At 42.9% G+C, this 115343-nt stretch carries 75 protein-coding genes and 1 tRNA gene (1 of these 76 running past the window's edge); 45 read left to right on the top strand and 31 right to left on the bottom strand.

The features are described 5' to 3' along the window. From GQR89_RS17465 to ung, 5 genes are all read left to right on the top strand, one after another. Nucleotides 1-387 carry the 3' portion of a DUF3087 domain-containing protein gene (locus GQR89_RS17465; protein ID WP_158771231.1) on the top strand. Its footprint begins 120 nt before the window's first position, so 387 of the gene's 507 nt are visible here — the last part of the coding sequence; its start codon lies beyond the left edge, outside the window; it ends in the stop codon at nucleotides 385-387. A 464-nt stretch (nucleotides 388-851) separates the two neighbouring features. Further along, on the top strand, nucleotides 852-3314 hold the full coding sequence (gene thrA, locus GQR89_RS17460; RefSeq protein ID WP_158771230.1) for a bifunctional aspartate kinase/homoserine dehydrogenase I: 2463 nt from the start codon (nucleotides 852-854) through the stop codon (nucleotides 3312-3314). After that, nucleotides 3314-4309: a homoserine kinase gene (gene thrB, locus GQR89_RS17455; protein ID WP_158772312.1), complete on the top strand. Its 996-nt coding sequence runs from the start codon at nucleotides 3314-3316 to the stop codon at nucleotides 4307-4309. The genes thrA and thrB overlap by 1 nt, the downstream gene beginning before the upstream one ends. Before the next feature lie 48 nt (nucleotides 4310-4357). After that, entirely contained in the window at nucleotides 4358-5641 is a 1284-nt protein-coding gene (gene thrC, locus GQR89_RS17450; protein WP_158771229.1) for a threonine synthase, read from the top strand. Between the two features lie 52 nt (nucleotides 5642-5693). Then, nucleotides 5694-6362 carry a uracil-DNA glycosylase gene (gene ung / locus GQR89_RS17445; protein ID WP_158771228.1) on the top strand — a complete coding sequence of 223 codons (669 nt, stop codon included), beginning with the start codon at nucleotides 5694-5696 and terminating at the stop codon, nucleotides 6360-6362. Here ung and GQR89_RS17440 read toward each other — a convergent pair. The 6 genes from GQR89_RS17440 to GQR89_RS21635 all read right to left on the bottom strand — a co-directional run bounded on the left by GQR89_RS17440 (nucleotide 6359) and on the right by GQR89_RS21635 (nucleotide 11737). After that, on the bottom strand, nucleotides 6359-7744 hold the full coding sequence (locus GQR89_RS17440; protein WP_158771227.1) for a diguanylate cyclase: 1386 nt from the start codon (nucleotides 7742-7744) through the stop codon (nucleotides 6359-6361). The genes ung and GQR89_RS17440 overlap by 4 nt on opposite strands. A gap of 397 nt (nucleotides 7745-8141) precedes the next feature. Further along, nucleotides 8142-8765 carry a thiol:disulfide interchange protein DsbA/DsbL gene (locus GQR89_RS17435; protein ID WP_158771226.1) on the bottom strand — a complete coding sequence of 208 codons (624 nt, stop codon included), beginning with the start codon at nucleotides 8763-8765 and terminating at the stop codon, nucleotides 8142-8144. 152 nt (nucleotides 8766-8917) lie between these two features. Beyond that, nucleotides 8918-9883 (bottom strand): serine/threonine protein kinase, encoded by a 966-nt coding sequence (locus tag GQR89_RS17430; protein WP_158771225.1) that lies wholly within the window; start codon nucleotides 9881-9883, stop codon nucleotides 8918-8920. Next, entirely contained in the window at nucleotides 9883-11310 is a 1428-nt protein-coding gene (gene ccoG, locus GQR89_RS17425; RefSeq protein WP_158771224.1) for a cytochrome c oxidase accessory protein CcoG, read from the bottom strand. Before ccoG ends, GQR89_RS17430 begins: the two co-directional genes overlap by 1 nt. A gap of 195 nt (nucleotides 11311-11505) precedes the next feature. Beyond that, nucleotides 11506-11658, bottom strand: coding sequence for an ATP-binding protein (locus GQR89_RS21790; RefSeq protein ID WP_370460958.1), 153 nt, complete (start codon nucleotides 11656-11658; stop codon nucleotides 11506-11508). After that, nucleotides 11603-11737, bottom strand: coding sequence for a hypothetical protein (locus GQR89_RS21635; protein ID WP_255455642.1), 135 nt, complete (start codon nucleotides 11735-11737; stop codon nucleotides 11603-11605). Before GQR89_RS21635 ends, GQR89_RS21790 begins: the two co-directional genes overlap by 56 nt. Before the next feature lie 636 nt (nucleotides 11738-12373). On the opposite strand from GQR89_RS21635, the gene GQR89_RS17420 reads away from it, so the two are divergent. After that, entirely contained in the window at nucleotides 12374-12919 is a 546-nt protein-coding gene (locus GQR89_RS17420) for a DUF3016 domain-containing protein (protein WP_199271338.1), read from the top strand. A 44-nt stretch (nucleotides 12920-12963) separates the two neighbouring features. On the opposite strand, the gene GQR89_RS17415 is transcribed toward GQR89_RS17420, so the two are convergent. The 5 genes from GQR89_RS17415 to pepA form a co-directional block, all read right to left on the bottom strand. Beyond that, nucleotides 12964-14604 carry a diguanylate cyclase gene (locus GQR89_RS17415; RefSeq protein WP_233269011.1) on the bottom strand — a complete coding sequence of 547 codons (1641 nt, stop codon included), beginning with the start codon at nucleotides 14602-14604 and terminating at the stop codon, nucleotides 12964-12966. A 31-nt stretch (nucleotides 14605-14635) separates the two neighbouring features. Beyond that, the gene (locus GQR89_RS17410; protein ID WP_199271337.1) at nucleotides 14636-16120 is read right to left on the bottom strand and encodes a bifunctional UDP-sugar hydrolase/5'-nucleotidase; all 1485 of its coding nucleotides are present in this window, start codon (nucleotides 16118-16120) and stop codon (nucleotides 14636-14638) included. A 257-nt stretch (nucleotides 16121-16377) separates the two neighbouring features. Further along, on the bottom strand, nucleotides 16378-19143 hold the full coding sequence (locus GQR89_RS17405; RefSeq protein ID WP_158771222.1) for a valine--tRNA ligase: 2766 nt from the start codon (nucleotides 19141-19143) through the stop codon (nucleotides 16378-16380). 26 nt (nucleotides 19144-19169) lie between these two features. Then, on the bottom strand, nucleotides 19170-19640 hold the full coding sequence (locus tag GQR89_RS17400; protein WP_158771221.1) for a DNA polymerase III subunit chi: 471 nt from the start codon (nucleotides 19638-19640) through the stop codon (nucleotides 19170-19172). Between the two features lie 24 nt (nucleotides 19641-19664). Next, nucleotides 19665-21170, bottom strand: coding sequence for a leucyl aminopeptidase (gene pepA / locus GQR89_RS17395; protein WP_158771220.1), 1506 nt, complete (start codon nucleotides 21168-21170; stop codon nucleotides 19665-19667). A gap of 286 nt (nucleotides 21171-21456) precedes the next feature. Between pepA and lptF the strand changes: the two genes are divergently transcribed. Together lptF and lptG are read left to right on the top strand one after the other, a co-directional pair. Then, complete coding sequence (lptF, locus tag GQR89_RS17390; RefSeq protein WP_158771219.1) at nucleotides 21457-22563, top strand: LPS export ABC transporter permease LptF; 1107 nt, start codon at nucleotides 21457-21459, stop codon at nucleotides 22561-22563. Further along, nucleotides 22560-23621: an LPS export ABC transporter permease LptG gene (gene lptG, locus GQR89_RS17385; RefSeq protein WP_158771218.1), complete on the top strand. Its 1062-nt coding sequence runs from the start codon at nucleotides 22560-22562 to the stop codon at nucleotides 23619-23621. Before lptF ends, lptG begins: the two co-directional genes overlap by 4 nt. A gap of 29 nt (nucleotides 23622-23650) precedes the next feature. Here lptG and GQR89_RS17380 read toward each other — a convergent pair whose 3' ends face one another. Continuing rightward, nucleotides 23651-24157 carry an RDD family protein gene (locus tag GQR89_RS17380; RefSeq protein ID WP_158771217.1) on the bottom strand — a complete coding sequence of 169 codons (507 nt, stop codon included), beginning with the start codon at nucleotides 24155-24157 and terminating at the stop codon, nucleotides 23651-23653. Between the two features lie 234 nt (nucleotides 24158-24391). Between GQR89_RS17380 and GQR89_RS17375 the strand changes: the two genes are divergently transcribed. Further along, nucleotides 24392-24477: transfer RNA gene (locus tag GQR89_RS17375), tRNA-Leu, on the top strand. Nucleotides 24478-24870: 393 nt separating this feature from the next. Here the strand turns inward: GQR89_RS17375 and GQR89_RS17370 are convergent. From GQR89_RS17370 to GQR89_RS17330, 9 genes are all read right to left on the bottom strand, one after another. Next, complete coding sequence (locus tag GQR89_RS17370; RefSeq protein ID WP_158771216.1) at nucleotides 24871-26229, bottom strand: Xaa-Pro peptidase family protein; 1359 nt, start codon at nucleotides 26227-26229, stop codon at nucleotides 24871-24873. A gap of 140 nt (nucleotides 26230-26369) precedes the next feature. Beyond that, complete coding sequence (locus tag GQR89_RS17365; RefSeq protein ID WP_158771215.1) at nucleotides 26370-27692, bottom strand: M24 family metallopeptidase; 1323 nt, start codon at nucleotides 27690-27692, stop codon at nucleotides 26370-26372. 60 nt (nucleotides 27693-27752) lie between these two features. After that, a complete protein-coding gene (locus GQR89_RS17360) occupies nucleotides 27753-29150 on the bottom strand; it encodes a M24 family metallopeptidase (protein WP_158771214.1) in 1398 nt (465 codons plus the stop codon). A gap of 19 nt (nucleotides 29151-29169) precedes the next feature. After that, complete coding sequence (locus GQR89_RS17355; RefSeq protein WP_158771213.1) at nucleotides 29170-30453, bottom strand: Xaa-Pro peptidase family protein; 1284 nt, start codon at nucleotides 30451-30453, stop codon at nucleotides 29170-29172. Continuing rightward, the gene (locus GQR89_RS17350; protein WP_158771212.1) at nucleotides 30450-31886 is read right to left on the bottom strand and encodes a M20/M25/M40 family metallo-hydrolase; all 1437 of its coding nucleotides are present in this window, start codon (nucleotides 31884-31886) and stop codon (nucleotides 30450-30452) included. Before GQR89_RS17350 ends, GQR89_RS17355 begins: the two co-directional genes overlap by 4 nt. A gap of 84 nt (nucleotides 31887-31970) precedes the next feature. After that, a complete protein-coding gene (locus GQR89_RS17345; protein WP_158771211.1) occupies nucleotides 31971-34988 on the bottom strand; it encodes a TonB-dependent receptor domain-containing protein in 3018 nt (1005 codons plus the stop codon). Between the two features lie 60 nt (nucleotides 34989-35048). Next, a complete protein-coding gene (locus GQR89_RS17340) occupies nucleotides 35049-36776 on the bottom strand; it encodes an alpha/beta hydrolase-fold protein (RefSeq protein ID WP_158771210.1) in 1728 nt (575 codons plus the stop codon). 949 nt (nucleotides 36777-37725) lie between these two features. Next, nucleotides 37726-40266, bottom strand: coding sequence for a TonB-dependent receptor (locus GQR89_RS17335; RefSeq protein WP_158771209.1), 2541 nt, complete (start codon nucleotides 40264-40266; stop codon nucleotides 37726-37728). Between the two features lie 417 nt (nucleotides 40267-40683). Then, nucleotides 40684-42354: a hypothetical protein gene (locus GQR89_RS17330; RefSeq protein ID WP_158771208.1), complete on the bottom strand. Its 1671-nt coding sequence runs from the start codon at nucleotides 42352-42354 to the stop codon at nucleotides 40684-40686. 421 nt (nucleotides 42355-42775) lie between these two features. On the opposite strand from GQR89_RS17330, the gene GQR89_RS17325 reads away from it, so the two are divergent. Both GQR89_RS17325 and GQR89_RS17320 read left to right on the top strand, forming a co-directional pair. Further along, entirely contained in the window at nucleotides 42776-44617 is a 1842-nt protein-coding gene (locus tag GQR89_RS17325) for a bifunctional acetyl-CoA hydrolase/transferase family protein/GNAT family N-acetyltransferase (RefSeq protein WP_158771207.1), read from the top strand. Then, nucleotides 44614-45531 (top strand): histone deacetylase family protein, encoded by a 918-nt coding sequence (locus GQR89_RS17320; protein WP_158771206.1) that lies wholly within the window; start codon nucleotides 44614-44616, stop codon nucleotides 45529-45531. Before GQR89_RS17325 ends, GQR89_RS17320 begins: the two co-directional genes overlap by 4 nt. A 24-nt stretch (nucleotides 45532-45555) precedes the next feature. On the opposite strand, the gene GQR89_RS17315 is transcribed toward GQR89_RS17320, so the two are convergent. Then, a complete protein-coding gene (locus tag GQR89_RS17315; RefSeq protein ID WP_158771205.1) occupies nucleotides 45556-46281 on the bottom strand; it encodes a YafY family protein in 726 nt (241 codons plus the stop codon). Nucleotides 46282-46402: 121 nt separating this feature from the next. Between GQR89_RS17315 and GQR89_RS17310 the strand changes: the two genes are divergently transcribed. From GQR89_RS17310 to GQR89_RS17300, 3 genes are all read left to right on the top strand, one after another. Then, nucleotides 46403-46789 (top strand): VOC family protein, encoded by a 387-nt coding sequence (locus tag GQR89_RS17310; RefSeq protein WP_158771204.1) that lies wholly within the window; start codon nucleotides 46403-46405, stop codon nucleotides 46787-46789. Nucleotides 46790-47159: 370 nt separating this feature from the next. Next, the gene (locus GQR89_RS17305; RefSeq protein ID WP_158771203.1) at nucleotides 47160-47726 is read left to right on the top strand and encodes a DUF2780 domain-containing protein; all 567 of its coding nucleotides are present in this window, start codon (nucleotides 47160-47162) and stop codon (nucleotides 47724-47726) included. 82 nt (nucleotides 47727-47808) lie between these two features. Beyond that, entirely contained in the window at nucleotides 47809-50985 is a 3177-nt protein-coding gene (locus GQR89_RS17300; protein WP_158771202.1) for a DUF748 domain-containing protein, read from the top strand. Nucleotides 50986-51193: 208 nt separating this feature from the next. On the opposite strand, the gene GQR89_RS17295 is transcribed toward GQR89_RS17300, so the two are convergent. The 3 genes from GQR89_RS17295 to GQR89_RS17285 all read right to left on the bottom strand — a co-directional run bounded on the left by GQR89_RS17295 (nucleotide 51194) and on the right by GQR89_RS17285 (nucleotide 58396). Continuing rightward, nucleotides 51194-54235 (bottom strand): TonB-dependent receptor, encoded by a 3042-nt coding sequence (locus GQR89_RS17295; RefSeq protein ID WP_158771201.1) that lies wholly within the window; start codon nucleotides 54233-54235, stop codon nucleotides 51194-51196. A 73-nt stretch (nucleotides 54236-54308) separates the two neighbouring features. Then, on the bottom strand, nucleotides 54309-57020 hold the full coding sequence (locus GQR89_RS17290; protein WP_158771200.1) for a NosD domain-containing protein: 2712 nt from the start codon (nucleotides 57018-57020) through the stop codon (nucleotides 54309-54311). A gap of 374 nt (nucleotides 57021-57394) precedes the next feature. Then, nucleotides 57395-58396: a polysaccharide lyase family 7 protein gene (locus GQR89_RS17285; protein ID WP_158771199.1), complete on the bottom strand. Its 1002-nt coding sequence runs from the start codon at nucleotides 58394-58396 to the stop codon at nucleotides 57395-57397. 680 nt (nucleotides 58397-59076) lie between these two features. Between GQR89_RS17285 and GQR89_RS17280 the strand changes: the two genes are divergently transcribed. The 13 genes from GQR89_RS17280 (at nucleotide 59077) to GQR89_RS17220 (ending at nucleotide 86609) form a co-directional block, all read left to right on the top strand. Next, nucleotides 59077-59979, top strand: a complete 903-nt coding sequence (locus tag GQR89_RS17280) for an MASE1 domain-containing protein (protein WP_158771198.1) — start codon at nucleotides 59077-59079, stop codon at nucleotides 59977-59979. Nucleotides 59980-60199: 220 nt separating this feature from the next. Beyond that, nucleotides 60200-61651, top strand: coding sequence for an ATP-binding protein (locus GQR89_RS17275; protein ID WP_158771197.1), 1452 nt, complete (start codon nucleotides 60200-60202; stop codon nucleotides 61649-61651). Further along, on the top strand, nucleotides 61651-62067 hold the full coding sequence (locus GQR89_RS17270; protein ID WP_158771196.1) for a response regulator: 417 nt from the start codon (nucleotides 61651-61653) through the stop codon (nucleotides 62065-62067). The genes GQR89_RS17275 and GQR89_RS17270 overlap by 1 nt, the downstream gene beginning before the upstream one ends. 28 nt (nucleotides 62068-62095) lie before the next feature. Next, on the top strand, nucleotides 62096-63625 hold the full coding sequence (locus GQR89_RS17265; RefSeq protein ID WP_158771195.1) for an ATP-binding protein: 1530 nt from the start codon (nucleotides 62096-62098) through the stop codon (nucleotides 63623-63625). 83 nt (nucleotides 63626-63708) lie between these two features. Beyond that, nucleotides 63709-65418: an EAL domain-containing protein gene (locus tag GQR89_RS17260; RefSeq protein ID WP_158771194.1), complete on the top strand. Its 1710-nt coding sequence runs from the start codon at nucleotides 63709-63711 to the stop codon at nucleotides 65416-65418. A 349-nt stretch (nucleotides 65419-65767) separates the two neighbouring features. Continuing rightward, nucleotides 65768-67888: a S8 family peptidase gene (locus GQR89_RS17255; protein WP_158771193.1), complete on the top strand. Its 2121-nt coding sequence runs from the start codon at nucleotides 65768-65770 to the stop codon at nucleotides 67886-67888. A 329-nt stretch (nucleotides 67889-68217) separates the two neighbouring features. Then, nucleotides 68218-71433 carry a diguanylate cyclase domain-containing protein gene (locus tag GQR89_RS17250; RefSeq protein ID WP_158771192.1) on the top strand — a complete coding sequence of 1072 codons (3216 nt, stop codon included), beginning with the start codon at nucleotides 68218-68220 and terminating at the stop codon, nucleotides 71431-71433. A 630-nt stretch (nucleotides 71434-72063) separates the two neighbouring features. Then, nucleotides 72064-74202 (top strand): S8 family peptidase, encoded by a 2139-nt coding sequence (locus GQR89_RS17245; protein ID WP_158771191.1) that lies wholly within the window; start codon nucleotides 72064-72066, stop codon nucleotides 74200-74202. 287 nt (nucleotides 74203-74489) lie between these two features. Then, nucleotides 74490-78998: a hybrid sensor histidine kinase/response regulator gene (locus GQR89_RS17240; protein ID WP_158771190.1), complete on the top strand. Its 4509-nt coding sequence runs from the start codon at nucleotides 74490-74492 to the stop codon at nucleotides 78996-78998. After that, a complete protein-coding gene (locus GQR89_RS17235) occupies nucleotides 78988-80760 on the top strand; it encodes an EAL domain-containing protein (protein WP_158771189.1) in 1773 nt (590 codons plus the stop codon). Before GQR89_RS17240 ends, GQR89_RS17235 begins: the two co-directional genes overlap by 11 nt. Then, nucleotides 80757-83723: a sigma 54-interacting transcriptional regulator gene (locus tag GQR89_RS17230; protein WP_233269010.1), complete on the top strand. Its 2967-nt coding sequence runs from the start codon at nucleotides 80757-80759 to the stop codon at nucleotides 83721-83723. Before GQR89_RS17235 ends, GQR89_RS17230 begins: the two co-directional genes overlap by 4 nt. A 520-nt stretch (nucleotides 83724-84243) precedes the next feature. Next, entirely contained in the window at nucleotides 84244-85476 is a 1233-nt protein-coding gene (locus GQR89_RS17225; protein ID WP_158771188.1) for a hemoblobin-interacting domain-containing protein, read from the top strand. 206 nt (nucleotides 85477-85682) lie between these two features. Further along, nucleotides 85683-86609, top strand: coding sequence for a DUF2167 domain-containing protein (locus tag GQR89_RS17220; protein ID WP_158771187.1), 927 nt, complete (start codon nucleotides 85683-85685; stop codon nucleotides 86607-86609). Nucleotides 86610-86726: 117 nt separating this feature from the next. Here the strand turns inward: GQR89_RS17220 and GQR89_RS17215 are convergent, their stop codons facing one another. Genes GQR89_RS17215 through GQR89_RS17190 form a run of 6 tightly spaced genes read right to left on the bottom strand, consistent with a single transcriptional unit; the run spans nucleotide 86727 to nucleotide 92736 of the window. Further along, nucleotides 86727-87791 carry an aldose epimerase family protein gene (locus GQR89_RS17215; protein ID WP_158771186.1) on the bottom strand — a complete coding sequence of 355 codons (1065 nt, stop codon included), beginning with the start codon at nucleotides 87789-87791 and terminating at the stop codon, nucleotides 86727-86729. Next, complete coding sequence (glpK, locus tag GQR89_RS17210; protein ID WP_158771185.1) at nucleotides 87788-89281, bottom strand: glycerol kinase GlpK; 1494 nt, start codon at nucleotides 89279-89281, stop codon at nucleotides 87788-87790. Before glpK ends, GQR89_RS17215 begins: the two co-directional genes overlap by 4 nt. Before the next feature lie 23 nt (nucleotides 89282-89304). Next, a complete protein-coding gene (locus GQR89_RS17205; RefSeq protein WP_233269009.1) occupies nucleotides 89305-90039 on the bottom strand; it encodes a FadR/GntR family transcriptional regulator in 735 nt (244 codons plus the stop codon). Between the two features lie 60 nt (nucleotides 90040-90099). Beyond that, a complete protein-coding gene (locus tag GQR89_RS17200; protein WP_158771184.1) occupies nucleotides 90100-91026 on the bottom strand; it encodes an SMP-30/gluconolactonase/LRE family protein in 927 nt (308 codons plus the stop codon). Continuing rightward, entirely contained in the window at nucleotides 91019-91969 is a 951-nt protein-coding gene (locus GQR89_RS17195) for a 2-dehydro-3-deoxygalactonokinase (RefSeq protein WP_158771183.1), read from the bottom strand. The genes GQR89_RS17200 and GQR89_RS17195 overlap by 8 nt, the downstream gene beginning before the upstream one ends. Next, complete coding sequence (locus GQR89_RS17190; protein WP_158771182.1) at nucleotides 91969-92736, bottom strand: SDR family NAD(P)-dependent oxidoreductase; 768 nt, start codon at nucleotides 92734-92736, stop codon at nucleotides 91969-91971. The genes GQR89_RS17195 and GQR89_RS17190 overlap by 1 nt, the downstream gene beginning before the upstream one ends. A 457-nt stretch (nucleotides 92737-93193) precedes the next feature. Between GQR89_RS17190 and mraZ the strand changes: the two genes are divergently transcribed. The 18 genes from mraZ (at nucleotide 93194) to secA (ending at nucleotide 115284) form a co-directional block, all read left to right on the top strand. Then, complete coding sequence (mraZ, locus tag GQR89_RS17185) at nucleotides 93194-93652, top strand: division/cell wall cluster transcriptional repressor MraZ (RefSeq protein ID WP_158771181.1); 459 nt, start codon at nucleotides 93194-93196, stop codon at nucleotides 93650-93652. Further along, nucleotides 93652-94587 carry a 16S rRNA (cytosine(1402)-N(4))-methyltransferase RsmH gene (rsmH, locus tag GQR89_RS17180; RefSeq protein ID WP_158771180.1) on the top strand — a complete coding sequence of 312 codons (936 nt, stop codon included), beginning with the start codon at nucleotides 93652-93654 and terminating at the stop codon, nucleotides 94585-94587. Before mraZ ends, rsmH begins: the two co-directional genes overlap by 1 nt. Further along, entirely contained in the window at nucleotides 94584-94904 is a 321-nt protein-coding gene (gene ftsL, locus GQR89_RS17175; protein WP_158771179.1) for a cell division protein FtsL, read from the top strand. The genes rsmH and ftsL overlap by 4 nt, the downstream gene beginning before the upstream one ends. Then, on the top strand, nucleotides 94901-96661 hold the full coding sequence (locus tag GQR89_RS17170; RefSeq protein ID WP_158771178.1) for a penicillin-binding transpeptidase domain-containing protein: 1761 nt from the start codon (nucleotides 94901-94903) through the stop codon (nucleotides 96659-96661). The genes ftsL and GQR89_RS17170 overlap by 4 nt, the downstream gene beginning before the upstream one ends. Beyond that, a complete protein-coding gene (locus GQR89_RS17165) occupies nucleotides 96651-98198 on the top strand; it encodes a UDP-N-acetylmuramoyl-L-alanyl-D-glutamate--2,6-diaminopimelate ligase (protein WP_158771177.1) in 1548 nt (515 codons plus the stop codon). The genes GQR89_RS17170 and GQR89_RS17165 overlap by 11 nt, the downstream gene beginning before the upstream one ends. After that, entirely contained in the window at nucleotides 98195-99610 is a 1416-nt protein-coding gene (murF, locus tag GQR89_RS17160; RefSeq protein ID WP_158771176.1) for a UDP-N-acetylmuramoyl-tripeptide--D-alanyl-D-alanine ligase, read from the top strand. The genes GQR89_RS17165 and murF overlap by 4 nt, the downstream gene beginning before the upstream one ends. Then, nucleotides 99604-100686 carry a phospho-N-acetylmuramoyl-pentapeptide-transferase gene (mraY, locus tag GQR89_RS17155; protein WP_158771175.1) on the top strand — a complete coding sequence of 361 codons (1083 nt, stop codon included), beginning with the start codon at nucleotides 99604-99606 and terminating at the stop codon, nucleotides 100684-100686. Before murF ends, mraY begins: the two co-directional genes overlap by 7 nt. A gap of 15 nt (nucleotides 100687-100701) precedes the next feature. Further along, nucleotides 100702-102030 (top strand): UDP-N-acetylmuramoyl-L-alanine--D-glutamate ligase, encoded by a 1329-nt coding sequence (murD, locus tag GQR89_RS17150; protein ID WP_158771174.1) that lies wholly within the window; start codon nucleotides 100702-100704, stop codon nucleotides 102028-102030. Continuing rightward, nucleotides 102027-103436, top strand: coding sequence for a cell division protein FtsW (gene ftsW / locus GQR89_RS17145; RefSeq protein ID WP_158771173.1), 1410 nt, complete (start codon nucleotides 102027-102029; stop codon nucleotides 103434-103436). Before murD ends, ftsW begins: the two co-directional genes overlap by 4 nt. Then, nucleotides 103429-104583, top strand: coding sequence for an undecaprenyldiphospho-muramoylpentapeptide beta-N-acetylglucosaminyltransferase (gene murG, locus GQR89_RS17140; protein WP_158771172.1), 1155 nt, complete (start codon nucleotides 103429-103431; stop codon nucleotides 104581-104583). The genes ftsW and murG overlap by 8 nt, the downstream gene beginning before the upstream one ends. Next, on the top strand, nucleotides 104580-106034 hold the full coding sequence (murC, locus tag GQR89_RS17135) for a UDP-N-acetylmuramate--L-alanine ligase (protein WP_158771171.1): 1455 nt from the start codon (nucleotides 104580-104582) through the stop codon (nucleotides 106032-106034). Before murG ends, murC begins: the two co-directional genes overlap by 4 nt. Next, nucleotides 106031-106981 (top strand): D-alanine--D-alanine ligase, encoded by a 951-nt coding sequence (locus tag GQR89_RS17130; protein ID WP_158771170.1) that lies wholly within the window; start codon nucleotides 106031-106033, stop codon nucleotides 106979-106981. The genes murC and GQR89_RS17130 overlap by 4 nt, the downstream gene beginning before the upstream one ends. 5 nt (nucleotides 106982-106986) lie before the next feature. Next, nucleotides 106987-107748, top strand: coding sequence for a cell division protein FtsQ/DivIB (locus GQR89_RS17125; RefSeq protein WP_158771169.1), 762 nt, complete (start codon nucleotides 106987-106989; stop codon nucleotides 107746-107748). Nucleotides 107749-107769: 21 nt separating this feature from the next. After that, complete coding sequence (gene ftsA, locus GQR89_RS17120) at nucleotides 107770-108999, top strand: cell division protein FtsA (RefSeq protein WP_158771168.1); 1230 nt, start codon at nucleotides 107770-107772, stop codon at nucleotides 108997-108999. Nucleotides 109000-109083: 84 nt separating this feature from the next. Then, entirely contained in the window at nucleotides 109084-110256 is a 1173-nt protein-coding gene (gene ftsZ, locus GQR89_RS17115; RefSeq protein WP_158771167.1) for a cell division protein FtsZ, read from the top strand. Nucleotides 110257-110432: 176 nt separating this feature from the next. Then, nucleotides 110433-111347: a UDP-3-O-acyl-N-acetylglucosamine deacetylase gene (gene lpxC, locus GQR89_RS17110; RefSeq protein ID WP_158771166.1), complete on the top strand. Its 915-nt coding sequence runs from the start codon at nucleotides 110433-110435 to the stop codon at nucleotides 111345-111347. 135 nt (nucleotides 111348-111482) lie between these two features. Next, on the top strand, nucleotides 111483-112382 hold the full coding sequence (locus tag GQR89_RS17105; RefSeq protein ID WP_158771165.1) for a M23 family metallopeptidase: 900 nt from the start codon (nucleotides 111483-111485) through the stop codon (nucleotides 112380-112382). Between the two features lie 172 nt (nucleotides 112383-112554). Then, on the top strand, nucleotides 112555-115284 hold the full coding sequence (gene secA / locus GQR89_RS17100) for a preprotein translocase subunit SecA (protein WP_158771164.1): 2730 nt from the start codon (nucleotides 112555-112557) through the stop codon (nucleotides 115282-115284). Nucleotides 115285-115343: the final 59 nt, after the last annotated feature.

The raw sequence follows: 115343 nt of genomic DNA, 5'->3' as shown, positions 1-115343 counted from the left end.
TTCCCCGATGACAGTGGTAGCCATTTTCACTGGAATTTGCTCGGCGTGGTAGTAACAAGTCTAACGTTAGGGTGGTTACTCAATAAATACCGAACTCACGATTTTATGACCGAAGTCGTATATGTTTGGGAGTTAAAGCAAGCACTGAATAAAATAAACCGCAAAATGCGTAAACTTAAAGCGGCCGCTGAACAAGGTAACGCTAATGCGTTACTCGCACTGCAATATAGTTATGCTGGCTCACGGTTATTATGGCAGCTGGACGACAACACCATTATTATGGATGACTTAGCGATTGAACAAGCCAAGCTTGATGTGCTTGCGGCACAATATAATTTAACGTTAGACCCTAACGATTACGACGCTCGAATTTTAAAGCAATTTTAAGGCTCGTAATAATCCGCGCCGCAGCGAGTAGCAGATTCGTTTACCCTTACTGGTCAAGCGAACGCATCCATAACTAGGTCATATTTTAGCCGTTTATTTACGTTATCTTATTTTCACAAATAATGCTTTTGTGCGTTGTTTAGACGATAAACGGTAAAATAATTTCCAAGTAGAATGAAAATGCATAATAAATCTCACAACAAGACGTCTAGATGGTTGACATATAGACGTCTATACGGCAAATTGAGCCCATGAACGTAGATTCAAATATAATAACAAGCACCACCGGCATGATTATGATTATCACCTCTTTGAGGTGATCGCTGGCTTGTGCATATCGAACAGACATAAAGCCCGCAAATTAAAGCGGGCTTTTTTGTTATTAGCGCAGCAAAAAAGTTAATTACTGGTTATTCCGTCGCGTCAAAAACGGAGTGTGAATAACCACACTAGGAGCAAAATACATGAAGGTGTTGAAGTTTGGCGGTTCGTCATTAGCCGATGCAGAGCGTTACTTACGGGTAAAAGACATTTGTTTAGATACCCATGCAACCAGCGGCTCTGCCGTTGTGTTATCAGCCCCTAAAGGTGTAACCAATGCATTATCTTTGTTATGCGAAGAAGCCAGCAGCGGTAAGGATTACGGCGAATTGTTCGCTAAGCTGAACATGGTGCTCTTCGGTATTTTAGATGATTTAAACGATACCCTTCCTGAATTTGATGACAGCAAGCTTGCCCCTTACATTCAAAAAGTATTGAATGAATTGAACCAGCATCTTGAAGGCTTTGCATTATTACGTTGTGCTCCTGAGTCTGTAGTTGCAAAAATTTTAAGCATCGGCGAATACATGAGCGTTAATATATTTAGCCAAATATTGACGACTCTTGGTACTAAAAATCAAATTATTGACCCTGCTGAATTAATTTTAGCGGAAGGAGATTACCTCGATAGTATTGCTGATGTTGCCGTCAGTAAAGCGCGCTTCAGTGAAGTCGATAGCTCGGGCGACGTAGTACTTATTATGCCTGGCTTTGTAGCGGTCAATGCGGAAGGTGAAAAAGTCACGTTAGGCCGCAACGGTTCTGACTATTCAGCAGCTATATTAGCGGCCTGTATTGGTGCCGAGTGTTGTGAAATTTGGACCGACGTAGACGGGGTTTATAACGCGGATCCGAACCAAGTTGATGGTGCAGTGCTACTCGACAAGTTGACTTATCAAGAAGCTATGGAGTTATCTTACTTCGGCGCAAAAGTATTGCATCCGAAAACGATTGGTCCGATTGCTCAGCATCATATCCCTTGTCTTATTCGTAATACTCTTAATCCTGCTGCACCAGGTACGCTTATCAGTAATGAAGCGAGCACTAAGTGGACGAGTGTAAAAGGCATTTCACATCTGGATGATATGACCATGTTTAATGTGGCAGGTCCAGGCATGAAAGGCATGGTCGGTATGGCTAGTCGCGTATTCGAAGTCATGTCGAATGCGAATATCTCTATTAGCTTAATCACGCAGTCATCTTCTGAGTACAGCATTAGCTTCTGTATTCATAGTAAAGATGCGGTTCGTGCTCAAGACTTATTAGAAGACTCTTTTGCGCTTGAGTTAGCCAACAATTTACTTGACCCAATTGAAGTGCGTCATGACTTAGCGATAGTGACCTTAGTGGGAGATGGTATGCGCCACTCACAGGGATTAGCGGCTAAGTTTTTTAGTTCTTTAGCACAAGCGCGTGTTAATAACGTTGCGATCGCTCAGGGTTCATCGGAGCGTTCAATTTCAACAGTGATTGAAAGCAGCAAAGCGAAGAAAGCAGTAAAAGTGGTTCATCAGAATTTCTTCTCAAATTTACATGCCATAGATGTATTCTTGGTTGGTTGTGGCACCGTAGGCAAAGAATTGCTTGGCCAAATATCCCGTCAACAAGCGGTATTGCTTGAACGTGGCATAAGTTTAAAAATCTACGGTATCGCCAATAGCCGTAAACTATTATTACAGGCTGGTGGTGTTGATTTAGACGACGATTGGGCAGCACAGCTTAACGCTAGTGAATCGTCATTGTCGGTTGATAAGTTACAAGATTTTGTAATGCGTAATAGCTTGGTTAACCCTGTCGTGATTGATTGTACTAGCAGTTCAGTTATCGCCAAGTTGTATGTAGAGCTAATGAATGGTGGTTTCCATGTGGTCACACCAAATAAAAAGGCTAATACGGCTTCTTATGCTTATTACCAACAGTTGCGTGAAACAGCCCAATCGACGAATCGCCAGTTCTTGTATGAAACGACCGTTGGCGCTGGTTTACCTGTTATTGATAACCTACAAAAACTCATTTACGCAGGGGATGAACTTCAGCGTTTTGAAGGGATTTTATCTGGTTCGTTATCGTTTGTATTTGGTAAGTTAGACGAGGGTTTAACCTTATCCCAAGCAACTGAAATCGCTAAAAAGAACGGATTTACTGAACCAGACCCCAGAGATGATTTAAGCGGTACCGACGTTGCTCGCAAATTATTGATTATGGCCCGTGAAGCGGATTTAAAGCTTGAGTTAGACGATATTCAGATTGAACCCGTGTTACCGCCACATTTCGATTCTAGCGGCAGCGTAGATGAGTTTATGAATAAACTACCTGAACTAGATGCGTTGTACGCCGAAAAAGTCAACGCGGCTAAAGAAGAGGGTAAAGTTCTGCGTTATGTTGGCTCTATCAGCAAAGGTAAGTGTGTGGTATCTATCCAAGCTGTAGGGGCAGATCATCCTTTATATGTAATTAAAGAAGGTGAAAATGCTTTGGCAATTCACAGTAACTACTATCAACCTATCCCTTATGTAATACGTGGATACGGTGCCGGTGCGGCGGTAACTGCCGCCGGTGTGTTTGCTGATGTATTACGAACAATGCCATGGAAACAAGACGTGTGATGAGTGAATTAGACGATATGAAAGGAAAAGTACTGCGTGCTTTTGCTCCTGCATCAACCGGCAATGTTAGCTTGGGCTTTGACATACTCGGCGCAGCTTTAAAACCGATTGACGGCACTGTGTTAGGGGATGAAGTTGATCTTGAATTAGCCAGCGAATTTAGTCTTGAAGTCAAAGGCGCATTTGCGCATAAATTGCCGGCAGACCACGACACTAATATCGTCACGTGCTGTTATCGTCACTTCGTGAGCGTGTTAAGTGATAAAGGCGTAAATTTGCCTGCGGTAAAGATGACCTTACACAAGCACCTGCCTATCGGCAGCGGCTTAGGGTCAAGCGCCGCATCTGTGGTGGCGGCGTTGCACGGCTTAAATGAATTTTATGGTCGGGTATTAGGCGAAGTACCCTTTAATCAACATCAGTTACTGTTGATTATGGGGGAATTAGAAGGTCAGATCAGCGGCAGCGTACATTATGATAATGTAGCACCCTGTTACTTAGGCGGCTTGACGTTAATGGCTGAGCAAGGCGATACGCTAGCGCTGCAATTACCGACTTTCAAGCACTGGTATTGGGTTGCGTGTTATTCAGGTATTAGCGTATCCACTGCTGCAGCGCGAGATATCTTGCCTAAACAAGTGCCTATGGCCAATACCTTAAAATTTGGTCGTCAGTTAGCGGTATTTGTTGATGCCTTATATCGCCAAGATGAAAAACTAGCGGTGAGCATGATGACCGATGTAATCGCTGAACCTTATCGCAAATCGTTATTGCCGTATTTTGATGAGTCTCGTCAATTTGCTATGCAAAATGGTGCACTGGCCTTTGGTATTTCTGGCTCGGGTCCTACGGTTTTCGCAGTATGCGATGACTTAACGCAAGCGCAGGCGATCAGTACCTGGCTAGCAGAAAATTACATTCAAAATGACACTGGCTTTAGCCATGTATGTCAGCTTGACGAACAAGGAGCGGTGGTTACAAACGCCAACGCTTAGCACAATATTAAATTACGCTTAGTTGAATAAGCACAAAAGGTAAGAAACGTGGAACTTGTTAATTTAAAAGACCCCTCTGACAAAGTTAGTTTTGCTGAAGCGGTAAAAAAAGGCTTAGGTAAAAACCAAGGGTTGTATTTCCCTACAACTTTGCCAACATTTGATGACATCGATGCCATTCTCGAGATGCCATTCGTTGAACGGTCAGTTGAAATACTCAGTCAGTTAATAGGCGATGAAATTCCTCGCGATCGGTTACAGGGTATTGTTGAACGTGCATTTGCATTTGAAGCACCGCTAGTAAAAGTGACAGATAATGTTTACTGCTTAGAGTTATTTCACGGTCCTACATTAGCGTTTAAAGATTTCGGCGGCCGCTTTATGGCACAGTGTTTAACAGAGTTAGCGGCAGGTGAAAAAATCACAATTTTAACTGCCACTTCTGGTGATACAGGTGCAGCTGTTGCCCATGCATTCCACGGGTTAGATAATATCGATGTGGTTATCTTGTTCCCTAAAGGGAAAATTAGTCCCCTTCAAGAAAAACTGTTTACTACGTTAGGTGACAATATACACACCGTGTCTATTGATGACGACTTTGATGCGTGTCAGCAGATGGTTAAGAGTGCCTTTGATGATGCAGATGTGCGTGAAGGTTTGCATCTAAACTCAGCAAACTCGATTAATATTAGCCGTTTGGTTGCTCAAGTTTGTTATTACTTTGAAGCTGTATCTCAGCTAAATAAAGCGCAACGAGAAGACTTAGTTATCTCTGTGCCGAGCGGTAACTTCGGTAACTTAACCGCTGGTATGATTGCTAAAACCATGGGTTTGCCTGTTAAGCACTTTGTTGCAGCCACTAATCTAAATGATACGGTACCGCGTTACTTGAAAACCGGTACTTGGGATCCCAAAGCAACGGTAGCCACTATCTCAAATGCCATGGACGTTAGCCAACCGAACAACTGGCCGCGTATCGAAGCTATTATTGAATTGGGGTATTTACCGCCTGAAGTATTATCTGGTGATATGGTTGATGAAGATTACACTCAAGTAGCAATGCGTCACTTAGCGCATTTAGGCTACATTAGTGAGCCTCACGCAGCGATTGCATATAAAGCGTTAGCGCGCTATATGGAAGAAGGCCAAACGGGAATTTTCTTGGGTACAGCCCATCCTGCTAAATTCCGTGAAACCGTGGAGAACGTTTTGGGACAGCCCATCAGCTTGCCTCAACCACTCGTCGATTGTTCTACTAAAGAGAGCTTTGCGGTTGATTTACCAAGCGACTACGACACACTTAAGAAGCATTTATTTAGCCTTTTAGGGTAATACAAGTGGTGTGTGAACGTTGTGCGTTATAGTCAAAAAAGGTCTTCGCTTAATGGACTCTAAGCTTACTTGGCATGCTCTGCTCGGTGAAGAAAAGCATAAGGCTTACTTTACCGAGATGATGGCGTTTATCGAGGAGCAGCGCTCACAAGCTAAAATTATTTATCCCCCTGACAGTCAGGTATTTAACGCATTTAGCTGTACCGAGTTTGACCAAATAAAGGTGGTTATTCTCGGTCAAGATCCCTACCACGGACCTCATCAGTCTCATGGCTTGAGTTTTTCAGTGCCTATCGGAGTGAAAATACCTCCGTCATTGCGAAACATTTATAAGGCCTTATCTCACGATTTTGCAGATTTTGTGGTACCACAGCACGGATGCTTACAAGGGTGGGCAGACCAAGGGGTATTTTTACTTAATACGGTACTAACAGTAGAGCAGGGCAAGGCCCACTCCCATGCCAAAATTGGTTGGGAAACGTTCACTGATAAGGTCATTGAAACCATTAGTGACTACAGCGATGGCGTGATATTTTTATTGTGGGGCAGCCATGCCCAACGAAAAGCAGCCTTAATTGATCTACAAAAGCATCATGTTTTAAATGCGGTGCATCCGTCACCACTGTCTGCTTATCGCGGTTTTTTTGAATGCGCTCATTTTGTGCAAACCAATAAAATTTTGCTAGAAAGCGGGCGCACACCGATTAATTGGCAAGTTTAAGCCAGACGCTTTTGCTCTGCATACACAATAGTATTGCGGCCTTGTTCTTTTGCTTTATAGAGCGCGGTATCTGCCAAATTAAATAGTTCGGTGAAATTCTGTCCGGATTTAAGCTCAGCGATACCGAAACTACATTGAAGAGGTTGGCCTGGCGCAACTTCAGCTAAATTTAGGTTTAATAATATTCGTTCAGCGATACGGTGAGCATCTTCTACTCTTGATTCAGGTAGCAACGCGACAAATTCGTCTCCTCCGAAGCGTCCTAATAAATCTGTTGGTCGTAAAGATAGTTTAGCGAGCCGACACACATTTTGCAGTGCTAGGTCACCTGCACTGTGACCATAGGTGTCGTTGATTTTCTTAAAATTATCCATGTCAAACATAATAAGAGCTAGCGGGTTATTATCCCGTAGGCTGCGGTTAACGGCGCGCTCGGCTTGTTGCATAAAGTGTTGACGGGATGCAGCCTGAGTCAGTGCGTCTATTGTAATGATTTCCTGCAGTTTTGCGTTATCTGCCATTAACGCTGGAACGGCTATCCCAAATAGCGCATTTGCAGTCACTATAATAATCGCAAATTGATAGATGAGTACAAACTCGTTGAGCGCTAATATGTTACTAAACAGCGCGATTAACATACAACTGTAGGTGAGACTTAGCATATTGAATAGGGCACTCTCAGTGCAGGCAATCCACATATGAGGCAGTACTAGTAGAAAAATAACAAAGGCACTTTCTTGTTGTTGGGTGTATTTATTTAACACCATGGTAAATACAACGAGTAGCGTTACAAGCATGAGCTTAGAGGGATAAAGCTCACTGGCGCGCGTTTGATTTGGGCTAAGGTATTTGGTCAAATCAAATTGGCTGTATACAGACTTTCGAGTGATTAGTGCAGCAAATAAAGGAGACAATATTAATACACCTGCATAGTCGCCTATCCAAAAAGCTAACCACGTTTGATTGAACTCATCTGGCTGCATCATATTGCTAATGATTAAGCTATATATGACCAATGAAGTAGTAGCTAGTGCAGCTATACCCGTATTAATAATATACACAATGATTAAGCCAGGTGTGCTTAATCGGTCTAATCGGACTACCCATAGAAATAGCTGGGCGCTTAGCCAGTAAGGAATAATATGCGCGCAGCCAAATAACAAGCCAGCCTGAATCATCTGAGATAAATCCAATGGAAGACTGTATTGAAAACACGTGATTATGGTGACAAACACCGCACTTAACAGCAAAGGTAATACCGCGGATGTACCGATTACGAGCAACGCCGCGTACGTTAAACCTGATGCAGGAAACCACACACTGGCGTGGGCAGTGTATTCCATGAGTTGGGCTAAGGCCCATACTCCTAGCCATAGGAGCATAAATACAATAGCTTGAGAAAACCGCTGGGGCAGAGCTTTTAATAGCAACTCTTCAGGTAAAATATACTTACTCCTTGATTAAAAGCCAAAAAAACACCAAAGCTATGGTAAGGGCGTGCTGTTCGTAGTCATTATTAAGGTTTGTTATCTATTAAATTATTTCCGCTGTAGTGGTTCGCATGAAAGGCGATAACCGATGATATTATATTGGCACAAAGGATCTACTTGTCACAGCTTATTAGTAAATTAATAAATGTAAGAAGGCTTTGTGATATAAGGCCTGGAGAGGTTTATTTACCTTCTTTATCTGAATTTGGTCGTTTTATTTACAGACACAAAAAAGCCCTACATGACGCAAAAACATGTAGGGCTATATATATGTGGACTAAGCGTCAGGTTACTTTTGTTTTGACAACCAAACGATAAGGTCAACCATATCTTTAGTGTTCATGTCACGAGTAAATTTAGCTTGGAATTTACCATTAACGATAAAGTTAGGTACGCCACGTAAATACTGACGATACTTCTCTACCATTTTATTATTCTTTTTAAGCATACTATTTACGCCAAAGCTGCCAACTAACTTGTCGAAATCTGCTTCATCAACACCATTTACCATAAAGATGTTTTTAAGATCTTTGATACTAGTAACTGATGATTTTTGTACGTGAATATAGCGGAATATTGCAGTACTCAAGGCATCTTCTTTTTTCAATGCTCGTGCAACCATAAGGGCACGGCTGGCATCATCCTGAATTTCAGGGCTAGTGAATCCCATGAAGTTAACGTGTACTTTTTCAAACTTCACATCATCAGAAATTTTGCTTTTAATCTCTTTTACAATGGGTTCAAATTGAAAACAATGGGGGCACCAATAGGAAAAGAACTCATTGATAACGGGTTTATCCGTGGCGGTATCATTGATAATGGTGTAATGCTCACCTTCTTTCCATTGTTCTTGGGCACAGGCTTGAAGCGGAACTAAAACCGCAATAAACAAAGCAAGTATGATTTTTTTCATAGGTAATTCATCTCTTTAGTAAAATATCTCGCGGCAGATTAGCATAGCTAAAATAAAATGCCGACTGCACTTTGTAACCAGTTATAAGAAAAAGTAGCATACGCTGTGTCTTATTAACCGATTATGAACAACGTTGATTAGGAAAATTAGGCTTAAATACGCAATTCTGCTTCTTGTAATGCTGATAATTGTTCTTTAAGCGCTAATATTTGCTGCTCCCAGTATCTTGGCTCAGCAAACCAGGCAAAAGCTTGTGGAAACGCAGGATCCTGCCAACGTCGACTTAGCCATGCCATGTAATGCACCATACGCATTGCTCTTAGCGGTTCAATTAGGCTCAACTGTGAAGGATTGAAATCGCTAAATTCTTCGTAGGCTTCTACTATCGTGCTCATTTGTAACGACTGAGATTGGTTATCGCCTGATAACATCATCCACAAATCTTGGACCGCTGGGCCGTTGCGACAATCATCTAAATCCACAAACGTAGGCCCGTCACGCCAAAGGATATTGCCAGGATGGCAGTCACCATGTAAACGCATAATATCTGAAGTGTGGTAGCGTTTAGTGGTCAGTGCCACAACTTGCTCTAATATTGTAAAAAAAGGTTCATGTAGACTCGATGGGATCAATTGACTGCTGTGTAGCTCTGCAACCGACTTCACTAAATAATCTTGAGTTTTAATGGTCGGTCTATGGATAAATAAACGCGTCTTAGCAACTTGATGTATACGCCCGATAAAACGGCCCATCCATTCTAGCTGCTCCAAATTATCTACTTCAAATTGTCGACCACCCACGGATGGGAAAATAGCAAAATGATAGCCTTTATATAGGTGTAAGCTCTCTCCGTTAATCACCATAGGGGCGACGACAGGCACCTCATGTTCCGCCAACTCCAATGAAAAACTATGCTCTTCATTTAGCTGGTCTTCGCTCCAGCGTTGTGGGCGATAAAATTTGGCCACATAGCGTTTATTATCTTGACCAATAAACTGGTAAACACGATTTTCATAGCTGTTTAACGCAAGCAAACCCGACTCAACCATAACACCAACCGATTCGATAGCATCTAGAATCAGGTCGGGTGTGAGTTCGCTGAAGTTAAAGGTACTCACTAGCGATACAAGAACTTAGAGGTTTGTTCCATAACCGCTTCTTTGTCTTCTTGTGACTGTATTGTAAAGGTGAATGCGGTCACTGGTTTTTCCAATTTGTATGGATCTATAGCGATACTAATAGGCAAGTTGTATACCTCGCCGCCCATTACCGTCACGCTTTTATCGCCGATATATTTATAGCCGTCTAGGCCATTAACAGAGATATCAAAATGCTGAGTGTGTTGTGACTTATTTAAAATTTTCAGGGTGTAAACATTTTCGATTAAGCCATCATTAGTTTCACGATATAGCGCATTTCGATCGCGAATAATGTCCACCTCTAGCGGTACCCGACTTAACAATTCAAATACAAGTAAGGCACTCATTAATACCAGAACGACAGCGTACCCCATTAATTTAGGGCGCATTATTTTAGTTTTTCCACCTGCCAACTGAGTCTCAGAAGTGAAGCTAATGAGACCTTTTGGATAGTTCATTTTTTCCATTACGCCATTACATGCATCCACGCAGGCTCCGCAGTTAATGCATTCATATTGCAGTCCATTGCGGATATCTATTCCCGTTGGACACACCTGCACGCAAAGGTTGCAGTCAATACAATCACCTAACCCTTTTGCTGCATTTTGTTCACGATCATTTTTACGTGGACGAGGACCACGCTGTTCACCGCGATTCGCATCATAGGCTACGGTAAAGGTGTCTTTATCGAACATGGCAGATTGAAAACGCGCATAAGGGCAGATGTGGGTACACATGATTTCACGCATATATGCGGCGTTACCATAAGTACATACAGCAAAAAATAGTACGCACATAGTGGCCCAAAAGCCTGATGAAAAAGTGAAAAAATCTACAAACAGAGCGCCAATGGGAGTGAAATATCCTACAAAGGAAAGTGATGTCAGCAGCGCAACACTGACCCATGCAATATGCTTTAGGGTTTTACGGATAAACTTGTCGACGTCCATCTTGCGTTCATCAAGCTTGATACGCTTATTTCGACTGCCTTCTATTTTCTCTTCAAACCAAATATAGATAAAAGTCCAAGTGGTTTGCGGACACATAAACCCACACCAGACACGTCCGGCAAACGTAGTAACAAAGAACAGCGCGAATGCTGCAACAATAAAAATCCAGGCTAGCAGCGTTAAATCCTGAGGCCATAAAGTCAGCCCAAAAATTTGGAAGCGCTGTGCGCCGATATCCAATAAAATTGCTTGGCTACCTTCATATTTTAACCACGGAAGAGCGGCAAATATAGATAGAAAAACCAAACCAAAAAAGCGCCTAAAGTTCTCTAATACGCCTTTAACAGCGCGCACGTAGATACGATTACGAGGCGTATAGCTATCGCTTTGCTTGCTTTTATCAGGACGATGAACCTGAACAGGAGAGATATCTTTTACGGGAATGCGGTCACTCATTACTGCTCCTTTGCTAAACCTAAATACTTTCGGCATATAAACGCGGCGTATAGTACCAGTTTGTTGGCTTAAATACGTCATCTAGCACTGTTGATTACATTAAAGATTGATGGAGATCATGAGCTGATGAATTAGAATCTAATGTCTCAAAGTATTACCGTCTCTAATGATAGATTTGATTAGTGATAGGGAATATTAAGTATTGTGACGGGGATAACGCAATACAAATTTTACCCCACCTAAAGAAGAGTCTTGTAGCCAGCAGTCACCTCCGTGCCACTGTCGAATGCGCCTAACGATCGCTAAACCTAGCCCTGCGCGCGCCTGAAGCGTGAATACGGCTTTCATCTAGACGCAGAGCAGCATCAAATTTTTTATCTCGGACCTCAGTGGCAACGCCAGGGCTGTCGTCTTCTACCGTTAACATCTTATCGTTATCATCATGGCTGACGTTAAGTTTTATTCTGATATCGTGACAGTGTGTTTGGCTAAGTGGGGTGTTTGAAGATGAAGAATAACCTGTCCGGCCAGTTCCCGATGTGGGATTTCGGCTAAGTTCAGCTCTGGCATCAATACATTGCTACCAGCATCATCGAGCCTTTCGAGCTCTTCCACGTCAATTGCATAAGGAAGAACAATTTATTGGTTTAGCTTCTAAGGCAAAATTCAATCTTGCTAAAGGTGTTCTAAATTCATAGGCGACTGCCCCCGTTGTGCTTGCAACAAGCTTTTCACTTTGACGCTTATGCTATTGATAACCTGTGCTATGGGCGCAATCAGCGAGGTATTTAAAATTTGATATAGATCAATATGTGAATTATATCGTGACTGTCGAGACATCATATTCGTCGCCAGTGGTTACAAAGTGTCTCTTTTGTATTAATGTCTATGCGAATTATTTAGCAGTATCTCGGTCTTATAATAGACAAATAACGCTATTGTACCGCGCTGCTGATTAACCTACCTGAACTTGGATTCAGGTAGGATTCAGCGGTTTGCGATAAGGTGTATCAGTACAGTTTCTGCGTAATACGTTTTACCGAATAATAAGAGGTAGAAAGAGATGAAAAAATTAGCTGCCGTTATGTTTACAGGCGTCGCGTTTATGATGTCGACCCCGGCTTACAGTCAAGCAAAAGTCGAAGTCACTTGGCAAAATCCTGATAAATATACCGATGTTCGACCTTCAAACGAATCTCGTACTCGGTTTAAAGAGCGAACATTCAAAGTGTTAGAAGAATACTTAGTGGAGCTGGCTGAAGTATTACCTGATGACCAAACACTAAAAATTACCGTGACTAACCTCGATTTAGCGGGGCAGGTTTGGCCTGCGTCTTTTGTCGGGTTAGGGCAAAGCGCAAGCGATGTACGCTTGATTAAAAGGATCGATATTCCACGAATCGCATTTAATTATGAATTGCTCAATAGCAATGGTGAAATATTTAAACAGGGTGAGCAAAACCTGAAAGATATGTCATTTCAAGACCGCCATAATCCGTTTTTTTCATCAGAGAATTTACGCTATGAAAAAAACATGCTGCGTATGTGGTTTGAAGACCAATTTCGCCAAGAAATCGAAGCCTCTAAACCCGCCACAACGACAGGCTAAAGTGAGCAACGAGGAACATGCGTTGGATAACGTTTAATATGGGGTTAACTATCTATGGTATCGGCATAATGAATGGCTTGATCGCGGCCATTTTGCTTGGCCGTATATAAAGCACGATCGGCTAAACGCTGAATATCATCAGCATCTTTTGTGCAACCTTGTTGGCAGGTTGCTACCCCAATACTGACAGTAATATATTTTGCTTTAGGGCTATAGCGATGCTCAAGTTGTGCCTCGCGAACGGCGTGTAAAAGTATATCGGCAACTTTCATTGCGCCTGTTCTATCAGTATTGGGCAAGATAAATACAAATTCTTCGCCCCCATACCGTGCGACAAAATCACCGCTACGATTTGCCACCTGCGCTAAAATTTGTGCTATTGCTACTAATGCGGTATCACCCGTGATATGCCCATAGTTGTCGTTGTAAGGTTTGAAAAAATCAACATCGACCATCAACATCGACAACGGCCATTTTTCACGCGTGGCTAGTTTAAGCTCATGCTCTAGTCGCTCATCTAAGGCTCGACGATTGGGTATCGCTGTCAGACCATCAAGCAACGACAATTGTTGCAAGGCCTTTTTTTGCTGCTCAATTGTTGTTGCAAAGTAATCAATTGTATCGGCAATATCCGATATTTCGTCATTACCAGAAATGCGAGTTGAATTACTCAAGCCATTCGCTCGATCTTGTACCACCATATTTAATTTGACGAGGCGACGTACCACACGGTTTTGAATAAAAAATACGATGAGCAACAAGAGTATTAAAGCGCCGACAACATACAAAGCCACATTTTCGATTTGGTCTTTAATACGCATTGACGTGTGGCGAGTTTGGGTAATGAGTGAATCACTCATTTGATACGACTTAAAGTTAAGCAAGCGTGAGTAATCGCTAATTAAACTACGTATAAAGTTTCCCCGACCGATCACGCGACCAGATAAACGCAGTAAACTGATTTTTAAAGAAAAAATCCCTTGTTCACTCAGTACGATACGATTAAGTTCATCCTCTACGGCTAGCATCTTTGCGCGTTGTTTGTCTGAAAGCTCAGGTGCCTTTTCGTACAGTGCCTGCGTGATCTCAGTTATTTTAAATGAAGATTGGCGTATGGTTTGCAGCCTTGATAAATTCGCTGCATTACTAGCCAAAGCGATTGCTTCGAATATCGCCGCCCTCCAGCGTTGAAGTATCTGAATATCACGCTCAGCAAGGGATGTCGCCGTTGTCATTTTCACGACACGATTATTTAGCGCATACAAAGTCTGTTCTTGAGCAGCTAGTTTTTTGGCGAGTTTAATGCGATGCGAAGCGAGGGTTTCAAGTTCGAGTATTTCGCTTTCAATGGCATTTAAATGAAAGTCTAAATACTGCGTATTGCCTTGACGCTGAGCAAGCGACCGAATGTCACTTATTTTTTTATTTACGCTACCTTTTGCAATACGTAAAGCAGGCTCTGAATCGGCGTAACTTAGGCCATCGCTAATCGTAGTTAGTGTAGTTATATGGCTATTAACTTGCTCTGAAAAGACCACATGGGGTAAGGATTTATTGGCTATACCGTCTAGAATTTCGCGAAAATCGCTCAGACGTGAATACGCTAAGAGCGTCACACTGATAAAGATCGCAAAGATACTAATAAAGGCGACTGCAAATACTGTACTCAACGAAATTCGAGCCATAACTTTGCCTCGTGTTGCGGATGGCAAGTGGCTATCTTGATTCATTAATATTGACTAATCGTGCGTCCAACGAGGGGCCTAAAGTGTTCCGCTCTTGAATACTATCAATGAATATATCTGCAATCATGGGTGGATCTAGATAGCCCAAAGAAATTTTAGGACATTCTTCTAATACGGTATAACCATCCCCCCCATCAGCTAAATAATCTGTAGTGGCAAACTTGTATATCTTGGAGGGCTGAATAGGTTTATTAGCAATTTTAATGGACGTGATTCGTTCACCGCTCGCTTTTGTTAAGTCATACGTAACTTTCATACCCGAAAAATGCGGAAAGCGACCACGCACTTGTTTAACAGCACTAATGCCATTTTCAAGAGCTTGTTTGAGTTGCTGACCGCTAATATTTAATACCGTTACTTTGCTTCTAAAAGGTAATTCTTCGGCAATATCGCGTCGGGTGAGTCGTTGCCCCTTAACATAAGAGCGATTACCACGAATATTGCCGCCATTAATCAATGCGATATCAGCATTAGCGAATTTTCGTAATGTGTCCGCTATCGCATTAGCAAAGGCATTCTCTTGTGTGCGCACGCTGCTTCGTAATGTTTGAAAATCTTCAGTAACAGTCGCGATAGGCCGATTTAACAAACGATTTAAGCGAGAAATATAGCCTTTGACCTGACCTTCGACGATTGGATCCGTGGGGAAGCTAGACAGTTCTTTGTCGTTCCAAGTAATCGATGGCGCAGCAGCAAGTTTGTTATTAAAATCAATGGTTACTTCAGCCAAATGGTTGAGCTTACTAAGCACCACAGCGTGAGAGTGTGTAGGCATTATTTCGTCTGATAATTTTGTCAACTCGGGGCTTGTGGTTAACGTTAAATCGACTATTTTGTTATCTAATAATTGGTCAATAAAGGGGAAATAATCCGAGTACATCAGTACCACAATATCGGCGTTCTGTTGCCGCAATAATTGTGCAGATTCTTCAATAGCGGCTTGGGGGTCCCTTATCACCACATGCTTAAGTAAGTAATCGCTAATGGCGCTATTCTCTAAAACTGAGATAACGCCTATTTTCACTCCTCGTTGCTCAACAATAGTGGTATCTAGCAAACCATCTACGTTGGCTTCACTGCGTTTATCATAGACATTACTGGCAACAATGGGAAAGGCAGCTTCATATGATCGCAGAGATAATTCATCTTCAAAGTAACTAAATTCTCGTTTACTTACCGCCATCGCATCGGGCTCTAAGCTGTTGAGTATATCTATAATATGCGTGCCACGGTCAAGTGATGAAAGCGGGCTCGGGGCGAGGCTATCCCCGCCAAACAGAAAAAATGTACTGGTATTTTCTTGGTTACGGTACGCATGTAATGCACTAGCGAGTTCAGGATAGCCGCCCACCTTTGGTAAGTCGATGACGGGCATATCGGAGGCATATATAATCGAAACGTGTTGATTTGCAGGTACAGCGGCTGACACTGGTTTGATGATGTTAATGAACACCATAGTACATAACAGTAATAAACGTATCCTGTTGATTTGCCATCTCCCTCACTGTTTATGAATATATAACCATTTGAAATCCCAAGTACAAATACCATAGATTAGCAATAATCCATAATCAGATTTTAATCTAATATTGGCATTTTTGGGGCTTACTTTTTCGCTTTCTCTCAAGAGAAAAACGGTTTAAGTCGACAACATAGGTGAGGATAAAACGACTGCGTTATTGATTTAGCTAAACGCAGTCATTCCACAGTCGATTACAAATTTTCGATTGTTTGCTTTTGTTCTTTTAACTTTTTTATTTGCATACTGAAGTCATCAAGTTTAGCTTTCTCTTTATCAATGACCGCAGCTGGTGCGTTGCTAACAAATTTCTCGTTACCCAGTTTACCTTGCGTACGCCCGAAGTCAGCTTCAATTTTAGCTAATGCTTTATTGATGCGAGCAAGTTCTGCATCCTTATCAATTAAGCCAGCCATGGGAATTAAAATTTCCATTTCCCCTACTAACGCTGTGGCGCTGGCCGGTGCTTCCTCTTCGGCCTGTAGCAACTCAACGCTTTCTAACTTGGCTAATGCCCCTAAGAATTCGCGACTAGTTTGCAGACGTTGCCAATCTTGTGCGCTAGCGTTACGCAATAATATGCTTAATGGCTTATTTGGTGATATGTCCATTTCACCGCGGATATTACGAATACCCACGATCACACTTTTTATCCATTCCATTTCAGCAAGCGTGTCTTGGTCACGCAATGATGCGTCTTGCTCAGGGAAGGGTTGCGTCATTATGCTATCTGCATTGATGCCGCATAAAGGTGCCACACGTTGCCAAATTTCTTCAGTGATAAAGGGCATAATGGGATGCGCTAAACGAAGAATGCTTTCAAGCACGTTCACTAACGTGTGCCGAGTGCCGCGTTTTTGTGCCTCGGTGCTGATTTCTGAATTCAGTACCGGCTTAGACAATTCTAAATACCAGTCACAGAATTGGTTCCAAGTGAACTCGTAAATAAGATTAGCTGCGATATCAAAACGATAGGCCGTTAACGCGTCTTCAAAGTCTTTCAAGGTTTGCTGGAAGCGCGCCAAAATCCATTTATCCGCTAGGCTAAGGTCCATGTCGCCGCCATTTGCGCCGGTGTCTTGATCTTCAGCATTCATCAATACAAAACGCGATGCATTCCATAATTTATTACAGAAATTGCGGTAGCCTTCAACACGCTTCACGTCGAAGCTAATGTCTCGACTAGTGGACGCCATCGCAGCAAAGGTAAAACGTAACGCATCGGTACCATATGCAGCGAATCCTTCTGGATAGCTTTTACGCGTGTTCTTTTCAATTTTTGCTGCGAGTTTGGGCTGCATCATACCTGAGGTACGCTTGGCAACTAAGTCGTCAATGCTAATACCATCAATCAAATCGATTGGGTCGATAACATTACCTTTTGACTTAGACATCTTATCGCCTTGCTCGTCGCGAATAAGGCCTGTGATGTAAATCTCTTTAAAGGGAATTTGTCCGGTGAACTTTTTAGTCATCATTATCATTCTGGCGACCCAGAAAAAAATGATATCGAAGCCGGTTACCAACACTGCACTGGGCACAAAGGTATCTAGTTCAGGTGTTTTCTTCGGCCAGCCCATAGTCGCAAATGGCCAAAGTGCTGAAGAAAACCAAGTATCGAGTACATCTTCGTCTTGACGTAAGTTTACGCTAGCATCGAGCGCGTTCTTCTCTCGAACTTCGGCTTCAGTGCGACCTACGTATATTTTGCCGTTGTCGTCATACCAAGCCGGAATGCGGTGTCCCCACCAAAGCTGACGAGAAATACACCAGTCTTGAATGTTGTTCATCCATTGGTAATAGGTTTTATCCCAATTTTCAGGCACAAATTTTATTTCGCCACTTTTCACTGCATCAATGGCAGGTTGAGCGAGCTCTTTGACTGCTACGTACCACTGATCTGTTAGGTATGGTTCGATAACAGACCCTGAGCGATCACCACGTGGCACTTTTAATTTATGATCTTCGATTTTAACCAGTACACCAGTGGCATCTAGGTCGGCTACTATTTGCTTACGTGCGTCGAAACGATCCAGACCGCGATATTTTTCAGGCGCTACTTCATTAATTTTAGCGTCGTCGGTAAGAATGTTAATGACCTCAAGATTATGACGTTTACCCATATCGTAATCGTTGAAGTCATGCGCCGGCGTGATTTTCACACAGCCAGTACCAAAGTCTTGTTCGACGTAATCATCAGCAATGATGGGAATTAAGCGACCAGTAATGGGCAACTTAATCGATTTTCCGATAAAGCTTTGATAACGTTCATCATCTGGGTGCACGGCAACGGCGGTGTCCCCCAACATAGTTTCAGGGCGTGTGGTGGCCACAATGAGCTCACCGCTGCCATCTGCTAACGGATAGCGCATATGCCACATGAAACCGTTTTCTTCTTCGCTAAGTACTTCTAGATCGGATACGGCGGTGTGTAACACGGGGTCCCAGTTAACCAAACGTTTACCACGGTAAATTAATCCTTCTTCATGCAAACGCACAAATACTTCGTTTACCGCTTCAGATAGGTCGTCGTCCATGGTGAATACTTCACGATCCCAATCTGGCGAAGTGCCTAGGCGACGCATTTGTTGGGTAATATTACCCCCGGATTCTTTCTTCCAGTCCCAAATTTTGTCGACGAATGCCTCACGACCTAAGTCATGACGAGTCTTACCTTGGGCGTTTAATTGGCGTTCAACTACCATTTGAGTCGCGATGCCAGCATGGTCAGTACCACACTGCCATAATGTATTGTCGCCTTTCATGCGGTGATATCGAGTCAGGGTATCCATAATGGTTTGTTGGAAACCATGGCCCATATGCAGGCTACCTGTCACGTTTGGGGGAGGCAACAAGATGCAATAAGGTTGGCCTTTGCCGCTGGCTTTAAAATAGCCTTTATCTTCCCACGACTGGTAACATTGCTGTTCAATATTTTGTGGGCTAAATGTTTTATCCATTGTATTTGGTCTCGTTATTGCGATGACTAATTACCAGCGAGCGAGTCGAGTAACGCTTTACTGGGTAATGTATCTAATTGATGGCCGGCGGCGCGGTAATGCTTATAGCGTTCCCGAGCTTGCTGTTTAAGTGTGTCAGCAGCAGGTACGAAGTCGAATATGCGGCCAAATTTGCTATGAAAGTCAGGCATATCATCCGCTAGGTTAATAAGCACCGGCTTGTTAAACTGAGTGGGGCGCTGCCAGCAGATTTCCACCGGAGTGCCCGCTGGCGGGCCCTCGCCAGTTAAATTATGCGGCACGAAACGATCATTGGGTAATTGCCAAAGTAATTCGTCAAACTCTTCAGCCTGAGCCTGGCTTTGGCACATCACCACACAGCGTTGTTTGTTGCTAAAACACTGGGCCGCTAATTGACAAGCCAGCGCGAAGTGCGCTGGCTGTTTGCTGCTTATTTCTGCTTCTTGTTCAAGCAGGTAAAACGTGACCTTTGACATCAGGTTTTCAATTCTCTTTGCAGACTAATCTTCCGACTCAATGCCAGCTCGATTCATTAAGAACTGAGATAACATTGGCACGGGACGGCCAGTAGAGCCTTTATCTTTACCACCAACCCACGCGGTGCCTGCGATATCCATATGAGCCCAATTGTATTTGCGGGTGAAGCGTGACAAGAAACACGCCGCAGTAATAGCACCAGCGGGGCGACCACCTAAATTGGTCATATCGGCAAATGGGCTTTCAAGCTGATCTTGGTATTCATCCCATAACGGCATGCGCCAAGCTTTGTCACCGCTTTGTTCTGATGCATTGACCAGTTCATGGGCCAAAGGGTTGTGGTTACTGAAAACGCCAGTAGCGTGACGGCCAAGGGCGATAACACAAGCCCCCGTTAGGGTGGCGACATCGATGACTAATTCTGGATCGAAACGCTCTACGTAAGTGAGTGCGTCACATAACACCAAGCGGCCTTCGGCATCTGTGTTAAGCACTTCAACGGTTTGACCTGACATGGTGGTTAATATGTCGCCTGGACGATACGCATTTGCGTCAGGCATGTTTTCACATCCGGCAAGTATACCCACCACGTTTAATGGCAAGTTTAATGCGCTGATTGTATGCATCGCGCCTAATACGCCTGCTGCGCCGCCCATATCATATTTCATTTCGTCCATGGCTTCGCCTGGTTTAATTGAAATACCACCTGAGTCGAAGGTTAACCCCTTACCGACTAATACAATCGGTGCTTGATCTGCAGGTCCGCCTTTATGTTCCATTATGGTCATAATCGATTCATTTACTGAGCCGCGGCCTACTGCTAGGTATGAGTGCATACCCAGTTGTTCCATTTGTTTTTCATTAACAGAATCAACATGAAGGTTAGGATATTGTGTTTCAAGTGCTTTGGCTTGATCAAACAAATAAATAGGATTACATATGTTAGGTGGCATATTGGCCACGTCACGTGTGGTCTTGCTGCCTAATGATACTGCTAGGCCGTGCTCTAGAGCGCGCTCGCCTATGGCCAGTTCACGACGGGTTGGAACATTGAATACCATTTTGCGCAAGGGTCTACGTGGTTCGCCTTTCTTGGTTTTCAATTGTAAAAATGTGTATAACGAGTCTTGAGTGGCTTCAACTGCCTGGCGCACACGCCAGTATGTATCACGACCTTTCACATGTAGTTCAGATAAGAAACAGACCGCTTCCATTGAACCAGTTTCATTCAGGGTTTTAATGGTCTTAGAGATAATTTGCTTGTACTGACGCTCGTCTAGTTCACGCTCTTTACCACAACCAACTAATAATACTCGTTCGCTGAGCACATTAGGCACATGATGTAGCAAAAGCATCTGTCCAGGCTTGCCTTCTAAATCACCACGGCGAAGCAGGTTGCTTAGGTAGCCACCACTTATTTCGTCTAATTGCTCAGCCACTGAGGTTAAACGACGTGGTTCAAATACGCCTACTACGATACAGGCGCTGCGTTGTTTTTCTGGGCTTCCACTTTTTACACTAAATTCCACGGGGCATCCTCGTCACGAAACTGTTAATCTGTCATTACATACTGGTTGTAACACTGCGCTATTTTATTTTGTTATTATGTAATCTTGCTGAGTGTTACGGCGTTATCTTTGTTACGGTGTTCCATTCCAATTGCAAGAAGCGCCCAAGCCAGACATAATCTGTAAATTACGTGTCGGCAAGCGCTTTAAAATGGCACACATTGCAAATGAAACATGTGAAAACGTTAAGTTTACTGAAAATTTTGTAGCTTGCCACTAAAATTACCACTTTTGTGTTGGACATTGCGTGCTGATATTTCGTTATTTAGTCAAAGAAACCGTCAAATCCCAAACCGCCGTTTTTCTGGTTTTGATGGCCATTTTTATTACCAATAAATTTGTTAGGGTGCTCTCAGAAGCGTCCAATGGCGATATTCCTGCCAGTTTAGTGCTGGGCTTTTTAGCCTTAAGCATGCCTGTTTTGGCCTCCCTTATTTTGCCCTTAAGTTTGTTTTTAGGGATCATGTTAGCCCATGGGCGATTGTACGTAGACAGTGAAATGACTGTAATGCGGGCCTGTGGGATCAGTGAATGGTACGTGACACGGGTGATGCTAGTGTTAGCCGTGGTGATGGCCCTAATTACCGGCGCTATGACCCTTTGGATTGCGCCCATGTCAGTTGAGCGCGAATACCAACTCGAGGAACAAGCGGGGGCCGATACCGGTTTGACAACTTTGATCCCGGGACGTTTTCAACAAACAGCCAATGAAAAAGCTGTGATTTTTGTGCATGAAATTGGCAACGACAGTGAGCCGTTAAAACGGGTCTTTATGGCCCAGCACGATACCACGACCGGTAGCCAGAATGTGCATTTGGTTTACGCCAAAAAAGGCGGTTTACGTGAAGCCGCTGATGGTTCAGAAACGCTAGTACTTGGTGATGGTATTCAATACGAAGGCACCCTAGGTGAACGAGACTACCGCGTGGTGGAATTCGGTGAGTATCAGATTCAAATTGCAGAGCAGGAAGCGGAACAAAAGCGCAGAAAGTTATCTGCCTATACAACCATGCAATTGTTCGACGACCCCTCTATTGATGCAATAGCTGAGTTGCAGTGGCGCTTTGCTATCCCACTTTCGCTATTTTTCTTAGTGATTATAGCGGTGCCCCTAAGTGCTGCTGACCCTCGTCAAGGGCGTTTCGGTAAAATGTTTCCAGCGTTAATGCTGTATCTAGGGTATTTCTTGTTACTGCTCGCTGGGCGCAAAGTGTTAGAAGATGGAAAGGTTCCGCCCATTCTAGGCTTGTGGTGGGTGCATTTTGTTATCGGCTTAATAGGCATGGCACTTATTTTCAAAGGGCGTCCTTTTGGGGTGCGATTAAGAGCCCGACTACGAGGTAAAAAGTCATGATTAAAATCCTCGATTGGTATATCGCTCGTACGTTATTAGGCACCACGGCAGTGAGTCTAGGCGTGTTAGTTGGCTTAAGCGCTTTAATTAAATTTATCGAACAAATGAAAAGCGTTGGTAAAGGCAGTTACGACATGACGGTCGCAGCTGTTTATGTATTTTTGAGTTTACCTCGAGAATTAGAACAGTTTTTCCCTATGGCAACCTTGATCGGTGGCCTAATTGGTATGGGGGTTTTAGCCAGTAACAGCGAGCTAGTGGTCATGCAATCTGCAGGACAAAGTCGCTGGAATATCATTATTTCTGCCATGAAGTCCGCTGTATTAATGGTTTTATTCGTGATGGTTATAGGCGAGTGGGTGGCACCGGTAACCGAAGCTAAAGCTAAGGAAATTCGTACTCAAGCGATATCAGGGGGCAGCTTGTTTTCGTCAGATCGCCTCGTATGGGCCAAAGATGGCGACAACTTTGTCAGTATCGGTGACGTGGTCGATAAAAATAACCTACGAGATGTGAACATATATGAGTTTGATGGTGATTTGTATCTGCGCAAAATCACTAAGGCAGAAAGTGCGCGCTATAAAGACAAGTCATGGCGTTTAAGTCATGTGCAATCCACACACTTTTCAGATGACAGTATTCAAGTTGAAGATGCCGCTGACGGTGCATGGGCGTCTTCCCTTACGCCTGATAAATTAGGTGTAGTGACGGTCAAACCGGAAGCCTTATCAATACGGGGGTTAGTGGGTTATGTCAATTATTTGGACAACAATAGCCAAAACTCAGAACGCTACCGTTTAGCCTTGTGGCGAAAGGTACTACAACCGGTATCTGTTGCCGTGATGCTGCTTATGGCGTTGTCATTTATCTTTGGTCCCCTTCGTAGTGTCACCATGGGGGCGCGAGTCATCATGGGCGTATTAACGGGTTTCGGCTTTTTTGTCAGTAATGAAGTGTTTGGCTCGCTGAGTACGGTGTATCACATCCCACCTTTTATCGGCGCTATTTTGCCCAGCATTATATTCGCTGGTATTTCAGTGCATTTACTGCGCCGATAAAGACGTACACTACCGCTCGACCACAACGTCTAGTTCAAATTACGCCAAGTGCGGTGGTGATTAGCTTCTTTGCTTAAGCAAATTACCTCTGTACTGGCGATGCGGTCTTGCAACGACTGTTTATGTTTAACATCTAGTAGTACCAATAGTGTCCCTAAGCCAAATAGTGACGACACCATGCGCACAAAAGCACGAGTATAGGTAATGGGTTGGTCATTTGTACTGGCAATGCGCAGTCGCCAAGCTCGCATACCAATGGTTTGCCCTCCATTACGCCAAAACCACAAGAAGAACGCCATAACCCAAGCCCCAACCCATACCTGTAAAATATATTGATAAATTGGCGCGTGCTGTATCAGGTCGCTAAAGTGCTCGTAGCCGTGATTATTTAGTACGCCATTTTCTACTAATAGCAACATCGTAATCAACATCAACATAGCGGCACACATGCCGACGGCAACGGCGACTAAAATATCGTAAATAATCGCAGCTAGGCGGCGAAAAAAACCTGCACGGTGGTAATGTTCAGTAGTCAAAAGAGCGTTCTCGTTACATATAAAATGAAAAATATCGTGTACAAAAGCCACGAAGACCATGAGCTTAGTTTCGCATAAATGGAGTCACTAAGGGTAGTGGCGATAAACAAAACAGCCTAGCTGGTGATAAGTTGAGCATTTAAACGCTCAAGGTAGAAAAATCACTTGCGTGCAGACAGTAAGTCGCTATAATGCGGCGCTCTTAAAGGTTGCACGCAACCTGAAAGCACCTTTGCCAGTGTGATGGAATTGGTAGACATGACGGATTCAAAATCCGTTGCTGAATAAGCGTGGCGGTTCGAGTCCGCCCACTGGTACCAAACATTTAAACCAACTTTTTAGTTGGTTTTTTTGTATCTAAAATTCATGAAGTCGCCACGCAAGCGTGTCGGCCGAAGGTCGGTCCCATCGAGCCCGCCCACTGGTATCATCTCTTTGTTGTCTACCAAAGAGATACACAAACCGACTTCAAGTCGGTTTTTTTGTGTCTGTAGAAAAATGAAAAAAATTTATGACTTTTTATGAAGTGAAACTGATCGGTCGAGTATATTGGAACAACCGAGTTGTGTTAGCTCGATCGGAATGATATTCCACTAAACCAAACATCCTTGTCTAGCCGTTCAGCAAGCGTACCTATCAATCAGGAAAATTCAGGTTTCTTTCACCTTGACGGGTTTGCCCAGCGAAACTGGGCAAACAGAAAAGGCGAATCGTTAATGTGAATTAGTCTTGCTTGGGATCAGTATCAACGATTGCTGTGGAGGTGTTAAGAACTCAGCGCCATCCTTGGTAATTACAACCATTTCCTCAACTGAAATTGTTTTGGTCTTTTGTTTGTTGCTACCGGGATAAAACCAGCTATAAAAACCGTCATAGGCAAATGTCATTCCTATATCAAGTTTTTGATTGGATGTCGCTCGAATACCAAGATTTGGGCCTGTGTCATGTGCTACATATCCTACAGGATGGCCTGTACTCCACATGACAGGGAGTGAACCGGACGCTTCCATCACAACTTGCTGAGCTTTGTGAACACTTCTGCCGGTTACGCCCGGTTTCATCGCTGCAAAGGCAGCTTGACTACCTGCTAAGGCGCTATCCCATGCATGTTGCATATCTTTAGGAGCGGCGTTTTCATTTTTTCTTAATACGTAAGCGAAGCGCTGTATATCTGTTACCCATTGATCAAATACTCTAATCCCAAAATCTATTTGAATGATATCTCCAGCTTGAATAACTCGGTTTGTAGGATGAGAATGTCCACGGTCCGGGCCAGAGTTTACTGCAGGGTTCTGGTCGGGTGACCATCCATCTTGTACACCAGCATCAGCGATCTTTTGTTTCAGAAATGATGCAATGTCTTTATCCGTTGTAACCCCTGGTACTACGCTCTGGTATGCTTCATATTCCCAACTTGAAGTAACTGATGCAGCTTTTTTCATTATTGCTACCTCTTCAGGTAGCTTTCGGGCTAGCCAATAATTTATTAATGGTTCAGCTGAAACTAATTGGATGTCAGTACCTTTTAGCGCGTTTATGACTGAAATGTACTGTGAATGGCTTAAGCCATCAGATTGAGGGTTTTCACTAAAACTATTTACCGCAATTTCGTCTTGGACGTTTTGCGCTTTTAACCATTGAGCAGCAGCATATATGGCACTATCTGTTTTCCCAACATCGATAACTTCATCAAAGGTATTTAATTCCTTAAGTGAGGTGGATTCACTTACAGGGGAAAACGCTCGAGTAAATACGCCAGATTTAGTCCGACTGAATAACACTACAGCAGTTCCTCCGGCGTTTTCACAACCTACATGTATTGCTAACGGATCGTTATCATTTTCACGACAAACAATTAGCCAATGACTTATTTTAGTTATGTCCATTGCTGTAGGGAGTAGCTCGGCAACTCGCTTTTTGCGTATATCTGACCAGGGTGATACTCCCGGGATAGTCAATTCAACTAAATTTTTCTCAATAATATTAGGACTCAATTCATCTGCATGAACGTGGGTAGCGTAAATTCCAGTTGTGAACAAGACAACAGATAAATACGAAGACGTAAATTTCATGGTGTTTTCTCTTTTTTGCAAGGTTTAACAGGGGATACAATTTATTAAGGGTCTAATTTTGAAAGCATTACTGAATTTTCAGCAAAGACCGTAATACTTCCAAATGCCTGACTGTTAGGAATAGCGCCTATCTATTCCACTTAATTAGAAGAAATTAAATAGAACTCTTTTTGTCGATCATCGATGTAACTTACGTTGTCACCGTTAAAAAATGCATCTTCTTCTAGCATGATACGAATTTCCTTATCCCACTCCGGAATATAGCTAGCAGAATTTAATTCGATGGAATAGGCAGTATTTGCGTACATTGGATAATCCCCTTTAACCGGTAAACCTTCCTGAGCATCCCACATGCCGATGGTCGGGCCGGCAGCGTGACCGTGAAAACCCAATGGGTGAGTGTATATTGACGGTTTTATACCTTCTTTAATTGCCTGCTCTCTGGACAACCTTAAAATTTCATTTCCGCTGCGGCCTTGCTTGAAGTTTCCTGTCAGAATGTCTTGTAACCGGTTACTGGTAGCCAAGGCTTTAACGAGTCCAACGGGTGCCTCTACTTCTCCAGGCTTAAGTACATAAGCATGTTGCTGCTGATCGGTGTTTAAACGCAGATACGTTATGCCAAAATCAACATGTAGTAAGTCGCCAGGTTGAATTATGTTCTCACCTGGGCGTTTGCTAAAAGCTTTAATTTGGTCGAATTTTTCGTTATCTGCACGTTGAATGGAAACGGTAGGATGAAACCAATTTTCAACGCCAAGTGCTTTACTCTGATCTCTGAACCACCAAACTACATCGTCTGTTGTTGTCTCACCAGGAGTCACAACTTCGTTTGAAAAAGCGGTTGAAATCAATTTGTGCCCTATTTTAGCTAGCGTCGGGTAGTACGTCATTTCTAGATTGCTACGTGTTTCTAACCATCCTATTGCAAGTTTCTCAGCAGAAACGACTCTTGAACGAAATTTGTCAGACAGTGCAGCTAAAAATTTATCGTTCTCAGTACTACTCATGCCGTCAGATAAAGCGAAAGCCTCCGATACATTTATACCTATTCGTTTAGGCGCTCGCTCTTCGATCACTTTAGCTAATGCTGTCCATTGATTTGGTTGCGCGTCTTTATCCCATGCTTTTTTGAAGGAATCACCTACTGCGTATCGTGCTACGGCTAGTTTCTCAAGGGGCTTACCTTCACCAGGATTAAATATCACTAGCATTGTATGTCTTCTGGCAGAAATCCACGTTGATGGCAGCATCGTTTTGATAACAGGATCTTCATTGTATTCTCGGGACATAATTACCCACATATCGATGTTTGTTCGGCGCATTAGGTTTGGTAATACTTCCTCAAACCGCTGCTTTAAAATATTGTCTATCACTTCAGCTCTTTCTTTCATACCTAAGACTTCTGCCGCAGAAGTTGGTAAGCATGTCAAAATAAGAATAAATATTAAAATATTACGCATGTCATCAGTTCCCTTTATTTAAGATTTTTATTTGTTATTAGTTAACTTTCTGCTAGCCATTTATCTTGGAATTAAGAGTAATTCCGTTTGTCTACCATCAATGTAATAAAAGCTATTACCTGTGAAATAGCCGTCTACCTCCAACATAAATCGCACTTTTTGATCATTCCACTCAGGGACAGCCTCAATGGCGTTCAATTCAATGGAATAAGCTGTATTAGCGCGCATGCGATAATCGCCTGTTCCTTTTGAACCATTTTGTTGTTCCCATGAACCTATTGAGGGTCCTGCACCGTGGCCGTGATAACCTATAGGATGAGTGTAAATTGTCGGAGTTAATCCGCTATTAATTGCTTCTTTTCGAGCAGCAAACAGAATTTCATTTCCGCTAAGACCTGCTTTAAAATTATCGGTCAGCGCATCCTGTACTTTATTTGCCGCATAGAGTCCTTCTCGTAATCCCTTAGGTGCAGACATTTCATTAGGTCGGCGAACATACGCCATCTGTTGAGTGTCCGTTTTTAAACCCATGTAGCTCATACAAAAATCTACATGGACTAAATCTCCAGGGAGAATGATATTTCCATTCTCTAACACCATCTTTTCAATATCGAAGGTGGACATGCCAGCACGCTGCACACTGACGCTCGGTTGGCACCAAGGGGACACTTTTAGTTGCGCAAGCGTTTCGCGATACCACCATACAACGTCGTCTGTCGTCGTCACTCCGGGTGTGATTACTTCCTCTGAAAGCCCCCGTTCAACAATACGGTGTGCGACTCGCATAATAGTTTGATACGTTGCCATTTCTGCTGGAATACGCGTTTCCAACCAGCCTATAGCCAGTGAATCGTTCGAAACTAAACGCTCTTCAAGGCTTTCGCCTAATGCGTTTTTTAATTGTCGATATTGACTAACTGATAATCCATCTGCCAACGGGAAAGTATCCGAGATGTTAACCGCTATGCTTGACGGATTTTTTTCCTTTATTATCTCAGCAACTCGCGCCCATTGATCAGGCTGAGCATCAGGATCCCAAGCTGATGGGAATAGATCTCCTACCGGATAACGAGCAACCGCTAGACGTTCGACTCCCTTGTTTTTACCTTGATCGTGAAATATAAGAACCATTCGTCTTCTCGCTGACATCCAAGTGGAGGGCAACATAGTCTCTAATACAGGATCTTCGTTATATTCCCTGGCGATAATAAGCCACATGTCTACACCAGCTTCTCGCATTAAATCTGGTATAAGGAGATCTAAACGCTGCTTAAGCCATTTATTTTGTATCGTCGCCCGCTGTTGCAAACTAGGTAATCCAGGCATGGTAGGAGCAAAAACGGGTATACTTTTAACTAACTTATTTGGAGCAGAATTAGCTGTATTAACAAATGTACCTAAGTAAAACATAACAGCTATGAGTACTACTGCGTTCTGCTTATATTTTTTAATATTCATTTTTTTCTCGGGTATTTAATCAGCCAATCGGCTGTTCAATAGAAGAGGGAGGGTGAGAGAACCATTTGGGCCCATCGCTTGTTATATAAAGACAGTCTTCTAAACGGACCCCATAACTCCCGGGCACATATAACCCAGGCTCGTTAGATAAACACATTCCGGGCGCTAGAGGAGTCTTCTCATTGCGAACAAAATTAATGGGTTCATGAATGTCCAAGCCTATTCCGTGGCCGGTGCGATGAGACAAACCAGGTAGTCGATAATCGGGCCCGTAACCCACTTTCTGGTAATATTTTCGTACGGCTATATCTACCTCGCCGGCAGGTGTTCCAACCTGAGCGGCTGTGAATGCAATCTGTTGCCCTTTGTGAACATGATTCCACAGTTTTACCTGATCAGGAGTTGCATCACCGAAGACGAATGTACGAGATATGTCTGAACGATAACCGCCTACAGAACAGCTAAAATCCATCAATATTACTGAACCGCTATTGATATACTCTGGTTCCTTCGAGCCATGCGGCAACGCACTACCTTTACCAATTTGAGCTCCTCCTGCTGGGTTATCACCTCCGAGCTTAGATTGAGCGCTATACATTAGACTTATAACGTCTTCTCTTCCCATCCCTTTCTCTATTAGCGGATGAACCGTTCGATAAGCTTGCATAGTGACATCGCTAGCTTTTTGCATCAGCGCTATCTCTGCTGACGACTTGATCATACGGCAATCGTTTACTTCTATACGCGCTGATGTAATTGATAATTTTGGAGACATTGTTGCTAATTGATGTGCTACGAAATGTCTGACCGATTCATCGAGACCTAACGTCAGCTCTGAGATTTTCTGACTTTTAAACCAAGAAGCGATAAGTTGAAAAGGGTCCTCATCTTCTTCCCAAGTCAGAATATCAGCTGGCATATCCAGTAACTCTCTTAGGCGGCTTTCTTCGAACGCTGGTGTAATAAACATTAAATTACCATCAGCAGGAATTACAGCGGCCGTAATACGTTCACTAATCCACCATTTAACACCGGTAAAGTATTCCAAGGTTGAACCAGCTTCGATTAATACCGCTGCATGGCCTTGTTTTTTCATTCCAAGACGAAGCTTATCTCTACGAGCTTTTCTCTCGGCAGAGGTGATCTTTTTTACTCCAGTGGTAATTGATTGTAAGTTAGCAAGTTTAGATGCTGAAATACGCAAACTTGGCTCCGAATTGCTAGCCAATACGGTAGCCGAACTTGACGCCAGTGTAATGACGCCACTAGCCTTTAGAAAATCTCTTCTATTAAAGGCTTTCATTCGCTTTTTTCTCCCCCCACACGTCGAACAACATAGTCCCAATAATCCATTTCTTTGAGGAATGATTTAATTGGGATCCGTTCGTTAGTCCCATGTGCTCGGCTGTCATCAGGACGCACTAGTGCTAGGCTACCTGCACCGTAGGTGGGGATGCCGGCACGTCGGTATTCACGGCCTTCAGTGCCACCAGATGACATGGTTGGTTGTAACGTAATGTTGGGATAATTGATGGCTACGCCGGCTTGCAAAATAGCGGTAATATCTGTTCGAATTGGAGACGCTGGACTTTCTACAGATTGGCCTTGTTGTTCAATCAAAACGTTTTCATTACCAATTGCTTTAGATAGTTCATTTCGTACATGTTCAACACCACCCGTGTCTGGCAGGATGCGACAATTTACCGTCGCTTTTGCATCCTGAGGGAGGGCGTTTTCTGCATGGCCTGCTTTAAGCATAGTAGCGACACAAGTCGTCCACATCATATTTGAGAATTGAGGGTATTGCTCCATTACCGCAACTGCCTCTTTATTTTCCGGATCATTTAACAAAGTTTTCAATGCATTTGATACATCTCCTCCTTCTCGCTCTGCGACTGATAGAGCCATAGACCTGGTAATTTCATTAAATTTAACAGGGAATTCCAAAGCTTCTACTTTTAAAAGTGCGCGAGAAAGGTCGTAAATCGCATTTTCAGGTCGAGGGACCGAACTGTGTCCTCCAGAATTTTTAGTAGAAACGATAAACGTCGCAAATGTTTTTTCTGCGGCTTGCATTGAAAAAGCAACTGCTCTTCCTTCACGAGTCATTGTGCCGCCACCAGCGTCAGAATTCAGTGCATACTCAGCGTCTTTGACAAAAGGATGTTCAAGTATTTTACGGGTTGTTAGCATGCCCGTTTCTTCATCTCCAGCGAATGCTAAGACAAGATCACGCTCTGGTTGGTAACCTGCGGCTTTCAAATTGGCAAAAGTAGAAACTAATAATGCGACACCAAATTTATTGTCTTGTGTTCCGCGGCCATAAAGGTAACCGTCTATTGTTTTAGGAGTGTATGGATCTGTTTCCCAATTCTCCGTTAACGCATCTACTACATCCATGTGCGCTAAAAAAGCGACTGGCTTTAAACTGCTGTTAGATTTCCCTGCGTATCGGACAATTAACCCATTAACAGACTCGCCATCTATGTCTACGGGAACGCGAACAATATCTTTGTCTGTAAAGCCAGCTTCAACTAGTTTATTTACTAAGACATCAGTCATTGACGAAACTTGCCCATATCCTTTAGCTGTTCGGTAAGGAATGAGTTTCTGAAGAAGGTTTTCAGCATCTGCTTTTTGTTGTGAAGTTACTGCAGCATGACCGTTACCTGATATTGAAAGAATAGAAGCGGCAACAAGTAATTTTGCAGTATTGGAGATAGTTCTAAATTGCATAAATGCACCTAATAATATTGTGTAAATGGAAAACAGGATGCGAAGTGTTCGGTACACTTTGCATCCTTAATATTTAATAAAAGCTTATATTTGGTAAGTGAAACCCATGAATATGGTGCGACCAACCGCATCGTAAAATTGCGGGTAAGTGTTGCCGTTTCCACCATCTTCGATTGCAGAAGATGTTGTCAAAGGTGGATCGCGATCTAGAATATTATTAATTCCGAGCCTGATTGAGGCTTGGTCGTTCAACACATAGCCGGCAGATAGATCAAAGTAGTTTCTTGCGCCAAGTGTTTTATTTACCTGTGCAAAACTGCCTACTAGGGCTTGCTGCGAACTAGTTTGAGCAATATCAACAGCTGAAACGTAACGCCAAGTTAAGCTGAGTGATAAATCGTAAGGAGTGGCCCAACTCATTAGCATTTTATGGCGCCATTCCGGACGTGGACGGCCGCATAACCCTGCATACAATCCCTTACAGTCGTAAACTTCAGAACTAGTAGAGTCAGGCAAGGGGGTCGATGTAAATTCATCTAAATAAGTCCCAACGAAGTTAACCTTAACGTCACCCATATCACCTACTTCAAAGGCATAGTCAGTTGCTAGGTCGAAGCCTTTTGTCTCAAGTGAGCCGGTGTTAATATTAAATCGCTGAAAATATCCATCATCGAACAGGTAGAGCGAACCGCCTTGTCCTCGCTTGATAAGGTCGCAGAAATAGTCACTTCCGGTTGCCAAACAATTACCCATCGCTAAATTAGGATTAACGCTGCCGACCAAGTCCTCCACTTCTATATCAAAGTAGTCAATTGAGACGGTTAAACCTGATAATAATTCTGGGCTAAAGACCAACCCAAAAGAATATGTGTTGGCTGTTTCAGGTTTCAATGCCTCACTACCACCTACTAAGGTATTGAACTGACCGGCAGGGTTGTCCTGAATATTCCCATATTCAGCAGCTGTAACGCCTGTTCTAGCACATTGCTCAAATGTAGCGAAAGGAGTCTCACCTGAGCAAGGATCGAATGAGCCGTCAACATTTTGGGTTAAATCAACCTCAAATCGTTGTTGACTAGAAAATAATTCAACGACATTGGGAGCGCGAACTGCTTTTTGAAAACTTCCACGAAAGCGTAGGTTTTCAATAGGCGACCAGTTTAGGCCTAACTTATAGGTATTAGTTTCGAAGTCGCTACTGTAATCAGAGTAACGGTATGCTGCTTCAACACCCAAGCTTTGCATCATGGGCTTATCATTAACCAGAGGAATATTTAGCTCCGCAAATACCTCTTTGACAGATACATCTCCACTTATTGGTAATTCAGGGGTTACTGCAGTTCGGTATATTTCATCAGGGATGTATTCTAATGTATTTTCGCGATACTCCACACCGCCAGCTACTCCCACTGCATAGTCGGCCCATGGCGATTTAATACCCCAATCATCTAAATCTGCGTTAACCGAAAATACGATATTCTTTAATCCGGTGTCACCGGTGATTCCTTTACTTTCCAAAATATAAGCGGTGGCTTCAGGCGAAGCACCATTTGGTCCAAAATAGTCCAGAGGTGAGCAGTCTAAAGCGTCATTAGTGGGGTCTGCATCTGCATTAACAGCACAAACAGATTGACCAAATGTTGATGAGCCATCTCGTTGATCGGTAACAACATTTAAAGCATTTCCTAAACGATTTCTATTGGCATCCCCTTCGAACCTACTGCGATAGGAGACATTGGCATAGGAGGCAAATAAGTCATATTCAAACGGACCCGCTAAATGTCCTTCAGTGCCTATGACAATACGAAAACTTTCGTGGCGAATTTCATCCTGTCTTGGTCCACCTTCAACATTACGACGACGAATTAATACACCTTCAGCAATAGCATCAGGCCCTAAATAATTACCCGACGCATCGTAATTTCCGCTTGTGGATAGGCCTGCTGCGCCACACAAAAAGTTAGCCTGTTGAGCGCTCATTAGTGGATTGTCACAGTTGATGCCGCCCGTACTGCCGAAAATACCACCAGATACTGTACCTGGTGCAATTTGAGCTGTGGAACTGTCATCCATGTAACTCATTTCTAAATAGGGGGCGAAATGATCGTTAACCTCCATATGAGCTAAGGCTCCTACAGAATAACGTTGATCTGGGCGTTGATAATAATTAAAAGGTGCGTAGTTAAAAACTGAACTACCTTCGGCAAACTCTCCGTTGTTCACTCGAAATCCAGTTGGTACACCGTTGATGCCACTTGTATTAGATAAGTTGGCTGGATAGGAATATCCTGATCCTCCACAAGCGAATCGCTCGCCACTATCACCGTCTGCAGCTAAAGCACAGGCAGAAAAATCCCGTTCACTTTGTAGAATAGGCTCTACTTCGCGATAATTAGCATAAACAGTTATGTTTCCTCGGTCATCTTCAAAATTAGTGCCCATAACCATCGAATATTCTTGTCCATAGCCATCCCATACAGAACTACTAGGTTTATCGAAATCATTGCTATCTAACAACGTTTGTAAATTTTCGTTATCGTTGTTGTGCTGGGTGGTTGTTAAGGTGGTAGTAAATTTCATCCCTTCAAAATCATCAATCAACTTAAAGTTAACGACTCCAGCTATTGCATCAGATCCATAAACAGCAGATGCACCACCAGTAAGTACTTCAACCGACTTAATTAAAGAAGATGGGATTTGATTTAAGTCTGAAGGTACAGAAATGGGAGAGCCATAAGGTAAGCGTCGGCCATTAACCAACACTAACGTGCGATCTGCAGATAATCCCCGTAAATCAACCTGTGCCGTGCCTGTTGCTTCGTTAGATGCACTCGAGCCTTGAGCAGCAAATACCTGAGGCAAAGCATTTACCAAATCTTCTGTACGGATTACGCCGCGAGACAGAAACTCTTCAGCATCCACTGTTGTGATTGGACTGACACTTTCAGCGTTTGCTGATCGTATTCGAGAGCCGGTTACAACGACTTGTTCGATAGCTGCATCGACCTCATTATTTGCTTCTTGAGCATTTACAGGCACTGAAGAGAGCGAACTAAAAAGCGTCGTCGCTGCTAAAGCAGTTACGATTTTTGTGTGTTTCATAGGATCCCCTAGACTATTTAAATGTGCAGCACGCAATGTGCTGCGGTTGGTTTTTTGTTTTTATTTGTACTTCCAGCTTTTAAGATCAGCACCTTGCGGAGCAGCATCCTTAATACGCTTTAAAATTTGAGGGACGTAGAATGTGTTATATCGTAGGCGAGAAATTGCATTTGAATTTTCATGGTCACCGTTCCAGCAATGTTCATCCCGGTCACCATAATCAACTACACCTTCATAGGCCGGTTGCGCATTTTCTAAGAATTTTTCAGTGAGATAGACGGCATTGTTGAGGTAATAATTGTCCATGTCTCCAGTGTATAAATGTATTTTCCCTTTAAGTTTTGGACCTAGTTCTGCCCAATCACGCTCCATGATGTATCGTAGGTCATAATTGTCACGCCAATGCAGAGCAACATCTTTGTTTATCTGGCCTGTTGTCTTATCCCATATACGTTGTGGATAACCATCTGCGCCATTGGGCGAGAAAACGGCTTCCCAAATGTCCCATTGTTGACCTGAACGAGATTTATCACCTAGCACTAACTCCCAACGATTTTCCATTTCCATATACCGTGAAATATGGCCTAGGTAATTACGATGAGATGGGCGCTCTATGCTGGAAAACGGGCCTTTACGGTAGTAGGCGTTTTCGTCTTCGTATAAATTCACAGTCATGAATTGACGAAAGTCGATAGGATCAGGGCAGGCTGCAAAGGCGCCATTGTATTCTTCAGGGTATTTGACCTGAACTCCTAATGCTTCCCATCCGCCAGTGGAGCCGCCATATAAAAATCTCGCCCAACCTTCACCGATTCCATTAAATTCTTTTTCAATTGCAGGAATTAATTCATAAGTTATTGCATCTCCATACGGCCCAAGATTCTCAGAATTGACTGCGTAGCTATCATCGTAATATGGATTACTGTGGTCTATTTCTGCAATCAACATTCTAGGTGTGTCTTCTGCAATCCAGTACTTATAGAAGTCGTAAGACTCCTGCGCTTCAATTTTGTTATAGCAGTCAAGATCAAAACGTTTGCTGTAAACACACTCTTCATTAGGATCAGGTGGTGTTTCACTAAAACCACCAAAGTCAGCAGGGAAGTGACCATGAAAGATTGATAACGGAAAACGCGATTCGGGATGTTTATCAAAATCTCGAGGTACAAGCACGTGTGCGCGCAAAAATACATCTGTCCCCCAAAAATCAGAAAGTAATTTACTTTTAATTTTTATATGACGAATAAATTCGCTATCTACTGGTTCTTCGATTGTAGGATTGACGTCACTCAACTCGATTTTAATAGTGCCTTGATTGGCAGGGTCAAAGTTGATCTTTAGAGGTTCACTTAAAAGGTTGCCTGGCTCTTTCCTCCAATTTTGACCTGCACCTCTAGCTGCCGGAAGCTTGACCGTTTTTCCGTTAGACAAATTAAAAGTTTCATATTTATGCAATACCGCCTGTACGTAATATTCACCTGCGGGTATCTCGCTGAGACTCCTAGTTGGAAAGCCAAGTACACTGGCACCAATTTCGACAGATTTCCCCCGTTGCAGGCCATCAACGTTGACACCAAAAATTTGCGCGGCATCAAAGTCAGCACTAACTTGATTAATGGGAAGCTTTTCATTATTCGAAGCTAAAACCAAAATCATACGCCCGTCATAAACTTCTTCGGGTGCCGTTTTTGGTAGGTTTAATTCAAAAATTTCAGCTTGTGATTGGGCTGTTATTGTTAGCAGGCTTGTAACAAATAGTGACTTCAGCAAAATTCGTTTGGTGGTCATAATATCTCCGTATTTATTATTTTTATAAATGATTCGGTTAAGAATCCGCAGTACTCCGTACGGGAAAGGATGAAACCTCGCCAGAACTGCTTAATTTCATATAAACACGCAAATATATTCGACGTCAATTGGATTATTAAGTCATTAAAATCATGAGTTTAGCGTATTAGTATAATAATTCACGGTTAGTTAAGTTACCTTTTTTTAAAGCTGGTGAATGTAAATTTATGTAAAGAACGTGCAGGTATTGTGCGTAAAACACTCTATAAGTGTGCGTTAATTGTGCGGACATCATGCAGGATTAGTACTTTAGTATAATGTTATTTTATACAGCTTTATTTTTGCTGGGTTTAGTTGAATATTAGTTTTTCTGTTGCAGATGTATTTACAATTGCTAACACTTTTCGAGCGATAAATTGAAATCAAATTGAACTAAGCCAAATTTAGGTGTCGAGAATTTATTACGGGAAATAGCTTAAAGCATCGTTTGAATATTGGGATTTCATCAACGAATGTCTATTTTTAATGATTCAAAGCTAACCAGTAAATATACAATTTATCGATCTTGAAAACAGAGTTAGGGTTTTTCAAATGGTTGCTGAATAAGCGTGGCGTCTGAAGTTAAGTCCCATCGTGCCAGTCGTCTAAAACCATCTCTTTGTTGTCTACGCGAAGAGATTCATAAACCGACTTTGAGTCGTTTTTTTGTGTCTAAGATTTATATAAATTTTCATTGAGAAAGATAACTTTTATCACAGGCGAGTGGACTTTTGAAAAACGTCGCTTAGGGGAATTTGATAATCATGCTGCAGACTTACTCATTCACAACAAAGCGAACAAGAACCTTTGTGCAAGTAACAACTTAAAGCTGATGTAGCGTAGACATTTAAAAAGCCTCTTAAAGAGTATAATTTAAGAGGCTTTTAGACGCTTAATTGAAGCTTGTATTTTAAAATTTATATTTTACTGAGCCATATGCATATTGACCACGCAAACTGTGTGTTTCTGCTACATATCCATAACCACGGTCAGTAAATGGTGGATCGGTGTCGAATAAGTTATTAACACCAATTGTAAGGGTCGTTTTGTCATTGAGGTTATAATGCCCTTGAACATCAACCAAGGTTTGCGAATCGACCATCGTCGCCTTAGAACTTTCCATTACTGATAGCGCTTGATAACTTTCAAACTCACCAATGTATTTAAAAATACTCGTCAGTCCAAAATCATTATAAGCCCAGTCAACTGAAAGGCGGCCTCTATGTTGTGGGTAGTTTAATTCACCCGCATATTGTAGGTTATCTTTCTTAAACGAATCAATATACGACCAATCTAAACCAAATTTAATCGTTCCTAAATCGACTAAATCAACTACGTAGCCAGCGGTCACATCAAGACCACTTGCTTCTTGAGAACTAAGGTTTACATAAACGTTATAAATTTTATCGATTTGTCCTAGTGTCTCCCCTGATAATGGTTCAAAACGTTGACAAATAATACTGTCTTGATTTCCACATTCAGCAGCATAGATGTTCTCAACCGGATTTTGATCGATTTTGTTATCTTGTTTAATGCTCCATACATCGGCTGTAAAATCGAATGCTTCGGTGATTTGCCATACCATGCCGACGTTCCATGTAGTCGATTCTTCCGGGTCTAATACTGCGTCAGAGGTATAAATAACGGAACGTTCACGCTCACCTTCACACACGCCATCTGATTCACAGCGATAAAAATCGTCAACTAATGGTGAGTCCTGCGATGGGCCCAAGCCAATCTGCGCCAAAGACGGAGCTCTAAAACCTTGCCCCCAAGAGCCTCTTAGGGAGAAGTTATCTAATGGGCGCCATGAAATAGAAACCTGTGGATTCGTGGTCGAACCAAAGTCGCTATAATCATCATATCGACCGGCTAAAGTCACATCAAATGTATCGGTAAAAGGCACAAGGAACTCTACATAAGCAGCCGTTATATCTCGAGATGCTTGGGCTGATATCGCTTCGGTACCAAAAATTAAGCCTCTCTCAAACTGCTCATCAGGTTTATCAAAAGCGTCTTCTTCGCGATACTCAGCGCCTGCTGCCATTTGCACGGTAATATCAGCAACTGTGAAAGCCTCACCGGCAATATTGGCATTGAACGAAGTCATATGTGATTCACCTTGACGAACAAGGCTAGTAGAAATGTCGGCAACAACATCAGGATTGTTATAAGTGCCACCAAAAGGATTATAATTTCCTGCATCAATTTCACGTTGCAAATAGTCAACACGGATCCAACCATCACCGATACCGCCCGTTTGCAGTGATTTACTGCGGCCTTTTTGGGCTGAAACGTCATAATCCCAGTCGTTTATTGTTCCTCTTACCCCTGCCACTAAACGTAATGTGTCAGATTCAATATTCCATACACGACCACCGGCATCCACTGTACGATAGTTATTGATAATAACATCTGAACCGTAAGGGTTATTTGGGTGATCGGCACTCACCGTTAGGCCTGCTGTTCTGCCAAGCGGTGTGGCTGCCCCGAACGCCTTTGACGTGTTGTGTTGTGCTGATAACTCCATATATCCTTCAGCAAATTCACTCAACTTTTGATTTGCTTGAAACATAAGGCCGACACGCTCAGCGACGGGCAATACCGCACCTGCTGGGCCATAATCGTAGCGACAGGTACTATTAACAATGTTTTCTTCAGGGCAAGCTGCATCTGGCGTTAGTACTCCATCCACAATGAATGTTCCAGGGAAGCCGGAAGACGAACGTCCGTCGATGCCATTTTCAGGCTGATACACCGTACCGTAGATGCCTACTTCATCGCGCATCAATGCTGTATTTTTAAAGTAATCCAGTATCACGGTGGCGTTACTGTCGTCGTCGCCCGTTCCCCAAAGTAGACTAAAACTGGTTTCTTCATAACTTGGTCCAGTGGTTCCACCATGCCCGAGTGACACCTCAGTCCCTTCAAAGTTTTTACGTAAAATGACGTTTACTACACCCGCTACGGCATCTGAACCATATACTGCCGAAGCTCCATCTTTCAATATTTCAATACGTTCAATCGCCGCAACAGGAATATTGTTAATATCAACAAAGGAGTTCACTATCCCTTCAGCAAAAGCACTACTAGCCACACGACGACCATTGATTAGTACCAGTGTTGCATCTGCACCGAAGCCCCTAAGACTAATTGCTGCACCACCGTTAGCGGTTGAGTCTTGATTATTCCCTTGCGTAGAAAACGTACCTGTCCCTGCGGCAGGCAAGGTTTCGAGTAATTGTTGCAAATTAGCAAATCCTGAACGATCAATATCTTCCCGTCCTATTATCTGCACTGGGGCAGCACCTTCTAAATCATTACGCTTTATATTTGAACCGGTTACTTGAATCCTTTCTACAGTCTCTCCTGCTTCTTGGGCAAATGAGGTTGAGGCGCTCAATCCTAAGGAGACTGCTAACGGAAATAAAGAATACTTTCTGATTTTCATACTGTTTCCTTGTATCGCTATAATGATTGTTATGGGTTTAAGCAGCTTAATGAGATCTCAGTTTTTACATAGCTCTATACTTAGTGCTGTATGTAGCAATAACCAAAATGTGAAGCACTCTAAAATAACGCACTTTTATAGGGCGAAATTTGTCTTATTTTGGTGATTTAAATATAGTTAACGTAATTATTTGGACATATAAGCTGTCGTGGATAAATAAAGCAATTTGTACGCCAAATCAAATGCTTGCGTGTGTTTTTAGGCGTTTTTTTTACTCGTTCATTCCGAGGGGAGACTAAATTTGCTGCGACAGACAAGGCAGGGATTTTTATGGCCCGTCACACGGTGCGTTCTATATTGATATTCAACAAATATCAATATAGAAATAAGGACAACATGTTCGTTATTCTTCCATTATTATTTACTGGTTTGCATATCTCCTAGTTTACTTTTGCCTCTTGCTGTTTGTTCTATTTGGGTTAGAAAAGCGGGTTTATTACCCGTCATTTCCCAAGTACCCAAGGCAATCGGTATGCCTCCAATATTATTTAGTTCGTCAAAAAATGCTTTTAAGGAAAACGGGTTCAGCTGCTCTTCATCAAGTTTCGCTTTTTGTGCGATAGCGGTATCTAATAATATCTTGCCAGTTACATAGCTGGTGCCATAGCCAGGTTGACGTAAATAAAGATGTTGTTCAAAAATAAGTAAATCGGGCTCTGTTTTCATCCAGCCTCTCGGGGTGTAATTCATATGTATATCACCGGCTTGTTCCATCGGCATTTGATTTGCATGAGCGTACAACGAACCGAGTCCTCTAGCTGCCCGCTGTGCCAACATGATCCACACTATCTCTCTCGCCCTAGGATTGTGGTCGTACAAGCCTGCATGCATAAATATCTCTTCAACCGCCGTTGCAGTGCCTTCGTTACGACTATCAAAAATATTATATAGTAACGACTGTTTTCTAAGGGTTCGAGGATTAGGGTCATTGGCCATTATTGCTAATTCAAACCAATGATAAAAATGTGAATATAAGGGGGTAGGATCTAAGTGAGAGCCAATGTGAAAAAAGTGTCTGTTTTCTTCGGGAATAAAGCTACCTAATTTATCAAAAAGAGCCGGTCTAAAATAATCGGGTACAGTCACTATATTCTTTTCATCTAAAAAATTAATAAAGTAGTCAGCAGAACGATTAGCTAAACGATCAAATTCTTCAGTGTTTTTAACTGACACTAAAGGCGGTAAGTCCTTATTTCGCTGTTCTTCTAATTTTAATGACGACCAAGCTCTGTCTAACTCTCGGCGTAATAAGCGCTCTTCGTCAGCCCATGTCATGGGTACCATATGCACGTTTTGTTGATACCAAGTATACTGCTCAATACCAAGACCTGACGGCCCGTTCTTTTTTGACGTCTGTTGTTTCAACCAGGTAATAAACTCTTGAGTAGATTGGATTGCTTGAGTGTGGGTGTGAATCAAATTTGTATTGTTGGTATTTTCGATTTGTGAAGTAATGTCGACTAAGTTCTTATGCTGTATTTGAATATCGCGTATGCCGGCAATCCACAGTTCTTTGGCATTACCGATTAAATTTACTTTAGCTTGCGTTTGCAGTGGCTTAATTCGCGATAAATCAGTGGCTAACCTAAGTTGTTCATTTGCACTAAGGGGAAACGAATATGTCCATAACTCTGTTGTATAATGCGGAGTAGGGCCTTCATGCGAGGGAACATCACTCTGATAGGTCCACACTTGTTTGTAAAATGCGGGGTCTCGTTGCCACGGTTTTAAGACTTTACTATTAAAGTCGTAGCCATTGAGCTCCGCCAACATGACAAACCAATCCACTTGCTGTTCAACCGTCCAATCAGCTTTATCAAGTGAGAGTAATTTTGATTTAAATTGCGACCATTGTTCTTCGCGCTTATTGAAAGTTTGTTGACGGTAGTCGGGAGCAAGTTGATGTAATGGAGGTACTTCAAATGCGCGCCATTGCGTAAATAAAGTTTCTAATTGGCTAAAGTCCGAAGAAGATTTTGCAGTAAATGTGCAGCATACTAGTATGGCAGCAATATACATTGCTCTCATTTTTCATCCCTGATAATAATTAACAATATATTTTAAAAATTAGCATGGTGTTTATATATTAGTCAAGTGGTTAATATATAAACAATAAACCAACTTATTTTCTAATATTCTCAATTTAACGGCTCCAATACTGTGGCTTCATTATCTTACGTTCATAGTTCGTTTTCGTTTCAAGCGTTCAATTTGTCATTTAGTCGCGTCACTATAATTTTATCAATTAAGAGGTTGAAGAAAGTGCTGGTTAGCATACGTTCTACACAAGGTTAAAATGTTAATAGTAGCCAATCAACTTTGACTGATGTTCTTGCGAATAATGATCGTTTAAGATTAAGACTGATGATTAAACATGCCATACCAAGGTCTTAATGCTGATTAGGCCATTCTATGGCAGAGTAAGTTTGAGTCTATCTCAGGAGTTATTATGGAAGTTGCCTTACCCAATCGCCCTGACTGGAAAGAATTACTTAAGTCAGGCAATCGCATTTTTATTGGCTCTAATGCTGCCGTTCCCAATGCACTTATTGATGATTTGATTGCCAATAGCGGTGATCTGCATGACATTGAATTGGTGCATATCAATACCTTGTCAGAAAGTCGTTGGGTAGAGTCGCAATTCAGTGATTTATTTAAAGTTAACGCCTTGTTTATTGGCGGTAAAAAAATCCGCCAAGCTGTGGCGGAAGGTCGAGTAGACTATACCCCGTGTTTTTTATCAGAAGTGCCATCGCTGTTCGAACAAGACATCTTGCCGTTAGATGCGGCTTTGATTATGGTCAGCTTGCCAGATAAATACGGTTATTGTTCATTGGGTGTGGCGGTAGATGTGAATTTGGCTGCCGTTAAAAAAGCCAAATATGTGATTGCGCAAATAAACCCTATGATGCCCCGCACCAGTGGTCAGACATTTATCCGCATTGACGATTTTGCAGCATGCATTGAAGTTGAACAAGCCTTACCTGAACTACCGCTTTTCGAACCGGATAAAATCACTGAACGCATAGGGCAATATGTCGCCATGCTGGTGGATGATGGTGCAACGCTGCAACTTGGCGTGGGTAAAATCCCCAATGCCGTGTTGTATTACTTGCAGAACCACAAAGACTTAGGTGTGCATAGTGAGTTGATTACGGACGGTATTATCGATTTGATCGCCAAAGGGGTGATCAATAACCGTAAAAAGACCTTTCATCCGGGTAAAACGGTGGCCAGTTTTTGTTTAGGCAGTAAAAAGCTGTATGACTTTGTGGATAATAATCCTCATGTTGAGTTTTATCCCAGCGATTACCTTAACTCACCGGCGAATATTGCGCGAAACCATAAAATGGTCGCCATTAACAGCGCGCTTGAAGTCGACTTAACGGGGCAAGTGGTTGCGGATTCAATTGGTCATCAGTTCTACAGCGGTATAGGCGGGCAAGTCGATTTTATCCGTGGTGCTGCCATGTCAGTGGGCGGCAAGCCCATTATCGCCATGCCCTCAACCGCTAAAGACGGCTCAATTTCGCGTATTGTGCCTTTTATCACCGAAGGCAGTGGAGTGGTAACATCTCGTGGGCACGTACACTATGTGGTTACCGAATTTGGTGTGGCTTCACTTAAGGGGCGCAGTATTCGTGAGCGTGCTTTAGAATTAATTCGGGTGGCTCATCCTAAGTTTCGTGAACAGTTGCTTGCTAAAGTACGTGAGCATTACTGGGTACCAAATTATCAAAAAAACTATCCTCGGGACGTTCCTGAACTAGGACCTCTGGGGTTTAAAACACTTAAAGTTGATAATCAAGCGTTTGACTTACGACCCTTGAACCCTGCCGATGAACGTCGTTTGCAAGAGTTCTTTTATTCGCATACTAAAGAAACCCTTTTTTACCGTTATAACCATTATCCCACACAGATGACCCGGGAAAAATCATGTAACTTGGTCAGTGTTGATCAGAGTCACGACTTAGCGTTGTGCATTGTTAGGCAACACGGTTCAGTAGCCGAAATTCAGGCTGTAGGGCGCTATTATTTAAACGCAGATAAGCAAAGCTGTGAAGCTGCTTTTGTGACCCGGGAGTCATTCCATGGCAAAGGCATGGCCAAACAACTACTGGCTGAAATGATACTTATCGCCAAACAACGTGGTTTAACAAAAATGCTCGCCATGGTCAGAGCAGATAACCGCAATATGCTAAGAGTATTCGAAAGTGCTAATTTTGTGCGCCAACCAGCAGATGAGCCCGGTGAAGTAAATTTAATTTTGAGTCTGGATAAACAACAATGAGTTTTGTATTTATTAGTCACCCTAGTTGTGGTTTGCATGACGCAGGTGAAGATCACCCCGAAAGCTCCGACCGATTGCATGCTATTAATGATCAACTGATTGCCTCAAGGCTTGATTTTGTTATTGATAAACAACAAGCAATTCAAGCCACCAAAGCGCAATTATATTTAGCCCATGACAAAGCATACGTGGATCACGTATTTGCCAGTGCGCCAAAAGAAGGGGTAATCGAATTTGCACCCGATACGCAAATGACGCCTCGCAGTTTAGACGCTGCGTTATATGCCGCGGGCGCAAACGTGATGGCGGTCGATCTAGTCATGCAAGGTAGAGCCGAACAAGCGTTTTGTGCCGTGCGCCCACCAGGGCACCATGCCGAATATGCTAAATCCATGGGCTTTTGTTTTTTTAATAATATTGCCGTCGCAGCCGCTTACGCTATGGCGCAATATGGCCTGGAACGCATAGCTATAATAGATTTTGATGTACATCATGGTAACGGTACTGAAAACATTTTTTTTAACGATGAACGCGTATTGTTTTGCTCGTCATTTGAGTCGCCTTTTTTCCCTTATAATATGGGGCCGGGTAACGAGCATATATTAAATCTACCTTTGTCTGCTGGTACGTATGGCGATGAATTTATGAAAGCAATTAGCGAGCAATGGCTACCTAAAATAGATGCTTTTGCTCCGCAATTAATTCTTATTTCTGCTGGCTTTGATAGTCACTATGAAGATGATATGGGGCATTTGAATTTAGTCGAAACGGACTACTACTGGCTGACCTCAGAGCTTAAAAAGTTGGCGGTTAAACATTGCAAGGGCAGGATGGTTTCCACCTTGGAAGGTGGTTATGTATTAAGTGCATTGGGGCGCAGTGTTATTGCACATATTAAAGGGATGATGGAGTGATCCGTCATCAAACACTCAATATGTTTACTCAGCATAAACGTTTTTAATGTGGTTATTAGCGATGTCTTGATCTTTTTTAACGAGTTTGAGATACGTCGATAGGCTCTTGTCTTTTTCATCTTTGTAGCGGGTATTGAGTTGGCTGAATTCTGTGATCCGATCAAGACGGAAATTTCTAAATGCACCGCGTAGTTCACACCAGCCGGCCAGTAACCATATCGGACTAAATGATATTAATGCGAGAGGTCGAATGATTCGTTGAGTTTGTCGGTCATTAAGGTCCAAATAGGTAAAGCTGACAACATGTTTGCGCCTAATGCATTCTCTCACTTCGGTGAAGTTGACTTCCCAAGGTATTTTGTAATGGCTGGGGGCTGAAAATGTGCTGATTTGGTGAAGCTCGTTAATTAACTGAGCGGGTAATGTGGCTTGAATTTTTCGATAAGCACTTTGTGCTTTTTCGGCGAACTTTTCATCAGTCCAATTACTCACCATACCAATTCCCAAGGCGATTGCTTCCAATTCATCTGCATCAAACATAATAGGTGGTAGATGGTATTTTTTATCGATTACGTAACCCACTCCAGCCTCACCTAGAATCGGTACACCTGAATTAACTAGATCTTGGATATCGCGATAAATAGTTCTTAAGCTAACTTCAAAACTCTCAGCCAGTGTATGCGCTGTAACAGCTTGATGCATTCTTCTTAGGTGATGAACAATATCGTTTAGTCTGTCAGCTTTGCGCATATGTGATTACTTCATCTGTGTGGATGTATGCTTAATTTTATACAAACACTACTGACATTAACTGTCAGTAGTCAATGGCTACTATTAGGTCGCGTTAAATAATAACTTACAGGAGAGCGCAATGATTGGATACGTAACGATAGGAACAGCAGACTTAGCTAAATCAGGGGCATTTTACGATGCCTTATTAGGCACTATAGGTGCAGTACGATTTATGGAGGAGCCTAATTATTTTATTGCTTGGTCAAAAGGGCAAGGTGAACCTTCGCTTGGTGTTGCAGTGCCTTTTAATAAAGAGCCTGCAACGGCAGGTAATGGCACCATGGTCGCCATTGCGCTAGAAAACCAACAACAGGTTAATGCCTTCTATAACAAAGCACTTGAATTAGGCGGAACATCTGAAGGGGAAGTTGGTTTTCGGCCTGAAGAAGCAGAATCAGGTTTTTACGCAGGTTATTTTAGAGATTTAGATGGTAATAAACTGAATGCATTTTGTATAGTAGGTTAGGGCGCTTAATTATATCTACCAGTGGCAAAGCAATTCTGCTTTATAATGAAACTTTCAATATGCAGTATTAGTGCTCAGCCTAGAAGCTATATGCTCTGACGATTAGGACAGGGCATTTTCATTAATGCTTACATTGCCTTAGAAGTGTAAAGACAAACTTTACACTTCTGTTAGGGTATAAAATCTCGATATGCGTTAGAATAGCGCGCTAAACTACCCTTCATTGCATCATTCGAACTTTACACTACAAAAGCATTCTAAAATGAGTATTAGGCTGAACGCCGATTTTATTTGCATGCTGCGTTCATCTAAATATGTGTTGCGGCGGGTAAAATAATTCCAAACATTCAAACCATTTAAGGACTATTAAATGAAAATATTCTCTGTTTTACTGATCACAACCTTAACCCTTTCATCGCACGCATTTGCTAATGAGACGGTCGATAAATTAAAAGGCTTACTGGGTAAGTCTAGTAGCTCAACGTCAACACAAACGGTTTCTTCTACTGAATCTCAAGCTTTAGACGTTTCAAGTATGGTGAGTATGGTGTCTGATAATTTAGGGGTGAGTGAAACTCAGTCTCAAGGCGGTTTAGCCTCAATTTTTGATTACGCTAAATCTAACCTTTCTGGCGGCGATTACACTGAGCTAGCAAGCAGTATTCCTGGTTTAGATAGCTTGCTTGACTACGTGCCTGAGGTGAATTCGGACTCGTCATCAAAGAGTTCTGCCATGTCAGGATTATTAAATAAGGCCTCAGAATATAGCTCTTCGTTAAGCAGTATTAATGCCCTAAAGCAGCAATTTGAAGCGCTGGGTTTAGATACTGATATGATTAGCAGCTTTGTATCGCAAATTAACGCTTATCTTAGCGGTGATAAAGACACTCAGGCGTTGCTTCAATCTGGGTTAGGTAATTTAGCTGCGTTGCTTTAATCATCCTTGGGCGGGCTTTTTGCTATCTGTGATGGGCTCGCCATGTCTATAATACTATTCTCGTCTTAAAACCAAGCCCACTATGTATTTCAAAAATCTAGTAACAACTTTCAGCAATCAAACAAAGTGGGTGCGTATTTCCGCTTATGTCATCACTGCCTATGTCATTTATGCGCTAATTTTAGGTCTCATCACGCCCTTGGTTCTACAGTCTCAGTTGCCAGGTGTGTTGAGCGACAAGCTCGGGCGCACGGTCACTATTGAAAAAGTACGTATCAATCCATTTTTGCTTCGTGTTCGTGTATCTGACTTTATCGTTGAGGAAGAACAGACTAATGCACCATTTGTGCAGGTTTTGCTATTAGAGGTGGATGTTGGATTTTGGCAAACGTTGCTGCACTTAACCCCAACCATTGAACACGCATATATTGATGAGCCCTATACCCATTTAGCCCGCATATCTGGTGGTGATAAAACGACGCTTAATTTTTCTGACATTATCGAAAAGCTCAAGCAAGAATCGTCAGAGCAACCACCAGTGGATGAAGATGAGATAACAAAAATTCCGCATATTCGATTAGGGCGCTTTCAACTCTCTGGCGGACACGTACTGCTTTCAGATAAAGTTACCGAAACAGAAATTAATTATCCCGAGTTAGCATTTGTATTAACTGATTTGGATACCCTCGCTTTAATTTCTCAACCATCGAAAGATAAAAGTGCTCAGCTACCTGAGAATCATTACAATTTTAAGCTGCTTACTGATGAAGGTGGTACGCTCCACTTCGATGGGCAGTTTCAATTGGCGCCTCTTGAAGCAAAGGGCAGTATTGAGCTGGCAAGTGTTGCGCTATCACCTTTGTGGCCGCTATCAGATGACGTAATTGAAGCAAGGCTCACCAATGGCCTATTAGATTTCAATTTGAATTATCATCTAGTACAACAGATAGACGGCGTACGCTTACAAGTAAATAACGGACAACTAGCTCTATCGAACCTGACGATTACTGATAGCAATAGCCAGCCAAAGGTTAAGATTGCTGGCATACATATTACTGGCGTTAAACTTGATACAAACACTCAGCAAGTTGATATCGCTAGTGTTCGCATCGATGAGCCTTGGGTTGATGCGAGTGTTGATAAGATGGGCGTAGATTTAGTTGCCATATTAACGCCGCAGTCAAAACTTGATCCCGTTACCGCAAGTGCCCCTAATGTAAAATCAGCAGCAAACTCAGATGCTGTTTCTCGCACTGAGTCACAAAATGCACAAACCGAGCAAGCGGATCCAAATGCAGGCACTTCTGTCCAAGACGAAGCAGATGAACCGGAATGGCGAGTGATTTTACAGTCATTTGCTTTGAATGATGGCGATATAGCCATTAACGAACGTGTCGTTTCCCAAGGTGTGCATTGGCGAGTGTTTAATATCAATGCCACGACGGGTGTAGTCGATACACATTTTGAAAGCCCCATAGAATACACCCTGCAGCTCGGAGTTGGGGGGAATGCCTCGCAGCGGCCGACAAGTGCGTCAGGCGAGTTTGTGAGTAGTGGCAAGGTAAGTATGAAGCAACAACAAGTCGCTGGTACGGTTGATGTTAGTCAGTTCGCATTAGTACAACTTCAACCGTATATCACACCCTATTTAAACGCTAATCTGCAAAACGGTATCGCTGGTGTATCGGGTACATTTGCAGCGGGTTCGGCTAGTCCTACCGTGTTTACAGGTCAAGCCAATATTAGCGAGCTGGCTGTCGTGGATGGGCTGAAACAAGAACCGCTGCTTAAGTGGCAGGATATGCAGTTAGCTGGGATCCAATATGACAGCAGCGAAAATGCCTTTTCGCTGCAAAAAATAGCGCTTAAAAGTCCATTCGCCAAACTGGTCATTGATAAAAACAGACAAACAAACATTAGCGATATTATCGTTAACACGCCATCAGCCAATGCGGCTCCAGCGCAACCATCTGCTGCTGTGAATAGCCCCACAATGACTGAGCAAACAGCTTCGCCAATGATGGTCAGAATTGATGAAATTAGTGTGCTGGAGGGCAGTGCTTACTTTGAAGATAATTCTCTTAGACCGCGCTTTGCTTCGGGTATTGAGGCGTTAAACGGCAGTATCACTTCTTTGTCGTCAAAAGCAGATACTTCCGCTAACGTTGATTTGAACGGTAAAATTGATGGTTATGCGCCAGTGGCATTAAGCGGAGCGATTAACCCCCTTCTTGAAGACACGTATCTTGATTTAAGCTTCTCGGTAAGTGGCGCTGAGCTGACGTCAGTTAACCCATACTCAGGTACCTATATGGGGCATTTTATTGACAAAGGTTTATTGTCATTAGATGTAGGTTATAAGCTGGAGAACAATCAGTTAAAGGGTCAGAATCATGTGGTCATTGATCAGCTCACCTTAGGTAGAAAAACGGATTCAGAGCAAGCACTTAGTTTGCCACTAGGGCTTGCTATTGCGTTGTTGCAAGACTCTGATGGCGTAATTGACCTAGGTATGGAAGTGTCGGGGGATTTGAACAACCCAAGCTTCGGGTTTGGCGCGATTATTTTCAACGCGCTTGGCAACATAATAACCAAAGCCGTCACTGCGCCTTTCTCACTTTTGGCTAATCTAGTTGGCAGCGACGATGAGCTTAACGAAATTGCATTTTCTCATGGCTCAGCCGCTCTGAATGACGCCATATCTGAAAAACTTAACACATTGGCTAAAGCGCTGGTTAAACGACCTGGTCTTCGCGTAAACATTGAAGGCACAGTTAACGAAGTACAAGATGCATACGAGATTGCTGAACAACAGCTGCAACAGCAATTGCTTGAGTTGACTGGGGACGCTGTGCTGCCTGCTGATTTCTCTGCTAGTGCCATTACGTTAACTGGGCCATACGGAAACGCTTTAGTGACATTATTTAGCGCTGCGACCGACAAGGTTGTAGAAGAAGAGCGTCAGGTAGTCAATGCACAACTAGAACAGGGTCAACCAGAGCAGAAAGACGGTAAGAGCCTTGTCTCACAAGAACAACAGAACCAAGCCTTGGTCATTGCTATGTACAATCAAGTTAGAAATAATATTAAAGTGCCACGCCATGCGTTGGCAATATTGGCCGAAAGTAGGGCTAAAGCAGTTAAAACGTTTTTGGTGAATAACGCGAAAGTAGATACCAACCGATTATTTTTGCTAAACAGTCGTCAGCATTTGCAGCGTGATAAGAGTGGCGTAACACTCACACTGGAAGCAAACTAACCTAATCAAAATGCGTTAACACGTTAGTAGCGATAGCTGTTTTAACGGCAATGGCAATGCTGGTGGTATGAGTGATGCCAGTCGTTGCAAAATGATTTAGGGCTTCAAACAGTGAAGTAGAAACAGATTAGCAAGGATAACCGCAAAAAAAATGCCGCTCACTAGTGTGAACGGCATTCGGTAATTTACCGCAACTACAAGGTTACTTTTAGTATTTAACGCTCACGCCCGCAAACAAGCGAGGGCCGTAGTCATTTACTTCCCCTAAGTTACCTTGAACATAATAATCTTGAGATTTTGGCGCACTAAATAGGTTAATAGCCTCGACTTTAACACGCACGTGGTCGTTTACTTTATAAGACGCTCGCGCTTCCCATACACCTACTTCATCAACGTAACGTAAACGCGTTCCGTTACTGGTATAAGGTTGGAAATATTCACTACGATATTTATAAATCACTGCCGTGTCTAAGTCGCCAATTTGGTAGTACACCTGAGTGCTAAATACATGTTCCGAAAAGCCAGGTACTGAGCCAGGAGGGATGATCCCCGCACTAAGCTGAGTGGTGTTTCCGTCTAAGTCGGTAATAAATGTGTCGCCGTATAAACTGTCTTCGAATTCGAAATCAGTATCAGCATAGTTATAGCCAATTTTAATACCAATACCACTGTCCCAACGATAGGCAATTGACGTCTCGATACCGAATAAATCACTCTCATTATCTGTTGTCACAGCACTTGTTACGGGCAGTGCAAAATTTTCGCCATCTATTTCAAAGTTTTCTAACACGGTTTCTTGCTGAAATCCGCCTTGAAACTGCTTGTAATAAACGCCGAACGCAAAGATAGAATCTTCATTTGGGTACCACTCAAATGCTACGTCGTAGTTCCATGACATTAGCGGTTGTGTATTTGGATTACCTGAGCCATTCACGCCGACTAGCAGATCTGCAAGTGAGGTTGGCGCTATATCATCATCGGTTTGAAAGGTACGGCTATAACCCAAATCCGACGGATCGGCGCGTGACATTCCACGGTAAATACCACCACGCAGTAGAATATCATCACTGTAGTTAACCACTAAGTTAACACTAGGCAACACTTCCGTGTAGTCTCCGCCGCCTTGTATTTTTTCAAGTGAGTCGCCCGTTACCAAACTAAGAATGCCTAATTCGTCAGTGACCACATCGAACGTGTTTCGAAAGCCAATAGATGTCACCTCAGTATCAACAACACGTACACCAAAGTTACCGCGAATCAATTTACCAAACATTTCTGTGTCATAACTGGTCATGACATAGGCAGAATTGGTTTTTTCTGTTACATCAATGGTACCGCTATTTTCATACTCTAACTCTGGGTATGCGAACTCTCCGCCTTGGGAAGCAGCAACCGCTTTTGAGAAACATATGTTGTCGTAGGTAGCCCAAGAAGACCCTGTACCACTGCTAATAACATTGCCTGCGCTGTCTACATTGGTAACAATATTACCGTCTGAGACACTGGATAAAAAGTCAGACTCAGGGAAAGACTTTTGGCAGCTCTCCAGCACTTCAAGGGCTGATGTTACGTCGGTATTTAAGTTATACTCATTTCTTGATCCATTACCTTGGCTACCGCCATACTGAATAAAGCTCAGTTCAGATGTTCTAAGACCCGCTTGAATGCTAGTGAAAACCTCACCATTTAATGCGTAATCAAAGTCTAGGCGCGCCGACTTTATTTCATTATCTCGAGTGTTTTCTTTATCGATACGGGTGCGCAGACTGTCGGTGTAATTACTAATGTCACTCACATCGAAGTCGGTTAAGGTAAAGTGAGGAATATTCTCTCCCATATCCCAACTAAAGAACTGCCTGTCAGCAGTGCGGCCTCTATTAGAAACTTGCAGTTCTTCACGCTCAGTTTTAGAGTAAGAGGCATCAAAATTAATGGTGAGTGCTTCTGTTGCGTAATGCTCAATATTCACACCGTAGCCGCGATAGTTCTCTTCTCGAGAAAATTCTTCACCTGCTGATTCAATACGTTCTTGGCCTTCCCAGTGCAGAATACCACCCACCTGATTTGTGACTAAAGTTGGCCCAGTTAGGCCTGGTGTAGCGCGTTTTTGTAAAAATATTAAATCGTGACGAGACTCTTGTTGCGTTCTATCTGACACTTGCGCGTCAAAATTAATATCCCAAGCTTCTGAAGGTTGAAATTGCAAGGCTAAGAAAAATGCATCCCGTTCATCGGACGTCTCGTTTTGACGGTAGCTGCGGCTACTGCCAGTCCAAGCGTACGGTGTTCCGTCACTCACCGCTTTACCCGTCTCAGGATCGATAGACGTATCGTATCCTTGGTTACTGCTTCCGTTCACCTGATCTTCACAGTCACCGGCACTACTACGATAGAAACCCTCGTTAGTATTGGTTGGGTCGTTTAAGCATGCCCATAAAGAGGAACCGGTTGGACTTGAGCTTCGGTACTCAGCTTCAGGTTGGCTAATGTCTTGGCGTTGTACACCAAACGATACCCCTAGGGCTTTGCCATTATCGAACTCGAACTGATCAACGTAGCTTAAGGTACCACGAAACCCTAAGTCGCCTTGTAGAGCGTTGTCTACGTTACCTTCGTCTGGGTTATAATTACCTTTTATTTCACCTTGGATACGTTGCTTACCAAAATCGAGGGGTTGCACTGTTTCAAGCGAAATAACTCCCGCTACGCCCCCTTCAATCATCGATGCGTCTTGGGTTTTATAAATAGCGACTTTTTTTACTAATTCCGATGGGAATTGCGAGAAGTTGACCGAGCGGTCACCGCTGCCATTAGTTGCTTGGCGGCCATTGATGTAAGTTGCACTTAAAAATGGTCCCAAACCACGAATGGTAATTTCTGTGGCACCGCCATTTTCCCGGTGAGAAGCTGCGCCAGTAATAGATTCTAATGCTTCACCGATAGAAAGCGCAGGTAAGTCGCCAATATCCTCCGAAGAGAGCCCATCAACCACTGTGTTTGACTCTCGTTTAATGGCAATTTGATCCTGAATGGTTCGTCGCGAGCCTACTACGTCAATGATCTCAAGCTCTGCTTCATTCTCGTCTAGTGCGGCTTGCGTTTCTTGTGCTTGCAAGGCGAATGCAGTCGTTGTGGTCATCCCAGCAATAATCGCTGCTTTTATCCATTTCGCTGCTGGGCGAACGGCAAAAGCAGGCCCCGCTGTAAGGTGGAATTCAGGTGTACAATTGTGTTTTTTGTTCAACGACATTTAAGTATCTCCGTTGTCTCTATTAATATGTTTAAGGTAGCGTTTTGCTTTTTTTTTAATATGAAATTAAGGTTTAATCGTCTTGTGCTACCCAAGTAGAGCCAACGCCTACTTCTGAAGCTTGTATGTAATGCAGGCCCTTCGCGCTAGCGGCTGCTTGAGCGCCATTAGGGTCCGTTTCAACGAGTGTGCTGGTGGCCGTAATGAATTCAGGTACTTCTTTAGCGTTGCCTGCTGGGTCTTGGTCAATCGCCCCATCAGTATCAAACTCACCGTTGCCGTCAACATTTCGGATATCGACCCAATCGTCGGAGGTGTCACCTGACATATAGCTATCACTAAAGCCAAAATTGTTGGTTAGTGAAGATTCATCATGGTTGATTATGTCGCAATCGTATTCGAACGAGTGGTCACTGAAGCCTCCGTCAGCGTTTAAATATAGGCCCTGAGTAGTGGCATTCTCGTTGAAACCATTGGCAATTACGTTGGCATCGAAATCAATAACAAAGAAGTTTTTGGTTAAGGCGTATAACTGAGGATTGTCAATTACAGTGAGCTCATCACAATCGCCTACTCCGGCCTTTGAACCAATTTCAGTACTAAAAACAATAGGTTGAAGAGAGTTAAGAACGGTGTTGTTAGTAACGGTTAACGTTAAGTCGCCTGTGCCGTCAAGTATTGCTTGATTGCCTGAATTAGGAACGCCACCATCGGCTTGAGAGAATGGGTTTGCAGTGAAGACAATTCCGCCTGCTTCTTTGTTGCCTGAACGGATCCCAGCGATATAGTTATTACTTACCGTATGACCTAAAGGCGTAATTAACACGCCACTGGGTCTATCGTCAGAACTAAGGATGTCACTGGTGCGTATAATGACGTTGTCAGTAATGATATTAAAACCGCCGTCTTCTAGGGATATACCACCGTTGGCATTGAAAATGGTATTACCATGAATAGTGGCTCCGGAGGTTTGCACGCGCATTAAGCGACGACCGGTAACAACGTTTTCAATACGGTTATACTGTACAGTGAAGTTCGCATTATCAGCAGCATCGCTGCCCGTTGTGCTACCTAAGTTAAGTAGTAGTAGGCTGGAGTTATCATAGTTAGCATTAGCACTATCGCTAAACAAATTGTATTGAATAACATGGTTAGAACCAGATGAAGCCAATTTAATAACAGAGCCTTCTGCCGCTACATCGCGGCCTGAAAAAGTGTTTCGCTCAATTAACGCGCCACTACCTTTTAGAACTAACCAATGGTATGAATCATCTGGATAATTCAATACGGCCTGTTCGCTATCCATGGTATTTTGAGAAAACTCAAAATTATCACCCTCAGAATAAATTACCGCTTCTTCACCACTATCACAGCTCGACCCTGAAAGAGTATCGATATCAGTGAAGGTTAGGCCGGTAACCGCTGCACCATCAACACCATCGGCAACATGAATACACAGGTCACCTGATAGGGTAGGGGTTTGCCCCTCTAGTGCGCGCAACGTTATGCCGCTGGCGAATTCTATTGCAGCAGTAGGGCTGTAAATATTAGTATTTAAACCGAGTACATCACCATCCGCTAAAACGCCAATCGTGCTTTCAAGTGCTGCTGTATCACCGACGACCTGGGTGTATATCAGCGTATCGAGAGTGTCGGTAACAGTGCCAGTAAACGCATCGTTATCAGTGTAAGATGCGCTAACAGAGATTATAGAACCTGCTTGGCTGGTAGGTGTAAAGGTTTTGCTATTCGCGCCAGTAATTTCAACACCATCGGCGGACCAAGAATAAACTACATTTGTTTCTTCTATACCATTGTTGTCAGTAATTTCAGCGGTAAGTGTGGCACTGGCTAAGTAAGGAGCAGTGCCCATAATTTCGATACTTCCGAGCTGATCTACCGCGACACTTGATACAGTGATGGTCGCGTCAGAAACATAATCTTCTTCAAAGCCATTGTCATCAACGTAGGTTGCTTTTACCGTCAGCACCATGCCCACCAATGAGGCGTCGACCATATATGAACTTTCAGTTGCACCTACAATAGCCGTATCGTCAGCAAACCACTGATACGAGATGCTACCTGTTGCGCCATCAAGATCAGTGATTTCAGTTGCTAATATATTACCTACCGTGGGTGTACCTTGAATAACGACAAAACCTTGGGAATTAATACGATATACGACGTCGGTCGCTGCTGACGTTACCGATTCATCAAAACCTCTGTCATCTTCAAACGCCGCGTTAACCGTAATCACTGTTCCGAACTGGGCTTCTTTCAGTACAAGCTCGGCCGATACTTCGTCTTCTATTGCCACATCATCAGCAAACCAAGTGTATAAAATCGTCGCATCTTCAATACCATTTTCGTCAGCTAAGGTGGCTGCTAATGTGGAGCCGACAAAAGCATCCCCAGCGATCGCAATTGACGCTGGAAAGATAATTGCTGAAATATCAGAAGTGGGGTCGCTAATATGAGATTCGTTGATATTACCATCATCGGTATATAGGGCTTGAACGGTAACGGGTGAACCAATTTGCTCGTCAGTTAACGTAAAAGAGGCGGTATCAGCGTTTGGAATAACAACACCATCAGCGTACCAGTAATAGGTAATAGCCCCTGAAATACCATTTGCATCGCTTACTGATGCACTCAAGGTCTCACCAGATGTTGGTGTTCCTGAAAGAGTAATAGAGCCTAAAGTGTTGGGGTTATTGTCTGAGTCTGTACTACAACCTGTTATAGCGGCTGCAATCGCACAAAGTGCAAATGTTTTAAACTTCATAATGGCTCCATTCTCCGTATTATTGATTTTTATTAGCAGTTAGTTGCGCCATGTTATTACCATGATTGACTTAAATGATTACCAAAATGTTAATTAATTGCTAACCAATTTGGTTATATAAGCATAATAATGTTGCGCCTTCCACTATATTTGCACTAAATAATTAACTTTGTATTTACATTGTGAGCGGTTGATTTTGTCTTTGAACCCAATATTGGTATGACCAATATTGGCGATTTGCAGCAATGGGGGGCAGGTGGAGCGGTATAAATTGTCTCTCGGTCCAGAGCGTCATATTTAGAGAAACTTAGAGGCGTTATGGCAGGAGAAGATAGCGATGGCGGGATTACGCCTTCGCTATCTCAGCCTATTGACTAAAATCGATAACCTGCATGCTGATTGTCTAGATGATAGAAAGTAGCTTGTACGTAATCTTTGGGATCGCCGCCATTATTCTGATTATAAACCCCCGCTTTAAAATACATATATTGATTACTCTTACCGTAGCCGCTCGCACTCATATCAAACTGTTTATTTATATTGGATTTGCCCTCTCTTATAAGAGTGACAAACAACACGCTATTTTCTACGGAAATTTTATAGCTAAATTTTTCATTTAATTTAATGCCTTCCCTAGGATCGGCTAAGGTATGGGAACGTGAACCAATGAGGTTTATCCAACTGTCATCACCACCATTAATTTCGTGAGCAAAGTAGATTGAACCATATTCATTGTTGGGCAATTTTCGATAATAAAGTTTAATCGGTTCGTCATCGGTACCATGAATTTGACCTATTATCACTCGGCCTACCATTTTCTCTTCACCGGTTGTTGATACGCGATTGACGGCTAAGGTCGCTTCTAAACTACCTTCAACTGCCCCTGCTTTTCGTTTAACTGAACCATGAGCGTCAGCAAAAACCCAATTATTTCCCGTAATGCCCTGCGCTTTTACCCGACTATTACCACGCCTGAGCATTTCCCGAAGTTCAGTGCGCACATACTTAGTATTTTTAGATGTTTTTGCCCCCACATTAGGACACGCGAATACCATTCCACCATCAATAGCCGTATAAAAAAGAGGCTTCAATTCAAAATTATTACTTAAGGGTTTTTCGTAAATAATGTCAGCTTTTAGGTCTTTATTGAGATCAGTGGGAAGCGTTAAACTCCAATCTAGTAAATCAAAATTTCCACTGGGAGGTTTACTAGGATCAAGCAGTGTAATTTTACCGAGTAACACACCTTGCGCTAAAGCACTGTGTGAAACTGGCATTGGGGTAATATCATCCACGATTGCACTTTTTGATCCCATTGAACAAAAAGTACTGGTCAGTAAAAATGTGCAAGCAACTGTTTTAGTTATTGATTTCATTTCACTCCCCTTGATTAAGGTATTATTTTTAAATGTTGCTCTTTTGCATAATTAAATGAAGATATAACGCCTAATTACAAAGCGTTACGATGAAAGCGAAAGCTATTTTTGTTAGAAAACACGCTGAATTTTTCAACTAAAAGCTAAGTGTGATGCAAACAGTAAACGAGAGCGTTAATCTGCATATCAACCTTGTAGCAAATATTTCATCGTTACTGATAACCACGTAATTCAATTAATCATTGATGACATATCTAACAGAATAAGCAGCGAGCCAGTGTCACACTGAATACGCCACCAAGCCTATCGCGCAAACCGTTAAATGAGTGTTATTACCCATCAAGTAAGTGTATTTCAGATTTCTGTGTCAACATAAATGCGTAAATTCATTAACAATAATGTAACCAATTTGGCAGTGGTTAGTCAATTATGGTTTACCAATTTTATTTATTGGTTTGTTTAATACGGATTACCACAAGGAATGCTCGGGAAGGGGCGTGCTTCACGTTAGTTGGAAAGCGATTTAGCCATTTAGCTATAACGGCAAAGCTTTTTTAAAACTGCTTGGCCGGTATTTATTCATCTTTTAGCATTATTAAGCTGATATTCTTAGAATGAATTGTTATCGAATTAAACGTATATATAGAGACAGTGGAAATAGTGATTTGGTATTTATGTTAATGGACCAACCTTGGATAAAGTATAGTTTTTTAGGTGTGCTTTATGCCGTAGCGTTTAATTGCTTGTGGGTAGTCAGTGCCCAATTGGAGTTGATACCGAATGTTGTTAGCTGGTATTTACCTGCCGGTTTACGTATTTGTGTTTTCTTATTTTCTCCCATTCGCAGTTGGCCCTACCTATTCGTTATCGATCGCATCGCGTTTTTGCTGTTTTTTCACAGCGGTGGATGGCTGTCATCTCCTGTATTTTATCCTGAGTCTTTAATCTGGTATGTCACACACTTTGTACTCTATCCATTTAGTTTTATCTTTTTGATATGGCAATATCGAAAGCGTTTTGGCACCCACGTGCTTACTTCCATCAACAACGCCTGTGCGTTGCTCGTGCTTTTTATTGTGACGAGTATCACTAATGCAACGTTGTTTGTTGGAAGAAGGGCGTTGGATGATCCACATGTGGCAATAAATTTAATACAAAACATCACCAATATGGCTTTAGGTGATTTAGTTGGTATTTTCTTTATATTTCCACTGGTGTTACTCACACAAAAATTATTATTTCATTTTGATGAACAATCAGTGGCTGCTGCCGGGCAGTGCACTGTTGTTTGGCTATTTTTGCTCAGTGGATATTTTTTCTTAACCATTTTTCATGATGGATATGACCAATATGTAAAATTAGTGGCGCTTCTTCCGGCAGTGTTTTATACCTTCAAGTATGGAGTGATCGGCGCGATGTGTAGCGTGTTTTTTGTGTGTGCAATGACTTATATGGTCGCGTTATTGACCCAAGGACCAACGGTGGAAAATCAGATTTATATGATAGCCATATCAATTTGCCTGTTTCTTATTGCCGGAGCCGAATTCAACAAACGACAATTTTCGACTCATACACCAAACTGACTATTTAGCATTCGTAGACTTACTGTTGTCGCTATGCACAGGAAGTTTGCATAGGTTAATATCCACTTCTCCAATAAAACGGTTAAGTACCCAATATTTGATTAATTTACATGAAACGAGAAATTCTAGAATACTCGACTAAAGTACAAAGGTTATTGCTTATAAATCGTTGATACTTAATGTATTAGCCTCACCTTAAATAATACGAGTTGAGATAAAAATGAACATCTCCAGTAAGCTAAAGCTCATAGTCGTATTAACCGTCTTCGAAATATCTATCACGCTTTTGTCGGTATTTGAAATATCTAAAGGCGCGCAGTTTCATCAATTAAATTTGCTGCACTTGAAATATATTAGTCAGTTTAGCGACAATATTTTAGCGCTTGAAAATAAAATACAGCTTGATGTGCTTGAGACTAAAAGAGTAATTACCGATATTCGGCAACAACCTATTGATTGTATTAAAAAAATAAATTTCATCAATGTATTTATTATGCGTCAAATCGGTACTTATTCTGCCATTGATATTTGCCATGAGGATATAAAACAGGCTAATCGCGCTTTGCTAGCTGTCGCTAGCTTTGAAAACCAGCAAATAACACGCGAACAGTTACTGAGTCAGCTTAAAGAATTTGAAAACATATTCATTCTGCATTCACAGCAATTTGAAAAACCTGTTTCGGATACGGTTTCGTTTTTAATGCGCACCATGATCCCTATCATCATTATCATTTCAATGTTCAATATTATCTCTATCGGCTATATGTCGAAAAGCATATCAAGCTCCATTCGTAAAGCGATCAACTTACTCGAAAGAAACTCGGATGATAAAAATTTATCTGAAGACATTGATAAACATGTTAGCGGGGAATTACAAACTTTGTTACTGGCAGCCAGAGAGCGCTTGGCCAATGAAATGTTAGTAGCAGAAGTTAATCAAAAACTTGAAAAGTTAGTTGATCAACGAACCGAGAGTCTGACGCAGGCCAATGCCGAGCTAGCTCAATTTGCGTATCGTGCCTCTCATGATTTAAAAGCCCCTCTTAGTTCGTCAAAGCTGTTGACCCGATTTATCGTTGAAGATATTCAAAGTGGTCTACTTACCAGTGCCATTGAAGATGCGCAGAAAATCCATGGGCAAATGGAAAAGTTAGAGGACTTGGTGGTCAGTATTTTGTCTCTAACGGAAATTGACAGCTTGGATGGCAATGTGACTGAGATTGAGCTTATACCGGTAATTGATGACATTCAGCAACGTTTATCAAGTGTCATCGAATTACATAAAGATGCAATTAATTGCCATGTCTGCCTTGAACACCCTTTTATTAGCGATAAAGTCAGGGTCGTTCAGATATTAGAAAATTTGATATCTAACGCCTTTAAATACCGTGATGAAGATAAAGTAGAAAAGCCATACGTTAAGGTGTCTCTCTCAGAAAAAACCGATAGTTACCAGTTAAGTGTGCAAGATAACGGAATTGGCATTCCAATGAACCGCCATAATGAGGTTTTTCAAATGTTTAAACGGTTTCATCCAAAGATTAGTTTCGGTTCAGGCTTAGGGTTAGCGATTGTTAAAAAGCATGTGGATTATTTAAATGGAACCATACTTATGCAAACGTCTGAACTGGGCACCCACTTTAAAATCAATATTCCTAAGCAGGTAAGTTAATGAAACGAGTTAATGTTCTTATCGTTGATGATAGCGAATTAGATAGATATATTCTTAAGCGCCAATTAAAAACGTTAGGCGTCGAGAGCATTTTTGAAAAAGACGATGGCGCGACGGCATTGGTTTTTTTGCAAGATTACGAAAATAATAGAAAACGCTATCCCGATGACTTCCCTCCTGTGATTATCTTTTTGGATATCAATATGCCGATTGTTAATGGGTTTGATTTTCTGGAAGAGTTTTCTAAGATCAGAACGCACTTAGAATTGTCAGCTTGTGTGGTCACTATGTACTCTTCGTCTGAAAGAGCTGAAGATAAGGCGCGCGCATTTAAATACGATTTTGTTAGGGGATTTTTAGTAAAAGGTGAATTAACGATTGATTTTCTTAAAGAAACAATTGAAGCGCTTCGTTAATGCAGATGTTTAGCTAAAAGGAAACCCCATGCTCAATATCGAAAATTATGTTGGACGTCCTTCGTTAAATAAGAGCACCGATGCGTGGGAATTAGACTTAGACCCTGGAATAGCGCTCAATCTCGAAAATATTTGTGAATTAACATTAACTATTTTCGACGCGCAGTTTTGCCGTATTTTTTGTCAATACGCAGATATGCAGGTTTTAGTGGCACAAAATGGCGAATTGAATACAGCACTAGCAGCGCAAATTTCGTTACTTGATTTACAACGAGATAATGGGGAGTCATCTGATTTAATTAGCAGTGTGACCAGAGGGCAATCACTATTAGGCACTGGGATAAGTCGCGTGGTATCTCCAGTTATGTTGCCATCAGGTTTGAGCTTTGGTTACCTAGAGTTTTTTCGTTCTAAAGGGGGCCAGTTAACGGCAAAAGAACAGGCCGTTATGACGGTGCTTCAGCGTGATGTAACAAACCATATTGTGCAACATAAATATATCTTGCAAGCGGCTAAATCTCGTGAGCTACATCTTCTTATTTCGAAACACAACCATGACTGGATCTTTGTTAAAGATACCGATTTCAAAATGGTCTACGCCAACGAACCGTTTATGTCGATTTTCCCTAAGGGCTTGCGCAACAAGATAATTGGATTCACCGCTACTGAGGAGTTTGACGAAGGCGAAGCTAATCAATTTTTTGAGCAAGATAAAATCGCGTTTGAAAAAGGGGAGTGCGTTGTTACTGAAGACATCTACAATTCTGACGGAAGCAGAATGGTTTTCGAAACGATTAAGCGTCGATTTGAAGATGAAAATGGTAAGCCGTATATTTTGTGTATTCGCCGAGATGTAACGGAACGTGAAAACCTTATTCGGCAATTAAAAGTAGCCAATAGCGACCTTGATGATTTCACCAATATCGCGTCTCACGATCTTAAATCCCCTTTGATCGCTATTCGTCGTTTATTGGGCTGGATAGCAGAAGACTGCCAAGATATTTTACCGTCAGAGTCGCTTGAAAATCTGCATCTGGTAGTCAATAGAGCGGATAGAATGCATTCCTTACTCGAAGATTTACTTTCATTTGCCAGGATTGGCAGAGTAGATACACCTGCAGTGAGCCTTGAACTTTCAAAGCTTGTGGAAGACATCACGCCATTACTCGATGTGCCCGAGCAATTTACCATTACAGTTGAACCGGCAGAATTAGTTGTGCCCTCAGTTCCGTTTAAAACAATTATTTTAAATTTAGTCGGCAATGCCATTAAACATAACGACAAAGAAAAAGGCCTTGTGAAAGTTAGTTGCCAGACTAGCCAACATTATTACGAGATCCATATTACAGATAATGGCCCAGGGATTGCGCCTAAATATTTTGAGCGTGTTTTTCAGCTTTTTCAAACGCTCAAATCTAGAGATGAACTAGAAGGAAGTGGTGTTGGGCTGGCTGTTGTGATGAAGCACTTAAATCAATTCGGTGGCAAAATTGAAATAGATTCAGATGGTATTGAAGGCACGACGTTTAAAGTATTTTGGCCGAAACCCAAACAGTGAACAGGGAGGCGTTTTAATAAAAAACGCCCTAGCCTTAGGACTTGGCTATTATCAAGGTTGTTAAATTAAGTTGAGGTTGCGAGATGAAAGTGTTGATTGTAGATGATGACGTCGTTGACAGACGACTCGTTAAAAGAACGCTTAATGCATCAAGTGATTCGTTCCATGAAATTGAAGAGGCCACATCTGTTGCACAAGGACTGAAACTGCTTAATGAACGCCATTTTGATGTTGTTTTACTCGATTGTAAGATGCCTGAAGTAGATGGCATTGAGATGCTGATTGATCTGCGTGCTAAACCAGACATGGGTAATACCGCTATTATTATGATAAGTGCCTCGGAAGAAACCTCTTTAGCATTAGATTGCATTGAGGCCGGGGCCCAAGATTTCCTGTCAAAAAATGAAATTTCCTTAAGTAAACTTGAAAAAGCAATACTGCATGCAAACAAACGCTTTGAAATTGAACAGCGTATGCATTACAGCTACTTGGCTGTAAAGAAGATGGCGGAAAAAGACACGCTTACGGGGTTGTCCAATCGGTATCATTTTGAAGAAACACTGAAAATCATGATTACCAACAACAAGCGTACTCAGCATAAGGTCGCACTGTTGGCGTTAGACTTAGATAACTTCAAGCATGTTAACGACACTATGGGACATGATGCGGGAGATGACGTACTTAAACAGTCAGTCGATAGAATACGTGCCTGTTTACGCTGCAATGAAGGGTTTGCTCGGCTCGGCGGAGATGAATTCGCCATTATTATTGGCAGTATTTCGTCTCCGGGGGAGGTTAATCGAATAGCCAGCCGTATTCTAGATTCTTTTAAAACACCGTTTGATTTAAACGGTAAAGAAGTCGCATGCGGTGTCAGTATTGGCGTAGCGCTTTGTCCTGATGATTCAGCAGACGCCCAAGCGTTATTAAAATGCGCGGATATTGCCATGTATCGCGCGAAGCAAAACGGTAAAAATAGCATTAGTTTTTACCAACCCCATTTTCAAACCGAGTTTAATCTACGTTTTTTGATTCAAAATGAATTAAATCGTCACCTAGAAAACACGTTGTTCCGACTTTTTTATCAACCGCTATTTTGTGCCAAAAAGAATACGTTACTCGGTTTCGAAGCACTTATTCGTTGGCCAAACACCGATCCTATTTATACGCCCGATGAATTTATTCCTATCGCAGAACAAAGCAAACTGATTAATCCCATCGGACAATGGGTAATCAAAACTGCTATTTGCCAGCTATCAAAATGGCATCAACAATTCGATCCACAGCTGACTATGTCTATCAATATATCACCAGTTCAACTACAAGATATTGATTTACCGACAGAATTGAACCAAGCAACGGAAGAATATTTAGTGTCGCCAGGCAAGATAGTGTTAGAGATAACCGAAACAGCACTTATTAAAGACAATATCAAAGTCACTGATACACTGTGTCTATTGTCACAACAGGGTTATAAAATTGCACTCGATGATTTCGGTATGGGTTTTTCATCCGTTGCCCACCTGATGGATTACCCAATTGATATCGTGAAATTAGACAAAAGCATGCAAGCCACTGGAAATCTTGCGGACAAACGCATACGTGTATTTGAGGCACTTGCTTTGATGCTAAAGAAACTTGAATTTATTGTTGTCGCCGAGGGAATAGAAACAGAACATCAGTTACGCCTATGCCAAGAATTTAATTTAGACCGACTGCAAGGTTATTTATTAGGTATACCGATGGACGATGCGAAAAGTGAATCATTGTTACAGGGAATTTATCATATCTAACTCAGTCGACCGATTGATACACATGTATACGAGCTTACGATGAAAAGCCCACCGCTCTAAAAAAAGCTAAATTCTATCCAACCTTCTCGTAGCTTAGTGCTGCTGGATGAACTAAAAGCGTTTAACTATTGAAAATAGTGACTGCAACCAAAGTATCACCCTCATTCAAAATTATCATTTAATAATTTCATCCCAAAGGTGTCATTTTTATCATTTTTAAATTTTACCTATATAAAACAACTGGTTATTTATTGGCCTGTTAATTGCTTTGACGAGGATAGTTATCGCCGAAATATAGCAAGTGGCTAACTCGCTTTCATATCGCGACAAATTTACCGGATAAATACTTATGAAACCAAAATTTAAAAAACGCAATACACTACTGCTCATAGGGTTGATGGGAGCTCTGTCTTTACCAGCCGTTGCAGCAAATAATGGTTTGGTAGGAAGCACTGTTTACGAGGTGGTAGATAGCGCTAACGTAAGCGAGATGAAAGGTTCTCTTGGCGCCTCAAATATTACCAAGGTCGTTAATAGCCTTGTCGGGCTAGATAACGAAGTCTTAATTCAAGGTGCTGAGGTCAGTATTTTAAAAGACGTAGTTGAAAGCATTGGCGGTGTTGTAACACATAAACTCCCGTTAGTAGACGGAATAGGTGCCCGTGTTAGTGACACGCAACTGGTTATACTTACCCAATTAGCCCCCTTGATAAAGGTTTCTAAAAACGAAGCCGTTTTTACTTCAGGTTCGTTAGACAACTGTTTAGTTTATGGTAGCCACGTTGTAGAGCTTACAGAGAATAAAATTCGTTGGAATTTATACAACGCCCGCGACAAGCAAGCCAATATGGAGAGTATGTCATTTACATGGCCTGAAGAGCTGGGACATGTGCGCTCTGTAAAAGTGAATGGAAGTACTGTTTACTGGCGTTTATTCAGCCGTAAAACGGGTGAGTTATCGATTAATATCAAACGCTTAAAACGCTTCGCTAAGTTAAATGCGTTCGAAAGTGCGACCATTGAACTGAATTTTGCTCGGCAAGGTACGCAAGATTATACTCAACGCGATTTCTCATTAGATGTGCAGTTTAAAGAAAATTGTGATCGCAGTTTAGTTAAAGGCTATGACACTCAAGCGAACGAAGGGGATAGCAACAGCTACTATGTTAATAATATTGGGGCTGATGAACTGCATGATAAGGGTATTACTGGTAAAGATGTTACCGTTGCCGTTATTGACAGTGGCCTTTGGTCAGCCCATAGCGCCTTAAGTAATGACACTACTGACAAGACCCGAATCAAAGCGGCTTATAATGCGCTTAATGACGAAGACGTTGACGCACTTAGTGTAACGGACGAGAACAGCCATGGTACCCATATTACGGGCATTATTGCTAACAGTGATCATGCTGTTGTTGACGGTCAAATGCGCAGCTATTATCAAGGTGTTGCGCCAGATGCTAATTTAGTTGTTATCAAGGCCTTTTACGAAGATGGGCACAGCACCTATTTAGATGCACTTCGCGCATTGCAGTACATTGCTGATAACCATGAGGCTTTGAATATACGGGTAGTTAACCTGTCGTTTGGTGCGCCGCCTCGCTCGAACTACTGGGATGATCCGATAAACCAAGCAGTAATGGCATTGTGGGAAAAAGATATTGTGGTGGTGACGTCGGCAGGTAATACCGGTCCTAGCGCGATGACCATTGGCGTTCCGGCTAACGTACCTTATGTTATTAGCGTTGGGGCCATCAGCGATAACTACACCCAAGACAATCCAAATGATGACACTATGCTATCGTTTTCGTCTCAGGGGCCAACTCACGAAGCCTTTATCAAGCCAGATATGGTGGCACCGGGCGGACACATGTTCAGTTTAGCCAACGAAAATATGTATGTGCCGAGTAAATTTCCACAATATATGGTTGGCGATGACCGTTTCATTATGTCGGGTACGTCACAAGCGTCGGGCGTGGTTAGTGGTGTGGTTGCGCTAATGCTGCAAAACGACCCAAGTCTGAGTGCGAACGATGTGAAATGCCGCTTAATGAGCAGCACCACAATGGCGCAGGTAAATGGCAAATTGGCTTATAGCCCATTTCAACAAGGCTCTGGTAGTGTTAATGCGGTTAAAGCGGTTGAGTCTAACGAGGCAGGTTGTGCCAATAATGGCATGGATATCGCGGCAGACTTAAGCGGTGAACAGCATTATATGGGCGCGGCTCGTAAAGACGAAAACGGCAACTACTACATTAAAGGCTTCGAATTTGAGGTATGGGAAGAAGCTTTCATGTGGGATGAAGCTTTTATGTGGGATGAAGCCTTTATGTGGGATGAAGCCTTCATGTGGGATGAAGCCTTTATGTGGGATGAAGCCTTTATGTGGGATGAAGCCTTTATGTGGGATGAAGCCTTTATGTGGGATGAAGCCCATATGAACCAAGAAAATTTCATGCTCCAAGAATAATACGTTTCTGAATATCATGCCCCTTTTATCGATGAATACTATTCGTTGATAAAGGGGCATTTTTGTTTCAATTATTTACCTCTATCGCACATTCAAGCGAATGTATTCTCGCTGGCTAAGCCGGACTTTACTTTCATTCATTGCTACATACCGTGATCGCCTGCTCAAACACATTAATGCTCTTTTAGCTGAAGCGGTAATTAACAATGGCTGCTGAATAATTTTTTTCGCTGTTTTTTTGTTCAAGTTATTGTTACTTAAGAATATGTGGGAATAGGAAAGGCTTTGGGTTACGATATTTTTATAAGAATAATATTATTGATGGATTTATGTTCAAAAACGGAATGATCTGGATCGTACTATCCGTCTTTTTCAGTATTACACTTAACGCAAGTGAAAGACCTTTCTTTAGTTTTATAGCCGCAGACTTTAGCAAACAGCTCTCACAGAAAACTGTGCGCCAAGTATATCAAGATAGTACCGGATATTTGTGGTTCGTCACTCAAGAAGGGCTAAGTCGCTATGATGGCTATCAACTGCTGAATTTTGTACACGATCCTCGAGATGCAAATTCTATTAGCAGTGATAACGTTCGTGCTGTAGTTGAAGACAAGCGCAATAGATTATGGATTGCGACCGACGGAGGAGGATTAAATTTGTTTGATGCTGAGATGCATCACTTTATTGAGTTAGCTGCAGAAGAAAACTCAGTCACCAAACCTACTTCCGATAGACAACAAGCACTGTATTTGGATACCGAAGGTTTCATTTGGATTGGATATCGCAATGGTAATTTCAGTCGCTTTAATTCTAAAGATATGACGTTCAAGCATTTTAATACACGTGAGCTATTACCAGAACTGGATCATGATGCAGGCATCACTTCAATCTTAGAGGATGAACAATACTTATTTTTAACTACTAATGGCAATGGGCTACTGAAGTTAAGCAAAATGGATAATCAACTTTCCCGGCTTTCTACAAAAAGTGCAACTCCACTCTTTAGTGATCGTCTTACCAAGGTGTTCATTGATGTTCAAAAGCGTATGTGGTTAACAAGTTATGACGCTGGTGCAGGTGTTTTGCTTCCGAAAAGCAATAAGTTTATTCAATTACGAGCGTACCAAGATAAAGCCGATAGTTTAGCAGCAAATTTCGTCCACACTATTTATCAAGATCAGCAAAAGCGGATTTGGCTGGGAACGGAGGCGGGCGTAAGTCTGTGGGATGGTAGTAAAGGTTTTACAAATTTCACAGTTAAAGATGGACTGAGTGACAATATAATTCTGTCTGTTTTGCAGGACGCGTCTGGCTTAATGTGGCTTGGAACCTATAGCGGTATTACCAAGAGTATTGAAATACCTTTTGAGCAAATTGATTCAGGCTTAGCAAGCAATGTTGTTTTGGGATTTGCAGAAACCCTTTCGTCTGACGGGGACCGGTCTATTTGGGTTGCCAGTTACGGAGGACTAACAAAACTGAATAGCGATGGAGAAGTGCAACAGGTCATAAACAAGCAGAGTAGCCCGGCGCTCGCCGACGATCGGGTTATGACAGTCCGCGGTGAGCAAAATATTTTATGGTTTGGCACAAGAGGTGGCGGTTTGGGACGCTTAAACGTTGATTCACAGAAAATCAACTACCTAGAACATGATCCTAAAAATCCACAAAGTTTAAGTTTCGACGGGGTATCGGCAATTCTACCTGACCGTGAAGGTAATCTTTGGATCGGTACTTTTGGCGGAGGATTAGATTTTCTGCCCAAAGGAAGCAATGATTTCGTGCATTATAGGTACCAAATAAACCATCCAAGAAGTATTAGTAGCGATCGTGTTTTAGCACTTGAACGACTCGAAGATGGCACTTTAGTTATTGGAACGGTTTCGGGGATCAATTTATTCAACCCGATAACTTTAGATTTCGACCGCATTGAATATCAGACAGATAAAATTGACGGTTTATCTGCCCCAATGGCGTGGGCCCTTCATCAAGATTCAGATATGAACCTTTGGGTGGGTACTCAAGGAGGAGGGTTAAATAAATGGTCTTCATCAGATATAGATGCGCTGAATAATCACTTCAGCCACTATAATGGCCTTAATGGTTTACCCAGTAGTCACATATATTCGATTCAATCTGATGAGGAGGCTAATTTATGGCTTAGCAGCACTGCTGGTTTGACACGCTTTAATCCCGTGAATAACAAAGTTCGCCATTTTGATTCCTCTAATGGATTACAGGACAAAGAGTTTAACTTTGGTGCGGGATTTACCGACAGTGAAGGTTATATGTATTTTGGAGGGAACTCAGGGTTCGTTCGTTTTCATCCTAATGAAATCACCGATAGCCAGAAGGTGCCACCAGTCGTTTTAGTGCGCACCAAAAAACTCAATGATAAAGTGGGCGTTGATTTGCTTTATCAAGATCAGCCTGAAATTGTTTTGGATTATCAAGATTATTATATTTCTTTTGAATTTGCTGCGTTAGATTTCAATGCACCTGAACTAAACGAATATCGCTATAAACTAGAGGGGCTCGACCCTAACTGGGTCGAGCTAGGACATACTCGATCGGCGTCATTTACTAACTTACCAGCTGGCGATTATGTGCTTAGAGTTCAAGCAAGCAACAATCAGGGCCTATGGAATACAGAAGGGAAATCCTTAAAATTGCATGTACTGCCTCCTCCATGGCAGACAAGTTGGGCTTATATTTTGTACACAATATTCTCGGTATTAGTTGTACTGGACGGCATCAGACGATATCAACATAAGCGCTTGCGGGAGAAGCGGCACCTAATAGAATTAGAGATGAAAGTAGATGAAAGAACCATCGACCTAATTAGAGCAAACGAAAAACTTGAACAAATCAGTTTCACAGATCCTTTAACAGGTTTAAAAAATCGCCGTTATTTGGCGCAGAACTTAAGTAAAGATGTTGATTTAGTGCTCAATCGTTATAAAAGCAGTAAAGACAGAAGTGCCTTAGTGTCAGCCGAAGACACAGATCTCATTTTCTTTTTAATGGACTTGGATCATTTCAAACACATTAATGATAAATACGGTCACAGTGCCGGTGATGCGGTGTTAATTCACGTTAAGTCTATTCTAGAACGCGTTTTTCGAGAGACTGAATATTTATTGCGCTGGGGAGGGGAGGAGTTTTTAGTTGTTGCGCGATTTGTCGACAGAGAAAATGCACCGCGATTAGCTGAACGACTGCGAAATGTTGTTGAAGAATATGAATTTAAAATTGATCAAGGCAATGTGCTTAATATTACGTGTTCTATTGGTTTTTCGGTATTTCCGCTTTTGTCCCATCAACCTACCGCATTAAATTGGGAACGAACCATCGATATTGCCGACTTGTGCTTATATGCGGCTAAAAAATCAGGACGAAATGCTTGGGTAGGGCTACTTGATTCAACATGTAATGAAGAAGACACTTTTCTAGCGATTGTTGAAAAAACGGAACAATTAATTCAGTTAGGGCAACTTCGTTTAGCCAGTTCTATTACCGATACTGACAAGATTTTATGGCGTTAGTAGTTTAGTAAAGATATAACCTTACCGCATCAGAAGATCGCGCTAAATTGTGCGGATTGTATGGCTGTCAAACAGTTGAAAGCCAGATGATTTATCAAAGCTTAAAACAATAAGCATCCGTTATTGCAAGTTTCAATCAACTTATACCCACTGGCTGCGCACGTGTGCGTTATCCACGTAATAACAGCGCGACGTACATTAACGAAATGAGCGCTCAACTTTTTTATCGTCAGCTCAAATGAGATCAGCGAATACATTGTCTAACTTAATGCAGATGCTACGGATAAGCTCTCTCAGTCTTGGGCAAACACCTATGGGTCTTAACGCGGTGCAGATAGCTTATTAATCGCAAGGTAGATTTCTGTCCCAAGTTAACCGTTTACCATTTTTTCTTCACTTAAATATTTAAGTGTGTAAAAAATGGGTGCAACCAAAGTATTAAAGCAATCAAAAATATCATTCAGTAATTTCAATGTAAACATCCATAATTTTCATTTATTTAATTAAACTCAATAAAATCAAGTGCTTATTTATTGGCATGTGTATTGCTATCATAAGTGAAGTAACGGAGGTATCGGTATAAGTTTGCTACCACTTATATCGGGCGACTCATTTAAACAGGAATTACACATGAAACTAAAATTTAATAAAAAAAGTGCGGTATTACTTGCGGGGTTAATGGGCTTTTCTGTTTTGCCTCTGTCCGCATCAGCGAGTGGGTTACTAGGTTTAAACTTAGACGAAATTGTGACCACACTTGATGTAAACGAATTGACAACGTCTTTAGGTTTACCAGAAGTCCCTATTGTTAACAGCCTTTTGAGTATGGATAACGAAATACTGATTCAAGGTGGCGATATTGCTGTGCTGCGTCAGCTTATAGATACCGTTGGTGGGCTTGTAACCCATGAATTACCATTAGTCGGTGGTATTGGCGTGCGAGTGAGTGATTTACAACTTACCATTTTGAGAAATTTACCACTTGGTTTGATTAAAATTACTGAAAATGAAGCTGTTTTCACATCGGGCGCGTTGGATCATTGCTTGGTGTACGGTAGTCATGTTGTTGATTTAACGGCAAATAAGATCCGTTGGAATTTATATAACGCTAAAGATATGCAAGCGAACGCTAAAAAAATGACATTTTCTTGGCCAGAGCAACTAGGCCAAGTACGGTCAGTTAAATTTAATGGTAAAACTGTCTATTGGAGTTTATTTAGTCGCCAAAATGGTGAATTAACCTTGGATAATAGTAGCTTAAGTCGCTATGCCAATTTAGATTCATTTGAAAGTGCCACGGTTGAAGTGTCGTTTTCACGCTATGGCACAGATAGTTACGACCAACGTGATTTTTCAATGGACGTCGAGTTTGCAGAAGATTGTGATCGTAGCTTAGTCAAAGGTTACGACACACAAGCGAGCGATGAAGATAGCAATAGCTACTATGTAAACAATATAGGGGCAGATGAACTTCACGACCAAGGTATTACCGGTAAAGATGTAACCGTTGCGGTGATAGATAGCGGACTTTGGGCCAGCAAAAGCGCTCTTAGTAAAAACACTGAAAACCGAGCAAGAATAACAGCAGCTTATGATGCGATTGAAAATATTGATGTGACAGCGGATAACATGACTGACGAAAATAGTCATGGTACTCACATCACCGGTATTATTGCTAACAGTGACCGTGCAATTGTTGACGGCCAAATGCGCAGCTTTTATCAAGGTGTCGCCCCAGACGCTAATCTAGTGGTGGTGAAGGCATTTCATGAAGATGGTCACAGTACTTATTTAGATGCATTACGCGGGTTACAGTATATTGCTGATAATTATGAGGCGTTAAATATTCGTGTTGTGAATCTTTCGTTCGGTGCGCCGCCGCGCTCAAACTACTGGGATGATCCGATTAACCAAGCGGTTATGGCATTGTGGGAAAAAGACATTGTTGTTGTCACTTCTGCTGGTAATACAGGGCCCTCAGCAATGACGATAGGCGTTCCAGCTAACGTACCTTATGTTATTAGCGTTGGTGCGATAAGCGACAACTATACCCAAGACAATCCAAATGATGACACCTTACTATCGTTTTCATCGCAAGGCCCAACGCATGAGGCTTTTATCAAGCCTGATATGGTGGCGCCCGGTGGCCATATGTTTAGTTTGGCCAATGAAGATATGTATGTGCCAAACAAATTTCCTCAATATATGGTAGGCGATGACCGTTTTATCATGTCTGGGACCTCTCAGGCTTCTGGTGTGGTCAGCGGTGTGGTTGCATTAATGTTGCAAAACGACCCAAGCTTAAGTGCGAACGATATAAAGTGTCGTTTAATGAGCAGTACTACAATGGCGCAGGCAAATGGTAAATTAGCCTATAGCCCTTTCCAACAAGGATCGGGCAGTGTTAATGCACTTATGGCAGTACAGTCAACACGTTCTAATTGCGCTAATAACGGTATGGATATCGCAGCTGACTTAAGTGGCGAACAGCATTATATGGGTGCAGCCCGTAAAGATGACAACGGTAATTATTATATCGAAGGTTTTGAGTTCGAAGTTTGGGAAGAAGCCTTCATGTGGGATGAAGCCTTTATGTGGGATGAAGCCTTTATGTGGGATGAAGCCTTCATGTGGGATGAAGCCTTTATGTGGGATGAAGCCTTTATGTGGGATGAAGCCTTTATGTGGGATGAAGCCTTTATGTGGGACGAAGCCTTTATGTGGGACGAAGCATATATGAATCAGGAAAACTTCATGTTGCAAGAGTAACCTTACATATTTAGCGGTGCCCTTTATTTCTATGAACGTTGTTTCATAAGAGTAAGGGGCGCTTTTATTAGTCCTCTAATTCCTCTTATCTATTTCCTCGCACTTTTATTAATAAGCATTTATTCCTCGTTGTATCTCAACTGAACGTTCTAATTTAAAACACATTATATCTAACACCTATGCATTTAGGTGTGTAAGGCAAGTGTTTGTATTAGAGGCTATTTGTTGGCATAAGGTGGGCTTTGCGGTAGTCTATTTTTAAAAGAAGAATAAGATGTAATTCAGGTATGTTTAGAAACGGTATTTTTTGGTTCATATGCTTCCTCTCTTTCAGCTCAGGTATTCACGCTGCTGATACCCCAAACTTTAGCTTTACGCCAGCTGAATTAAGCCAGCAATTGTCACAAAAAACCGTTCGTCAAATATACCAAGACAGCACCGGTTACTTGTGGATAGTGACCCAAGAAGGCGTGAACCGCTATGACGGTTATCAACTGCTTAGTTTTGTGCATGATCCGCGCAAACCTGATTCGCTTAGCTCTGACAATGTAAGGGCGGTATTAGAGGATAACGAGAAACGTTTATGGATTGCCACTGACGGCGGTGGGCTCAATTTATTTAACGCTGCTAAGCAAACGTTTTCGAGCCTAAAAGAGGGGGCTACATTTTTAGCATCACCCATGTCCAATCAAGTTAGAAGCATGATACGCGAAACAAGTGGCTCTATCTGGTTAGGCTACAATGATGGCAATTTCAGCCGATTCAACCCGCTCGATATGCAATTTGAACACTTCGATACGCGAGTCTTGTTACCTGAATTAGATAAAGATGCGGCCATTATGTCCATCGTTGAAGATTTGCATAATATCTGGTTTGCGACCGACGGTAATGGCTTACTCAAGTTAAATAAGAAAACGAAAGAACTAACACGACTGCATACTGGCGCTAGCGTGCCGCTATTTAGTGATCGGTTAACGCAGTTATTCGTCGACGTTCAACAGCGGTTATGGGTGACCAGCCATGATGCTGGCGTTAGTGTGTTTGATCCCCAGCGAATGAATTTTACTAATTGGCAACACCATGCCGATCAGCCCAATAGTTTAGCCGCGAATTTAGTGCACACCGTTTATCAAGATCAGCACCAACGTATTTGGCTTGGAACTGAAGCTGGAGCAAGTCTTTGGGATGGAAGAGATAAATTTACCAACTTTAATATCGACGATGGATTAAGTGACAATAAAATATTGTCGATTTTACAGGACTCATCAGGCTTGCTGTGGTTTGGTACCTACAATGGTATTACCAAAAGTATCGAAGTGCCCTTTGAATACATTGAAAAAGGGTTGGCTAGTAAGGTTGTTCTCGGTTTCGCTGAAACTGAATCGTCCATTGGAGAGCGCGCTATTTGGGTGGCAACTTATGGCGGACTAACCCGGCTAAACAGCAACGGGGAAGTACAGGAAGTCATTAATAAAGACAGTGTACCAGCGCTACACGATGCACGAGTAATGACCGTGCGAGGTGATAATAATATACTGTGGTTTGGCACCCGAGGCGGTGGTCTGGGTCGACTTAATGTAGATACCCAGCAAATAGAATACTTCGTGCATGAGCCAGAAAACCCTAAGAGTTTGAGTTTTAATGGCGTAACGAGTGTATTCCCGGACAATGCAGGTAATGTTTGGGTGGGGACATTTGGTGGTGGGGTGAACTATCTACCAGCCGGAAGTAAAGATTTTGTGCATTATCGCTTTGATGAAAATAACCCAAGAAGCCTTAATAATGATCGTGTGTTAGCGGTTTATCAACTTCTTGACGGAACTATGGTTGTTGGTACCGTTTCGGGCATAAATTTACTCGACCCTGTAACGTTGGACTTTGAGCACATTGAGCACCAACCAGAAAACTTTGATAGTTTATCTGCATCAATGGCGTGGGCTTTTTATCAAGACGAAAAAGCGCAATTATGGGTCGGAACGCAAGGAGGAGGGTTGAATAGATGGTCCGCTCGAGATATCGCGGCCTTGAGTAATAACTTCACACACTATGACAGTTTTAGTGGCCTGCCCAGTAGTCATATTTATACGATATTAAATGATGACAAAGGCCATCTATGGCTTAGCAGCACTGCCGGCTTAACACGGCTAGATCCTGATAGCGGCAAAGTACGTCATTTCGATACGTCACAGGGTTTGAAAGAAAGTGAATTTAATTTCGGGGCGGGGTTTAAAGATAGCCAAGGGTTTATGTACTTCGGTGGTAATGAAGGCATGATCCGCTTCCATCCGGATGACATCAAAGACAGTGATATTATTCCACCTGTCGTCTTAGTGCGTATCAAAAAGCTCAATGAACAGGTGTGGTTTGATGTGCCTTACCAGCGCTTGCAAGAGCTAGAGCTGGATTATAAAGACTATTTTATATCCTTTGAATTTGCTGCGCTAGATTTTAATGCGCCAGGTTTAAATGAATACCGTTACAAACTCGAAGGGTTAGATCCAAATTGGATTGAGTTAGAGCATCGACGCTTAGCAACCTTTACTAATTTACCCGCCGGCGATTACGTACTCAAAGTGCAAGCCAGTAACAATCAAGGCTTGTGGAACACGCAAGGTGTAGCATTACCATTAACGGTGTTACCGCCCCCTTGGAAAACTCTGTGGGCCTATGGTCTTTACGTATTAATTATATTGCTGATTATGTTGAATGTTGTGTGGCGATACCGCCAAAAACGTTTACGTGAAATGCAGCGCTTGATCGAATTGGAAGACAAAGTAGAAGAGCGTACCAAAGAGTTGCGCTATGCCAATACACAACTCGAACACGCCATGGAAGAAACTGAAAAGGCCCGACGACTTGCTGAGCAAGCAAGTAAAGAGAAGAGTGACTTTCTTGCGATCATGAGCCATGAAATTCGTACCCCCATGAATGGTGTGCTTGGCATGACGGAGGTTCTGCTAAGTTCCGATTTGAAACCCAAACAACAGCATTTTGCGCAATTAGTATATCGATCTGGTCGGTTGTTACTTGATCTGTTGAATAATATTTTAGACTTTTCAAAATTAGAAGCAGGCAAAGCAGCATTGGAATCGGTGCCAGTTGATTTAGAAGCCTTGCTTGAAGAAGTGTGCGACTTGTTTAGCGAAGCGGCTTACAACAAAGGTCTGCACATCAATGCTATTTTGTCAGATGAAGTATTGCCTCAGGTTTATGCCGACCCAGCACGATTACGCCAAATCATCGCTAACCTAACCAGTAACGCTATTAAGTTTACCGAGCGCGGTGAGGTGAATGTCAGCATTAGACGAGTACCCTGTCACGATGTTGCAGCTAAGCGGAAATTGAGTGATGCACAGTACAGTGGTTTTGTGTTTTGTGTGCAAGATACAGGTATTGGTATGGCGCCAGATCGTCAGCAAAAAGTGTTTGAAATGTTCACGCAGGCGGATGCTTCTACCACACGTAAATATGGCGGTACCGGCTTAGGCTTAGCTATTTGTAAGCAATTAACTGCATTGATGGGGGGCAATTTGGCCCTGCAATCAAATATAGGGGAGGGCAGTCGATTTAGTTTGGAGGTTGATTTACCATTAACTGAAAATATCTTGCCGCAACTTGAGCCGATTTATAACTGCCCTACTGTGCATTTGGTTAATCTAACCGTGGGCCTTGGTAAATCTATTGAAACGATGTTGGGTAAGTTAGACATCAAAGTAGTGCATGTTCAACGGATAAAATCTGAGTTGGCATCGGCTAAAAATGGTTTATGGGTAAGCCAATCGGAGTATCAAACAGCTCTTGAAGAATCAGGGATTAACCTGAAAAATTGGATTTGTTTACTGCCGACGTCTCAATGGCAAGAAAATGATCAGCGCAATATATTACCTCTGCCCGTTCATTTTAGAGGTTTGCATCAGAGTCTATGCCGCGCTTTGGGCATTGAAAATGAAAACCAAAAACGCCTAGATGAAGATCATCGTAATCATCAAAAATTTAATGCCAATATTCTGGTGGCAGAAGATAGCTTAACGAATCAAGAAGTCGCCAAGAGTATGTTGGGACTATTAGGTTGTGAAGCTTGGTTAGCTGATAACGGTGCAGAAGCCGTTGAACAAGTGAATTTACAGCAACCTGATTTAGTTTTAATGGACTGCCAAATGCCAGTGATGGACGGTTACGCCGCAACTAGAGCGATCCGGAATAATTGGCCTAATATACCCATTGTTGCCCTTACGGCCGGTATGGGCGATAACTTGCGCCAGCAATGCTTAGATTCAGGCATGAATGAAGTCATGTCTAAACCTTTCTCTTTGCAAGAATTAGAGCAAATGTTACTGCGTTATTTGCCCGTTCCGAATGGCCCTAAAAGTACCAGCGCAGGCAAAACAACAGAACGCGATATTGAACATGAGTCTGAGCCTGATGATACAGGGCCATCGAGCTTATTAGATATGGGAACCATTGACACCTTACTAAAAATTTCACGGGATACTGGCAATCCTGTATTTGACCGAGTTCTTGATGCATTTACACAAGAAGCCGAAAAATTAGTCGACCAACTGAATGAGCAAGTTAACCTTGATGAGCCTGATTTCACGACTATTGGCGAAATTGCTCATGCGCTTAAATCTATGGCTGGAAACTCAGGCGCCAAAGCCTTATACGAATTGTGTAAGGAATTAGAAGGCAAAATGAAGAATACTCAAGGGAGTGATATACACCCGTTAGCTCAGCGCATTCAGTCGATATTTAATATCAGTTGCGAGAAATTGGAAGCATTTAGACATGTCGATTGAAGGAAAAGTTAAGATTTTAGTCAGTGATGACGATCTCACTGCTCGTATCCTAATGAAAGAAACTCTCGCCAGCGACACCATTGAAGTGCTTGAAGCTGAAAATGGTAAACGGGCCATCGAACAGTTTGAAAAACATAGCCCGGCGTTGCTGCTGTTGGACGTATCTATGCCCGAAATGAATGGTTTTGAAGTGTGTGAATATATTCGTGCACATGAAAAGGGCAAGCATATTCCCATTATTATGGTGACAGGCTCAGATGACTTAGAATCGATTCACAAGTCATACGCCGTAGGTGCGACTGACTTTATTGCAAAACCCATTAAATGGCCTATTTTGGGTGAACGGGTCAAATACATTCTTCGCGCCAGTCAGGCCTTCGCTGATTTGGTTATCCAGCAACAAGCACTGCATAAACTAGCATTTTACGACACCCTAACAGGTTTACCCAACCGACAGTACTTGATGAAAGACTTACATCGTTTTTTAGCGATGGCTAAGCGAAATGAATATCAAGCTGCCATGTTATTTATCGATCTTGACCGCTTTAAACGGATCAACGATACCATGGGCCACAGTTACGGCGACAAGTTACTACGAAAGGTTGCACATCGTTTACAAGCCAATCTACGAGACAGCGATATGTTCGCTCGCACGGGGAGCTTTCTCGAAGCCGATGAGCCGCAATTAGCGAGTTTTGGTGGTGACGAGTTTACCATTTTCTTAAGTCATTTAAACGACCCTAATGAAGCGACGCTGGTGGCCGAACGAGTGATCCGCAGTTTTAGTAAGCCATTTCAGTTAGAGCAATACGAGGTGGTCATTACCCCTAGTATCGGTATTTCTATGTTTCCTAACGATGGTGAAAACGCAGAAATGCTGCTTAAGAATGCCGATACTGCGATGTACTTTGCAAAGCAATCAGGTCGTTGTTGCTACAAATTTTATCAAGATTCCATGAATGCCAAAGCAGCCGCTCGTTTGCAGCTTGAGCAGGACCTACGCCGTGCACTGAAAAATGATGAAATTGTGCCATTTTATCAGCCACAGATATGCGCTCAATCGGGTAAAATTGTTGGGGTTGAGGCGTTGGTTCGTTGGCTTCCCGTTCAAGGCGGTATTATTCCTCCTGATGAGTTTATCCCTATCGCAGAAGAAACAGGGCTGATAAATGAACTGGGACGTCAGGTATTAGAGCAGGGATGTCATCAGGCTAAAAAATGGGTCGATATGGGGACTCCGGTGCGCATTGCGATTAACGTGTCAGCACACCAGTTTCGACAACCCGATTTTACGCAAATCGTAGCGAACGTTTTAGCACAGAGTGAGTTACCTCCGTCGCTACTCGAATTGGAATTGACTGAATCGGTGATCATGAGTGATGCACAAGAGAATATTGCTCGATTGATTGAATTGAAAAACCTCGGTATATCTCTTGCTGTTGATGATTTTGGCACAGGTTACTCTTCGTTAAGTTACCTAAAACGTTTCCCTATTGATATTCTCAAGATAGATCGTTCCTTTATGTGTGATGTGAATTCAGCACCGGATGATAAGGCAATTGTTGAGGCTATATTGGCTTTGGCCACAAGCTTGAAGCTTGGGGTGATAGCGGAAGGTATCGAATATACTAGCCAAATAAAGATCCTACAAAATACCGAAAAATTACTGCTACAAGGATATCTCTTCTCGCGACCCGTTGCGGCAGAGTATATCGCTCCGTTACTACAGCAGAATTTTAACCATTTGATGCCAGAATTATGATTAAAATATCTCCTGTTATTTCGCATGTTGCTGACGACTTCGAACATATATTGTTGTATGCACAGACAGCCGAAAACCCGCTGATAACAGAACTCCAAAAGCAAGTTATAAACACAGAGTTTCAGCTTGATGTCGTACAGCTAGCGTTAATGGGACCAGAGACTGCATCGACAAACCTGAGCGCGTCGCCCACGCTACTTGTTGCTTGTGACAGTCCTGAACATGCTATTGCACTGACTGAAGATTACGGGCTGTTAGAACGACAAGTCTATTGGCTATCTGCTGATACCGGAGGGTTGCAAGACAGCCAGCTTATACCGGGGCACCTATTTGTTGATTGGCGAGCCTGTGGGGTATTAACGGTGATGTTAAACCTGTTAAAACAACAGACTAATATTAGCCAAGATAAACAACACATAGAACATAAGCTGGCCTTGTTGTCTGATTGTTTAGGAGATCTATCACTTACCCTAAGTGCACAGGGTAATATAATTGATATTAATCTAGAGCTAATGTCTTTGATGGGTACTAAAGGCTTGTCAGCATTGGGACGACATTGGTTGACTAGCTTACATATTCCATCGAGTACCGCAAAAAGTCGGATGCAGAATATTTTGTCTGACTTGAGCCATACCCACTCTATGACCAGATTACCGCCTTTTCCAATTCAGTTGGACAAGGTTGTTATGATGGTTGATGGATTTGTAGGGCCGTTACCTAATGATGAGACCTTGCTGATTTTACGCCAAGTGGCCCGTTGGCAAAGTCATGAATGGGCTGAACAACTTAGCGAGCAGACGACCCCTGTTACCTTACTGCTGATTAACCCAGACGACTTCTCAGAGGTTAATCGACTTCATGGGCGCGAGATTGGCGATCAAGTCCTTAGCGAGATTATGCACAGCGTATCTGAGGTTTTGCGTGAAAATGATTTTGCCAGTCGTTACAGTGGGGCAGTGTTTGCTGCGCATTTGCCTGAAACAAACGAACAGCAAGGGCAAGTTCTAGCCGCTCGGATGTTGCAAGTCTTGCGCAACACATATTTTTCGAAAAAGAAGCTAAAGCTAGAATTCAGTTTTGGACTCGCCTCTTTAGATGCTGAAGAGCAGCTAGGTGAACAATCACCGCTAGAATTATTTCGCCGAGCAAACGCCGCTATGCAAGCAGCTCGAAGCATAGGCGGTGGAAAGCTAGTGAGTTGGCAACCTCAATTTGATGCCAATATTTTAGCGAATTTGGATCGCATGAGCGGTAAGTTCTCTCAAGCGCCCAATGATGATTTCAGGTTAATGACCTTACAATGGGACGTTATTCGTTTGATTGGCAGCACCCATTCATTGCAGACATTTTCTTCTGAGGTGTGTCAATTATTGAATACGGGTTTACAAAGTGAATTTGCAGGCTTGTACACGATACAGGCCGGTAACCCGGTCAACTTAGCATGCACTGCTGCTAAAGCAGACTTTGATTCACAGGCTATTCATCAATGGGCTAAAAACAAGATTAAATTTAAACCTCGTGGAAGTTGTGTAATTGATAAAGTTGCTCAACACCCGTCTTTTGGTAGTGCTGTTATTCCACTTGTGACACGGGATCAATGTTTAGGTGTATTAGTTGTTTGCTGGCAACCCCAAGCCAAAGACAGCGTACTCAAATGTACTCACCAACTTGAGCAAGTCGCGCCAAATTTGGCCGCAGCAATTGATCGCATCATATTACTTGAGCAAGATGAAAACAGACGTGTTATCACTGAAAAAGAGCAATCTGGCGGGCATGAATTATTATTCGAATCGGCTGCCATGCGTACCTTGATGCAGCAGATGCAACTTGTTGCACCGACCGATGCTTCTGTGCTCATTATTGGTGAATCTGGCACAGGTAAAGAGGTGATTGCTCAACAACTCCATAACCATAGTTTACATCCAGATAAACCATTTATCACCGTAGATTGCTCCACAATCGTCGAGCACCTTATTGAAAGTGAGCTGTTTGGGCACCGTAAAGGGGCCTTCACGGGGGCGACCAGCGATCAGCCGGGCAAAATATTACAGGCTGATGGCGGCACTTTATTTTTAGATGAGGTGGGCGAATTGCCCCTAGATATTCAGTCTAAATTATTGCGTTTTGTACAGGAAAAGACCTTTGTAGCCGTGGGTGACCAGCGAGTACGAAAAGTCGATGTGCGGTTAGTGTTAGCGACAAACCGTAATTTACCAGATGAAGTGGCTCAAGGACGTTTTCGGGCTGACTTGTACTACCGAATAAACGTTTTTACCTTGAATTTACCCACGTTGAATCAGCGCGGTGATGATCCTATATTGTTGTCACGTCATTTTCTGCGCAAATTCAGTCGGCAGTATAAAAAGGATATCAACGATTTTTCTGAGGCGGCTCAAGAAAAACTTCGCGCTTATACATGGCCGGGTAATGTCAGAGAGTTAAGAAATTGTATGATGCGAGCGGTTATACTCTGCTCGGGTCGCTACGTAGAGCCTGAGCATCTTATTATGCAGCACGAAGAGCAGGGGGGGAAATCTACAGTGCCGTCGGTATTGAGTTCATCAAAAGTGTCATCAGGCGCTTTGGGCCATGTGAGCAACGATGATGTAATGCAAATTAACGCACTGTTGACCCAGGTGGTCGAATTGGCAAGTCAGCATGTTGATATGTTCTCGGTAAGTGGTTGGTTAGAAAAACTATGGTTAGGTCAGTGTGTTGTTAAGTGGGGGAGTTTATATCAAGTTGCTCAGCAACTTAATCAATCTGAGTCGACGATAAGACGTCGGTACGCCAAGCTAAATGCTACCCCTTTTGAACAAATAGAGATGGTCGATTTTACTTCGCAGTGTAATCATCTTTTGGCCTCAATACTTGAAAGCGATAAGCACAGTAAGCTCTGGCCAGTCATTGAAACGTCATTGCACTCAATCGTGCTGCAGTTGAATGTTAGCCAAAAAACATAAAGCAAAGTTACTCGATGTAACGCAACCAACATTACGAAAAATCATTCAGCAAACTCAAGAATCGCTGTAAATTTACCTTAAAAGTAGATGCGAAAGAGTGTCGGCTGGTTTAACTACTTTTTACTTGAACGCTTGGGGGGCTTTATTACAATGCGACTGTTGACGTGATCGATTATTCGATATGGCATCACCCGTCGTGAAGCCCTTTTATCACAAATTATACGACGCGTAAAAGTTGTAAAAATAATAAACTTTATTTTCGGCGCGAAGTTTGCTTAAGGTATACTCATAGATTGTTTATAGGTATGCCTGATTAGCGAATAACGACGGTAGGGTGAAGGTTGGATAAGTTAGTGTGTATCCACTGTTAAAGGCGAAATGGCAGTTGTCTAAGCTTATTTTCACATTAATGTTGTTTCATTATTTATTCAAATAGTGATTTCAGTTTTTCTACTTAACAAATTTCAAAAAATCGTCGAACGTATCGACTTGGCGACATGCTTAAGAGGAAATAAATCGAATGTGGAGCCACAAGGCAATACACAGTAATGGATTAGGCTGGGTAAGGGCTTTTATAGTTCCTATTCTACTAGGATGTATTTTCGGCGTTATGCGTCAGGCTCATGGGGCAGATACCAGTGATATTGTCCTATCTGAAGGCTTTGTAGATGGAATGACTTTACCCGCTTATAAAATGCTAGTGATTAGTGGGCAGGCTCCTATGGGGCGAACCTTAGATGTAAAGTTGGTAAAAGATAACGTAACGGTCACGATGGCTAGAGTGACGGTAAATAGTGACGGTGATTGGAATATATCGCTGAATGAGCAAGCCCCCAGTGGACCTTACCAGCTAAAAATCTCAGATGATGAGCGCACCAAAGTCATAAATGACATTTTCATTGGTCAAGATGATTACAGGGCTCGCAATCCCAAAGGAGGCATTATTCTGACGACCCATTTACATGATGACATGCTCCTGCAGCCTGGAGAAACCATTAATGTGAGCGGGCTTGCAGAGCCTGGACGCTCGATAGATATAAAGCTTATTAAGGATCAAGAAACCTTCACCATGGCTAGAGTCCAAGCTGGGCGTGACGGGCAATGGCGAGTGACCATGGCTGCTCAAAATGCGGGTGGTCCATTTCAATTAGATGTTACCGATGGCACACACAGTGAAAGGGTCAATGGGATCATTATAGGGCGAGCGGATATCAAGAAAGCGCCCATCATCAGCGAAAAAACTGTCAAAAAGAAAGCGACTATTAACAACGTAGTTAAGGCCAGCAGTGAGCCCAAGCCGGCAATATCTGAAAAACCGAAGCGTGTGCCTAATCAAATTAAAGACGAATTCTTTCTACAGCAATTTGATGATTCTTCTTGGCCGCTGGCTAATTTGACCTCGTTGCAAGATATACCTAAGAGTGAAACCTTGATAGCGCGAAAACACGTGCATTTTGCTATTGATCCCCAAGTCGTTAGCTTGAGTGTTGGTCAAACCAACCAGATTCAACAGATTTATATTAACGGGCAGGCATTGGATGCCACGCAGTGGCAACGCAACCCAATAAAAATACAAGTACCCAGTGGTATTTTTCGTTCGGGAGACAATGTTATTGTTTTGCTATCCAAAAAACAGTGGGACAATACGCGCTTTATTGGCACCACTGGACGTTTTAACCTGAACATTGATAATTTTAATCTTGAATTATCGAGCAACTGGAGCGTTTTTTACTCATCTGAAGAAACATTATAAAGACTAATATCTTAATTTTATGACGTTTTAATGGCCATGGTTCGGTTGCTTTACTGAACCGTAGCTTTTTATTTGCGCTAAACTATTCCTTACACATATTGGACTACAGATTTTGCCTCTGATATAAAACGCTATGCGTCAATGAGCTAGGGCTCTGCAATGGGTAGATCAGCTTTCATTAGACATCAATATTAAATAGGGAAATTATGCAAATACTAGGACGTCTTTTTTGCAGCTTGGTGCTTTTTTGCGCTATTCAAGTCAGCGCACAAGAAGTCACTGAAATAGAAGCACAACAGCAGCAACAATATATACAGTGGGCCAGTGAACTTTGGGATTCAATGGATCCACAAACCGGCAATATTCAACTGCCCGGTGAGGTGGCTGAATTAAATGTGCCAGATAATTTTTATTTCTTAAATGCGGCTGACGCACACAAGGTGTTAGAAGATATTTGGGGCAACCCTCCTGGCAGCGCTGGGTCTATGCTTGGCATGCTCTTTCCCGTCGGTTCTACGCCGTTCGAGAGCGACACCTGGGGCGTAACAATTGAATATGAGCAAGACGGCTACGTAACCGACGAAGATGCAGATGAAATTGATTACGATGCGTTACTCACGCAAATGCAAGAAGACACAGCCCAAATTAGCGCAGATAGAGTTGCCCAAGGTTATGACGCAATTTCGCTCGTAGGTTGGGCCGCAGCACCCTATTATGATAAATCCTCAAACAAACTGCATTGGGCGAAAGAGATTAGATTTGGCGATTCGCCGACTAATACTCTCAATTACAATATTCGCGTTTTAGGACGTAAAGGCGTATTGGTCCTGAATTTCATTGCAGGGATGGAGCAGCTGACACTGATTGATCAAAACCTCGATAGTGTTTTAAACATAGCTGACTTTAAAGAAGGCGCGAAGTATGCTGATTTCGACCCTGATATCGACGATGTGGCGGCCTATGGTATTGGTGCGTTGGTCGCAGGTAAAGTGCTCGTCAAAACAGGTCTAATTGCAGCGGCACTGATTTTTTTGAAGAAGTTTGGTGTGATTATTGTACTTGCGTTAGGAGCCTTTGCTAGAAAACTCTACAAGGGCAGAAAAGCACACGCAAACAATATCGATAGTGATTAAAATCCTCACTAATTTTTTGTTATTAATGATAAAAAACGCTGCTTAAGAGCAGCGTTTTTTTGCTTTAACACATTTGACGCTTTGCTTTAGCGATCGTATAGCAATATATAAGAATGACTAAAACGACAGTTGGTATTCGGTAACTGAATAATAATCTTCGTTGGCGTTTAGCGTCGCGCTTGGAAATTGTGGGTGATTAGGCGAATCAGGATAACATTGAGTTTCGAAGCAATAAGCATGCTTGCCTTGATATTCAGTGCCACCCTTACCGATCGGCTCAGGGCCAATATAGTTTGCTGTATATAACTGTATACCCGCCATGGTGGTATACACAGCAAGTGTTCGACCACTTTCAGGATCGTATGCTTTGGCGACTAAAGCGGGTTGGGTCATATTGGGCTGATAGGCATCTAGACACCAGTTGTGATCAAAACCGTTACCCAACTTTATCTGTGGGTGGTTTGATTGCAAAGGCCCTTTCAAGGTGGTTAGCGAGCGCAAATCAAATGGTGTGTTTGTCACATCAGCCATCTCGCCGCTAGGAATCGCGTTTTTATTCGTCGGGGTATACGTTCCAGCGAGGATCTGTACCTGATGATCTTCAATTGAACCGCTGCTGTGCCCCGCTAGATTGAAATAGCTATGTTGGGTCGGGTTAAAAACGGTATCTTGATCGCTTTTACCTCGGTAAGTGATCTTTAGGCCAGAGGCAGTCAAAGTATATGTCACACTTACATTCAGCGTGCCAGGGAAACCTTGGTCACCGTCGTCACTGACTAAGCTCAATATCAAAGTTGGTTCGCTTTCGCTATCGATCATTTGGGCTTGCCAAACACGGCTATTAAAGCCATCACGCCCTCCGTGTAAGCAATTACCGGCTTGATTCACATCAACCTGATATTGGTTGTTATTCAACGAAAACTGACCTTTAGCGATGCGATTAGCATAACGGCCAACTATTGCCCCTAAGTAGGCCTGATCGGCTACATAATCATCGAGCGAGTCAAAGCCTAATACAATATCGATATGGGGTTGTTTGTCGTCTTTAGTTGGTACTAACCAACGGCGAATAATGCCGCCTAAATCGAGAATGTCGATTTGCATACCTACCGCGTTTACCAAGGTATATTCAGTGACTTTTTTCCCATCAGGAAGCGTTCCAAAGAGCCGTTTACTTATCATTTGGAATACCCCAAGGTGCTTTGAACGGCGTTTTCCCAACCTGCTATAAGTTTCCGGCGTTGGGACGATGGCATTTGTGCTGTAAAGCTATTATCAACTTCATTCATACTGGCTAAATGCTCACAAGAATCGTATATTCCTGCCTGTAAACCCGCAAGATAAGCAGCACCTAATGCGGTAGTTTCCATAATTTTAGGTCGCTCAACGGTGACATCTAATGTGTCAGCTAAGAACTGGCACAACCAATTATTACCAACCATACCACCGTCAACGCGAATTTTACTTAGCGATACTCCGTCCTCGGCCATGGCGTGCAGTAGATCTGAGGTTTGGTAGCACACCGATTCAAGGGCCGCGCGCACAAAATGGGCGTTAGTCGTGCCTCGGGTCAGACCAAATACAGCCCCCCGAGCATCTGGCGACCAATGCGGTGCGCCTAATCCGGCAAATGCTGGAACCATATATACACCGTGTTCATAATCCAATGACTTGGCTAAATCCTCGGTCTCTGATGCGCTTTTAATAACACCTAGACCGTCACGCAACCATTGAATGGCTGCACCAGCAATAAAAATTGAGCCTTCCAAGGCGTAATGAGTTTCGCCTTTAATGGTGTAGGCCACTGTAGTCAGTAATCTGTTTTTTGAATTAAAAGCTTTCTTACCTGTGTTGAGCATAACAAAACAGCCAGTGCCATAAGTGCTTTTAATAGCGCCTTCTTTGAAACAGCATTGACCGATGATCGCTGCTTGTTGATCGCCGGCTACCCCAAGTATGGGTAATGAAAAGCCGAATAAATCCTCTGTGGTATGACCGTAATCGTCGGCACATTCTTTGACTTCAGGTAGTACCGATTTAGGCACATCAAAGACTTCAAGAAGCTTCTCGTCCCAAGCCATATCATGAATATTAAAGAGGTTGGTCCGGCTAGCATTAGTGACATCTGTGGCATGCATTTGACCGTCGGTTAGGCGCCAAATAAGAAAAGAGTCAATGGTGCCAAACGCCAAGTCGCCTGCTTCGGCTTTTTGGCGCGCGCCCTCAACATTATCTAAAATCCACGCCACTTTAGAGGCTGAAAAATATGGGTCTAACAATAAGCCTGTGCGTGAATTAACGATTTCAAATAAACCTTTGTCTTGCATCTCACGACAGGTTTTAGCGGTGCGCCTATCTTGCCAAACAATCGCGTTGTAAATAGGTTGGCCGGTATTTCTATCCCAGACGACAGTGGTCTCTCTCTGATTGGTCACCCCTATAGCGGCAATTCGTGCACCCTTAGCTATCGCCTCTGAGATAGCTTGTCGACATACGACTATGGTTGAGGACCATATGTCCTCAGGATTATGTTCTACCCAGCCATCGTTAGGATAAAGCTGGGTAAACTCCTGTTGGGCTACGGCAATAATACTGGAGTCCGGAGCGAATATAATCGCTCGAGTCGAAGTGGTGCCCTGGTCAATAGCTAAAATACAATCTTTGATCCGCATCGCAATTCCGGTCCTTTTACAGGTTAACTTTGTAGTGGTTTTTTAATTTTTTCTTCATCGAGCGCTTTGTTTAAAAGAGTCTTAGCTTCTAGTAAAAGACTGCGCATTTGGTTTTCGGCTGACTGATGGTCGCCGGCCAAGATATAGTCAAGAATTTCTTGGTGATCTGCCACGCTAGCACGATCAACGCCTTTGAACCGGTTGGTTATTCGAATACTGAAACGCAGGGCTACTTCAATTGTGTGACGCATATTCCAGAAGAATCGATTGTCGCTTGCCTCTAAAATACCGACGTGAAAAGCAATATCAGCATCCAAGTGATCATCCTCGCCTCTTGCCGCTGCTTTCATCCGCTCTATTGCCGCTAACAAGGTTTTACGATTATCTTCCGTTAGATTGGTCGCCGCTAGCCCTGCGGCAGCTGGCTCTATTGCCAAACGCATATCGGCGAACTCAGAGATAATAGGTAATGATCCCTTGCGGTCTAATAACCAATTTAAAATATCAGGATCAGACAAATTCCATTGAGACTCGGGCAGCACAATGGTGCCGCGCCTAGGCCGTGCATCTAGCATGCCTTTTGCTGTTAGCATTTTTACTGCCTCGCGCAAAACTGTGCGACTAGCATCAAACGACTCGCAAAGTGCTGCTTCAGCCAATAATGGTTGCCCCTGAGGGTATTCACCTAAGGCGATTGCTTTGCCTAAAGATTGGACTATGTGACGGGTAAAGTTCCCGCTAAACATTCTACTTGCCATGTTAATTCCCGCTTTGCGTTGTTATTTTAATTTTTGAGCCCACTTGGTCGATTCGCATCATTATCGTTTTGGTGACGTGCATAAGGGCTCAGCTAATCCTTGAAACGGTGTGTGATAAATAAACACTGCACCATCGTTTTTGTGTAACTCACCATCATTTGATTGCAAGCCATCAGCTGCAGAGGTAACAAATAAGTGATTAAGATTCGGACCTCCAAAGCTGACGCATGAAGGTTGTTGGCATTGAATAGGTAAAGTGAAATTCAGCTTTCCAGAAGGGGAGTATCGTTTAACACAAGCGCTTCCCCACTGAGCATTCCAAAGGTAGCCTTCGTTGTCAATGCAAGAACCATCTGGAAACGCGTTGTTATAGGTATTGAACAATGGTTCTCTGGGGCCTGGTTCAGCGTCTATTACATTATAGTCACTGCGCCAAACACGTTGCTTGGCTGAGTCGGCAAAGTACATGGTTTTACTATCTGGACTAAAACATAAACCGTTGGAGATAGATATACCGTCAAAAATAGTCTGAGCTTCGCCATTGGCTTGTAAACGATATAGGCTCGCTTGTTTATTTAATGGCAAGGTGCTCGCATCGATGGTTTCATCTTCGATCATTGAACCGGCCCAAAAACGTCCTTGGCGGTCAACCTTACCATCGTTCATACGAGTGTAGGGCAAGTCAGCTTCGACTTTACTTAGCCATTGAATCTGTTGACTTGCGGGATTAAAAAAAGCGAATCCCGACTCGAAAGCAGCAATGAACCAATCTTGCTCGTCTGTTAAGCCAAATGCACATAAGCGTTCAGGGCATGCAAATGCCACTAATGTGCCGCTAAAGTCCCAACGGTAAAAATGTTTTCCCACTATGTCAGTCCAAAAAACACATTGCTGACGAACGTCCCATATAATCCCTTCACCAAGACGATTGGCTATGGACAGAGTGTCAACTAACGTGATCTTGTCGAGCATATTAAGGTTACTCATTAGTGAGGTTAGTTGCCATGTCACCCCAGTTTGCGGAGGCTAATGTCTGCAACCCTAATAAGGTGGCGTCTTCACTACTGAAATGTTCAGTGCTGATCCCGATATACTCTAGTGCTTCAATATATAAGCTACAAATGTGATCAGAACCGATAACGACCACATGGGAATAGACGTCAAAATCTTGTACCGCGGCCTTTACATCGGAGCCAATTAATAAGCCCGATAAATACCCCGCAGCTTCGGTATTCGTGCGTTTTTCTATAACTTGACAGGCTCGAGTAGCGAACAAGGTGTGTAGCAAATTACTCGATTGATGCATGCCGATACGTAAACCATTTGTAAAGCTACTTTTACACCAACTTTGCACTGCTGCGGGGCTAAGCAATACGCTATGTTGACTGAGCACTTCATAAAGTTCACCTACGGGACTGGTAACAAAAGACGTAATGGTTTCTTCGTCGCAAAGCGCCCACTTTGTGTGCGTACCAGGTAAACAAATCAGTCGTTTTTCAGCTCTATCTGACAGCTGAAATAAAAAGCCGAAAATCTGTGTTTCTTCGCCGCGCATTATGTCGGGTAAGTGATGGCGGTTTTCGCATGAAACACCGGGTAGTATGGTGATATTCAAGCCACGAGCAGCGAACTTTTTGCTCATCGCTAAAAGATTGTTTTTATCTGTTGGACACGAAACATAATTAGTTGGCTGCCAACCTGTGTCAGAGCCCACCGCGCCAATTAAAAATACTGGGATATTGCCGTATTGGTCAATCCAAGGCTGACATAACTCGAAAAAACGGGTTTCTGGATTGCTAATGTATTTAATTCCCATACCCTGAGTACGGGCCAGAACCGTTAATTGTTGTTCATGAAAGCGACATAAATAGAGACGACACACACTGGTCCCCCAATCACCGAGAATAATGATATCTGATTGTTTATTCATCAGGTACGTCCTGCATCAATCACAAATTGTTGGCCCGTAATCATGGCACTATCCTCTGCTGCTAAAAACAGCGCCATATTCGCTACATGAATGGGTTCTAAACGCCCACGAAGTGCCACCGATTTTTGCCATTCTTTATCTGCTTCAGCGGTCAGCCACAAGGCAAGCTGGCGATCTGTGGCAACCCAGCCAGGTAAAATAGTGTTTACCCGAATTCCGTATTCCCCATATTGATTTGCCAATGATTTACTTAAGCCGTTTAGTGCAGCTTTCGCTGCAACATAACCAGGCATTTGTTTTGGGCCAATCAATACGTTAATTGAACTCATATTAATAATATTGCCGCTACGGTTTTCGCGCATTAGGCGAATCGCACTTTGACAGGCAAAGAATGTGGAATCTAAATTAACCGCCATACAGTCTCGCCAGCCTTGCTGGTCGATATCTAAAGGGGAGTGGCGTGTGTCATTTGCGACATTGTTTATCAACACGTCAAGTCGCTGGTGAGATTGACTTATGGTCGCGATAAAGCTTTGCAATGCGTCTATGTCTGTAGTGTCTAAATGTTTAAATACAGGTGCCGCGCCCAACTCCTGGACTAGTCTTTCACATAACGCATCGCCTTTTTCTTTTTGTATATCTACAAAAATAACCGACGCTTTTTGCTTTATAAAAGCTTCAACCATGACCGCGCCGATACCCGTAGCGCCACCGGTAATAAGAATAACTTTGCCTGCAAGGCTTGGGTAGGTTGCGTAATTGTGCATAACTAACTCATTGGTATTATTTGAACAGCCATTATAAGCAAACTGGTGAACCAATCCCAAATGCGGCATCAGTTCATATGTGTATATATATTATAATATTATTAATTATCAAATTTAACTCATTTTATTTACATATTTGATCTTATTCTCCCTTTTGTGATTGAAAAATAGTCGGCATTGCTTGCTTTGACGATATCCTTGCGTGTCATTTTAGTCTCTGGTGATGCTAAAAAGCGTCACTTTTTGGAATTCCTTTCAGTTATCAGTGACTTTAGTCTAACCCTTGAATTCTCTGGCTTAGGGCAATCTTAATTTGCCAACTTTATCCCTTGACATGATAGACATGAGGTACCTAAACTGTGCATCGTGGGTAAAAGTGGCGAAAAGTGGATCTTAAAGCTCATATTTTATAAAAAATGATTCAAATTAAGTAACAGACTAATGAGAGGCTAGGGAAATGTTCCGCGGCGCTAATGCAATCAATCTTGATATTAAAGGACGGGTAACGATACCAACTAAGTATCGTCAGTCTCTGCTGGATGATTGTCAGGGGCAGCTGGTGTGCACCATTGATACCCAACAACCTTGTTTGTTGCTTTACCCACTTGCTGAATGGGAAGAAATTGAGCTTAAGTTATCACGATTGTCGAGTATGAATCCTCACGAACGTCGATTACAACGTTTGCTGTTGGGTTATGCAACCGAAGGTGAAATGGATAAAAGCGGTCGCTTTCTATTAACCGCGCCTTTGCGCGAACATGCCCATTTAGACAAACAGATTATGTTGGTTGGCCAGTTGAACAAATTCGAAATTTGGGATCACAGTGTCTGGCAACAACAAATACAACAAGATGTTGCGACTGAGCAAGAAGCAGCTTTCGAATTAACAGAACGCTTGCAGGACTTCTCACTCTAATGACAACTAAATCATCACATTTATCCGTACTCTTACAAGAATCCATTGACGGTTTAGCCATAAAACCGGATGGCATTTATCTCGATGCTACCTTTGGACGCGGCGGTCACACTAAGCAAATATTGTCTCAGCTTTCAGCTGAAGGCCGGGTTATTGCATTTGACCGTGATCCCGCAGCCATTGAGTCAGCTAAAGTACTAGCCGACGACTCGCGCTTTAGCATTCATCATTGTAACTTTTCGGAGATGGAAGACGTACTAACATCACTTAATTTACATGGCAAAATTGATGGAATTTTGATGGATTTAGGCGTGTCATCTCCTCAGTTAGATGAAGCTGAACGCGGTTTCAGTTTTATGCGCGAAGGGCCATTGGATATGCGTATGAACCCTACTAAAGGGCTAAGTGCAGCGCAGTGGTTAGCGCATGCGGAAGAACAAGATATTACACAAGTAATAAAAGAGTTTGGTGAAGAAAAATTCGGTAAACGTATTGCTCACGGTATTGTGAATGCACGTCAAGAAGCACCGATAACGACCACTGCCCAGTTGGCACACATAATCGATTTAGCCGTGCCGGTAAAAGATAAATTTAAGCACCCTGCAACCCGCAGTTTTCAGGCTATTCGCATCTATATCAACAGTGAATTAGATGAAATTCGTACAGGATTGAAAGCGGCCCTCAACAGCTTAGTTTCAGGAGGACGTTTGTCAGTGATCAGTTTCCATTCATTGGAAGATCGTTTGGTGAAACGTTTTATACGTGAACAAAGCCGTGGCTTGCAGGTGCCGCATAATATGCCAATCATGCAACAGGAAATAGATTCACATAAAGCCATGAAGGCCATTGGCAAAGCGACTAAACCGTCAAGCGATGAGTTATCGCGTAACGTGCGCGCCCGTAGCTCAGTTCTCAGGGTTGCTGAAAAGTTATGAGTACACAAGATACAAACTTCCAACTCGTCGGTTTTTTATTTACTGACCTAGCCCGCCATCCAGTGCGGGTTTTGTTGTTTTTATCACTGTTGGTCAGTGCCGGCGCCGTGATCCTCGGGTCACACCATAATCGCCAAGCGTCTATTGCCCTTGAACGCCTGATGCAGAAGAAAGATTTGCTCGACGTCGAGTGGCGAAACTTAATACTTGAGCAAAGCGCCTTGACCGAACATAACCGCATTGAAACTTTGGTATCCAAGCAGTTGGGTATGCGACGTCCTGATGCGGATGAAGAAGTGGTGGTGAGAATTAAATGAGCCGCGTGAACACTAACAAAAAACGTAACCAACAAGCGAAGCAAAATATCGCGCCTACTGGACTCCAGTGGCGTTATTTGGTCGTGGTTTGCGTCATTATGTTGGTGTTCGTTGGACTCTCTGCTCGGGCGGTTTATATTCAGGTAATTGATCCTGACTTACTTATTCAGCAGGGTGATAATCGTACGATGCGTACGCAAAATATGCCCGTGCATAGAGGTTTGATTACCGACCGAAATGGCCAGAAATTGGCTGTCAGCGTACCCGTTAGGGCTATTTGGGCAGACCCAAAAACCATCGTTGAAAACGGTTCTTTGCAAGACACGCGTCGCTGGCAAGCACTAGCAGATGTGTTAGGGCAAGATTATCAGAAGCTGATTTCTAGAGTAAAAAATCCTAAAAAACGTTTCGTCTATATTCAACGACAAGTGTCGCCTGCCATGGCTGATTATGTTGACCAGTTGTCGATAAGCGGTGTGTATCTGCGTGATGAATCTCGCCGCTATTACCCCACGGGTGAAGTATCCGCTCAACTGATTGGCTTTACCAATGTGGACGATCAGGGCATTGAAGGGGTTGAGAAGCTCTATAATGCCTGGTTAAAAGGCTCACCTGGTAGTCGTAAAATTCGTCGTGACGGGAAAGGGCGTCAGGTAGAAATTTTAGAGCAAGAAGCCGGCGAAGAACCTAAAAATATTCAACTGACTATCGATCAGCGGATTCAAGCTTTTGCCTATAAAGAATTAAAGAAAGCGGTGCAATATTACAAAGCAACGTCAGCTTCAGCTGTGGTGGTAGATGTACAGACCGGCGAAATTTTAGCAATGGTTAATAACCCGTCATACAACCCTAACAATCGCAGTGGGGTATCTGGCCACAGAATTCGTAATCGTGCCATTACTGATGCATTCGAACCTGGTTCATCTATCAAACCGATTGCGGTCTTAAGCGCCCTTGAATTTGGTTCAGTCGAGATGAATACCGTTATCGATACTTCGCCAGGTTGGATGCGTGTGGGCGGCAGTATGGTTCGCGATTCACATAATTACGGAAAACTAGACTTAACTGGCATTATTCGTAAGTCCAGTAATATGGGCACGTCAAAGCTGGCCCTATCCGTTCCCAAGCAATTCTTAATTGATCAGTATTACAACATGGGCTTGATGAGCGATACAGGTTCAAATTTAATTGGTGAAAGTAGTGGGATATTCCATGAGCGTAGTCGCTGGTCTGAGTTTGAATTATCCACGTTATCGTTTGGTTATGGTTTATCGGTTACTACCGCGCAGATAGCCAGAATGTACAGCATATTAGGTAGCGGCGGGATCAAGCGCCCACTTAGCATGATAAAAAGCGACCAAAAAGTGCCTGAAGAGCGGGTGCTTAGCGAAAATATCGCCAAAGAGGTGCTCACCATGATGGAAAGCGTGGTGAACGAAGGTGGTTCAGGTACTAAGGCCAGTGTGCCTGGTTATCGTGTTGCTGGTAAAACGGGTACCAGTCGTAAAGCGGTAGCTGGAGGATATGGCGAAGAATACGTGAGTATTTTTGCGGGCGTAGCACCGGTATCTGACCCTCAGTTAGCCGTCGTCGTGTTGATTAATGAACCTCGAGGTGACGTATATTACGCCGGGGATACGGCAGCACCTGTATTCTCAAAAATTATGTCGAACAGCTTGCAGTTACTTAACGTGCCTCCTGATGATAAAACGGTTTCATCGTTAGCCTCGATTACGAGGACGCCTGATGCTGGATAACACACAGAATGAAATAAGTAAGGCTCAGAGCATTCAACCGCTTTTAGCCCAATTCGGCATTACTACCGCAGATATTACGATTGAGTCTTTGGTTTTAGATAGTCGTGACGTGGCTATTCATAGTGCTTTTATTGCCTTAAAAGGCCATGTCCGTGATGGGCGTGATTTTATTCCTCAGGCGATTAGCCTTGGGGCAAAAGTGATTATTGCCGAATGTGACTTACCCCAAGAGCACGGTCAAACGAGTATGCGCGAGCAGTCCTTGATTGTGCATTTTTACGCACTTTCGCAGAATTTGTCAGCGCTAGCTGCTGCGTTTTATGGTCACCCTGCTAAGCAATTGCAAGTGATAGGCGTAACAGGTACCAACGGTAAAACCTCTACGGTTCAATTGACCAGCCAGTTGGCTGCGCTATTAAATAAGTCGTCAGCCTCAATTGGAACATTAGGTTCGGGCGTGATTGATCATCAGGGGAGATGTTCATCGTTTACTGAAACCCTTAATACCACGCCCGATGCAATAACCATGCATAAGCTTATAGCGCAATTTTCCCACGACGGTGTTAAGCAGGTCGCTCTTGAGGTGTCGTCTCATGCATTGGAACAACAACGTGTTGCTGCGTTGAAAATGGACGTGGCTGTGCTGACAAATTTGACGCGCGATCATTTAGATTATCACGGTACCATGCAAGCTTATGCTCAGGCAAAACGTGAGATTTTGAATCAACCAGAGCTTAAATTTGCCTTATTAAATGCCAATGAAAATGAAAGTAAACATTGGCTTGAGCATATGCCGTCGCAGGTTATACCAGTCATTTATGGTATCGATGACGACAGTCTGATTTTACCCACGACCGAGCATATGTGTTTGGCTCAGAACATTGAATATTTTAACCAGGGCTGTCGCTTTAATCTGGTGAGTTCATGGGGCAAGTGTGAAATACAGCTAGCCTTGCTGGGACGGTTTAATATTTTCAATGTGCTAGCTGCGATTACCAGTCAACTGTGCTTGGGTGAATCACTGACCGATATCGCTAAAGTCGCCCATAAGTTGGTTCCTGTAGCAGGACGCATGGAGTGCTTTAGCGCTGAAAATACTCCCGTTGTTGTGGTTGATTATGCTCATACGCCAGACGCGCTTAAACAAGCGCTTTTAGCATTACGCCACCATAGTGAAGGCCGTCTAATAGCAATATTTGGTTGCGGTGGGGATCGTGACAAAGGGAAGCGTTCGCTAATGGGCGAAGTAGCTGAAACCTATGCGGATATCGCGATCATTACGAATGATAATAGTCGCTCTGAAGACCCCTTAGCTATTGCCAAGGATATCTTAACGGGTTGTATTCACCCAGAACAGATTCACGTGGTACTTGAGCGTAAGGACGCCATTAGCAAGGCACTTTCTTTAGCTGCACCAAAAGACATTATTTTGCTGGCAGGTAAAGGTCACGAAAATTACCAAATTATTGGCAACGAAACGGTTGCTTACGATGAAAGAGAATACGTTCAACAATTGTTTGAGAGGAACATCACATGATCCCCGTTTCACTGGTATGGATTGCGCAGCAGGTGCAGGGCGAACTTATTTGCAATGAGCAAAGTATCGCTGAAAACGCAATTATCCAGGGCGTGACTACAGACACTCGCCATATCCACAGCAACGATTTATTCATTGCCTTGCGAGGACCGAATTTTGATGGTCATAAGTTTGTTGAACAAGCCCGATTAAGTGGTGCGACAGCGGTAATTGTTAGTCACAAAATTGATACGTCTTTGGCGCAAATAGTGGTTCAAGACACTAAAATTGCGCTTGGTTTACTGGGTAAAGCCGTAAAAGCTGAAGTGGCACCGAAAACGGTCGCGATTACCGGCAGTAGCGGAAAAACAACTGTGAAAGAAATGGTTGCCGCAATATTAGCGCGAAGGGGCAAGGTGTTAGCCACCAATGGCAATTTTAATAACGACATCGGTGTACCATTAACCCTACTGCGCCTTGAAGCCGATCACGAATTTGCTGTGGTAGAACTAGGTGCAAATCATCTAGGTGAGATCGCCTACACCACTGATTTGGTTAAGCCTGACGTGGCGACCATAGTCAATGCTGCAGCAGCTCATTTAGAAGGGTTTGGCAGCCTATTAGGTGTTGCCCGAGCCAAGAGTGAAATATTTAAAGGGTTGGACAAAAGCGGACTCGCAATATTTAACGCTGACAGTCAGTTTTATTCGTTTTGGCATGGTAAATACGAACACCTGCGTAATCAGTGCTTTTCAACGCAAAATGAAGCAGATTTTTATGCTCAGGATGTGGTCATGGGACTCAACGGTTGTGCGGACTTTTTGATGGTGACCCCAATAGGTAAAGTATCCATTTCTTTACCTCTACCAGGACTACATAATGTGAGTAATGCACTTGTTTCAGCGGGTCTTGCGATTGAAGTAGGCGCTAACTTACAAGATATTAAAGACGGGTTACAGTACATGGCCCAAGTGAGTGGGCGTTTGCAGGTTAAACAGCTAACTGGACAAGTTAAAGTATTAGACGACACCTATAACGCCAATGTGGCCTCAGTAAATGCCGCAATCGATTTGCTGGGCAGCTTTGCTGGTCGCAAAGTACTCATACTTGGAGATATGGCAGAGCTTGGCGAACGAGCGCGCTTCTATCACCAGCAAGTGGGGGAGTATGCCAAAGAAAAAGGCATTGACGATTTATACAGTCTTGGTGTGTTAAGTCAAAGCGCTAGTGATGTATACAAAAATAATGGTCATCATTTTAGTGATAAAAATGAATTAGTAGCGGCGCTGGCCGAAAAATTAGCATCGGAGAAACGTGACATTAGTATTTTAGTGAAGGGCTCTCGTAGTGCCCGCATGGAGTTAGTCGTTGAAGCCTTGGAGGTATCCCCCGTGGGAAAGTTTGAACGGTTTAGGGAGCTTATAGCATGCTAATGTTATTGGCCGATTGGCTTCAACAATACGAACCTAGCTTCCGAGTCTTCTCGTATCTAACATTACGTGCCATTTTGAGTACGCTGACGGCTTTACTCATTGCGGTCTTAATTGGTCCACGGATGATCCGCTGGTTGCAAACCATGCAAATCGGTCAGACTGTTCGAGATGATGGTCCCCAGTCACATTTGGCTAAATCTGGCACGCCGACCATGGGTGGGCTATTAATTTTAGCTGCTATCGTCATTAGTGTTTTATTGTGGGCCGATCTCTCAAATCGATATGTTTGGGTAACGTTAAGCGTTGTTGTGGGTTATGGCATTATTGGCTTTGTAGATGACTATCGAAAAGTTGTGCGCAAGGATCCCAAAGGATTGATTGCACGCTGGAAATACTTTTGGCAGTCAGTGATCGCTATCGCAGTCGCTTTATATTTGTATGCCAGTCAACAAGACCCTGCTGAAACTGCATTGTTAGTGCCATTCTTTAAAGACGTAATGCCGCAAATGGGCTTGTTTTTTATCGTTATGACGTACTTTGTCATTGTTGGCACCAGTAACGCAGTGAACCTTACCGATGGACTTGATGGCCTAGCGATAGTGCCAACTGTTTTAGTCGCTGGCGCGTTTGCTATTTTTGCCTACACCACAGGTAATATTAACTTTTCAGCCTATCTCAATATTCCATATTTACCGTTAACCAGTGAACTTGTGATTGTATGTACTGCGATTGTAGGAGCCGGTCTCGGATTTTTATGGTTCAACACGTATCCTGCCATGGTGTTTATGGGAGATGTTGGTTCTCTCGCGCTCGGCGGCACCTTGGGCATTATTGCGGTGTTGGTTCGTCAAGAAATTGTATTGGTGATCATGGGCGGTGTATTCGTGGCTGAAACCTTGTCCGTTATTTTACAAGTCGGTTCGTTTAAATTGCGTGGTCAAAGAATATTCCGTATGGCCCCCATTCACCATCATTACGAGTTGAAAGGTTGGCCTGAGCCGCGCGTTATTGTGCGCTTTTGGATCATTTCACTCATTTTAGTCTTGGTTGGCTTAGCCACCTTGAAATTACGTTAAAGGGTAGCGACGTAAATGGCATCAACTCCGTTGGTAAATAAAAACATCATAGTTGTCGGACTCGGTTTGACCGGCTTGTCCTGCGTGACGTTTTTGTCTGCCAAAGGAGCAAATGTGAGCGCCATGGATACCCGTGCTGACTTGAGTGTAACCTTAAAAGTGCCGGTGTTTTTAGGTGAACTTGATGTTAAACGGTTATGCGCAGCTGATATGTTGGTGGTTAGTCCTGGACTAAGCTTAAAAACGCCGGCAATCAAAACTGCCATTGATGCGGGTGTTAAAGTCATTGGCGACATCGAATTATTTGCCATGTTCAACACTAAACCAGTATTGGCTGTGACTGGTTCAAACGGTAAATCTACCGTAGCGACCTTAGCTTATGAAATGTGCCTAGCTGCAGGCAAAAAAGCGCTGCTTGGGGGCAATATAGGTATTCCTGCTCTTGAGCTATTAGATAAAGACAGCGAGATTATCGTGCTTGAACTGTCTAGCTTTCAACTGGAAACGACTTATACATTGCGCCCGCACGTAGCGTGCATGTTGAACTTAAGTGACGACCATTTAGATCGCCATGGCGATATGTTGAGTTATCAACGTGCCAAGCTGCGGGTTTATCGCGATGCGCGCTTTAGTGTATGTAATCGTGACGATGCGTCAACTTGGCCAATGACTATCAACCCTGATGTTATGTTTGGCTTAAGCAGCAGTGAACGAGGCTTGAGCTGGGACAAACAAAATACCGAAATTCTGCTCGACGGCAAAGCATTTCTTAATAGTCAAGATTGCATGCTAGTGGGTGAGCATAATATGCTTAATATTCAAGCCGCTACTGCTATGACTATGTTGGCGGGTATTCCTCTGGATGCCGTTAAACAAGCCGCTAAAACGTTTGCTGGTTTAGAGCATCGTTGTCAGACAGTGGCAAAAATTGACAGCGTACGCTGGATCAATGATTCAAAAGCGACCAACGTGGGTGCCACAATTGCAGCCATCGATGGTTTAGCGCCATCTTGCAAAGGTAAGCTTATTCTTATTGCGGGCGGTGACGGCAAAGGCGCTGACTTTGAACCGCTTCGTGAGCACTTTGAGCAGCAAGTTAGCGAATTGATTACTCTCGGCAAAGATGGTCCGGCGCTGGCTAAGTTAAAAAATAATAGTCATCAGGTATCAAGCTTAAATGAAGCGGTGAAATTGGCCGATAAATTGGCGGACAAAAACGCAACCGTTATGTTGTCTCCAGCTTGTGCCAGTTTAGATATGTTTAAAAATTATCAGCAGCGCGGTGAGCTATTTGTTGTCGCAATCAATGGGCTAGCGCAGAATAAAAAAGGGGCACAGTCATGAATGTGTCTACTTTTTCAATGCCGCTACGCGCAATGTTTGCCCAGCGGCATGATGCAGCTCCTGCTGTCGTGCGGCCCTACGATGTTAGCCTAATCCTTTTAGCGCTGTCGCTGCTTTCTATTGGCCTGATTATTGTCACCTCTGCTTCAATGCCTGTTGCCGCACGTTTATTTGATAACCCTTTTTATTTTGCTATTCGCCACGGTATTTATATTGTGCTGGCAATTGGGACGGCGCTTACGGTGATGCAAATTCCTATGCAATGGTGGCGGGTGAGTAACGCCTGGTTGTTATTGGTTGCTTTAGCCTTATTGATCGCCGTTTTGTTAATCGGCCGCAGCGTAAATGGCAGTACCCGTTGGTTAGTCATTGGGCCTATCACCATACAAGCCGCAGAGCCTGCTAAGTTATTTTTCTTCTGTTACTTGGCTGGTTATCTGGTAAGGCGATACGAAGAGGTGACAGAGAATATCAAAGGGTTTATAAAACCTTTAATTGTTTTCTTCGCCTTTGCAGTACTGCTATTGATGCAACCTGATTTAGGCACCGTGGTCGTGATGTTGTGCACCACCATTGGCTTGCTATTTTTAGCAGGTGCTAAGTTATGGCAGTTCTTCGGGTTAGCACTCACTGGCGGTTTAGCCGTGACATTTTTGATTATGTTTGAAGAATATCGTATGAAACGTATTACTTCATTTTTAGACCCATGGGCAGATCCTTTCGGCAGTGGTTACCAACTAACGCAATCGCTTATGGCTTATGGTCGCGGTAACGTGTTTGGACAGGGCTTAGGTAATAGCTTACAAAAATTGGAATATCTTCCTGAAGCTCATACCGATTTTATTATGGCTATTTTGGCTGAAGAGCTTGGCTTTGCCGGAGTAGCAACGGTATTAGCGTTAATGCTGTGCATCGTATTAAAAGCGATGAAAATGGGCCACAAGGCATTGCAAAATGAACGGCCGTTTGATGCATATTTAGCGTACTCAATAGGCATTTGGTTTAGTTTTCAGACTGCAGTTAACGTGGGCGCCAGCGCCGGGATTTTGCCTACCAAAGGCTTAACATTTCCGTTGTTGAGTTATGGAGGCTCGAGTTTAATTATTATGGCTGCTGCAGTTGGCCTGTTAGTACGAATTGATTTTGAAATGCGCGTAGAGGGTATTCAGGCTCTTGATCGTGGTGGCAAGGGAAAACCTAAACCAAGTAAACCCACTAGAACAAAAGCCCAGACTAAATCTGCTAGTAGCGCAGGGAAGAAAAACGTGTCGAGCGTTTTAGATGACGTAGCATATGCGGTTGTCGACGAAGACGATATTGATGACATGTTTGACGAAGATGATACCCAAACAAATATCAAAAAAGCGCGCGCTAAGAAAGCTAAGCAGGAGGACGACAATGTCTGATTCCGCTATGTCTAAAACGCTGCTTGTTATGGCCGGTGGCACAGGTGGACATGTTTTTCCAGGATTAGCTGTAGCACAGGCTCTTAAAGAACAGAATTGGCATATTCATTGGTTAGGCACAGCCGAGCGTATGGAAGCTGATCTTGTACCCAAAGCCGGTTTTGAGATTAGTTTTATTGATATCGCAGGCGTGCGCGGCAACGGATTACTGCGTTTACTCGCAGCCCCATTTAAAATTATCAAAGCTGTATTACAAGCTAGGCGCGTGATTAAGCAGGTTAATCCTGATGTAGTTATTGGTATGGGCGGCTTCGCTAGCGGCCCCGGCGGAGTTGCGGCTTGGCTAATGGGCAAGCCATTAGTCTTGCACGAACAAAATGCAGTGCCAGGCATGACCAATAAACTGCTTTCTCGGATAGCGAGCAAAGTACTAACGGGGTTTGATGCTACTTTTGAAGCTCAAAAAGGTATTCGCCAGCCAGCAAACCAGGAAGGTAGTCAGCAAGAAAAGTATCAATGGGTAGGTAATCCTGTGCGTGCCGGTTTCGTCGAAATAAAACGCAGTGGGTCCGTTGAGCAAGCCATGATTTATGAGCCACAGCAAGTACTTAATATATTAATACTAGGTGGCAGTCTAGGCGCAAAAGCATTAAATGAAAATGTACCTTTAGCGTTGGCGAAACAAACAAATATCAATGTACGCCACCAGTGCGGTAAAGGGCACTTTGTATCTGTAACTGACTTGTATCAATCACAGTTAGGTCAAAGCGTTAACTGGACAGTTGATGAATTTGTAGACGATATGCCCAAGGCCTACCAATGGGCAGATTTAGTTATTTGTCGCGCAGGCGCATTAACCGTGGCTGAAGTCGCAGCGTCAGGCGTAGCAGCGATTTTCGTGCCGCTGCCCCATGCTGTTGATGATCATCAGACTAAAAATGCCCAAACATTAGTCGAAAAAGGGGCGGCTTATTTGCTCCCGCAAACCGAATTAGTTAACGGCGGGTTAACGCCTTTGTTGAAAGCCTGCCTTGCAAAACCAAACATGCTAATTGATGTGGGCCTTAAAGCCCGATCATTAGCCAAATTAGATGCAGTACAACGAGTCACTCATTGCTGCCAGTTGTTAGCGGAGAAAGCGCAATGATCGCACCCGATAAAGTTCATTACCATGTGCCAGAAATGCGCCGAATTAAAAATATCCATTTTGTGGGTATTGGCGGTGCCGGAATGGGAGGGATCGCAGAAGTATTACTCAATGAAGGGTATCAAGTATCAGGCTCTGATCGCCAAGCGAATGGCATGACAGATCGTTTAGCGGGCCTCGGGGCAACGATTTTCTTTGGCCACCAAGCGAGTAATGTCGAGAAAGCCAATGTTGTGGTGGTATCAAGTGCTATTGACCCAACTAATCCTGAAGTTAATGCGGCAAATGAAAAGCGCATTCCGGTTATTCGCCGAGCGGAAATGCTAGCTGAACTCATGCGCTTTAGACATGGTATTGCCATAGCGGGAACCCACGGTAAAACAACGACCACCAGTTTGATTGCGACAATCTTTGCGCAAGCTAAACTCGATCCTACTTTTGTGATAGGTGGCTTGTTAAATAGTGCTGGTACTAACGCTCGTTTGGGATCAAGTCAGTATCTTATTGCGGAAGCTGATGAAAGTGATGCATCTTTTGTGCACTTGCAGCCTATGGTGTCGGTTGTGACGAACATTGAACCTGACCACATGGAAACCTATCAAGGCGACTTTCAGAAGATGCAAGACACCTACATCGATTTTTTACACAATTTACCGTTCTACGGATTAGCCGTGCTGTGTATCGATGATCCTGTAATTGAAAAATTACTGCCGCGTATCAAACGTAAATACCTCACCTACGGATACAACGAACAAGCAGATGTGCGTGCTACTAACGTTAAACATACTTTTAACCAAAGTGAATTTACTTTAATACGCAGTGGTCATGATGATGTTCAAATCACTGTTAATGTGCCAGGTAAGCATAATGTGCTTAATTCGCTTGCTGCCATTGCAGTGGCTAGCGATGAAGGAATTGACGATAGTGCTATCAAAGATGCTTTAGGGAGCTTTTCAGGTATTGGTCGTCGTTTTGAAATACTGGGTGATTTTGCCACTGGCGACGGGGATGTGCTGCTGGTAGATGATTACGGTCATCACCCTACTGAAGTGGAAGCCACTATCGCAGTTGCACGCAATAATTGGCCAGACAGACGTTTGGTTATGGCGTATCAGCCTCATCGTTACTCGCGTACACATGATTTATATGAAGATTTTGTGCGTGTGTTGTCTCAAGTGGACGTGTTGTTGTTGCTTGATGTGTATTCTGCGGGTGAAGAAAAAATCGATGGGGCAGATAGTAAATCTCTTTGTCGCTCTATCCGTCAGCGTGGTCAACTCGAGCCTATTTATGTAGCAGATAAAGACGAGTTGCCGCGGTTGCTAGCGGACAATCTAGCCGATCAAGATGTGTTGATGACACAAGGCGCTGGCAATATCGGTCAAATTGCCAAGCAGTTACAAGCCTTAAAGCTGAACAAAGATGTGTTAAGTAAAGGGTGGTCTAAATGAACTTAGATAACCTAATAACCAATATTCCCGTAGTAGATTTTGGCAAAGTAGCCGTGATGTTTGGCGGTCGCTCAGCTGAACGTGAAGTGTCTTTACGTTCTGGCCAAGCTGTGCTTGATGCTCTGGTTGGAGCAGGCGTTAATGCTCATGGATTTGATCCTGCTGAGCGCAACTTGCATAATTTGGTAGAGCAAAAATTTGACCGCGTTCTGATTATGCTACATGGTCGGGGCGGTGAAGATGGCGCATTGCAAGGCGCACTCCAGCAGTTGAACATTCCCTATACAGGAACAGGTGTATTGGGCTCAGCATTATGTATGGATAAGATCCGTAGTAAGCAAGTTTGGCAGAGCTTGGGATTGCCAACCGCCAATTATGAAATAGCCGATAAAAGAGACTTTGATGCGACAAGTTGCGAGGCTATAATGGACCGCTTAGGGAATCTGGTTATGGTTAAGCCTGCGCAAGAAGGTTCGAGCATCGGTATGGCCAAAGTTTCAAATGCGCAACAACTCGCCGCTGCGGTCCAGCATGCTTTCGAATATGACGATAAAGTGCTGTTGGAACAATTCATCCAAGGTTCAGAGTATACCGTTAGTCTACTCAATGGTTCAGCCTTACCCTCGATCAGCATGTCGACACCACGAGATTTTTACGATTACGAGGCAAAGTATCAGTCTAATAGTACTGAATATTTTTGCCCCAGTGGCTTGTCACAAGAGCAAGAAACCACGTTAGCTAGGCTTGCTTTAGATGCCTTTGACGCAGTTGCAGGGGCTGGGTGGGGAAGAATAGATTTTATGCAGGACATGCTAGGTAAATTTTATTTGCTTGAAGCGAATACGGTACCGGGTATGACAGAAAAAAGCTTAGTACCCTTGGCGGCTAAGCAAGCAGGATTAAGTTTTGCGCAGTTGTCGTTAGCTGTATTGGCGACAGCTGGCTAATACTGATGACTGATAAGGCGCTAACAGCAACCGATCAACCAAACTTCCGATTCATCGGCGGGATGGGGTTTTTACTGCTGTTACTGATAGGTATTGTCTACGGAGCTTGGTCTATCAAAGAATGGGCCGAAGACGAGCAAAAGGCGCCCGTACGAGACATAGCACTATCAGGTGAGTTGCGCTTTGTCAGCCATGACCAGATAGAAGGGTTGATTCGTCGTACTCAACCAGGCAGTTTTTTTGAGTTGGATGTTGAGCAAGCGCATCAAGATATTGAAAGTATGCCTTGGGTATATCGAGCATCAATTCGTAAAAGATGGCCCAACAGTCTGAAAATTTATGTGTTGGAGCAAACGCCAGCAGCCCGTTGGAACAGTGATTTAATTTTAAATCAATACGGGGATGCGTTTGCAGGTGCAATTAGTACAGATCAGGCTCCACCGGAGCTGCCTAATTTGTTTGGGCCACAAGGCAATGAGCATACTGCACTTGAAGGTTACACTGCGATGCAATCTTTGTTAGCCAGTGCAGGGATGAGCATTGATGAAGTGCGCTTAAGTGACCGTTTTGCTTGGCATGTAAAGCTGGTAAATGGGGTCAGCCTTAATTTAGGGCGAAAGGAATATATTAACCGGTTGCAACGATTTATTGATTTGTATCCGTTGTTACAAAAGAACGAAAAAGCCGTAGATTATGTTGATTTACGCTATGACACAGGCTTGGCTGTGGGATGGAAATCCCCAGCACAACCTTCACAAGAGAGCTAATGAAAGTGAGAGCAGCACAATATGTCTAAAGTTGCAGATAGAAAGCTAATTGTAGGCTTAGACATTGGTACCAGTATGGTAAAAGCCGTAGTCGGCGAGTTACTCGACGATGGTGGGATCAGCGTTATTGGTGTCGGTAGTCATCCTTCGAAAGGAATGGACAAAGGTGGAGTGAACGATTTGAACATGGTTGTTCAATCGGTTCAGCGTGCCATGAGCGAAATGGAGTTGATGGCAGATTGTCGAGTATCGTCAGTTTTTATGTCGATTTCAGGACGCCACGTTCAATGCCAAAATGAAAGTGGCATGGTGCCCATCAATAATAAAGAAGTGACACAAGAAGACGTTGATAACGTGATCCACGCTGCGCGCTCAGTGCCTATTGCCGCTGAGCGAAGATTGCTGCATGTGTTACCTCAAGAATTTACCATTGATGTACAAGAGGGTATTAAAAACCCAATTGGCATGTCAGGGGTTCGTATGGAAGCCCAAGCACACATCATTACCTGTGCTGATGATATGGCGAAGAATTTAGTCAAATGTGTTGAACGCTGTGATTTAACCGCTGATCAACTTATTTTCTCATCTTTAGCATCTAGTTATGCGGTATTAACCGATGATGAAAAAGAATTGGGCGTCTGCGTTGTGGATATAGGCGGCGGTACAATCGATATCGTTATATACACCGATGGCGCTATTCGCCACACTGCTGTGGTACCAGCAGCGGGTAATCAAATTACCAGTGATATTGCCAAAATATTCCGTACACCTATCAGCCACGCGGAAGATATAAAGATTAATTATGCCTGTGCGATGAAAGACATGGTCAGCATGGAAGAGAACATTGAAGTCCACAGTGTCGGCGGGCGACCGTCTCGAGCTATGTCTCGTCATACACTGGCAGAAGTAATTGAACCAAGATACCAAGAGTTGTTCGAATTAGTACAAAAAGAAATACGTAACAGTGGTTTTGAAGAACAAATTGCTGCGGGCATCGTGTTGACAGGTGGCACCGCCAAAATGGAAGGGGCGATTGAATTCGCCGAAGAAATTTTTCAAATGCCTGTACGTGTCGGTGAGCCTCTCTCTATCAAAGGGTTATCTGAGTACGTAGAAGATCCAACCTTCGCTACGGCGATAGGGTTATTACAATATGGTAAAGAACACATTAAGGCCAAAACTGCGGCCAAGAGCAAAACGTCTGAAGGCGTTTGGGAACGAATTCAAAGTTGGTTTAAGGGCGAGTTTTAAACCTGCTTTTAAATAAACTTAAAAAACTATAGGCCGCAAGTTATTTTGCTTGCAAGTCTTAGCGCAAAAAACCGGAGAGTAAATATGTTTGAATTAATGGATAGTCATAGTGAAGAAGCCGTCATCAAAGTTATTGGTGTCGGTGGTGGTGGCGGAAACGCTATCGAACACATGGTTGCGCACTGTATTGAAGGCGTTGAATTCATCGCGATTAATACTGATGCACAAGTTTTACGTAGCTCAGCAGCTAACGTGACGTTACAGATTGGTTCAGGTGTGACCAAAGGCTTAGGTGCAGGTGCCAACCCGAATGTGGGGCGCCAAGCTGCAGAAGAAGACCGTGAAACTATTCGCCAAGCTTTAGAAGGCGCGGATATGGTGTTTATCACTGCAGGTATGGGTGGCGGCACAGGTACTGGTGCGGCTCCTGAAGTAGCAAAAATAGCCAAAGAGTTAGGTATTTTGACCGTTGCCGTGGTCACTAAACCGTTTCCTTTTGAAGGCCGTAAACGCACAGATTTTGCTGAACAAGGTATTGAAGAGTTGTCAAAATACGTTGACTCACTCATCACCATCCCTAATGAAAAATTGCTTAAAGTGATGGGAAAAGGCACGCCTTTATTGCAAGCCTTTAGTGCCGCAAACGATATTTTACGGGGTGCTGTACAAGGTATTGCAGAATTGATAACCCGTCCTGGCTTAATTAACGTGGATTTCGCCGATGTGAAAACCGTTATGTCTGAGATGGGCACTGCAATGATGGGTAGTGGTTCGGCATCTGGTGAAGACCGCGCTGAGGAAGCATCAGAAGGCGCAATTGCCTGTCCGTTGTTGGAAGACATCGACTTATCTGGCGCTCGCGGGATTTTGGTCAACATTACTGCTGGTCCTGATTTCTCAATTGATGAGTTTGAAACGGTAGGTAATGCCGTTAAAGCCTTTGCATCTGAAAACGCTACCGTAGTTGTGGGCACCGTAATTGATATGGATATGTCTGATGAACTGCGTGTAACAGTTGTTGCTACCGGTATTGGTGCAGAACGTAAGCCTGATATCTCATTGGTATCAAATCGTAGTTCAGCACGTGTGTCGAATGAGCAGCAAGAAGTGCGCATTCAGGCCAACGGTACAGACAATATGCAAGCGAGTGTGACAACTGAAAGTAGCCGTTCAGTAGCGAGTGAAGAACGAACTGACACAGGTAATGATCTTGAATATTTAGATATTCCTGCGTTTTTACGTAAGCAAGCTGACTAAAAACCGGTCAATGAATTATTAGACTAATGTGTAGTCTTATCACTTTACGCCATATAACAGAATATATTGTAAATATGGCTTGAAAAGAGTGAATGTGACACTATTTTGACAATATACACTTTATTTTATATAATACGTGCCGCTTTTTATTAGGTTAACTAGAGCCAAGAAATAAAATGATTAAACAACGTACCATCAAACAATCTGTTCAAGAGACAGGGATTGGTCTGCACAAAGGTGACAAGGTCACTATGACTCTCCGGCCTGCGCCGGCAAATACGGGTATTGTATTTCGCCGCGTTGACCTTGAGCCTCATGCGGATATTCCAGCTCGCGCCGAAGCAGTAGGCGACACGATGTTGTGTACGTGTATAACCAACGCTGACGGTGTGACTATCTCCACCGTAGAGCACTTGGCTTCAGCTTTAGCTGGTTTAGGTATTGACAATATTATTGTCGAAGTCGATAGCGATGAATTGCCGATAATGGACGGTAGCGCAAGCCCGTTTATTTTCTTATTGCAATCTGTGGGCATCGAAGAGTTAAATGCGCCTAAGCAATTTATAAAGATCAAGAAGCCGATCAAAGTGAAAGACGGCGATAAATGGGCAGAGTTAAGACCCCATGATGGCTTTCGTGTTGATTTTAGAATCGATTTCGATCATCCGGCGATCAGTCAGACTCGTCAACATATGGTGTTGGACTTTGATTCATCGTCATATGTGGATGAAGTCAGTCGTGCTCGCACATTCGGTTTTATGAAAGATTTAGAATATATGAATGCCAACAACCTAGCATTAGGTGGCAGCATGGCAAATGCAGTGGCATTAGATGATTACCGCGTGCTTAATCCTGAAGGGCTACGTTATAGCGATGAATTCCTTAAACATAAGATTTTGGATGCAATCGGCGATTTATATTTATGCGGTCACAGTATTATTGGTGAACTTGTCGCCTATAAGACTGGCCACGGACTTAATAATAAATTACTTAACGCTATGTTACAAAATCAAGCATGTTGGGAATTCGTTAGTTACGATAATAGTGAAGAGTTACCCATTAGATTCGCATCACCTATCTTAACGAACTAAATTGAATTATTATTAAAATGCCGCTTATAGCGGCATTTTTTGTTAAGTCGAATTGATTTTGTTTATCCACAGCCCTTTGTTAAACTGCATCTTATAAGAGGTGTAAGGCGCCCAACCTTGGGGAATAGTTCAATAATGAGTTTGACATTACTGTATCGCAGTAAAAAATCACGTTACGTATATCGGCCGACTAAGCGTCAGATATTGACGTGCTTTATCGTTATATGTGGGCTCTTTCTCATATCTAGCCGCTCTACTGACTCCCCAGATGAAAATCTCGCGCGATTGGCATTGGCACAATCTGGATTACATCAGCAGCAAGCTCAAATAGATGATTTAAAAAATACCACTGAACAACGCCTTGCCATCGTGCTGCAAAAATTAGCAGAAGCACAAAGCCGACTGGTTAAAGTGAATGCATTAGGAGCTAGATTGGTTGAACAAGCACAATTAAATCCTGAAGAATTCAGTTTCTCTGTAATTGATGAAGAAGCCGCTGCACTGCCTGAAACATCTACCGATTTAGGTCAATATAATGTGGTATCGCGCATAGAAATCATGCTAGATGAGCTCGAAAATAAAGAGCAACAGCTCGGTGCGCTTGAATCTATCCTAATGAGTCACCATATTACTGAAGAAAGTGCTTTAGCGGGGCGACCCATCGAAGCAGGTTGGTTATCGTCTTATTACGGTATTCGTACCGACCCGTTTACGGGTAAGCCAACTATGCATAAAGGATTAGACTTCGCTGGTGCAGAAGGTGAGCCTGTTCTAGCCACGGGTGCTGGCATAGTGACATGGGCTGCATCGCGATATGGCTACGGTAATTTGGTAGAAATTGACCATGGTAATGGATTGGTCACACGGTTCGGGCATAATAAAACGCTCAATGTAAAAATGGGTGATGTAGTAACCAAAGGTCAATCAATTGCATTAATGGGGAATACTGGTCGATCGACGGGTCCTCATGTACATTATGAAGTCATTAATAAAGGGCAACCGCAAGATCCGTTGCCATTTGTATATCGTGATTAGCTATTCGATCACTAGCTAACGCAGGGACAGTCTGTTTGATGTCGTCCAACGAAATTTTTCGTTAATTATTGGCAATCAGCTCATTGGAGCAGTTTGTTTTATTTTAGTTATGATTTTTACGCCATCGCCGGCAGTAATATCATTCATTTATTAGATTGGAAGCTGTAAATCCATGTTTTCGAGTATTCTGACCAAGGTTTTTGGTAGCCGTAATGACCGAACTTTAAAAAAATTAAATAAAATTACTGAGCAAGTTAACCAGGTAGAAACCGAGTTTGAAGCGCTCAGCGATGAGCAACTTAAAGCTAAAACAGGTGAATTCCAAAAACGTTTGCAAGACGGTGAAAGCACTGATAATTTGTTGCCTGAAGCCTTTGCCGTTGTTCGTGAAGCCAGTAAACGTGTTTTTTCCATGCGTCACTTTGATGTTCAGATGCTGGGCGGCCAGGTGTTACACACTGGTCAAATCGCTGAAATGCGAACCGGTGAAGGTAAAACGCTGACTTCGACGTTACCTGCTTACTTAAATGCATTAAGCGGAAAAGGCGTACACATTATTACCGTCAATGACTATTTGGCGAGTCGTGATGCGGAAGGCAGCCGTCCTTTGTTTGAATTTTTGGGCTTAACGGTTGGTTGTAATATTCCCGGCATGAACCACGCTCAGAAGAAAGAAGCCTACGCAGCTGATATTACCTACGGTACTAACAATGAATTTGGCTTCGATTACCTGCGCGACAATATGGCGTTTAGTCCGAATGATCGAGTACAGCGTGAACTTCATTATGCAATTATCGATGAAGTCGATTCAATCTTAATTGATGAAGCTAGAACCCCCCTTATTATATCTGGCCAAGCAGAAGATAGTTCTGAGCTATACCGTAAGATAAACACCATTATTCCTCAGCTTGAACTACAAGATAAAGAAGATGAGGAAGGTAATAACGGTGACGGCGACTACACTATTGATGAAAAAGGTAAGCAGGTCCATTTGACCGAAAAAGGTCAAATTCACGTCGAAGAAATTTTAAAGTCCAGTGGTATTTTAGACGAAAATGAGTCACTTTTTGCCGCGGCAAATATTTCATTGCTGCATCATGTTAATGCCGCTCTACGTGCGCACAAGTTATTCAGCCGAGATGTAGATTATATCGTCAAAGGCGAGGATGTGGTTATCGTTGATGAGCATACTGGCCGCACAATGGAAGGTCGTCGTTGGTCTGAGGGTTTGCATCAAGCGGTTGAAGCAAAAGAAGAAGTGAATATCCAGAACGAGAACCAAACACTCGCTTCGATCACATTTCAAAATTACTTCCGTTTATACGACAAATTAGCCGGTATGACAGGTACTGCTGATACTGAGGCGTTTGAGTTCCAAAGTATTTACGGCTTAGATACGGTTGTTATTCCTACTAACAAACCAATGGTGCGTAAAGATAAGGCGGATTTGATTTACCTCACCGCCCAAGAAAAATACGAAGCGATTGTTGAAGACATCAAGGACTGTGTGAAACGTGGTCAACCGACACTTGTGGGTACAGTTTCAATTGAAAATTCGGAGTTGATATCAGATATTCTGAAAAAAGCCAAAATCCCGCATAAGGTTCTTAACGCTAAATTCCATGAGCAAGAAGCTGATATTGTTGCTCAAGCAGGTAAACCTGGTGCGGTGACTATCGCCACCAATATGGCCGGTCGTGGTACAGATATTGTACTTGGCGGAAACTGGCAAGTTGCCGTTGAAGGTATTAACGATCCTAAGCCGGGTACCATTGAAAAAATTAAAGAGCAGTGGCAGAAAGATCACGATGCTGTCATCGAATCAGGTGGTTTGCATATCATTGGCACGGAACGTCATGAATCTCGTCGTATTGATAACCAATTACGAGGCCGTTCTGGTCGTCAGGGGGACGCAGGTTCTTCACGCTTCTACTTGTCACTCGATGACGCGTTAATGCGTATCTTTGCCTCTGAAAAAATGGGCAATATGATGAAGCGTTTAGGTATGGAGCGTGGCGAAGCGATTGAGCACCCTTGGGTTACCCGAGCTATCGAAAATGCCCAGCGTAAAGTTGAAGGCCGTAACTTCGATATGCGTAAGCAACTACTAGAATTTGATGATGTTGCTAACGATCAGCGTAAAGTTATTTACGAACAGCGTAACGAGCTACTTGATGAAGGTGAGATTAGCGCCACTATTGATGCCATTCGTGTGGACGTGGTTAACAGTATTATCGATCAATATATTCCGCCTCAATCACTTAGTGAAATGTGGGACGTAAGTGGTCTTGAAGGCCATTTCAAAAGTGAGTTTTTGTTAGATATACCTCTACAAAAATGGATTGACGAAGATGACAAATTATTTGAAGAAAAAATTCGTGAACGCATTTTAGATGAAGTAAGCGCCAGCTATAAGGCTAAAGAAGAAGTGGTTGGTGCTGACGTACTTCGTCAATTCGAAAAAGCGGTTATGCTACAAAACTTAGATAGTCACTGGAAAGAACACTTGGCGGCGATGGATCACCTTCGTCAAGGTATTCATCTTCGTGGCTATGCACAAAAGAATCCTAAGCAAGAATATAAGCGTGAGTCATTTGAATTATTCACTGAAATGCTTGAAGCATTAAAAGTAGAAGTGGTGACTGTGCTAAGTAAAGTGCAAGTGAAGGCCGAGTCTGACGTTGAGGCAGTTGAAGAGCAACGTCGACAAGCTGATGAGCAACCCAAACAGTATGAACATGAAACTGCTAGTGTCACACAAGAACCTGAACAAGCGCCAGAGCAATCAGCGCCTGCACGTTCGGGTAATGCATTGCGTGAAGGTCCTAAGGTGGGTCGTAACGATCCTTGTCCTTGTGGTTCAGGTCAAAAGTATAAGCAATGTCACGGTAAACTAAACTAACAAAACGCTTAGGGCATTCGTGCCAGGTGTTAATAAAGGCGGGTTATTTCGAATAGAAT

The organism is Paraglaciecola sp. L1A13, from assembly GCF_009796745.1.
In the GTDB taxonomy this organism is placed as follows: domain Bacteria; phylum Pseudomonadota; class Gammaproteobacteria; order Enterobacterales; family Alteromonadaceae; genus Paraglaciecola.
This window is presented reverse-complemented; position numbering and strand designations above follow the sequence as displayed.

Bases quoted from the DNA above. Each gene is read 5' to 3' on its own strand.
- murG (WP_158771172.1), top strand. From the start codon at position 103,429: ATGTCTGATTCCGCTATGTCTAAAACGCTGCTTGTTATGGCCGGTGGC.
- ftsA (WP_158771168.1), top strand. From the start codon at position 107,770: ATGTCTAAAGTTGCAGATAGAAAGCTAATTGTAGGCTTAGACATTGGT.
- GQR89_RS17410 (WP_199271337.1), bottom strand. From the start codon at position 16,120: ATGGTGTTCATTAACATCATCAAACCAGTGTCAGCCGCTGTACCTGCA.
- GQR89_RS17255 (WP_158771193.1), top strand. From the start codon at position 65,768: ATGAAACCAAAATTTAAAAAACGCAATACACTACTGCTCATAGGGTTG.
- GQR89_RS17285 (WP_158771199.1), bottom strand. From the start codon at position 58,396: ATGAAATCAATAACTAAAACAGTTGCTTGCACATTTTTACTGACCAGT.
- GQR89_RS17290 (WP_158771200.1), bottom strand. From the start codon at position 57,020: ATGAAGTTTAAAACATTTGCACTTTGTGCGATTGCAGCCGCTATAACA.
- GQR89_RS17245 (WP_158771191.1), top strand. From the start codon at position 72,064: ATGAAACTAAAATTTAATAAAAAAAGTGCGGTATTACTTGCGGGGTTA.
- GQR89_RS17205 (WP_233269009.1), bottom strand. From the start codon at position 90,039: ATGGCAAGTAGAATGTTTAGCGGGAACTTTACCCGTCACATAGTCCAA.
- GQR89_RS17190 (WP_158771182.1), bottom strand. From the start codon at position 92,736: ATGCACAATTACGCAACCTACCCAAGCCTTGCAGGCAAAGTTATTCTT.
- GQR89_RS17130 (WP_158771170.1), top strand. From the start codon at position 106,031: ATGAACTTAGATAACCTAATAACCAATATTCCCGTAGTAGATTTTGGC.
- thrB (WP_158772312.1), top strand. From the start codon at position 3,314: ATGAGTGAATTAGACGATATGAAAGGAAAAGTACTGCGTGCTTTTGCT.
- GQR89_RS17280 (WP_158771198.1), top strand. From the start codon at position 59,077: ATGGACCAACCTTGGATAAAGTATAGTTTTTTAGGTGTGCTTTATGCC.
- GQR89_RS17220 (WP_158771187.1), top strand. From the start codon at position 85,683: ATGCAAATACTAGGACGTCTTTTTTGCAGCTTGGTGCTTTTTTGCGCT.
- GQR89_RS17420 (WP_199271338.1), top strand. From the start codon at position 12,374: ATGAAAAAATTAGCTGCCGTTATGTTTACAGGCGTCGCGTTTATGATG.
- murF (WP_158771176.1), top strand. From the start codon at position 98,195: ATGATCCCCGTTTCACTGGTATGGATTGCGCAGCAGGTGCAGGGCGAA.
- GQR89_RS21635 (WP_255455642.1), bottom strand. From the start codon at position 11,737: ATGTTAACGGTAGAAGACGACAGCCCTGGCGTTGCCACTGAGGTCCGA.
- ftsL (WP_158771179.1), top strand. From the start codon at position 94,584: ATGAGTACACAAGATACAAACTTCCAACTCGTCGGTTTTTTATTTACT.
- GQR89_RS17370 (WP_158771216.1), bottom strand. From the start codon at position 26,229: ATGAAATTTACGTCTTCGTATTTATCTGTTGTCTTGTTCACAACTGGA.
- GQR89_RS17435 (WP_158771226.1), bottom strand. From the start codon at position 8,765: ATGAAAAAAATCATACTTGCTTTGTTTATTGCGGTTTTAGTTCCGCTT.
- murD (WP_158771174.1), top strand. From the start codon at position 100,702: ATGGCATCAACTCCGTTGGTAAATAAAAACATCATAGTTGTCGGACTC.
- lpxC (WP_158771166.1), top strand. From the start codon at position 110,433: ATGATTAAACAACGTACCATCAAACAATCTGTTCAAGAGACAGGGATT.
- GQR89_RS17125 (WP_158771169.1), top strand. From the start codon at position 106,987: ATGACTGATAAGGCGCTAACAGCAACCGATCAACCAAACTTCCGATTC.
- GQR89_RS17315 (WP_158771205.1), bottom strand. From the start codon at position 46,281: ATGCGCAAAGCTGACAGACTAAACGATATTGTTCATCACCTAAGAAGA.
- rsmH (WP_158771180.1), top strand. From the start codon at position 93,652: ATGACAACTAAATCATCACATTTATCCGTACTCTTACAAGAATCCATT.
- GQR89_RS17355 (WP_158771213.1), bottom strand. From the start codon at position 30,453: ATGAAAGCCTTTAATAGAAGAGATTTTCTAAAGGCTAGTGGCGTCATT.
- GQR89_RS17415 (WP_233269011.1), bottom strand. From the start codon at position 14,604: ATGGCTCGAATTTCGTTGAGTACAGTATTTGCAGTCGCCTTTATTAGT.
- GQR89_RS17325 (WP_158771207.1), top strand. From the start codon at position 42,776: ATGGAAGTTGCCTTACCCAATCGCCCTGACTGGAAAGAATTACTTAAG.
- GQR89_RS17235 (WP_158771189.1), top strand. From the start codon at position 78,988: ATGTCGATTGAAGGAAAAGTTAAGATTTTAGTCAGTGATGACGATCTC.
- GQR89_RS17345 (WP_158771211.1), bottom strand. From the start codon at position 34,988: ATGAAACACACAAAAATCGTAACTGCTTTAGCAGCGACGACGCTTTTT.
- GQR89_RS17215 (WP_158771186.1), bottom strand. From the start codon at position 87,791: ATGATAAGTAAACGGCTCTTTGGAACGCTTCCTGATGGGAAAAAAGTC.
- GQR89_RS17260 (WP_158771194.1), top strand. From the start codon at position 63,709: ATGAAAGTGTTGATTGTAGATGATGACGTCGTTGACAGACGACTCGTT.
- GQR89_RS17165 (WP_158771177.1), top strand. From the start codon at position 96,651: ATGCTGGATAACACACAGAATGAAATAAGTAAGGCTCAGAGCATTCAA.
- GQR89_RS17170 (WP_158771178.1), top strand. From the start codon at position 94,901: ATGAGCCGCGTGAACACTAACAAAAAACGTAACCAACAAGCGAAGCAA.
- GQR89_RS17265 (WP_158771195.1), top strand. From the start codon at position 62,096: ATGCTCAATATCGAAAATTATGTTGGACGTCCTTCGTTAAATAAGAGC.
- GQR89_RS17360 (WP_158771214.1), bottom strand. From the start codon at position 29,150: ATGAATATTAAAAAATATAAGCAGAACGCAGTAGTACTCATAGCTGTT.
- GQR89_RS17350 (WP_158771212.1), bottom strand. From the start codon at position 31,886: ATGCAATTTAGAACTATCTCCAATACTGCAAAATTACTTGTTGCCGCT.
- secA (WP_158771164.1), top strand. From the start codon at position 112,555: ATGTTTTCGAGTATTCTGACCAAGGTTTTTGGTAGCCGTAATGACCGA.
- GQR89_RS17320 (WP_158771206.1), top strand. From the start codon at position 44,614: ATGAGTTTTGTATTTATTAGTCACCCTAGTTGTGGTTTGCATGACGCA.
- GQR89_RS17270 (WP_158771196.1), top strand. From the start codon at position 61,651: ATGAAACGAGTTAATGTTCTTATCGTTGATGATAGCGAATTAGATAGA.
- GQR89_RS17295 (WP_158771201.1), bottom strand. From the start codon at position 54,235: ATGTCGTTGAACAAAAAACACAATTGTACACCTGAATTCCACCTTACA.
- GQR89_RS17440 (WP_158771227.1), bottom strand. From the start codon at position 7,744: ATGCTCCTATGGCTAGGAGTATGGGCCTTAGCCCAACTCATGGAATAC.
- GQR89_RS17340 (WP_158771210.1), bottom strand. From the start codon at position 36,776: ATGACCACCAAACGAATTTTGCTGAAGTCACTATTTGTTACAAGCCTG.
- mraY (WP_158771175.1), top strand. From the start codon at position 99,604: ATGCTAATGTTATTGGCCGATTGGCTTCAACAATACGAACCTAGCTTC.
- lptG (WP_158771218.1), top strand. From the start codon at position 22,560: ATGATTAAAATCCTCGATTGGTATATCGCTCGTACGTTATTAGGCACC.
- GQR89_RS17305 (WP_158771203.1), top strand. From the start codon at position 47,160: ATGAAAATATTCTCTGTTTTACTGATCACAACCTTAACCCTTTCATCG.
- GQR89_RS17400 (WP_158771221.1), bottom strand. From the start codon at position 19,640: ATGTCAAAGGTCACGTTTTACCTGCTTGAACAAGAAGCAGAAATAAGC.
- ftsZ (WP_158771167.1), top strand. From the start codon at position 109,084: ATGTTTGAATTAATGGATAGTCATAGTGAAGAAGCCGTCATCAAAGTT.
- GQR89_RS17330 (WP_158771208.1), bottom strand. From the start codon at position 42,354: ATGAGAGCAATGTATATTGCTGCCATACTAGTATGCTGCACATTTACT.
- GQR89_RS17250 (WP_158771192.1), top strand. From the start codon at position 68,218: ATGTTCAAAAACGGAATGATCTGGATCGTACTATCCGTCTTTTTCAGT.
- GQR89_RS17225 (WP_158771188.1), top strand. From the start codon at position 84,244: ATGTGGAGCCACAAGGCAATACACAGTAATGGATTAGGCTGGGTAAGG.
- ung (WP_158771228.1), top strand. From the start codon at position 5,694: ATGGACTCTAAGCTTACTTGGCATGCTCTGCTCGGTGAAGAAAAGCAT.
- GQR89_RS17365 (WP_158771215.1), bottom strand. From the start codon at position 27,692: ATGCGTAATATTTTAATATTTATTCTTATTTTGACATGCTTACCAACT.
- GQR89_RS17310 (WP_158771204.1), top strand. From the start codon at position 46,403: ATGATTGGATACGTAACGATAGGAACAGCAGACTTAGCTAAATCAGGG.
- GQR89_RS17275 (WP_158771197.1), top strand. From the start codon at position 60,200: ATGAACATCTCCAGTAAGCTAAAGCTCATAGTCGTATTAACCGTCTTC.
- GQR89_RS17200 (WP_158771184.1), bottom strand. From the start codon at position 91,026: ATGAGTAACCTTAATATGCTCGACAAGATCACGTTAGTTGACACTCTG.
- glpK (WP_158771185.1), bottom strand. From the start codon at position 89,281: ATGCGGATCAAAGATTGTATTTTAGCTATTGACCAGGGCACCACTTCG.
- GQR89_RS17105 (WP_158771165.1), top strand. From the start codon at position 111,483: ATGAGTTTGACATTACTGTATCGCAGTAAAAAATCACGTTACGTATAT.
- GQR89_RS17405 (WP_158771222.1), bottom strand. From the start codon at position 19,143: ATGGATAAAACATTTAGCCCACAAAATATTGAACAGCAATGTTACCAG.
- murC (WP_158771171.1), top strand. From the start codon at position 104,580: ATGATCGCACCCGATAAAGTTCATTACCATGTGCCAGAAATGCGCCGA.
- GQR89_RS21790 (WP_370460958.1), bottom strand. From the start codon at position 11,658: ATGAAAGCCGTATTCACGCTTCAGGCGCGCGCAGGGCTAGGTTTAGCG.
- GQR89_RS17335 (WP_158771209.1), bottom strand. From the start codon at position 40,266: ATGAAAATCAGAAAGTATTCTTTATTTCCGTTAGCAGTCTCCTTAGGA.
- thrA (WP_158771230.1), top strand. From the start codon at position 852: ATGAAGGTGTTGAAGTTTGGCGGTTCGTCATTAGCCGATGCAGAGCGT.
- mraZ (WP_158771181.1), top strand. From the start codon at position 93,194: ATGTTCCGCGGCGCTAATGCAATCAATCTTGATATTAAAGGACGGGTA.
- GQR89_RS17230 (WP_233269010.1), top strand. From the start codon at position 80,757: ATGATTAAAATATCTCCTGTTATTTCGCATGTTGCTGACGACTTCGAA.
- ccoG (WP_158771224.1), bottom strand. From the start codon at position 11,310: ATGAGTGACCGCATTCCCGTAAAAGATATCTCTCCTGTTCAGGTTCAT.
- GQR89_RS17195 (WP_158771183.1), bottom strand. From the start codon at position 91,969: ATGAATAAACAATCAGATATCATTATTCTCGGTGATTGGGGGACCAGT.
- GQR89_RS17300 (WP_158771202.1), top strand. From the start codon at position 47,809: ATGTATTTCAAAAATCTAGTAACAACTTTCAGCAATCAAACAAAGTGG.
- ftsW (WP_158771173.1), top strand. From the start codon at position 102,027: ATGAATGTGTCTACTTTTTCAATGCCGCTACGCGCAATGTTTGCCCAG.
- GQR89_RS17240 (WP_158771190.1), top strand. From the start codon at position 74,490: ATGTTTAGAAACGGTATTTTTTGGTTCATATGCTTCCTCTCTTTCAGC.